This window comes from Flavobacterium sp. 22659 (assembly GCF_052044235.1).
In the GTDB taxonomy this organism is placed as follows: domain Bacteria; phylum Bacteroidota; class Bacteroidia; order Flavobacteriales; family Flavobacteriaceae; genus Flavobacterium; species Flavobacterium johnsoniae.
Window position 1 is genome coordinate 1 of the sequence record NZ_JBQEMU010000008.1, and the last position, 115,343, is coordinate 115,343.

Annotated in this window: 112 protein-coding genes and 2 tRNA genes (1 of these 114 running past the window's edge); 56 read left to right on the forward strand and 58 right to left on the reverse strand. The window is 33.4% G+C overall.

What is annotated here, in order from left to right; translation table 11 throughout:
- Positions 1-178: 178 nt before the first annotated feature.
- The 3 genes from ACTJIW_RS10020 to ACTJIW_RS10030 all read right to left on the reverse strand — a co-directional run bounded on the left by ACTJIW_RS10020 (position 179) and on the right by ACTJIW_RS10030 (position 3,248).
- Complete coding sequence (locus tag ACTJIW_RS10020; RefSeq protein WP_440716167.1) at positions 179-1,093, reverse strand: alpha/beta fold hydrolase; 915 nt, start codon at positions 1,091-1,093, stop codon at positions 179-181.
- Complete coding sequence (locus ACTJIW_RS10025; protein ID WP_073410374.1) at positions 1,086-2,378, reverse strand: aminopeptidase P family protein; 1,293 nt, start codon at positions 2,376-2,378, stop codon at positions 1,086-1,088. The genes ACTJIW_RS10020 and ACTJIW_RS10025 overlap by 8 nt, the downstream gene beginning before the upstream one ends.
- 465 nt (positions 2,379-2,843) lie before the next feature.
- Positions 2,844-3,248 carry a helix-turn-helix domain-containing protein gene (locus ACTJIW_RS10030; protein ID WP_121359924.1) on the reverse strand — a complete coding sequence of 135 codons (405 nt, stop codon included), beginning with the start codon at positions 3,246-3,248 and terminating at the stop codon, positions 2,844-2,846.
- A gap of 127 nt (positions 3,249-3,375) precedes the next feature.
- Here ACTJIW_RS10030 and ACTJIW_RS10035 point away from each other — a divergent pair, with 127 nt between their 5' ends.
- From ACTJIW_RS10035 to ACTJIW_RS10050, 4 genes are all read left to right on the forward strand, one after another.
- On the forward strand, positions 3,376-4,767 hold the full coding sequence (locus ACTJIW_RS10035) for a polymer-forming cytoskeletal protein (RefSeq protein WP_440716166.1): 1,392 nt from the start codon (positions 3,376-3,378) through the stop codon (positions 4,765-4,767).
- Positions 4,764-5,363 (forward strand): hypothetical protein, encoded by a 600-nt coding sequence (locus ACTJIW_RS10040; RefSeq protein ID WP_012022773.1) that lies wholly within the window; start codon positions 4,764-4,766, stop codon positions 5,361-5,363. Before ACTJIW_RS10035 ends, ACTJIW_RS10040 begins: the two co-directional genes overlap by 4 nt.
- A 423-nt stretch (positions 5,364-5,786) precedes the next feature.
- The gene (locus ACTJIW_RS10045; RefSeq protein ID WP_440716165.1) at positions 5,787-6,527 is read left to right on the forward strand and encodes a LytTR family transcriptional regulator DNA-binding domain-containing protein; all 741 of its coding nucleotides are present in this window, start codon (positions 5,787-5,789) and stop codon (positions 6,525-6,527) included.
- Between the two features lie 101 nt (positions 6,528-6,628).
- Positions 6,629-7,186 (forward strand): hypothetical protein, encoded by a 558-nt coding sequence (locus ACTJIW_RS10050; protein ID WP_440716164.1) that lies wholly within the window; start codon positions 6,629-6,631, stop codon positions 7,184-7,186.
- Positions 7,187-7,356: 170 nt separating this feature from the next.
- Here the strand turns inward: ACTJIW_RS10050 and ACTJIW_RS10055 are convergent, their stop codons facing one another.
- Positions 7,357-7,728: a hypothetical protein gene (locus tag ACTJIW_RS10055; protein ID WP_073410381.1), complete on the reverse strand. Its 372-nt coding sequence runs from the start codon at positions 7,726-7,728 to the stop codon at positions 7,357-7,359.
- Between the two features lie 103 nt (positions 7,729-7,831).
- On the opposite strand from ACTJIW_RS10055, the gene ACTJIW_RS10060 reads away from it, so the two are divergent.
- Both ACTJIW_RS10060 and ACTJIW_RS10065 read left to right on the forward strand, forming a co-directional pair.
- Positions 7,832-8,041 carry a hypothetical protein gene (locus tag ACTJIW_RS10060; RefSeq protein ID WP_044047456.1) on the forward strand — a complete coding sequence of 70 codons (210 nt, stop codon included), beginning with the start codon at positions 7,832-7,834 and terminating at the stop codon, positions 8,039-8,041.
- 41 nt (positions 8,042-8,082) lie between these two features.
- Positions 8,083-9,243 (forward strand): hypothetical protein, encoded by a 1,161-nt coding sequence (locus ACTJIW_RS10065; protein WP_440716163.1) that lies wholly within the window; start codon positions 8,083-8,085, stop codon positions 9,241-9,243.
- Positions 9,244-9,438: 195 nt separating this feature from the next.
- Here the strand turns inward: ACTJIW_RS10065 and ACTJIW_RS10070 are convergent, their stop codons facing one another.
- Positions 9,439-10,800: a hydroxymethylglutaryl-CoA synthase family protein gene (locus ACTJIW_RS10070; protein ID WP_440716162.1), complete on the reverse strand. Its 1,362-nt coding sequence runs from the start codon at positions 10,798-10,800 to the stop codon at positions 9,439-9,441.
- A 356-nt stretch (positions 10,801-11,156) separates the two neighbouring features.
- Here ACTJIW_RS10070 and ACTJIW_RS10075 point away from each other — a divergent pair, with 356 nt between their 5' ends.
- The 3 genes from ACTJIW_RS10075 (at position 11,157) to ACTJIW_RS10085 (ending at position 14,680) form a co-directional block, all read left to right on the forward strand.
- Entirely contained in the window at positions 11,157-11,822 is a 666-nt protein-coding gene (locus ACTJIW_RS10075) for a succinate dehydrogenase cytochrome b subunit (protein ID WP_073410388.1), read from the forward strand.
- A gap of 15 nt (positions 11,823-11,837) precedes the next feature.
- Positions 11,838-13,838, forward strand: a complete 2,001-nt coding sequence (locus ACTJIW_RS10080; protein WP_012022765.1) for a fumarate reductase/succinate dehydrogenase flavoprotein subunit — start codon at positions 11,838-11,840, stop codon at positions 13,836-13,838.
- Positions 13,839-13,933: 95 nt separating this feature from the next.
- On the forward strand, positions 13,934-14,680 hold the full coding sequence (locus ACTJIW_RS10085; RefSeq protein ID WP_012022764.1) for a succinate dehydrogenase/fumarate reductase iron-sulfur subunit: 747 nt from the start codon (positions 13,934-13,936) through the stop codon (positions 14,678-14,680).
- Between the two features lie 330 nt (positions 14,681-15,010).
- Here the strand turns inward: ACTJIW_RS10085 and ACTJIW_RS10090 are convergent, their stop codons facing one another.
- Positions 15,011-17,311 (reverse strand): family 20 glycosylhydrolase, encoded by a 2,301-nt coding sequence (locus ACTJIW_RS10090; protein ID WP_440716161.1) that lies wholly within the window; start codon positions 17,309-17,311, stop codon positions 15,011-15,013.
- A gap of 187 nt (positions 17,312-17,498) precedes the next feature.
- Here ACTJIW_RS10090 and ACTJIW_RS10095 point away from each other — a divergent pair, with 187 nt between their 5' ends.
- Positions 17,499-18,275 (forward strand): DeoR/GlpR family DNA-binding transcription regulator, encoded by a 777-nt coding sequence (locus ACTJIW_RS10095; protein WP_433814064.1) that lies wholly within the window; start codon positions 17,499-17,501, stop codon positions 18,273-18,275.
- Here ACTJIW_RS10095 and ACTJIW_RS10100 read toward each other — a convergent pair.
- The 8 genes from ACTJIW_RS10100 to ACTJIW_RS10135 all read right to left on the reverse strand — a co-directional run bounded on the left by ACTJIW_RS10100 (position 18,272) and on the right by ACTJIW_RS10135 (position 29,287).
- Entirely contained in the window at positions 18,272-19,342 is a 1,071-nt protein-coding gene (locus ACTJIW_RS10100) for a dipeptidase (protein ID WP_440716160.1), read from the reverse strand. The two genes, ACTJIW_RS10095 and ACTJIW_RS10100, sit on opposite strands and share 4 nt — an antisense overlap.
- 18 nt (positions 19,343-19,360) lie before the next feature.
- The gene (locus tag ACTJIW_RS10105; RefSeq protein WP_440716159.1) at positions 19,361-20,476 is read right to left on the reverse strand and encodes a D-TA family PLP-dependent enzyme; all 1,116 of its coding nucleotides are present in this window, start codon (positions 20,474-20,476) and stop codon (positions 19,361-19,363) included.
- 3 nt (positions 20,477-20,479) lie between these two features.
- Positions 20,480-21,127 (reverse strand): bifunctional 4-hydroxy-2-oxoglutarate aldolase/2-dehydro-3-deoxy-phosphogluconate aldolase, encoded by a 648-nt coding sequence (locus ACTJIW_RS10110; RefSeq protein WP_440716158.1) that lies wholly within the window; start codon positions 21,125-21,127, stop codon positions 20,480-20,482.
- A gap of 9 nt (positions 21,128-21,136) precedes the next feature.
- Positions 21,137-22,168, reverse strand: a complete 1,032-nt coding sequence (locus tag ACTJIW_RS10115) for a PfkB family carbohydrate kinase (protein ID WP_440716157.1) — start codon at positions 22,166-22,168, stop codon at positions 21,137-21,139.
- Positions 22,169-22,569: 401 nt separating this feature from the next.
- Entirely contained in the window at positions 22,570-23,037 is a 468-nt protein-coding gene (locus ACTJIW_RS10120; protein WP_053473321.1) for a RidA family protein, read from the reverse strand.
- A 4-nt stretch (positions 23,038-23,041) separates the two neighbouring features.
- The gene (locus tag ACTJIW_RS10125; protein ID WP_073410395.1) at positions 23,042-24,361 is read right to left on the reverse strand and encodes a GntP family permease; all 1,320 of its coding nucleotides are present in this window, start codon (positions 24,359-24,361) and stop codon (positions 23,042-23,044) included.
- Between the two features lie 206 nt (positions 24,362-24,567).
- Positions 24,568-26,097, reverse strand: a complete 1,530-nt coding sequence (locus tag ACTJIW_RS10130; protein WP_440716156.1) for a SusD/RagB family nutrient-binding outer membrane lipoprotein — start codon at positions 26,095-26,097, stop codon at positions 24,568-24,570.
- A gap of 34 nt (positions 26,098-26,131) precedes the next feature.
- Complete coding sequence (locus ACTJIW_RS10135) at positions 26,132-29,287, reverse strand: SusC/RagA family TonB-linked outer membrane protein (RefSeq protein WP_440716155.1); 3,156 nt, start codon at positions 29,285-29,287, stop codon at positions 26,132-26,134.
- Between the two features lie 234 nt (positions 29,288-29,521).
- Between ACTJIW_RS10135 and ACTJIW_RS10140 the strand changes: the two genes are divergently transcribed.
- Positions 29,522-30,289 carry a nitrilase family protein gene (locus tag ACTJIW_RS10140; RefSeq protein ID WP_440716154.1) on the forward strand — a complete coding sequence of 256 codons (768 nt, stop codon included), beginning with the start codon at positions 29,522-29,524 and terminating at the stop codon, positions 30,287-30,289.
- On the opposite strand, the gene ACTJIW_RS10145 is transcribed toward ACTJIW_RS10140, so the two are convergent.
- A complete protein-coding gene (locus ACTJIW_RS10145; RefSeq protein ID WP_149206058.1) occupies positions 30,286-31,974 on the reverse strand; it encodes an Ig-like domain-containing protein in 1,689 nt (562 codons plus the stop codon). The genes ACTJIW_RS10140 and ACTJIW_RS10145 overlap by 4 nt on opposite strands.
- A gap of 194 nt (positions 31,975-32,168) precedes the next feature.
- Between ACTJIW_RS10145 and ACTJIW_RS10150 the strand changes: the two genes are divergently transcribed.
- The 8 genes from ACTJIW_RS10150 (at position 32,169) to ACTJIW_RS10185 (ending at position 39,262) form a co-directional block, all read left to right on the forward strand.
- Positions 32,169-33,149, forward strand: coding sequence for a hypothetical protein (locus tag ACTJIW_RS10150; protein WP_440716153.1), 981 nt, complete (start codon positions 32,169-32,171; stop codon positions 33,147-33,149).
- Positions 33,109-35,469 carry a hypothetical protein gene (locus tag ACTJIW_RS10155; protein ID WP_440716152.1) on the forward strand — a complete coding sequence of 787 codons (2,361 nt, stop codon included), beginning with the start codon at positions 33,109-33,111 and terminating at the stop codon, positions 35,467-35,469. Before ACTJIW_RS10150 ends, ACTJIW_RS10155 begins: the two co-directional genes overlap by 41 nt.
- 9 nt (positions 35,470-35,478) lie before the next feature.
- Positions 35,479-35,883 carry a methylmalonyl-CoA epimerase gene (gene mce / locus ACTJIW_RS10160; protein ID WP_121359939.1) on the forward strand — a complete coding sequence of 135 codons (405 nt, stop codon included), beginning with the start codon at positions 35,479-35,481 and terminating at the stop codon, positions 35,881-35,883.
- A 146-nt stretch (positions 35,884-36,029) separates the two neighbouring features.
- Positions 36,030-36,103, forward strand: a tRNA-Ile gene (locus ACTJIW_RS10165).
- Positions 36,104-36,317: 214 nt separating this feature from the next.
- Positions 36,318-36,722 carry a helix-turn-helix domain-containing protein gene (locus tag ACTJIW_RS10170; RefSeq protein WP_073410658.1) on the forward strand — a complete coding sequence of 135 codons (405 nt, stop codon included), beginning with the start codon at positions 36,318-36,320 and terminating at the stop codon, positions 36,720-36,722.
- Positions 36,723-36,845: 123 nt separating this feature from the next.
- Positions 36,846-37,577 carry a hypothetical protein gene (locus ACTJIW_RS10175; protein ID WP_440716151.1) on the forward strand — a complete coding sequence of 244 codons (732 nt, stop codon included), beginning with the start codon at positions 36,846-36,848 and terminating at the stop codon, positions 37,575-37,577.
- Positions 37,578-37,618: 41 nt separating this feature from the next.
- Entirely contained in the window at positions 37,619-38,035 is a 417-nt protein-coding gene (locus ACTJIW_RS10180; protein ID WP_044047453.1) for a very short patch repair endonuclease, read from the forward strand.
- A gap of 3 nt (positions 38,036-38,038) precedes the next feature.
- A complete protein-coding gene (locus tag ACTJIW_RS10185; protein ID WP_440716150.1) occupies positions 38,039-39,262 on the forward strand; it encodes a restriction endonuclease in 1,224 nt (407 codons plus the stop codon).
- Here the strand turns inward: ACTJIW_RS10185 and dcm are convergent.
- Positions 39,246-40,235, reverse strand: a complete 990-nt coding sequence (dcm, locus tag ACTJIW_RS10190; protein WP_440716149.1) for a DNA (cytosine-5-)-methyltransferase — start codon at positions 40,233-40,235, stop codon at positions 39,246-39,248. The genes ACTJIW_RS10185 and dcm overlap by 17 nt on opposite strands.
- A 584-nt stretch (positions 40,236-40,819) precedes the next feature.
- Here dcm and ACTJIW_RS10195 point away from each other — a divergent pair.
- On the forward strand, positions 40,820-40,972 hold the full coding sequence (locus tag ACTJIW_RS10195) for a hypothetical protein (protein ID WP_440716148.1): 153 nt from the start codon (positions 40,820-40,822) through the stop codon (positions 40,970-40,972).
- A 34-nt stretch (positions 40,973-41,006) separates the two neighbouring features.
- Here the strand turns inward: ACTJIW_RS10195 and ACTJIW_RS10200 are convergent, their stop codons facing one another.
- Positions 41,007-41,597, reverse strand: a complete 591-nt coding sequence (locus ACTJIW_RS10200; protein WP_012022739.1) for a riboflavin synthase — start codon at positions 41,595-41,597, stop codon at positions 41,007-41,009.
- Between the two features lie 57 nt (positions 41,598-41,654).
- Here ACTJIW_RS10200 and pdxA point away from each other — a divergent pair, with 57 nt between their 5' ends.
- The 12 genes from pdxA to ACTJIW_RS10260 all read left to right on the forward strand — a co-directional run bounded on the left by pdxA (position 41,655) and on the right by ACTJIW_RS10260 (position 50,144).
- On the forward strand, positions 41,655-42,704 hold the full coding sequence (gene pdxA / locus ACTJIW_RS10205) for a 4-hydroxythreonine-4-phosphate dehydrogenase PdxA (protein ID WP_073410652.1): 1,050 nt from the start codon (positions 41,655-41,657) through the stop codon (positions 42,702-42,704).
- Between the two features lie 105 nt (positions 42,705-42,809).
- Positions 42,810-43,352, forward strand: coding sequence for a YceD family protein (locus ACTJIW_RS10210; RefSeq protein WP_012022737.1), 543 nt, complete (start codon positions 42,810-42,812; stop codon positions 43,350-43,352).
- Between the two features lie 9 nt (positions 43,353-43,361).
- Positions 43,362-43,556: a 50S ribosomal protein L32 gene (gene rpmF / locus ACTJIW_RS10215; protein ID WP_008465217.1), complete on the forward strand. Its 195-nt coding sequence runs from the start codon at positions 43,362-43,364 to the stop codon at positions 43,554-43,556.
- A gap of 172 nt (positions 43,557-43,728) precedes the next feature.
- On the forward strand, positions 43,729-44,727 hold the full coding sequence (locus ACTJIW_RS10220) for a beta-ketoacyl-ACP synthase III (protein ID WP_440716147.1): 999 nt from the start codon (positions 43,729-43,731) through the stop codon (positions 44,725-44,727).
- A gap of 23 nt (positions 44,728-44,750) precedes the next feature.
- Complete coding sequence (accB, locus tag ACTJIW_RS10225) at positions 44,751-45,239, forward strand: acetyl-CoA carboxylase biotin carboxyl carrier protein (RefSeq protein ID WP_440716146.1); 489 nt, start codon at positions 44,751-44,753, stop codon at positions 45,237-45,239.
- Positions 45,240-45,349: 110 nt separating this feature from the next.
- Complete coding sequence (gene accC / locus ACTJIW_RS10230) at positions 45,350-46,696, forward strand: acetyl-CoA carboxylase biotin carboxylase subunit (RefSeq protein ID WP_012022734.1); 1,347 nt, start codon at positions 45,350-45,352, stop codon at positions 46,694-46,696.
- 306 nt (positions 46,697-47,002) lie between these two features.
- Complete coding sequence (locus tag ACTJIW_RS10235) at positions 47,003-47,299, forward strand: hypothetical protein (protein WP_012022733.1); 297 nt, start codon at positions 47,003-47,005, stop codon at positions 47,297-47,299.
- Between the two features lie 111 nt (positions 47,300-47,410).
- The gene (locus ACTJIW_RS10240; RefSeq protein WP_073410651.1) at positions 47,411-47,707 is read left to right on the forward strand and encodes a hypothetical protein; all 297 of its coding nucleotides are present in this window, start codon (positions 47,411-47,413) and stop codon (positions 47,705-47,707) included.
- Positions 47,708-47,733: 26 nt separating this feature from the next.
- Positions 47,734-48,024, forward strand: coding sequence for a hypothetical protein (locus ACTJIW_RS10245; protein WP_012022731.1), 291 nt, complete (start codon positions 47,734-47,736; stop codon positions 48,022-48,024).
- Between the two features lie 18 nt (positions 48,025-48,042).
- Positions 48,043-48,339: a PepSY-like domain-containing protein gene (locus ACTJIW_RS10250; RefSeq protein ID WP_012022730.1), complete on the forward strand. Its 297-nt coding sequence runs from the start codon at positions 48,043-48,045 to the stop codon at positions 48,337-48,339.
- A gap of 16 nt (positions 48,340-48,355) precedes the next feature.
- Positions 48,356-48,652, forward strand: a complete 297-nt coding sequence (locus tag ACTJIW_RS10255; protein WP_440716145.1) for a hypothetical protein — start codon at positions 48,356-48,358, stop codon at positions 48,650-48,652.
- Between the two features lie 130 nt (positions 48,653-48,782).
- Positions 48,783-50,144, forward strand: a complete 1,362-nt coding sequence (locus tag ACTJIW_RS10260; RefSeq protein WP_121359948.1) for a sigma-54-dependent transcriptional regulator — start codon at positions 48,783-48,785, stop codon at positions 50,142-50,144.
- On the opposite strand, the gene ACTJIW_RS10265 is transcribed toward ACTJIW_RS10260, so the two are convergent.
- On the reverse strand, positions 50,141-52,582 hold the full coding sequence (locus tag ACTJIW_RS10265) for an ATP-binding response regulator (RefSeq protein ID WP_440716144.1): 2,442 nt from the start codon (positions 52,580-52,582) through the stop codon (positions 50,141-50,143). The genes ACTJIW_RS10260 and ACTJIW_RS10265 overlap by 4 nt on opposite strands.
- 179 nt (positions 52,583-52,761) lie before the next feature.
- Positions 52,762-54,663: an alpha/beta fold hydrolase gene (locus ACTJIW_RS10270; RefSeq protein WP_440716143.1), complete on the reverse strand. Its 1,902-nt coding sequence runs from the start codon at positions 54,661-54,663 to the stop codon at positions 52,762-52,764.
- Between the two features lie 241 nt (positions 54,664-54,904).
- On the opposite strand from ACTJIW_RS10270, the gene ACTJIW_RS10275 reads away from it, so the two are divergent.
- The 3 genes from ACTJIW_RS10275 to ACTJIW_RS10285 are packed head-to-tail and all read left to right on the forward strand — an operon-like array spanning position 54,905 to position 57,748.
- Complete coding sequence (locus ACTJIW_RS10275; RefSeq protein ID WP_440716142.1) at positions 54,905-56,017, forward strand: NAD(P)/FAD-dependent oxidoreductase; 1,113 nt, start codon at positions 54,905-54,907, stop codon at positions 56,015-56,017.
- Positions 56,017-56,802 (forward strand): monofunctional biosynthetic peptidoglycan transglycosylase, encoded by a 786-nt coding sequence (mtgA, locus tag ACTJIW_RS10280; protein ID WP_073410646.1) that lies wholly within the window; start codon positions 56,017-56,019, stop codon positions 56,800-56,802. The genes ACTJIW_RS10275 and mtgA overlap by 1 nt, the downstream gene beginning before the upstream one ends.
- On the forward strand, positions 56,789-57,748 hold the full coding sequence (locus ACTJIW_RS10285) for a lipid A deacylase LpxR family protein (RefSeq protein WP_121362810.1): 960 nt from the start codon (positions 56,789-56,791) through the stop codon (positions 57,746-57,748). The genes mtgA and ACTJIW_RS10285 overlap by 14 nt, the downstream gene beginning before the upstream one ends.
- Positions 57,749-58,438: 690 nt before the next feature.
- Here ACTJIW_RS10285 and ACTJIW_RS10290 read toward each other — a convergent pair.
- From ACTJIW_RS10290 to ACTJIW_RS10350, 13 genes are all read right to left on the reverse strand, one after another.
- Positions 58,439-58,834 (reverse strand): helix-turn-helix domain-containing protein, encoded by a 396-nt coding sequence (locus tag ACTJIW_RS10290; RefSeq protein ID WP_073410645.1) that lies wholly within the window; start codon positions 58,832-58,834, stop codon positions 58,439-58,441.
- 127 nt (positions 58,835-58,961) lie between these two features.
- On the reverse strand, positions 58,962-60,122 hold the full coding sequence (locus tag ACTJIW_RS10295) for a leucine-rich repeat domain-containing protein (RefSeq protein ID WP_440716141.1): 1,161 nt from the start codon (positions 60,120-60,122) through the stop codon (positions 58,962-58,964).
- A 173-nt stretch (positions 60,123-60,295) separates the two neighbouring features.
- Positions 60,296-60,997: a hypothetical protein gene (locus ACTJIW_RS10300; protein ID WP_440718452.1), complete on the reverse strand. Its 702-nt coding sequence runs from the start codon at positions 60,995-60,997 to the stop codon at positions 60,296-60,298.
- 47 nt (positions 60,998-61,044) lie between these two features.
- Positions 61,045-61,593 carry an STM3941 family protein gene (locus tag ACTJIW_RS10305; RefSeq protein ID WP_121359955.1) on the reverse strand — a complete coding sequence of 183 codons (549 nt, stop codon included), beginning with the start codon at positions 61,591-61,593 and terminating at the stop codon, positions 61,045-61,047.
- A 175-nt stretch (positions 61,594-61,768) separates the two neighbouring features.
- Positions 61,769-62,503: a hypothetical protein gene (locus ACTJIW_RS10310; protein WP_440716139.1), complete on the reverse strand. Its 735-nt coding sequence runs from the start codon at positions 62,501-62,503 to the stop codon at positions 61,769-61,771.
- An 18-nt stretch (positions 62,504-62,521) separates the two neighbouring features.
- On the reverse strand, positions 62,522-63,091 hold the full coding sequence (locus tag ACTJIW_RS10315) for a hypothetical protein (RefSeq protein ID WP_440716138.1): 570 nt from the start codon (positions 63,089-63,091) through the stop codon (positions 62,522-62,524).
- A gap of 49 nt (positions 63,092-63,140) precedes the next feature.
- Complete coding sequence (locus ACTJIW_RS10320; RefSeq protein WP_274251596.1) at positions 63,141-63,725, reverse strand: SMI1/KNR4 family protein; 585 nt, start codon at positions 63,723-63,725, stop codon at positions 63,141-63,143.
- 51 nt (positions 63,726-63,776) lie between these two features.
- Complete coding sequence (locus ACTJIW_RS10325) at positions 63,777-64,808, reverse strand: oxidoreductase (protein WP_440716137.1); 1,032 nt, start codon at positions 64,806-64,808, stop codon at positions 63,777-63,779.
- A gap of 62 nt (positions 64,809-64,870) precedes the next feature.
- On the reverse strand, positions 64,871-65,452 hold the full coding sequence (locus ACTJIW_RS10330) for a hypothetical protein (RefSeq protein WP_440716136.1): 582 nt from the start codon (positions 65,450-65,452) through the stop codon (positions 64,871-64,873).
- A 51-nt stretch (positions 65,453-65,503) separates the two neighbouring features.
- The gene (locus ACTJIW_RS10335; RefSeq protein WP_440716135.1) at positions 65,504-65,800 is read right to left on the reverse strand and encodes a hypothetical protein; all 297 of its coding nucleotides are present in this window, start codon (positions 65,798-65,800) and stop codon (positions 65,504-65,506) included.
- Positions 65,797-66,240 (reverse strand): hypothetical protein, encoded by a 444-nt coding sequence (locus ACTJIW_RS10340; protein WP_440716134.1) that lies wholly within the window; start codon positions 66,238-66,240, stop codon positions 65,797-65,799. The genes ACTJIW_RS10335 and ACTJIW_RS10340 overlap by 4 nt, the downstream gene beginning before the upstream one ends.
- 237 nt (positions 66,241-66,477) lie before the next feature.
- On the reverse strand, positions 66,478-66,945 hold the full coding sequence (locus tag ACTJIW_RS10345; protein ID WP_440716133.1) for a hypothetical protein: 468 nt from the start codon (positions 66,943-66,945) through the stop codon (positions 66,478-66,480).
- Positions 66,946-67,010: 65 nt separating this feature from the next.
- Positions 67,011-67,475 carry a hypothetical protein gene (locus ACTJIW_RS10350; RefSeq protein ID WP_440716132.1) on the reverse strand — a complete coding sequence of 155 codons (465 nt, stop codon included), beginning with the start codon at positions 67,473-67,475 and terminating at the stop codon, positions 67,011-67,013.
- A 258-nt stretch (positions 67,476-67,733) separates the two neighbouring features.
- On the opposite strand from ACTJIW_RS10350, the gene ACTJIW_RS10355 reads away from it, so the two are divergent.
- Complete coding sequence (locus ACTJIW_RS10355) at positions 67,734-67,910, forward strand: hypothetical protein (protein WP_165768459.1); 177 nt, start codon at positions 67,734-67,736, stop codon at positions 67,908-67,910.
- Positions 67,911-67,969: 59 nt separating this feature from the next.
- On the opposite strand, the gene ACTJIW_RS10360 is transcribed toward ACTJIW_RS10355, so the two are convergent.
- Positions 67,970-68,043: transfer RNA gene (locus ACTJIW_RS10360), tRNA-Ala, on the reverse strand.
- 103 nt (positions 68,044-68,146) lie between these two features.
- On the opposite strand from ACTJIW_RS10360, the gene ACTJIW_RS10365 reads away from it, so the two are divergent.
- The 4 genes from ACTJIW_RS10365 (at position 68,147) to ACTJIW_RS10380 (ending at position 70,479) form a co-directional block, all read left to right on the forward strand.
- On the forward strand, positions 68,147-68,911 hold the full coding sequence (locus ACTJIW_RS10365) for an enoyl-CoA hydratase/isomerase family protein (RefSeq protein WP_440716131.1): 765 nt from the start codon (positions 68,147-68,149) through the stop codon (positions 68,909-68,911).
- A gap of 90 nt (positions 68,912-69,001) precedes the next feature.
- Positions 69,002-69,178: a hypothetical protein gene (locus ACTJIW_RS10370; protein WP_012022687.1), complete on the forward strand. Its 177-nt coding sequence runs from the start codon at positions 69,002-69,004 to the stop codon at positions 69,176-69,178.
- Positions 69,179-69,210: 32 nt separating this feature from the next.
- Positions 69,211-69,663 carry a 6-pyruvoyl trahydropterin synthase family protein gene (locus ACTJIW_RS10375; protein WP_012022686.1) on the forward strand — a complete coding sequence of 151 codons (453 nt, stop codon included), beginning with the start codon at positions 69,211-69,213 and terminating at the stop codon, positions 69,661-69,663.
- A 72-nt stretch (positions 69,664-69,735) separates the two neighbouring features.
- Positions 69,736-70,479: a UDP-2,3-diacylglucosamine diphosphatase gene (locus ACTJIW_RS10380; RefSeq protein ID WP_440716130.1), complete on the forward strand. Its 744-nt coding sequence runs from the start codon at positions 69,736-69,738 to the stop codon at positions 70,477-70,479.
- Here the strand turns inward: ACTJIW_RS10380 and ACTJIW_RS10385 are convergent, their stop codons facing one another.
- The 8 genes from ACTJIW_RS10385 to ACTJIW_RS10420 form a co-directional block, all read right to left on the reverse strand.
- Positions 70,480-71,691, reverse strand: coding sequence for a cytochrome c3 family protein (locus tag ACTJIW_RS10385; RefSeq protein WP_440716129.1), 1,212 nt, complete (start codon positions 71,689-71,691; stop codon positions 70,480-70,482).
- 83 nt (positions 71,692-71,774) lie between these two features.
- On the reverse strand, positions 71,775-72,131 hold the full coding sequence (locus tag ACTJIW_RS10390) for a hypothetical protein (RefSeq protein ID WP_012022683.1): 357 nt from the start codon (positions 72,129-72,131) through the stop codon (positions 71,775-71,777).
- 79 nt (positions 72,132-72,210) lie between these two features.
- Positions 72,211-73,125: an alpha/beta fold hydrolase gene (locus ACTJIW_RS10395; protein WP_440716128.1), complete on the reverse strand. Its 915-nt coding sequence runs from the start codon at positions 73,123-73,125 to the stop codon at positions 72,211-72,213.
- Positions 73,126-74,409, reverse strand: coding sequence for an MFS transporter (locus ACTJIW_RS10400; protein WP_440716127.1), 1,284 nt, complete (start codon positions 74,407-74,409; stop codon positions 73,126-73,128).
- Positions 74,396-76,102, reverse strand: coding sequence for a single-stranded-DNA-specific exonuclease RecJ (gene recJ / locus ACTJIW_RS10405; RefSeq protein ID WP_440716126.1), 1,707 nt, complete (start codon positions 76,100-76,102; stop codon positions 74,396-74,398). The genes ACTJIW_RS10400 and recJ overlap by 14 nt, the downstream gene beginning before the upstream one ends.
- A gap of 322 nt (positions 76,103-76,424) precedes the next feature.
- A complete protein-coding gene (locus ACTJIW_RS10410) occupies positions 76,425-76,769 on the reverse strand; it encodes a HopJ type III effector protein (protein ID WP_440716125.1) in 345 nt (114 codons plus the stop codon).
- Positions 76,770-76,844: 75 nt separating this feature from the next.
- Positions 76,845-77,561, reverse strand: a complete 717-nt coding sequence (gene rsmI / locus ACTJIW_RS10415) for a 16S rRNA (cytidine(1402)-2'-O)-methyltransferase (protein ID WP_012022679.1) — start codon at positions 77,559-77,561, stop codon at positions 76,845-76,847.
- Positions 77,562-77,597: 36 nt separating this feature from the next.
- Complete coding sequence (locus tag ACTJIW_RS10420; protein WP_440716124.1) at positions 77,598-78,617, reverse strand: hypothetical protein; 1,020 nt, start codon at positions 78,615-78,617, stop codon at positions 77,598-77,600.
- A gap of 245 nt (positions 78,618-78,862) precedes the next feature.
- Here ACTJIW_RS10420 and ACTJIW_RS10425 point away from each other — a divergent pair, with 245 nt between their 5' ends.
- Together ACTJIW_RS10425 and ACTJIW_RS10430 are read left to right on the forward strand one after the other, a co-directional pair.
- Entirely contained in the window at positions 78,863-79,447 is a 585-nt protein-coding gene (locus ACTJIW_RS10425; RefSeq protein WP_012022677.1) for a thymidine kinase, read from the forward strand.
- A 37-nt stretch (positions 79,448-79,484) separates the two neighbouring features.
- Entirely contained in the window at positions 79,485-79,922 is a 438-nt protein-coding gene (locus ACTJIW_RS10430; RefSeq protein ID WP_012022676.1) for a hypothetical protein, read from the forward strand.
- Between the two features lie 368 nt (positions 79,923-80,290).
- On the opposite strand, the gene rpoN is transcribed toward ACTJIW_RS10430, so the two are convergent.
- The 4 genes from rpoN to ACTJIW_RS10450 all read right to left on the reverse strand — a co-directional run bounded on the left by rpoN (position 80,291) and on the right by ACTJIW_RS10450 (position 86,756).
- Complete coding sequence (gene rpoN, locus ACTJIW_RS10435; RefSeq protein WP_012022675.1) at positions 80,291-81,751, reverse strand: RNA polymerase factor sigma-54; 1,461 nt, start codon at positions 81,749-81,751, stop codon at positions 80,291-80,293.
- A gap of 93 nt (positions 81,752-81,844) precedes the next feature.
- Positions 81,845-83,290 carry an asparagine--tRNA ligase gene (gene asnS / locus ACTJIW_RS10440; RefSeq protein WP_012022674.1) on the reverse strand — a complete coding sequence of 482 codons (1,446 nt, stop codon included), beginning with the start codon at positions 83,288-83,290 and terminating at the stop codon, positions 81,845-81,847.
- 190 nt (positions 83,291-83,480) lie between these two features.
- Positions 83,481-84,287 carry a tetratricopeptide repeat protein gene (locus ACTJIW_RS10445; protein WP_440716123.1) on the reverse strand — a complete coding sequence of 269 codons (807 nt, stop codon included), beginning with the start codon at positions 84,285-84,287 and terminating at the stop codon, positions 83,481-83,483.
- 102 nt (positions 84,288-84,389) lie between these two features.
- Positions 84,390-86,756, reverse strand: coding sequence for an efflux RND transporter permease subunit (locus tag ACTJIW_RS10450; RefSeq protein WP_440716122.1), 2,367 nt, complete (start codon positions 86,754-86,756; stop codon positions 84,390-84,392).
- A 220-nt stretch (positions 86,757-86,976) separates the two neighbouring features.
- Between ACTJIW_RS10450 and ACTJIW_RS10455 the strand changes: the two genes are divergently transcribed.
- The 3 genes from ACTJIW_RS10455 (at position 86,977) to ACTJIW_RS10465 (ending at position 90,804) form a co-directional block, all read left to right on the forward strand.
- Positions 86,977-87,738, forward strand: coding sequence for a sensor histidine kinase (locus ACTJIW_RS10455; protein ID WP_012022671.1), 762 nt, complete (start codon positions 86,977-86,979; stop codon positions 87,736-87,738).
- Positions 87,701-88,420 (forward strand): LytR/AlgR family response regulator transcription factor, encoded by a 720-nt coding sequence (locus tag ACTJIW_RS10460; RefSeq protein ID WP_012022670.1) that lies wholly within the window; start codon positions 87,701-87,703, stop codon positions 88,418-88,420. Before ACTJIW_RS10455 ends, ACTJIW_RS10460 begins: the two co-directional genes overlap by 38 nt.
- 113 nt (positions 88,421-88,533) lie before the next feature.
- Entirely contained in the window at positions 88,534-90,804 is a 2,271-nt protein-coding gene (locus ACTJIW_RS10465) for a cation:proton antiporter (RefSeq protein WP_073410626.1), read from the forward strand.
- 189 nt (positions 90,805-90,993) lie between these two features.
- On the opposite strand, the gene ACTJIW_RS10470 is transcribed toward ACTJIW_RS10465, so the two are convergent.
- From ACTJIW_RS10470 to pyrH, 3 genes are all read right to left on the reverse strand, one after another.
- The gene (locus ACTJIW_RS10470; RefSeq protein ID WP_440716121.1) at positions 90,994-93,489 is read right to left on the reverse strand and encodes a DUF5686 family protein; all 2,496 of its coding nucleotides are present in this window, start codon (positions 93,487-93,489) and stop codon (positions 90,994-90,996) included.
- Positions 93,490-93,607: 118 nt separating this feature from the next.
- Complete coding sequence (frr, locus tag ACTJIW_RS10475; protein ID WP_274251575.1) at positions 93,608-94,171, reverse strand: ribosome recycling factor; 564 nt, start codon at positions 94,169-94,171, stop codon at positions 93,608-93,610.
- A 142-nt stretch (positions 94,172-94,313) separates the two neighbouring features.
- The gene (gene pyrH / locus ACTJIW_RS10480) at positions 94,314-95,021 is read right to left on the reverse strand and encodes a UMP kinase (protein WP_012022665.1); all 708 of its coding nucleotides are present in this window, start codon (positions 95,019-95,021) and stop codon (positions 94,314-94,316) included.
- Between the two features lie 187 nt (positions 95,022-95,208).
- Here pyrH and ACTJIW_RS10485 point away from each other — a divergent pair, with 187 nt between their 5' ends.
- Positions 95,209-95,826 carry a thioredoxin family protein gene (locus tag ACTJIW_RS10485; protein ID WP_440716120.1) on the forward strand — a complete coding sequence of 206 codons (618 nt, stop codon included), beginning with the start codon at positions 95,209-95,211 and terminating at the stop codon, positions 95,824-95,826.
- 417 nt (positions 95,827-96,243) lie between these two features.
- On the opposite strand, the gene truB is transcribed toward ACTJIW_RS10485, so the two are convergent.
- The 5 genes from truB to ACTJIW_RS10510 all read right to left on the reverse strand — a co-directional run bounded on the left by truB (position 96,244) and on the right by ACTJIW_RS10510 (position 99,886).
- A complete protein-coding gene (gene truB / locus ACTJIW_RS10490; protein WP_440716119.1) occupies positions 96,244-96,933 on the reverse strand; it encodes a tRNA pseudouridine(55) synthase TruB in 690 nt (229 codons plus the stop codon).
- A complete protein-coding gene (locus ACTJIW_RS10495; protein ID WP_440716118.1) occupies positions 96,933-97,730 on the reverse strand; it encodes an undecaprenyl-diphosphate phosphatase in 798 nt (265 codons plus the stop codon). The genes truB and ACTJIW_RS10495 overlap by 1 nt, the downstream gene beginning before the upstream one ends.
- 100 nt (positions 97,731-97,830) lie before the next feature.
- Positions 97,831-98,088, reverse strand: coding sequence for a DUF3098 domain-containing protein (locus ACTJIW_RS10500; RefSeq protein WP_073410674.1), 258 nt, complete (start codon positions 98,086-98,088; stop codon positions 97,831-97,833).
- 83 nt (positions 98,089-98,171) lie between these two features.
- A complete protein-coding gene (locus tag ACTJIW_RS10505; protein WP_012022658.1) occupies positions 98,172-99,047 on the reverse strand; it encodes a cell division protein FtsX in 876 nt (291 codons plus the stop codon).
- A 242-nt stretch (positions 99,048-99,289) separates the two neighbouring features.
- On the reverse strand, positions 99,290-99,886 hold the full coding sequence (locus ACTJIW_RS10510; protein ID WP_440716117.1) for a molybdopterin-dependent oxidoreductase: 597 nt from the start codon (positions 99,884-99,886) through the stop codon (positions 99,290-99,292).
- A gap of 189 nt (positions 99,887-100,075) precedes the next feature.
- On the opposite strand from ACTJIW_RS10510, the gene ACTJIW_RS10515 reads away from it, so the two are divergent.
- The 4 genes from ACTJIW_RS10515 to ACTJIW_RS10530 all read left to right on the forward strand — a co-directional run bounded on the left by ACTJIW_RS10515 (position 100,076) and on the right by ACTJIW_RS10530 (position 105,428).
- Positions 100,076-103,189, forward strand: coding sequence for a leucine--tRNA ligase (locus ACTJIW_RS10515; RefSeq protein ID WP_440716116.1), 3,114 nt, complete (start codon positions 100,076-100,078; stop codon positions 103,187-103,189).
- 331 nt (positions 103,190-103,520) lie between these two features.
- Positions 103,521-104,366 (forward strand): alpha/beta fold hydrolase, encoded by an 846-nt coding sequence (locus tag ACTJIW_RS10520; RefSeq protein WP_073410619.1) that lies wholly within the window; start codon positions 103,521-103,523, stop codon positions 104,364-104,366.
- 5 nt (positions 104,367-104,371) lie between these two features.
- On the forward strand, positions 104,372-104,845 hold the full coding sequence (locus ACTJIW_RS10525) for an RNA polymerase sigma factor (protein ID WP_012022654.1): 474 nt from the start codon (positions 104,372-104,374) through the stop codon (positions 104,843-104,845).
- Complete coding sequence (locus tag ACTJIW_RS10530; protein ID WP_073410617.1) at positions 104,832-105,428, forward strand: hypothetical protein; 597 nt, start codon at positions 104,832-104,834, stop codon at positions 105,426-105,428. The genes ACTJIW_RS10525 and ACTJIW_RS10530 overlap by 14 nt, the downstream gene beginning before the upstream one ends.
- Positions 105,429-105,503: 75 nt before the next feature.
- On the opposite strand, the gene ACTJIW_RS10535 is transcribed toward ACTJIW_RS10530, so the two are convergent.
- On the reverse strand, positions 105,504-105,911 hold the full coding sequence (locus ACTJIW_RS10535; protein ID WP_012022652.1) for a hypothetical protein: 408 nt from the start codon (positions 105,909-105,911) through the stop codon (positions 105,504-105,506).
- A 166-nt stretch (positions 105,912-106,077) separates the two neighbouring features.
- Here ACTJIW_RS10535 and ACTJIW_RS10540 point away from each other — a divergent pair, with 166 nt between their 5' ends.
- From ACTJIW_RS10540 to ACTJIW_RS10550, 3 genes are all read left to right on the forward strand, one after another.
- Positions 106,078-108,090, forward strand: coding sequence for a tetratricopeptide repeat-containing sensor histidine kinase (locus tag ACTJIW_RS10540; protein WP_440716115.1), 2,013 nt, complete (start codon positions 106,078-106,080; stop codon positions 108,088-108,090).
- Positions 108,083-108,718: a response regulator transcription factor gene (locus ACTJIW_RS10545; RefSeq protein ID WP_121359980.1), complete on the forward strand. Its 636-nt coding sequence runs from the start codon at positions 108,083-108,085 to the stop codon at positions 108,716-108,718. The genes ACTJIW_RS10540 and ACTJIW_RS10545 overlap by 8 nt, the downstream gene beginning before the upstream one ends.
- Positions 108,719-108,816: 98 nt before the next feature.
- Positions 108,817-109,500 (forward strand): zinc metallopeptidase, encoded by a 684-nt coding sequence (locus tag ACTJIW_RS10550; protein WP_012022649.1) that lies wholly within the window; start codon positions 108,817-108,819, stop codon positions 109,498-109,500.
- A 177-nt stretch (positions 109,501-109,677) separates the two neighbouring features.
- Here ACTJIW_RS10550 and ACTJIW_RS10555 read toward each other — a convergent pair whose 3' ends face one another.
- The 3 genes from ACTJIW_RS10555 to ACTJIW_RS10565 all read right to left on the reverse strand — a co-directional run bounded on the left by ACTJIW_RS10555 (position 109,678) and on the right by ACTJIW_RS10565 (position 111,723).
- Positions 109,678-110,148 (reverse strand): Lrp/AsnC family transcriptional regulator, encoded by a 471-nt coding sequence (locus ACTJIW_RS10555; protein WP_012022648.1) that lies wholly within the window; start codon positions 110,146-110,148, stop codon positions 109,678-109,680.
- 142 nt (positions 110,149-110,290) lie between these two features.
- Positions 110,291-111,040 carry a uroporphyrinogen-III synthase gene (locus tag ACTJIW_RS10560; protein WP_012022647.1) on the reverse strand — a complete coding sequence of 250 codons (750 nt, stop codon included), beginning with the start codon at positions 111,038-111,040 and terminating at the stop codon, positions 110,291-110,293.
- 14 nt (positions 111,041-111,054) lie between these two features.
- The gene (locus tag ACTJIW_RS10565) at positions 111,055-111,723 is read right to left on the reverse strand and encodes a DUF4271 domain-containing protein (protein WP_073410614.1); all 669 of its coding nucleotides are present in this window, start codon (positions 111,721-111,723) and stop codon (positions 111,055-111,057) included.
- Positions 111,724-111,830: 107 nt separating this feature from the next.
- Between ACTJIW_RS10565 and ACTJIW_RS10570 the strand changes: the two genes are divergently transcribed.
- From ACTJIW_RS10570 to ACTJIW_RS10580, 3 genes are read left to right on the forward strand one after another with little or no spacing between them, the layout of a single operon-like run.
- The gene (locus tag ACTJIW_RS10570; protein WP_440716114.1) at positions 111,831-112,556 is read left to right on the forward strand and encodes a polyprenol monophosphomannose synthase; all 726 of its coding nucleotides are present in this window, start codon (positions 111,831-111,833) and stop codon (positions 112,554-112,556) included.
- Positions 112,557-112,565: 9 nt separating this feature from the next.
- Positions 112,566-113,906 (forward strand): dihydroorotase, encoded by a 1,341-nt coding sequence (locus ACTJIW_RS10575; protein ID WP_440716113.1) that lies wholly within the window; start codon positions 112,566-112,568, stop codon positions 113,904-113,906.
- A 9-nt stretch (positions 113,907-113,915) separates the two neighbouring features.
- Positions 113,916-114,395, forward strand: coding sequence for a DUF4296 domain-containing protein (locus ACTJIW_RS10580; protein WP_440716112.1), 480 nt, complete (start codon positions 113,916-113,918; stop codon positions 114,393-114,395).
- On the opposite strand, the gene ACTJIW_RS10585 is transcribed toward ACTJIW_RS10580, so the two are convergent.
- On the reverse strand, positions 114,396-115,343 hold the 3' portion of the coding sequence (locus ACTJIW_RS10585; RefSeq protein ID WP_012022642.1) for an NAD-dependent epimerase/dehydratase family protein. Its footprint extends 54 nt past the window's final position; only the last 948 of its 1,002 coding nucleotides appear in the window; its start codon lies beyond the right edge, outside the window; its stop codon occupies positions 114,396-114,398. It lies immediately after the preceding gene.

A 115,343-nucleotide genomic window follows, 5' to 3' on the forward strand; every position in this document is an offset into this window, starting at 1 on the left:
CCGGAGGAGCGACATATTTTTATACATTCTTAATATATGTTGCTCCTCTGGAGCTTTTTTTATTTGTCTTATTTAAAATCTATAAATATTTTACCCCGCTGAGGTTTTACACATAGAATAAATTTTGCAAATATTTGAGAAGCAAAAAAGCTGTCCTTTTGAAACAGCTTTTTAATTTTTATGATTTTAAAAAGGAATTAATATCATCGAAATACTTTTCTCTGGCATCAAGCCATCCGTAATGTTTAGAATGTTCTAATAAAATCAATTTCGAATTTGGAAAAGTCTTGTGTGCCAATTCTCCAATTTCATTGCTGATAATATCTTCTTTTCCCTGAATAATTAAAACAGGATTTTTGAAATTCTTCAGTTTAGATTTACAGTCAAAATTCATTTTCTGCATGTCCGACCATAACAAACCATTGATTGTCGAATTTCCCTGAGTTAATCTTTCGGCAATAATCGGAATAAATTTTTGATCGTAAACATAGGCCGGAGCCATGGCGCGACCACGTCCGAGTCTTGCTTTGTGAGATGTATCGCCTTTTTCGATTTTGTCATTCCAGTAATTCATAGAATCTATTTCAACTTTCGAAAGATTCGATTCGATTAAATTCGGGCCTTTCAATAAAGATAAATCTACACCTCCAGAAGAAGATAAAATCAATTTATTGATACTGTTAGGATAAATAGTTGCGTAATATGAACCCAACATTCCTCCAAAAGAATGCCCGAGAATATTCCATTTTTTGATTTTAAGATGTTTTCTCAATGATTCAATATCATCAGCCATTAAACGAATAGAGATTGTCTTAGCGTCTAATTTTGAAAGTTTTGATTTTCCGGTTCCTCTTTGGTCGTAAATAATCGTTTGCTGATTTTCGCCCAAAGTTTTTGCCATATCTTCAAAACCATTACTGTTCATTCCCGGGCCGCCGTTTATAATTAAAAGCGGTTCACCTTTTCCGAATGTTTTGTAATATGTTTTGCTTCCGTCGTTATTTACGGCATAACCTTCGGTTTGCGCGTAAATATTTGCCAGAAACAATAAGAAGCCAAAGAGAAAAATCTTTTTCATCAGGGAATTATTCATTCATCAATGTTTCAATCTCATCAGCCTCAACAGGAATGTTGCGCATCAAGTTGAAAGGTTCTCCTTTTTCCTGAACCACAACGTTATCTTCTAAACGAATTCCGAATTTTTCTGCTGGAATATAAATTCCCGGTTCAACTGTAAAAACCATATTTGGTTTCATTGGTTCGTGAAGCAATCCGTAATCGTGCGTGTCAAGTCCCATGTGGTGAGAAGTTCCGTGCATGAAATATTTTTTGTAAGCAGGCCATTCTGGATTTTCGTTCTGAACATCGGCTTTGTCTAATAAACCTAAACCAAGTAATTCAGAAGTCATGATTTTACCTACTTCAATGTGATATTGTTTCCAAAGTGTTCCTGGCGTAAGCATTTTTGTCGCTTCGTTTTTTACTCTCAAAACTGCATTGTAAACCGCTTTCTGACGATCTGTAAAACGTCCAGAAACTGGAATTGTTCTCGTCATATCGCTTGAATAGTTTGCATATTCTGCAGCAACGTCTAATAATAACAAATCACCTTCTTTACATTGCTGGTTGTTTTCGATATAATGTAAAACATTTGCATTGTTTCCAGAAGCGATAATTGGCGTATATGCAAAACCTTTAGAACGGTTGCGAATGAATTCGTGAGCTAATTCGGCTTCAACTTCATATTCCGTAACATTTGGTTTTACGAATCCTAATAATCTGCGGAAACCTTTTTCTGTGATATCACAAGCGTGCTGAATCAAATCGATTTCTTCGCTTTCTTTTACAGAACGAAGTCTTTGTAAAATTGGGTTGCTTTTTGCAACATTGTGTGCTGGATAACGTTCTTTCCACCATTTTACAAAACGAGCTTCGCGGGTTTCTGTTTCAACAGTTGCGCGGTAATGTTCGTTTGTGTTAATGTACATCGTATCGGCATACGTCATCATTTCGTTCAAAATTTTATGAAAATCCTGTAACCAATAAACGGTTCTAATTCCAGAAACCTGAAAAGCACGTTCTTTAGTCAGTTTTTCACCTTCCCAAACAGCAATATGATCGTTGGTTTCTCTCAAAAAAAGAATTTCTCTCTGGTGCTCATAAGGCGCATCTGGAAACAAAAGCAAAACGCTTTCTTCCTGATCTACACCGCTCAGGTAAAAAATATCACGGTGTTGTGCAAATGGTAAAGTACTGTCGGCACTAATTGGGTAAATGTCATTTGAGTTGAATACTGCAACAGAATTAGGTTTCATTTCAGCCATGAACTTTCTGCGGTTTTTTACAAAAAGAGCGCTGTTTATTTGATGATATTTCATAATTATTTCGTTTTTGAACTTTGAATTTCAAAATTAATGATTTTTGAATTAGTGGCGTATAGCAGATTTATTAAAGTTTTCTTATTTGTTTTGGTTCTAATTTTTTGGAGTTTATTTAACCGCAAAAGGCGCTAAGGTTTACGCAAAGAGCGCAGGAGATTTTGCTCGCAAAGACGCGAAGCCACAAAGTTTTTTGTTGCAAAGAACACAAAGTATAAGTTTTGTTTTGTCTTCCTGAGCGAAGTCGAAGGATCGCAAGTAACTCCACAAAGATTGTCTGTTTTGTCTCACGCAGATTTAGCAGATTTTTTCTTTTAGAAGTTGCAGATATACACAATCTTGTCATTTCGACGAAGGAGAAATCTTCACAAGTAACTCCGCAAAGAATGACAAAACAATAAGCATAAAAAAACCGAAGCTTTTGAAATTTCAAAACTTCGGTTTTTCTTTTTATAAAATAAATTTCTATTTCTTATCAAGTAACTTCTCCAAATAAGCAACTTTATCTTTTTCAGCCTGAATTAACTGTTGATAAAGTTTTTTATTCTCTTCGTATGATTCAATAAGTTTATCCAGCGGATTAAATGTGCAATTGTTATGATTTATAGAAGAAGAACCATTATCATATGAATTTCCAATAATATTAAAAACAGCATCCTCAGAAAAATTTTTAATAGCTTCTGCTGAAACTCCCAAAGCTTCCGCAATTTTCTTTAGTTTTTCTTCATCAACACTTTCGCTTCCTTCAATAATCGAGATCGATTGTTGGTTTGTACCAATTGCAATAGCAAGCGCTTCCTGCTTCATATCTCTCAGTTCTCTAATTCGGCTAATGTTTCTGCCGATATGTTTTGGTTTTACTGTGCTCATGATTCAAAGATATTTAAAATTCTGTTACCTTATTTGGTTTGTGTAGAAAACAAGGTTTTTCTTGTGAGATACAAATTGTAAATCTTTTCGCAGGTAAAAATACAACTTTTCTGACTATCGTTTGATTTTGAATTTAGAATTACGTAATCTTGATATTCAAAAAAACACTTCGAACAATACCAATAAAATGCAGAATTCCAATTTTAAATTAACGACAATAGCCGAAATCAAAACCAAATATCCTTTTTTAACTGAGGATGAAAAGTTTGATTATTTTGATGAATGGGAAGACGAAGATTTTTTTCTAACGGCAGAAGAAAATGCCAATTTTGAAGGAAATTTTTATTTAGACCTTTATGAAGATAAAGAGAAAAAATGGCTGGCTAAATTGCTAAATCTTCCGGCTAAAAAAATTGAAGAAATAAGAATTGAAGGCATTTTTATAAACGGAAATCTTTCTGTAAGCGGTTCAATGATTAATGCCGAAGGCGATTATGGACCATATATTTTTATCAACGGAAATATAAACTGCCAAAGTCTTTTACTTGGCGGTGCCAATGTTGAAGTAAAAGGAAATGTTACAGCAAAAGAAGTTGTGATGACGTATTACAATCATGGAAGTTTTAATTGTTCGGGTTCTATAAATTCACCAGTTTTTATCGTAACAGATCACAATACAGCATTTGCAGAAAGAAAAAATGATTTGTTTTATTATAATGATAGAGATGAAATTGATCCGAAAAATGAATGTGAATATGATGATGAAACCGATGAAGAAATTATCTCAAACGAACTTCGCAAATTACTTGATAATCCGTTAATTGAAACTTTTGAAGAATTAGAACGAGATTTAGCAAGAGGCGAATTGGTTTTAAAACAAAATAATCCGCCCGCTAAAACCTATGAATATTGGCGCGATCGTGTTTTGACAAATTACAGAGATCTTAAACTAGTTCCGAAGCAATTTAAAACCGAAGAACTCTGCAATTTGGCATTGAATATTACATTTCACGCTTTGCCGTTTGTTGATCAGGATTTTATAACTTTTGAACTCTGCGAAAAATTAGTCAATAAAGATGGTTTTGCAATTCAGGTAATTCCTGATGAATTTATAACGAAAGAACTATGTTTTAAAGCGGCAGAAAACGGTACAATGCTGAGATTAATTCCAGAAGATTATTATTCGGAAGAATTGATTTTGTTAGTTTTTAAAAACGGAAGACATGAACCCGATATCAACGATGTTCCTTCTCAATTTATAACAGAAAATCTTCTTGTAGAATATGTGAAAATTGGAAAAGGACTGTGGCTGGATAAAGCCTGTAAAGCAACTGGAATTGATAAACTACAGGTTTTAAAACAAGTAATCGATTCAGGAATAGAATATTTGGAGAATATTTTTGGAAATCATTTTAGTAAAGAAACCGTTGAATATGCTTTTTCTGTTTATAAAAATGATGAGGAGTGGAATAAATATGTTCAAAAATACAAACAGAAATTTGAACGACTTGAGAAATGAAAGAGCTATTAATAGAAAGCAAAGGAATAAGAACCAAAGAATATTTTATACCGCCTTTCGAACTTAAAAAAGGAGAACTGCTTCTCATTCACATATACGGAACAGCTTACTTTTATGAAATGAAAGCTGAGTTAGTAGATATTTTTACAGGAAAAATACAACATGAAAATATAAAGATAGTACAGCCCTTAACTTTTGCAGAGAATTTTAAAGAATCAAGATTTGTACGCATTTTTAATTCTATAACAGTAAGTAGATACTTAAAAAGAAATACAAATTTGCATGAAGACTCAGAGCCAAAAATCTTTGAAGAAAACGGTATCTCTAAAAAAGACAAAGTAAAAAGCCTTGATTATAGTCAAAAAAAGTTACTTTCTTTATATTCTCTTTTTACGAAAACAAGAAATATAGTTTTTGATTTAAGTGGAGAAGGTCCTGTTGGAGCTATAAAAACATTTGATTTTGTTAAAGATCAAATTAAAAATGATGGTGCCGCAATTTTAATTGATTGGGCGGGAAGTGATGTGAAAGATAAATGTTCAAAAGTTGTTACTATTGAATGGCTTATTGAACCTAGAAAAGGAACTTTATTATAAAACCTGCAAATTAAAATGGTTGGGAGAATTTGTTTAAGCTAATTGATTTTTAAGATGAAAGATGAAAAAACTAAAATCAGAAAAATACAAAATCAAGATCTAGATTTCGTTTACAAAGCAATCTGCGAACTCGAAAAGGAAATTCTAGATTTTGAATTTTGCTGAGAAAAATAACCTAAAAAGTATCGAAGTAACGACAAATAAAAAACGTGTAGAGAATGTCGCAATTTATGAGAATTTGGGTTTTAGGTTAAGTCATAATAAGTTTACGATTTATAAATAAAGAATTATCAGTCTAGTTTGTCATTTCGACGAAGGAGAAATCTTCACGAGAAGCTCGGCAATGATTGGCTTGTTGAAACGGAGTTACTTGCGAAGATTTCTCCTTCGTCGAAATGACAAGATTGTGAAAAAATAATTAGGATGAACAAACTAAATCCATCAATAAAGCATCATTTAGTAATTGCCATTCTCATTAGTTTATGGCTTTTCGTTTTTGCTTTTGTTATAAAACCTTTTGATGACGGAACCATAAATTTCAGAGTTTGGTTTTTAATCAGTTTTGGTTTTAGTGTAATGGCATTTTTGTGTTATGGTCTTTTAGCTTTTATTCAAAAAAGCTTTTACAAAAGAATAGGGAAGTGGAATATCAGTTTAGAAATAACAGCCATTTTTCTATTTTATGTACTGTATTTAATTGGAGTTTTTGCTTTTTATAAAAGTCCAATTTTAAATGGTGGATATGATTTTTCAGAATTCTTTTTGATAATCTTTATAAAAGTCGCTTTGATTTTGACACCTGTAATTATTCTCGCAAGAAGATATTTAATTAAACTTATTCCAAAGGAGAAAGATGTTTTGCTTTTTAGAGGAGAAAACAGATTGGATATTCTAAAAATCAATAAAGCTGATTTGGTCAGTATTTCGAATGCACAAAATTATATAGAGATTTTTTATATCGAAAATAATAAACTCCATTCGAAACTTATTCGATCTTCTCTCAAAAAAGTGCTTGACGATTTTGGATTTTTGGTTCAAATACATCGTTCACATTTAATAAATCCATCACATTTTAAATCTTGGAGAAATGCAAATACAATTATTTTAACTCAAATTGAACTTCCGGTTTCGAAAAATTATAAAGATGTTTTATTGGCATTGTAATTTCATACCTAAAATAATACATTTCGTACCTAAGTCAATAAAATAAAGCTTTCAGATAAATTTTCATTCTAGTTTTGCTTCATCAATTTTTAAAACAAATTATGAAAACAAAACATTGTTGCCTAATCGGATTACTGTTTTTTCTAACCAGTTATTTATTCTTTTCTAAACTTTTACCAAGTTTAAGCGAATCTATAGATTTTGCGCATTGGTTTAATTTAATTGGAGCTTGTTTTTTGCTTTCGTTTAATGACGCATTTCCAAAAACAAAGACAAATAAAGTAGCTTCTGTTTTGACAGCTTTAGGCATTATAGCTCATATCGGACTTTGCACAATCGATTTTATAATGTCAAGTTACGGAAATAATGAAACTGCAAAAGAAGCATTAGGTCAGCATATCAGCAATTCACCATTAATTTTTTATCCGTTTGTGGCTGTTGGTCCATCTTTACTTTTTCTTGGTTTGGCTTTGCATGCATTTACTTTTATAAAAACAGAAACTGTAAAGTCTTTAATGGTAATTGTTGGTTCGGCTGCTGTGGGATTTTCCTTTTTTGCTTTAAAAAATGAAATTTTGATGGTTTTGAGTTGTGCGGTTTTTGTTTTAGGATTGGGGTTGTTGCTTTATGTGCCAAGAACTTTGTCAAAGTTTTTTTAACACAATCTTGCCATCCTGAGCGAAGTCGAAGGACGCGTTAGTTGCTCGACAAAGATTGGATTATTGTTGCAGAGCTGCTTGTGTGTCCTTCGACTTCGCTCAGGATGGCAAACTGTATGGTATAGAAACAAAAAACCGAAGCATTTGCTTCGGTTTTTTGTTTTAATTTCTTACTCTGGATTTTCTAATTTTTTTAATTTTTCGGTCAGGTATTCAATCTTTTCATTTTTCAACTCTATAATTTCAAGTCTTGCCTGGGCAAGTTCTTTGTAATCTATATTTGAATTTAATTCGGCATTTTGAGTGCTGATTTTTAACATAGATCCTTCGCCTGTTATCATCCAATTGGCATCAATATCAGAATATCTTTTTAATAAATTTTGAATAGGTGTAATTCCTGCATTTGTTCTTTGTTTACAGATTTCTGTAAATAAAGATGTGCTTATGTTCAGTTCCTCTGCAAATTTTTTAGGATTTGATACCATGTTTCGATCCTTTAAGTAATTGTAAACCTCTAAAAATCTTTTAGTTATATCGTTCATTAAGAAAATCTTTACAGAATTTTGTATTTGTATGCATTTACTTACAGAATTATGTATATATTTGCTACAGTGATAAACAAAGGTATAAATAAACTTTTTTGTTATGACAATCGAACAAATTAAAAAGAGCACAATTTATGGGGATTATACTTTGCTTGCCCTTGTGTTGGGTATTAAGGTGCCGGCTGCTAAAATGAGGTTTCTTCGAGGTGATGAAACAGCAACAAAAGTCTTGATTAAAATTATAGCTAATCGCGAGAAATTAATTAAAGAATTTGTGGCAGAAGATAAAAAACGAATGCACAAACAATAGACATTTTATGTCAAAAATTAAGAATAATAAAGATAAGTGAAATGAAGAAAATTACGTTTTTAGTATTGATGATTCAAAGTGTGTTTGTCTTTGCACAAACCAAGACAGTAGTTACCATGTATGGAGAAAAAGTTACCATAAACCCTTATGTAAATAACGGGCTTACAGCTAATAATGGTTATATTCAGCTGGGCGGTGCTTTAACACAGCCTTCGGTTTTAACTACAACGAGTGCTTTTACTCTGGCTTTAAAAGGACTGCAAACGGGTGCTGCAGCAGATAATCTTGTAGTTGCAGATGCTAATGGTGTTTTAAAAACAATTACAAAAGAGACTTTATCAAACGGCTTTGCAAAAGGTTCTCTGTTAAGTACAAATGCTACTATAGCAATTACAGGCGGAACAAACAAATTATTTGACGGTGATGCCATTATTGATATTGCGCCGGGAGTATCAAATACAACGCTTACTACAAATAGCGCCGGAAAAGTGGTTTGGTCTGCAGGTTTACCATGGATACTTGACGGGAATAATAATGGAGCTGTTAAGTCTATTGGAACTAATGATAATTTTGATTTGCCAATAGAGACAAATAATGTTGAAAGAATGCGTGTTACTTCTACTGGGCAGGTTTTAGTTAATACAGCTACAGCTTTAACAGGAGGAGCAAATACAAAATTGCAGATCAATAATGGTACTACAGCTGGAGCTTTGCAGATAAAAGATGGAACACAAGTGGCTGGCAGAGTGTTAACAAGTGATGCAAATGGTGTAGGGACTTGGCAACCTAATATTGGAACCCAAACTTCTAATTATAAAAGCTATTACTGTAATATTGGCAGTGATTTGATGCTAAACTATGGTGTCTCCAATTCGCTTCCTGGAATTGATTCATACACCGCACCTAATACCGGAAAATATGAATTGATTTTTCATTCGTTTTTTGTTAATGATGGGTCAGTTGCTGAAAATAAATCTTTTTATGTGCAGATATTTATAAATGGAGTATTGTTTTCAAGTGATGAAACATATTATTATACTGCAGCAGGTGGTTATTTAAATATTCATTATCCAGCTATTTTTCAAGCAAATGCAGGAGATGTTGTAACGTTGAAAATTGCAGCAGTTGTGGGGGCGCCATTAAGGGTATCATCAGCTTTTGCGTCTAGAAATCGTTTAGATGTTATTTTTCTAGGAGTTTAATTTTGGTTGTAATATTTAATGTCTTTCTGTTTAAATAGAGGTTAAAGTAATTTATAATATTGTCATTGTGAGGAACGAAGCAATCTCAACGCGTTTATTATTGTTAGTGTGGTTGCTTCGTTCCTCGCAATGACAAACTTTGTGTTATAAAAAAAAANCGAAGCAATTGCTTCGGTTTTTTTTTATTGGAATTTTTTAATCAATCCATTTATAATAACGAGCTCCAATTAAAACAGGAATCTCTTTTTCGATTCTGTCTAAAACCCATTCGTTTTTTGGAGTTCTTACGCTTTGTTTTTGTTCTTTTTTATGAAGGCTTTCGTAAGTGTTGAAATCAATTTCTGTGCTTTCAGCTAAATTTTCAAAAAGCTTTACGTTTTCTAAAGCTGATTTCCATTCTGGCTGAATCGTTCCTTCAAAAACTTTCGATTTTGATCCGCTTCCATAAGCCAGGAAACCAAATTTAGTTCCTGCAACATCTTTGTTGGTATCATAAAAATGAGCCAAAGTCGATAGCAATCCCATGAAAATAGAACCAGTGTAAAGGTTTCCTATTAAAGAAGAAGCCAATTCTGCAGGTTGTAATTTTTCGGTTACAAAACTTCTGTAATCATCAGATTTTGCTACTTCTTTAATTTTTGTCTGATAATCGGCTGTCGCAATATCATCAGCGATAATTTTTTCGGCACTGTCTAAAGCGTAGATTTCAGATAACATTCTTCTTCCCTGAAAAGAATATGGCAGGTGCATTACGATACTGTGCCAAGTGTTATAAAGAGTTTCGGTAGTGTTTTTTAATTTTTTGAATGAAAAGTAAGCATTGCGCGTACGATCCATATAACATTGGTTGGAATATTGTCCGTCAAAAACCGGCTGGTCTTTATGGATTTCGATTTCGGCTTCTAAATTATCAAACCAAGAATCGTTGCTGGTGTTTTTAGTGATTTCTTCTTTAGAGATGGTTCTGTATGGTTTAAAGAAATCGAAAACGCCTTTTGTGCTTGTTGCCCAATTGTCATCAAAAGCAATAATTTTTGGGTCTGAGGTAATCAGCATTGCAACTGCTCCGGCACCTTGCGTATATTCTCCGCCAGAGTTTAAGTCGTATTTTGCAAAATCAGAAGTAACTACGATTGCTTTTTTTGCTGGATTTAATTTTACGAAATCAAGACAGTTTTGCATCGCGTCAACTCCGCCAATGCAGGCAAAAGTAAAATCTACAACATCACATTCTGCTAATGAATCTTCGCCAAATTTTTGCTCCATTAAGCTGATTAAATAAGAAGCAATTGGTTTAGAGCTGTCGATGCTGCTTTCGGTACCAACATAAATTCGGCTTATTTCTTTTAAGTCAATTTTATTATCAATGACAAGCTTGGTTAAAGCATTTGCTCCAAAAACAACAGCGTCCTGATGAACGTCCGGGAAAGTCATTTTTAGTAATCCAAGACCTTTTTCTAATTTTTCTGGTTCAATATTTCTGGCAATGGCCAAAGTTTTTATGGGTAAATGTATGTTTGCTACATCAAAAGATATAGCATCAATTCCTGTTTTCATTCTTAATTTTTTGAGCCGCTAAAGGTAAAACTATGTTGCGGAATGACAATTTTTTACTTTGATAAAATTCCGGACATAGAACACTTTTGAAGAAAACAAATCAAAACTTTGAATAAAATAACAATATGATAAATTTTTAGTAATCTACTTAGAATAGATTTTTTCTTTTAAGGCTTGAAAAGCATTGCTTTGGGGCTTCTATAGTAAATTATTTTTAAGCAGCTCAATTATTGTACGTAAAAGTACGTATGTTTAATCTATTTTAAAATCATTATAAATAACAGCGAAATGGTTGTAGTTCTTTTGTAATTGAGTTATTTTTGTCTAATTTTTTAAAACAAACTACTTAAACACTTATGGCACAATCTGCACTATTGAATGCTTCCATCTTAAAGAAAGTAGCTATGGCTCTTTCGGGAATATTCTTAATCACGTTTTTAGCGCTGCATGTTTCCTTAAACTTTATTTCTATTTTGAGTGAAGACGTTTTTAACGAGGCTTCTCACTTTATGGGATACAATCCGCTGATACAATATGTAATGCAGCCAGTTTTGGCATTTGGAGTAATTTTTCATTTCGTAATGGGATTTGTACTTACTGCTCAAAACAGCGCGGCAAGACCAATTGCATATGCTAAATACAACGGAGCTGCAAATGCTTCTTGGAGTTCTAGAAATATGATTATTTCTGGATTGGTTATTTTGGCTTTCTTAGGATTGCATTTCTATGATTTCTGGTTTCCTGAAGTTAGCTATAAATATATAGCTGGTACGGCACCAGATGCTACAAGGTATTATGGAGAGTTAGTTCATAAATTTCAAAGCCCGGTTCGTACAGCATTATACTGTGTGTCTTTCATCCTTTTAGGATTTCACTTATGGCACGGGTTTGCATCTTCTCTTCAATCTGTAGGGATGCACAACAAATACTCTAGATTTTTAGCGAAAGTAGGTTACTGGTTTGCAGTGGTAGTTCCTGCAGCTTTCGTAATTATCGCTTTATTTCATCATTTCAAACAATAATTAATATCAATTATAATGGCATTAGATTCAAAAATTCCAAATGGTCCTATAGCGGACAAATGGACAAATTATAAAGATCATATTAATTTAGTAAACCCTGCTAACAAACGTAATTTAGATATTATTGTAGTTGGTACAGGTTTAGCTGGAGGTTCAGCTGCGGCTACTTTGGCTGAGTTAGGATACAACGTAAAAGCATTCTGCTTCCAAGATTCTCCACGTCGTGCGCACTCTATTGCTGCACAAGGAGGTATCAACGCTGCAAAAAATTATAAAGGTGACGGTGACTCAGTTTACAGATTGTTCTACGATACTGTAAAAGGTGGTGACTACCGTGCACGTGAGGCAAACGTTCACCGTTTGGCTGAGGTTTCTGCAAATATTATCGACCAGTGTGTGGCTCAAGGTGTGCCATTGGCTCGTGAATATGGCGGACTTTTAGATAACCGTTCTTTTGGAGGAACTTTGGTTTCTCGTACATTTTATGCACAAGGACAAACTGGACAGCAATTATTGTTAGGAGCTTATTCTGCAATGAACCGTCAGATTGGTCGTGGAAAAATTAAAATGTACAACCGTCACGAAATGCTTGACATTGTAATCGTGAACGGAAAAGCGAGAGGTATTATCGCTCGTGATTTAATTACAGGAAAAATAGAAAGACATTCTGCTCACGCGGTAGTAATTGGTTCTGGAGGATACGGAAACGTATTTTTCCTTTCAACAAATGCTATGGGAAGTAACGCAACAGCAGCTTGGAAAATTCATAAAAAAGGAGCGTTTTTCGCAAATCCTTGTTACACACAAATTCACCCAACATGTATTCCGGTTTCAGGAGATCACCAGTCAAAACTGACTTTGATGTCTGAATCTTTACGTAATGACGGTCGTATTTGGGTTCCAAAAAACTTGGAAGATGCAAAAGCTATTCGTGAAGGAAAGAAAAAAGCAATTGATTTATCTGAAGAAGAAAGAGATTATTTCTTAGAAAGAAGATATCCTGCTTTTGGTAACTTAGTTCCTCGTGACGTTGCGTCTCGTGCGGCTAAAGAAAGATGTGATGCTGGTTTTGGTGTTAACAAAACGGGTGAAGCAGTTTATTTAGATTTTGCGGCGGCTATCGAACGTTACGGAAAAGAAGCTGCCCACGTAAAAGGTTTGAATGAAAATGACAAAGCTTTAATTACTAAATTAGGAACTGATATCGTAAAAAGTAAATACGGAAACTTATTCCAAATGTACTTGAAAATTGTTGACGAAGATCCTTATGTAACACCAATGATGATTTACCCGGCGGTTCACTACACAATGGGAGGAACTTGGGTTGATTATAACTTGATGACTACAATTCCTGGATGTTTCTCAATTGGAGAATCTAACTTCTCTGATCACGGAGCAAACAGACTTGGAGCTTCTGCTTTAATGCAAGGTTTAGCTGATGGATATTTCGTATTGCCATATACTATTGGAGATTATTTAGCTCCGGATATTAAAATGGGACCAATTTCTACAGATTTACCAGAATTTGTTGAAGCTGAAAAAGCGGTTGTAGATCAAATCAATAAATTTATCAATAACAACGGTAAACATTCTGTAGATTATTTCCACAAAAAACTTGGAAAAATCATGTGGGATAAAGTAGGTATGGCTCGTAACGCTAAAGGATTAACTGAAGCTATCGAAGAAATTGCTGCTTTACGTGAAGAGTTTTATAAAGATGTAAAAGTTCCTGGAAGCCCTTACGAATTTAATCAGGAATTAGAAAAAGCAACTCGTGTTGCCGATTTCTTAGAATTAGGAGAATTGTTCGCTAAAGATGCTTTACACCGTAACGAATCTTGTGGAGGTCACTTCCGTGAGGAATACCAGACAGAAGAAGGAGAAGCACTTCGTGACGATGATAACTTTGCATACGTTGCAGCTTGGGAATACAAAGGAAAACCAAGTGATGCCGTATTACACAAAGAACCACTTAATTACGAAAACATTAAATTAGTACAGCGTAGCTATAAATAAGAATTTGGTCGAAAGCCCAAAGTCTTAAAGTCAAAAGGCAGAATGTGCCAAGCGACTTTCGACTTTCGACTTGATGACTTTCAAACTCAAACAGTATGAAACTTACATTAAAAATATGGCGTCAAAAAAACGCTCAAGATAAAGGAGGGATTGTAGAATATCCTATTGATGGAATCGAGCCGGATATGTCTTTCCTTGAAATGTTAGACGTTCTTAACGAAGGTTTAATTAACAAAGGAGAAGAGCCTGTAGCATTTGACCACGATTGTCGTGAAGGAATCTGCGGAATGTGTTCTTTATTCATCAACGGTGAAGCGCACGGACCAGACAGAGGTGTTACAACTTGTCAGTTACACATGCGTATGTTTAAAGATGGCGATACAATTTTTATCGAACCATTTAGAGCAAAAGCTTTCCCGGTAATTAAAGATTTAGTTGTTGACAGAAGTTCTTTTGACAGAATTCAGCACGCAGGAGGATTTATCTCTGTAAATACTTCAGGAAATACAATCGACGCGAATACTATTCCAATTCCAAAAGACGACGCAGATAAATCATTTGATGCTGCAGCTTGTATTGGATGTGGAGCTTGTGTTGCAACTTGTAAAAACTCTTCAGCAATGTTATTCGTTTCTGCAAAAGTTTCTCAATATGCATTATTACCACAAGGTAAAGTTGAAGCAACAGACCGTGTATTAAACATGGTTCACCAAATGGATTTAGAAGGTTTTGGTAACTGTACAAATACAGGAGCCTGCGAAATCGAATGTCCAAAAGGAATTTCGCTTGAAAATATCGCACGTATGAACCGTGAGTATTTAGCAGCAAGCTTGAAAGGATAATACGTACAATTTAGTATATTTAAAAAACGCTTTCGTTACGACGGAAGCGTTTTTTGTTTGTTTATGACATTCTGTAAAATTTTTATCCCGGAGCTTTTTTAAGCTTCGGAGAAGCAAAACATTTATAGCAAAGAATAAATGTTTGTAATATAAAGCTCCAGAGGAGCGGCACATATTTAGATTATAAAAAACATGCCGCTCCTCCGGAGCTTTTTTGGTTGTCTTATTTAAAATCTATACATATTTTACCCCGCTGGGGTTTTGGGGATACAATATTTATTGGTTATTACGTCGAATCGAAAGAGTTATTCTTTTCATGCAATCTTTTTCTTATTCATAATACAACTGCGATTCACTGATTTCCTGTTTTTCTTTTCCTTCCTGCTGTATAAAACAAGTTAAAGTAGTACCTCCAACCTGATCAAAATAGCTGATGTTGATTTTATGAAATCCTTTTTCGAGTTTAACAACTCCGTAAGCTTCATTAAGCCAATGTATGCCGTCGTTGTTTACAACTAATTCATTGTCTATAAAAAGCTTCGATCCGTCATCAGAAAGCGTTGAAATTGTATAATTTGCTGTTTCTGGGATAAAGATATAGCCGTCAAATTTTAAGCCGATATAACGCTCTGATTTCGTTTTCCATTTTTCAGCACTTATTTTGCCTCCAAAAATGCCCGAATTAACTGGTTTTACCAATTCTAAATCCTGAACCTGCTGAAAAGTTCCGGTATAATAATCGAATTTCAAACCTCTTTTTGTTGGTTTTACTGCTAAGGCCGGTTTCAAATCCGGATTTCGAACTAATATTTTACTGATCGAACTTTTTTTGCCGCTCGGACTGATTTGGACTGTTTTTATAATTCGGAATTCTCCTTTTGGAATATGTATCGTTACAGGTTTTGTATAAAGTTCTGCCGTTTCATCGGGATTGTAACCATCAATTGTGTAGAAAATCTGCCCGTTTTTAATTGTGGGTTTTAAGTCTAAAATATAGTTTGATGCAATTAAAGCGGTTTCTTCAGACCCAAAAGGAATTGGGACTTTATAAATTCTTTTTTGTGCTTCCAGTTTCTCTAAATGATGCGGAATTTGATTTAGAATAAAACGGTTGTAATTTTTGTTTTTGGGTTCAGTCCACGCAATTTCTGCTAAAGCAAAAACTCTCGGATAAATCATATAATTTAATTTCGCAGGAGTTGTCAAATATTCAGACCACAGATTAGACTGTACGCCCATAATGTATTTTTGCTCCTCAACCGTTAAGCTGTCTACAGGAGTTGGATTGTAATTGTATATTTTTTCAACCGTTGTTAATCTCCCAATTGTTAAAGGTTCCTGAGGAGAATAACCTTGGTTATAATCCAGATACAGCACTTGTTCCGGATTCATAATTACAAAATGCTTTTGTTTCGCAGCGCTGATGCCGCCAGATTCGCCTCGCCATGACATCACAGCTGCATTTGGCGCAAGTCCGCCTTCCAGCATTTCGTCCCAGCCCAGGATTTGCCTTCCATTTGCGTTTAGGAATTTTTCAATTCGTGTTGTTAAATAGCTTTGCAGTTCATGTTCGTCTTTTAAACCTAAAGCTGCGATTCTCTTTTGACAGTTCGGACATTCTTTCCATCTTGCTTTTGGGCATTCGTCTCCGCCAATATGAATGTATTTACTCGGAAATAAAGCCATAACTTCAGTTAAAACATCTTCTAAAAAAGTAAAAGTTTCTTCTTTTCCGGCACAAAAAATATCTTCAAAAACGCCCCATGATTCTACAACTTTATAATTTCGATCCGGAAAACATGATAGATTTGGATAAGCCGTTACAGCCGCAGTGGCATGACCCGGCATTTCGATTTCGGGAATAATATTTACATAATGGTCTTCGGCAAATTTTACAACGTCTTTAATTTCTTCCTGAGTATAAAATCCGCCGTACGGATTTCCATCAAAAAAATAAGGGAATCGTTCAAATTTATTGCCTACTAAAGTCTGTGCTCTTTTAGATCCGACTTCGGTAAGTTTTGGATATTTTTTTATTTCAATTCTCCAGCCCTGATCATCGGTTAAATGCCAATGGAAATTATTTAATTTATAATATGACATTTGTGCGATAAAATCTTTTATAACATTGACCGGGAAAAAATGACGGCACACATCGAGGTGAAGCCCGCGGTAGTCGTATCTGGGCTCGTCTTCGATAGTTACAAAGGGTAATTTTATTTCTTGATTTTTGGGCTGGTTCGGTAAAAGCTGCAATAAACTCTGAACCGCATAAAATAATCCCTCTTCATTTCCGGTAACGGTTATTTTTTTAGAAGAAATATTTATTTTATAGCCTTCTTTTTTTGAAGTCGGCGATGGTTTTTCGGCAATAAATAAAACTTCAATATTGCTTTTTTTATTTGGTGTATTAGCATTTACAGCCGACTCAAAAATTTGTGCAGTTTTTAATTCTTTTGCGCTGTATTTATTTTTGTCGAATGTAATTTTGATTTTTCCGTTTATGCGAATACTGTCTCCGTTTGTTTTATAAAAATTGGGAGCGGGAATTATCAAAGTGTTATCAGAAGTACTTTGCGCATTTCCGAAAGAGAAACAGAAAATCAAAAGAAGAAATATACTTTTTTGCATGGTTACTTTTTTGTTTTGTTAAACAAATTTAAGGTTTGTTAGTTAGTTTGCATTTTTTTTGCAAAAGGTATTTGTGTGTAAATGTCTTTAAAATAGTGTAATTAACTTTTTAATTACTTTGTGTTATAATTTGTTTCGCAAGAATATTGCATTTATTGTTTACATTTGTTCAAAAAAAAGAATTCGCATGAATAATGATAATGAAGTGGTTAATTACACTAAAGAAGAACGTAAAAATCTTATTTTAAAAGAGATTAACTTGCATACTCGTGTAAGTTTTGAAACCCTTTCGGCTAAATTATTTGTTTCTGAAGATACTGTAAGACGTGATATAAATGAACTTGAGTCAGAATCTTTATTGATTAAAGTAAAAGGCGGCGCGATGACAAAAGCGTATCACCATTCTTCATCAAATCAGACTTATGCGGGCGAATCTAAACAAATTATTGCACAAAAAACATTAGGTCTTCTTCGTGACGGAATGGTTTTACTAATTGGCGGCGGAACGACAATTAGAGAGTTTATCCGTTTAATTCCTAATGATTTAAATCTGACTATTTTTACGGTTACCGTTTTGTCTGCGGTTGAACTTTTAGACAAACCCAACGTTAAAATTATCATGATTGGCGGCAGCATTTCTTCGTACAGCCAAATGTGTGTGAGCGGCGACGTTTACAATCAACTTGCTAATATTAAAGTCGATTTATTAATATTAGGAACCAATGCTTTAGATATCGAAGGCGGTTTCTCAGATTCTGACTGGGAAACGGTTCAGGTAAAAAAAGCAATGATTCAGGCTTCAGAAAAAACAGCGATTCTTACGATTTCTGAAAAACTGGATACGGTTCTAAAAATGAAAATTGCCAACTTATCTGAAGTAGATTACGTGGTTACGGAAGTTGATCCCGGCGACGAAAAATTACAAGCGTATAAGAAGGCAGTTCCAAGTTTAGTTTTTATTTAATCCCAATTCTTCATTAAAAAGTTGATCCAGTTTTGGTGAAAGATTTTATCTAAATCTTCATCTGAATAACCGTGGTTTTTAAAAATCAGAACCAATTTTTGTAAATCGGCAATGGTGTTTAAATCATACGGAGATTGTTCTGTACCAAAAGCACCATCTAAATCTGAACCTACGCCAATGTGATTCGCATTTCCAGCCAATTGACAAATGTGATCCATGTGTTTGAAAACGGTTTCAAGATTGCAATTCATTTCTAACGGCATCGAAACACCTCTTTCCCAATTTGGAACCAGCATCCACGCATCTAAAGCACCGCCAATAACGGCTCCTCTAGAAATTAAAGCTTTGATCATTTCATCGCTGTATTGGCGATTATGATCAACCAGACTCCTGCAATTGTTATGACTTGCCCAAACGGGGCCGTTATAATTATCTAAAGCCTGCCAAAAAGCATCATCGCATAAATGCGTTGCGTCCAGAATGATATTTAAACGTTCCATTTCTTTTAATAAATCAATTCCGTTTTGATTCATTTTTCCAGTTGCGTCCGTTCCGTTTGCATAACGCCCAGGGCCGTAATGCGCAGGGCCAATCGCACGTAATCCGTAATTGTAGGCTTTTTCTAAATACGAAATATCAATAATGGAATCAGCACCTTCTAAACTCAAAATATAGCCAATTGGTTTTTTATCGTTTGACGTTCCGTCGTTCCATAAATCAATTTGTTTCTGGAGCGATTTTTTATCTGTAATTTGGGTTATTTCTCCCGCTTCTTCCATGGCTTTGTACCACGCCAGCTGTCCTTGTGTTTGTGCCCAGGCCTGTTCAGGAGAATTCCAGCCCGGAATTAAACTGTCTGGTTTTACAAATCTTGCAATTTGCGTAGCTACCACAATTCCTATATTGCCTTTGCGTAAATCAGGAAATGAAACCGTTGCACGTTCACGGTCTGGTTTGTCGGTCATTCCTTTTTCTAAACTGCGCAGCGTGGGAACATCATTTCTTAAATCACGATTCCATTCCATTGCATTCATGCTCAGGTCTAAATGGGCGTCTATTATAAACATATATTTTTGACTTAAATTTTATATACTAATTTCTCTGCTTCGGGCCGCAACTTTCCATTGATCGCAAATTTGATGTCCTTTATTTACAACCTGAACAGCATCATAAAGTGCGCAGGTAGGGCAGACATGATAAGGAAGCGCATAAATGGTGTCACCAATTTTATACTCGTTTTTTCCTTGGTTTTCCAAAATCAAATGCTCTTCAGAATGTGCTGTCGGAATCAGATTTTCATCATTTAAAATCACCAATCGTTTATCAATTGGATTTTCTGAAGAAACAGCTTTGTAGCCAATGTCAATACAAAGCGTAGAATTTGTTGGTTTTGAAATGATGGTTCCAACGATTACCAAAGCAGGTTTAAAATTTTGTTCTGGCAAATTAGATTGGTAATTAAAATCCCAAAAAACAAAAGTTCCAGGACAGCATTCTACGTTTTCCTGAGCTGCATAAAAAGGAAATGTATTAGAACCTCCGGCAACAATTTTTAATTCGTAGCCCAGTTTTTCCCCAATCGCTTCTGCTTTTTCTTTTATTTCAGAAAATGAGTTTGAAGCTGTATGGGTTCGTTCTTCAACGGTTCCTTTTAAATGACCGTCGTAAATATGAATGCCTTCAAAATGAAGATTTTTTAACTTAACAATTTTATCAATTAAAGCCGTCCAATCTTGCGAAATGGAGAATCCGGTTCTGTTCATTCCGGTATTTAAATCCAGATAAACATTCAGTTTCAGGTTGTTTTCTTTAGCCGTTTCATTTAGGGCTTTCGCCGATTCCAGATTGTCGACAATAGCCGAAAAATAAGTATCCGGATATTTTTGAAGCAGCGAAATCCATCTTTCCTTTTTAATTCCAACAGGCTGGTAGGCGAGAAGAACATCTGGAATTTCGTGAATCGCAGCAAGTTCAGCTTCGGCAATTGTGGCACACTTTATCTTTTTGATATTATAGATTTTAAACAATTCCAGAATTTCGCCAATCTTATGTGTTTTAATATGAGGTCTTAGTTTTTGTGTGTCACCGCTTACTGAGCCAATAAGACGCTCCAGATTAAACCGGATACGATCTTCGTAAACAGCTAAAAACGGCGTATCAATTAAGATATCAGATTTAATTTTCCACCAATTTTCTTCCATAACTTAGTTTCTTGTTTTTTCTACTACTTTAATTAAATTTTGAAAAGCCTGCAGCGCTTCTTCATAATTTAAATTCAAAAGCATTTCTTTTGAAAATAAATTTGAACCAATTCCAACGCATACCACTCCAGATTTAAACCATGATTTTAAATTGCTTTCTTCAAGAGTTACGCCTCCTGTGGGCATTATTTTTAAATTTGGGAAAGGCGCTCTTATTGCTTTTACATATCCCGGTCCGCCAATTTTATCAGCCGGAAAAAGTTTTACAACTTCGGCACCCAGTTTGTTGGCATGAAGAATTTCATTTAAGGTTGCAGCGCCCGGAATCCAGTAAATATTGTTTTTAAAACAGTAATTGCCAATTTCCAGATCAGTGTGCGGACAGATAATACAATCTGCTCCCAATTGATGATAAGTTTCGGCATCGGCCACACTTAAAATCGATCCCACCGCTATTTTTACATCCAGATTGTTTTCTTTTTTAAAAGCTGTCATTTGAGCAAAAACTTCTTTTGCATCATCTGCACGAGCTGCAAACTCGATAATTTTTATGCCAGCATCAGCCGCTGATTGCAATACTATTTGGGCTGTTTGGATATTGATTTGGGTTACTAACGGAAGTACACCTTGCGTTTTTAAAATGCTGTACATATTCTTTTTTTATCTGTTAATTCTATTGCTTGAACCATTTTTAATAAAATGACGTATTTCGTCCAGAGTGCTTATGGCAAAATCTCCGTGTATACTTTGTTTGATTACACCGCAGACTGTGGCCCATTCGATACATTCCTGAGTGGATAATTTATTGGATAATCCGTATAGTAATCCGGCATTAAAAGCATCTCCGGAACCAATTTGGTCAGTTACAACGTGTATTTTATGTTCCGGCGTTTGGTAAAAATTACCTTCATGCATCAATAAACCTTTGTATAAATGTGCCGGTCCGTCTGATTTTCTAAAACTCATGGCAAGTGTTTTTAGAAAAGGCATTTTTGCTTTTAATAATTCGAAGGTTTTTTGGAAACGTGCTGCATCAGATTCATTTTTATCGGTTTTGATTCCGAAGTAAATTTCAATTGCGTCTAAATCTGCAACGGTTATGGTACTGTATTGTAATAAATCGGGCATAATTTCCGACGGATGTTTTCCGTACTGCCACAATTTTGATCTGTAATTAAAATCAGAAGAAATAGGTAAACCTTTTTTATGCGCTGTCAAAATTGCTTCTTTACAAGCTAAACCAGCTTCATTAGAAACTCCCGGACTTATTCCTGACCAATGAAAATGGGTAACATCTTCTAAAACTTCATTCCAGTCAATCTGATCTTTTTGAATCGTTGCAAAAGACGAATTGCTTCGGTCGTAAATAACCTGCGATTGTCTGATTTGATTTCCGGATTCGACAAAATATAAGCCCAGACGTTCCCCGCCATAAACACATTTTGAAGTATTGACTTTGTATTTCTGAAGTTCGTTTAAAGCCAGTTGTGCCAAGTCATTTTGGGGCAATCGGCTGATATAATCGGTTTGTATTCCGAGCTGCGAAAGTAAAACACAAACATTGGCTTCGGCACCGCCTACATGAACTTTTATTTCATCTGCCTGTGTAAATCGGTCTCCATTGGTAACATTCATCCGAAGTAATAATTCTCCAAATGCTGCTATTCTTGTTTGTGAGGTAATTTTATTCATTTTTGTCTTTTTTTTGCACAGATTTTTATTGATGAACGCGACGCTTAATTTTTAACACATAGAAACATAGTTTTTGAAAGTGTTGAAAAAGGCGTTTCACTTGCATTAATTCACATAATCACTATGTTTTAAAAGCTGGCTTTTTTTGTTATTCTTTATCAAGTAAAAAATCTATGTTTCTATGTGTTTAAATTTTTTGCCACTCCCGATAGCTATCGGGATTCACAGATTAAAATGTTTTTTTTGCCGCGAAAAAAATTAAGCAGCATCTAAAAAATAATCCTTTTTAATCTGTATAATCTGCGGTCTATATTTTTAACGTAACCACAGACTTAGAATCAAAGTATTTCCTTAACCAATACAGATTACTCTTTAATCGTTATCGTCTGTGGTCTAATTTTTTAGAATAATTCGAAAACAGCTTCAACTTCAACAGGAATATTGTCTGGGAGAGAACCCATTCCTACGGCGCTTCTTACTCCAATTCCGTTTTCTTGTCCCCAGACTTCGGCAAATAATTCACTGCAGCCGTTTATTACATACGGATGTCTTAAAAAATCGCCATTACAATTAACCATACCTAAAACTTTTATGACTCTTTTTACTTTATTCAGGCTTCCAAAATTGGTTACGATGGTAGAAAGCATGGTTAGTCCTACTTGTCTTGCGGCTAATTTTCCTTCTTCGATATCCATATCATCGCCAATTCGGCCAATGATTAAGGATTTGTCATCTCTAACCGGTCCGTGACCAGAAAGGTATAAATATTTACCATCAACTAAATAAGGTTTGTATATGCCCAGAGGCTGAGGCGCCGGGGGTAAAGACAAACCAAGAGTTTCAAATTTTTCTTGAGGTAATAAATTCATGATATTAATGTATTATAGAGTTTAAAATAAAAACGAAAATGATTCCTAAAACAGATACTAAGGATTCCATGACGGTCCAGGATTTAAAAGTGTCTTTTAGGCTGATATTAAAATATTCTTTGAACATCCAAAAGCTTGGGTCGTTTACGTGTGAGCACATTAAACTTCCGGCGCCAACGGATAAAACCAATAAGTTAGGATCGAGTCCTGTGGTTTGCAGTAAAGGAAGCAGAACGCTGGCGGTCATTAATCCGGCAGCTGTAGCAGAGCCCACACAAACGCGAATAATCGCTGCCATTATCCATGCCAATAAATAAGGATGAATGTTTATTTGTGTTAAGGCTCCAACTATAGTTTCGTTTACACCGCTTACAATCATAACTTCTTTTAAACCTCCAGCTCCGCCCACAATTAATACAATTAAAGCAACATCTTTTATAGCGGCTGCATAATCATCCATAACAGAGGTAATGCTTCGGTTCATTCTGAGTCCTAAAGTATAGGTGCAGATGAGTAAAGAAATCAGCATAATCATGCTTGGTTCTCCTACCGTTTTGCAAATATTTTCTACTGTTTCATTTTTTATGAAAATGGGTAATATTGAAGTCAGCGTTAATCCAAAAACGGGAAATAAAGCAGAGAATAAACTAAGTGAAAAACTCGGAAGTTTACCGTGGTTTACTACTTCTTCAACATTTAAAATTTCATGATCTGATTCGGTTTTGATGTTTTTAAGCAGATTTGAAAACAACAAACCGGCAATAAAAATCGTTGGGACTGCAATTATAATTCCGTAAACCAGGACAAGTCCAATATCAGCATTTAAAATACTGCTCAAAGCCATTGGTGACGGATGTGGGGGCAAAAAACCGTGTGCTACTGAAAGCGACGCCAGCATTGGAATTCCCAGATATACTTTTGAAAGTTTGAACTGATGGGCTACTGAGAAGATTAGTGGTACTAACAAAACAAATCCAACACTATAAAATAGAGGTATCCCAACAATAAATCCGGTAATCATTAAGCCGAGTCGAACGTATTTTCTGCCCGTCCATCCCATAACTGTTTTGGCAATGACATTGGCGGCGCCTGATGAAACGGTAAGTTTACCAATACAGGTTCCGAAAACAATAATCAGCGTAATAGATCCTAACATTTCGCCCAAACCTTTTTGAACAGTTTGCGACAAAGTATTTATTGGCAGGCCTAAAAACAGACCTGCTAATAAAGCTGTTATGATAAAGGCAATAAACGGATTGATTTTAAGCCAAGCTATTTGAATGATTAAAAACGCAATGCATGCCGTAAGAATTAAAATGCTCATTTATCTTTTATTATTAACCCGTTGAGAGTAATTCGTGAAAATTTTATTAAACACATAGTAACATAGATTTCTTTAATTGAAGCAGGAGTTTAAAAAAGCCAGCTTTTAACACATAGATGCTATGTATGTTAATGCAAGTGAAACGCCTTTCAACATTTTCAAAAACTATGTCTCTATGTGTTTAATTACGCCAACGGTTATTATTTTTATTTATCCCACCAGATTCTTGTTGTAAAAGCATCTTCACCCTGACGCTTAACTGCTTCTGCTAAGTTAGCTGAATTCACTGAATATTCGCTGGTTGGATATTTTAAACGCCTTGGTATTGTGCCATTTGTAACGTTTCCAGGGAAATTTACAGGAGTTAAAACTGGGTATCCGGTTCTCCTCCAATTGGCATAAATTTCTTGTTCATCTACAAATAATGCTATGTAAATCTGCGTATGAATCTGGTTCATTTTGGCATCAAAGCTTCCTGCCGCATTATACGGATTTGCGGTTAAATATACTGCTGCGTCTGGGATAGCATAAGCAGCACCATAAATTCCCATGTTTAAGAAAGAAGCTTTTACACCTTTTTCATATAAATCTTTATCTGTTTCATTGGTGTACCAGCCTCTTGCTGCAGCTTCGGCTAAATATAAATTGGTTTCGGCATTGCTGATAAGTACAAGCGGTGCATCATATTTAAAAACGGTACTTTGGTTAGGTTCAGAATACGTTCCTTGTTCTGCCGCACTTGGAGCTGTTTTGGTTCCGTTAGGGAAACCTTTTTGAACGGCAAGACTTGTGTTTTGTGAACTTCCCTGCCAAACTCCTGCATAAACGCTGATTCGAGGATCGGCAGTTGATTGCAGCAAATCGATAAATGTTTTAGCCAGTTTACCGCCTTCAACATTTTTTTGTCCAAAAGACCCCGCTGTAAAATCTTGTCTTCGGGCATCAAAACCAACCGGATTTCGATTAAAATCATTTGGTCCGTCAGTATATTTCATGATTGCATTATCTGTTCCGTTCAAAATTACGCCGCCGGCAATCGCTTTAGTAACCCATGATTGAGATAGGGCAGGATCGACTTTAGATAATCTTAAACCCAGACGAAGCATTAAAGAGTACGAGAATTTTTTCCACTTCGATACATCTCCGTCATAAATAAAATCAGATTTTCCGAAACTTGGTTTTGCAGGATCTAATCCTGCAGCAGCTTCATCTAATTCTTTTAATAAGTCTTTATAGATAAATTCCTGAGAATCATATTTTGGAAGAAAAACTTGTGTGCTGTTAGCTTTCGCTGCTTCAGAATACGGGATGTCTCCATATAAATCAGTTAGTTTATGATACAAATATGCTTTCCAGATTCTGGCAATATTAAGTCGGTTACTGTCGTTTGGACTGTTTTTTAAAGCATCGATTACGATTTGTGTTTCATTTATACCAGTTGGGTACGCCTGATTGAAATAAGCCGAGAAATATACTTCGTTGCTTAAATATTTATCTCCAACCCCAGAAGCTTCTTTATAAGTAGCATAATGCTGCAATAAGCCGCCGCATTCCAGAATATTGGTAAAGAAATAATTATTGTTTAATCCGTCAAGTTGTGCTTTACTGAAAACAAAATTCGGATTTGGTTTATCTACTGAATTTGGGTTCGTATTAATTTCCTCAAAATCTTTGGTACAGGATGCCATACTTCCTAAAAGTATTCCTGCGATATATAATATGGTTAACTTTTTCATGTCTTTTAATTTAAAAATTAGAGATAAAACGAGTTTAAAATTTGACATTTAAACTTAAACCGAAACTTCTGGTTTTTGGCACTCCAAATTGTTCTACACCCTGAGCATTTCCTGCGCTGAATACAGATTCTGGATCTACGTTTGGTGTTTTCTTATAAAGAATGAATAAGTTTCTGGCCACAAATGAAATTGAAGCTCCCTGAAGTTTTGACAATCCTTTTATTTTTTCAATCGGTAATTGATAACCCAGAATGATTTGTCTTAATTTGATGAAGCTGGCATCATAAACAAAAGTTGAAGATATGTTTCTTAAACCGTCATAATACGTTCTTAAGTTTTCTGGAGCGATAACCATATCAACCGGATTTCCGTTTGTATCTACACCTTTAATTGGCAAACCGCTTTCACGACCTTCAAGAGTTAGTTTCGTTAAACCCATACGAGTTCCGTATAAATCAGTTCCAGAGTATAAACTTCCTCCAAATTTACCGTCGATTAAAAAGCTGAATGAAATGTTTTTGTATTTAAACTCATTACTGATTCCTGCTCCCCAAGGATGAACTCCCTGTCCTAATTCTTCAAGAGGACCCTGAGCAATTGTTGCCGATCCGCCGCTTACATTGTAAACCGTGTTTCCATTAGCATCTTTACGTGGTCTGTATCCTTTGATGATACTGTACGGACGACCTACATCACTTGTAATTGTAACATATCCGTTTACAGAAGTTGCCATTGTAATAGAACTCAACTGATCTGTAAGTGCTTCGACTGTATTTTCATTATACGAACCATTTAAACTGGCATCCCAAGAGAAATTTTCTGTATTGATGATTTTGCCGCTAAGTAAAAACTCAACTCCTTTGTTTCTCATTTTTCCAAGATTTAATAATGCGGTATTAGCTCCCGAAGCATTAGAGATTGTAGTTTCTACAATGTCATTTGTTGTTGCACGATTGTACCAGGCAAAATCAAGATTTAAGCGATTGTTGAAAAATCCTAAATCGGTTCCAACTTCAAAAGTGGTTGAAGTCAACGGACTTAAAGTTGAATTAGGAACTCTCGAACTTGTTGGTCCTTGTAACTGTTGTCCGTTATGTCCGCCCTGAATCATTGAATACGACTGGTTCAATGCATACGGATCCGGAGTTGCACCTCCAACTTGTGCCCAAGAAGTTCTTAGTTTGGCAAATGAAACAAATTCAGGCATTTTTACAATATCCGATACGATAATACTTGTTCCAACAGATGGGTAAAATACCGTATTGTTGTCTTTAGAAAGTGTCGAGAACCAATCCTGACGACCTGTAAAGTTTAGGAAAACAACATTTTTATAATCTAAATCTACCGCACCGTAAACAGAATTTGTTTTTGTTTTTCCATACGGATATGTATAAGTAAGCGTAGATAAATTACTCAAAGCATAAAAATTATCCAATACAAAATTAGAACCTTCAAATCTGGTTTCATCTCGCAATGTGGTACGTGAGTTTACACCAGCCAATGCATTTAAAGAGAAATTACCGTAAATGTTTTTCTTAGTATAATTAAGAATAGCTTCTGTATTTAAATTTGATAATTTCGCTTTTTGACCTTGTGCATATCCAACCGGATTGTTAAGGGTCGTTTTTGGAATGTATCCAAAGAAATCATAATCAGTATAATCCTGTCCGATTCTTCCCTGTAAAAATAATTCAGGAGTAAAGTTTAACTTTACATTCAACATTCCGATGAAACGGTTTTTAGTGTCTTTGTTTTTAATTTTATTGATAACAAAATAAGGGTTTGTCGCTACAGCAACCGGATTCCATGCTTCTTCAACACCATTTTCATCATATCCGGGAGCAAGATTTCTAATGTCAACTGTATTAGCAATCATGTACGTTCCCCAGTTTGGATTTGCTTCAGCATCTGAAACAGTAACCCTGTTATTTGATTTTTCGTTGTTATACTGTGCAACAACATCAAACTTTAACCAGTCTGTCATATTTACATTTCCTGAAATATTTACACTTTTTCTGTTAAAATCTGAGTTAGGAACAACAGATTGGTTGTCTGTGTTTGAAAAAGATAAACGTCCCGCTGCTTTTTCATTTCCGCCAGATAAAGCAATAGAATTAATAAAAGTCGTTCCGGTTTCGTAGAAATTTTTAATATTATTTTTTTGTGGAGAATACGGTCTTGCTACGCCATCAAACTGCACAACATCGCTTCCGTCCATTTTGGCGCCCCACGACCAGCGCCCGGCTGCTATAGCTTCAGACTGATTAATTGGTTTTTTACCGTTTGATCCTGATCCGTATTCGTACTGCCAGTCTGGAAAAATAGACGGTGTTTCAAAAGTAAATGACGTATTGTAATCAACTCCAATTCCTTTTTGAGCAGCACCTCTTTTGGTCTGAATCAAAATAACTCCATTTGCTGCATTTGCACCGTATAATGCTGCAGCGGTTCCGCCTTTTAAAACAGTTATGGTTTTAATATCGTCCGGGTTTATTACAGAAGTTCCGTCTCCGCGGTCCACATTAATTCTTGTAGATCCGGGACCATTTCCAATTCCAGGTAAATTAAGTTGTGTGTTGTCAATTGGTAAATCGTTCACTACATACATCGGCTGGTTATTTCCGTTTAGTGAACCATTTCCTCTTATTACAACACGGCTTGATCCGTTTGGTCCTGTTGCTGTGCTGCTCACGTTAACACCTGCAATTTTTCCAACTAACGCATTGGCAATATTAGTTTCTTTAGCTTTTGTAAATTCAGTTCCTTTAAGTTCTGTTACTGCATACGCAACTGCTTTTGTGCTTTTTTTAACCCCCAGAGCAGTTACCAAAACCTGATCTAGTACATTTTCTGCAGGTTTTAAACTAATGACTAAATTGGTTTTCTGGTTAAGGTTAAATTCTAAAGTTCCGTAACCCATATACGAAATCACGATTTGTTTTTCATTTTCAGGAACATTGAGTCTAAATTTTCCTGTTTCATCTGTTATCGTCGCTATTTTAGTACTGCTTTTGGCATAAATTGTTGCGCCGGCAATAGGCATTCCATCATCCAGACCTATTACCTGGCCGGTTATCTCAATCTGATTGCTGTTTTGTTGAAAGACATGCATTTTAATTGCAGCTTCTTTTGCATTTGCTGAGAAGATCATCCCCCCAATTAATGCCAATGAAATAAGCTTTGTTTTCATAATAGTTTGGTTTTCATGTTTTTTTTGGTTTTTATTGGCGAATCAAATATATAGATTTATTTTTCACAGTTGCATTTTTTTTGCACAAAATGCATTTTTTTTGCAATAAATTTTATTCAAGTATTTTTATAATCCAAAAAAGCTAAGGTTTTAAAGGGTGTTTTGAGAAAATTTTGCAGAATATACTTTTTTGACAAAAAATAATTTTTAGCTGAAAATTCGTATTTTTGGAAAATGAAAATTGCACTTATTCAATCAGATCTTTATTGGGAAGACATTCCGGCAAACAGAAAAAACTTCGAATCGAAAATAAATCAAATCGATTCGCAGGTAAATTTGATCGTACTTCCCGAAATGTTTTCGACAGGTTTTACAATGAATCCTTCTGCTGTTGCCGAAACAATGCAGGGTGAAACTGTTTTGTGGATGAAAGAAATGGCGGAGAAAAAAAATAGTGCCCTGACAGGAAGTCTTGTAATTACTGAAAACGGGAACTATTATAACCGAATGTTTTTTGTGCTTCCATCTGGAGAAATCCAGCATTACGATAAACGCCATTTGTTTTCACTGGCGGGAGAAGATAAATTCTACACTGCAGGAACTGAAAAAGTAATTGTAAATTATCTTGACTGGAAAATTTGTCTGCAGGTTTGTTACGATTTAAGATTTCCTGTTTTTGTTCGAAATGTAGAAAATTACGATTTACTTTTATACGTTGCCAATTGGCCAAAAGTGCGTACTAATGCCTGGGATGCTCTGCTAAAAGCACGCGCAATCGAAAATTTGACTTATGTTGTTGGAGTAAACCGTGTTGGTTTAGATCATCATAATTATGAGCATACTGGTCATTCGCAGGTTGTTGACTTTTTAGGCAATTACATTCTTGAACCACAAGAAACCGAAGATGTTTTTGTGGTTGATTTAGATAAAAATGAAATGTTGGAAACAAGAAAAAAACTTGATTTTCTAAGCGACAAAGATGTTTTTGAAATTAAGATTTAGAAAGCTTTTCGTTTCTTTTCGTCGTCTTTTCTCTTTTTCAGATCTTCTTTTTTCTCTACGTCAGGGTTGTATGGAACACTTAAATCAATGGTTTCATTAACGTCCCAATTGGTTCGTACATCAATTTCACGTTGAAAATAAAAGACTTCTTCGGCATACCTTTTTTCAAGGAAATTACCAGTATCATACATTTTGTTTTTATTGTCATCGTAAATAACTCTTATCGTAAACTGCGACGGTAACATCAAATTGAATTCAATTTGAGTTTTGCCTTCAGAATATTCGCTTGCCAGAACTTCATCTCCTTTTTTGTTTGTTATTTCAACAATTATTGGGAAACGTTTTACGTTTTTCAAATTCAAAATTAAGTTTCCATAATCAGCATATTCTTTTGTGCTTAACTTGTATGATAAAGTGTCATTTGTTTTGTCATAAAAATCAGTCAGCGCTCCCGGGAAAAATGTAAAGCTATATTTTTCAAGAGGTTCTTTCTTGAAATCGACATATAACTTCTGTTCAAATTCGTTGTATTCTGTAGTAAAATCAACAGCCGTAGAGTCTTTATTGATTAATTTAATTTTTGATTTATCAAATTTAACCAATGGAGTTTCAGTGTCTAAAGTAAATCGGTCTCTAAAATTAATAACTCCGTTTTGAACCGCTTTAATATTTAAAGTGTCTTTTTTCTGGTCTTTAATCTTAAAAGTAAATTTTTTATTATAAGTATCATTTGAAACTTCTAATGATAATGAATCTGCTTTTAGTGGCTTGTACCATATTTGAAGCGAATCTTTTTTAGGAAACTGCGTTACAATTGTTTCTAACGTTTCACCATTGTTTTTAAGTACAATAGTGGGTTTGTTAAGTTTAAAATTTTGTTTTCCTTCGTACGGAAGAAGCAGTCTGTTGCCTGAAGCCTGAATAGGTTTTAATGTTTTTAAAGGAAGTGTTTCCTTAAATAAACTTAATTCAAACAAAGTGTCATTTGGAACCGTAATAAAGTGTTTGATAAAACCTATTTTATCATCTTTTGGGTTGTATTTGTTATTGCTTGATTTGTCTTTTAAAGCTACCAAAAGATATTTTCCTTCTTTTAAATTTTCGAATTTAAAAGTTCTCATACTATCTAAAGTATTAGTAATGTAACGCGGAAATTCTTTGTAAATAACAGAATCTTTGTATTTGTCATTGGCTTCATAAAGCATTACCGAAACAAAATTATCTACATTTTTCGCATAAGCATCTTTAATTTTTCCTCCTAGAGTAAGAGAATCGATGTAAGGCCCTGTTGAGAAAATATATTTAAACTGGTTTAATGCATTCCCTTCGTTATTATCGGCAATACTTTCACCAAAATTAAAACTGTAAGTTGTATTAGGCAGTAAAGTATCTTTTATTTTTATGTTTATAAATTTACTTACGCCGGTTGGTGTAATCAGCGGTTCATATTTCATTGGAGGAGAAATAATCAGCTGCTTGTTAAGATTTTTTAATTTGATATATTCATCAAATACCAAATTAATTTCATTTCCTTTAAAATCAGTAGTAAAGTTTTTTGGTGCACTCGAAACCAAAACCGGTGCCAGTGTATCTTTTAATCCGCCGGTAATGCTGCCTCTTTTGGCGCAGCTCATCATTAATAATACCAATAAAAATGAAATATATTTGAATTTGCTTTTAAACATAGCGGTTTTTGAATTTGATTGCACAAAATAACAATTATATTTGCTTTAATTGAAATTTTTTATCCATTTATTAGGATTTGCCGTCTCATATATTTTTACATTTTTTAGAATTCAAAATCTCTTATATGATATAATTTCTTACTTTTGAATTAAATTAATATCACTTCGTTTTGGTTAAAAGTTTTTTTTGGGTTTTGTTATTTCTTTTTCTGACAGCATGCAGTAAAAATGAACAGCCGATAATTTCTTTTTACTATTGGAAAACCAACTTAAAATTTTCAGAAACAGAAAAGACTGCTTTAAAAGATAATGATGTACATAAACTGTATATCCGTTATTTTGATATTGGACTTCATCCTCAAACACAAAAGCCATTCCCGGTAAGCCCGATTCATTTTTATGAAGACATGAAGGAGTTTGAAATTGTTCCCGTTGTTTTTATTCAAAATAAAGTGATGCTGGATAAGAATCTTGATATTGAAGATCTGGCCGAAAAAACACTTCATTTAGTTACTGAAATCAATAACAAGAATAAAATTAATTGTGCCGAAATTCAAATTGACTGCGACTGGTCTTTGAATAGTAAAGACAATTATCTTAAATTTATTGAACAGATTAAAAAGCTTTCGAAGAAAAAACTTTCGGCCACCATTAGACTTCATCAGGTGAAATATTTTAAGAAAACTAAAATTCCAAATGTAGATAATGGTGTTTTGATGTTTTATAACATGGGAAGTATAGCGCCAGATTCGCTGAATTCTATTTACAGCCGAAAAATTTCTGAACGTTATCTTAAAAGTTTAAAGAAATATCCGCTTCATCTCGATTATGCACTGCCTATTTATTCGTGGGCAATTCATATTAGAAATCAGAAAGTTTTAGGGCTTCGTTCAAAGTTGAATTTCAGCGAACTCAAAAAAGATAAAAACTTCGAGCAGATAAGTCCGATATTTTTTAAAGTCAGACAATCTAATTACAAAAACGGTGTTTATTACGAAGAAAATGATCTCTTGAAAACAGAGACTATTTCTCCGGAAGATTTAAAAGAAATGGCTGAGGACTTAGACGATAATAAAGCTCAGTCTCCAAAAGAAATTATATTTTACGATTTAGACGAATTCAATTTAAATAATTATGAAAAGAATATTTTTAAGCAGGTTGTTTCTTGGTTTTAGTGCAGCTTTCCTTTTTGTGTACGGAATAATTTATGCCTGTGCCGATGGCGACTGGGATTATTTTGGTGCGTACAGTTCTAATTTTACTCCTGAAACTTTTGCAGACAAATCCTATTCGCCTTTGTTTTTGTCGGGCGGCATTTTCTACGGAATTGGGTTTGATACCCAGCATAATTCCCGTTTTAATAAAAACATAAAATCAGATTGGGCAGATTATCTTAAAGGAAAAGTAGATACGACGACAGTTAATTATTTTTTAATTGGAGACGAAAAACCAAGCTATTATTCTGATGATAAAAATACGATCAAAAACAAAGAAGAAGTAACCGATCTACACGTTTTTTATAAAACAGCAAAGGAAAATAAAAGTTCTCAAAAATGGGGAAAAAAGATTCCCTTGAAAGATGAAAAAGTAAAAAGCTTTGTTGAGTTTTTGTATTTGGCGCAAAAAATTGAAACCGTTTCAATTGGTAAAGATTATTGGAGTTATGAGCCAGTTGTGGCAGAAACTTTCAATGATGCCAAAATGATTCAGTCAATCGAGAATGTTTACAATACTATTTCAGACCCTTTTTTAAGAAACAGATATTGGTTTCTTACCATGAAAGCCCGTTTTTACAGTAACGATAAACAAAAAGCAATCGACTTTTTTAATAAAACAGAGGCTTCAGTACCTAAAAATGTTTTGTATTACCGCGCACTTGGATATGTTGCCGGAATCAATTATAAACAAAAGAAATATGCCGCATCAAATTATTTGTATGCGCAGGTTTTTGATAATTGCCCTGAACTAAGAGTGGTAACTGCTTATAGTTTTAGTCCAAAAAACGAAGCCGATTGGAATAAAGCGCTGACAATGGCAAAGAATAATAAAGAAAAAGCAGCGCTGTGGGCAATTCATGGATATTACAAAGATGAAAAACAGGCAATTGAAAAGATCTATGAATTAGATCCAAAAAGCGAGCACTTAAATTATTTAGGAACGAGATTGGTAAACAGGCTGGAAGAAACTATCAATAATTCGTTTCAGCAGGATGGCGGAGAAAATCAGCCAAAAAAACAACTTTCAATTGCTGAAAATAAAACACAAAATCAGGTTAAAGTTGATAAAAAAGCATTGGATTTAATCGCAAAAATTTCAGCCGCAGGAAATACAGACCGACCATATTTATGGGATTTGTCTCTGGGATATTTACAGACGCTAAAAGGAGATTATGCTAATGCCGACAAGAATTTTGATAAAGGGGTAAAAACACTTCCTAAAACTGAATTGGCAGGAATGCAGCTTCGTTTATTACGTTTTGTAAACAACTTAAGTAAAATTGATAAACTGACAGATAAAAACGAAAAAACAATTCTGGCCGATTTGAATTGGTTATACAATGAACTTCCTAAAACATATAAAGGTCAGGAGTTTCGTTATGTAAATGCTTCTGCATGGAGCAAAAGTTATTTATCGACACTTTATCGCGAAAAAGGAAATTTAGTTATGGCCGAGATTTTTGGCGAATCACGTTACAGTTATTGGAACGATGGAAATGCTTTTTATGATGATGAAAAAAATCTGCAAAGCATAAAAACATTTTTAGCGAAGTCAAATAAAACCGAAATTGAAAATATTGGAGCAGGAATTTATAGTTTGAAGTTAAAAGACATTAATAACTTTCAGGCAGTTCAGGCGGCTTTTAAAAATAAAATCCCTGAAGCGATTGAATTTATGAAACAGACAGATTCAGTTCAGTATTATAAATTTTTAGGAAATCCATTTAACGGAAGTATCAAAGATTGCCACGACTGCGATCATGCAGCGTATCAAAAAAGAAAATATACTCAGATGGATTTCTTAACGACAATTAAAGATATGCAGGACAAACTGGCTAAAAACGAAGATGTTTATACAAATAGTTTATTGTTAGGAAACGCATTTTATAATATTTCTCATTTTGGAAACGGAAGAACTTTTTATGAAATTACTATTGTGGGAGATGGCTCAAGTCCATACTCGTTTAGAGATTCTATGAAAAAGATGATTACAGACTGCAGTGTTTCAAAAATGTATTATCAAAAAGCTTTGCAGGCAGCGACAACAAAAGAGCAGAAAGCAAAATGTGTGTACTTAATTTCAAAATGCGAACGAAACGAATATTATAATAATAAATACAACAGCGTAAGATATTGGTGGGATGCAAATGATGATAAAGTTAACTTTATAGCCTGGAACGGATTTAAAACGCTTCAAAAAGACTATTCAGATACTAAATATTATCAGGATGTAATTGCAGAATGCGGTTATTTTAATACTTATGTTAACCAATTATAATAAAATCAAATGGTAAACAAAATAGAACATATTGGAATTGCTGTAAAAAATATGGATGATGCAAATGTATTGTTCGAGAAATTATTGGGCGTTCCGTCATACAAAGAAGAAACGGTAGAAAGTGAAGGTGTTTTGACTTCTTTCTTTCAAACCGGAACAAACAAAATTGAACTTTTGATGGCAACAAACCCAGAAAGTCCAATTGCAAAATTTTTAGAAAAGAAAGGCGAAGGAATTCATCATATCGCTTTTGATGTTGAAGATATTCATGCTGAAATTTCGCGCTTAAAAAACGAAGGTTTTGTGCTGATAAACGAAGTTCCGAAGAAAGGAGCCGACAATAAACTGGTCGTTTTTCTGCATCCGAAGAACACAAATGGCGTTTTGGTCGAGCTTTGCCAGGAAATTAAATAAAAAAAGATGATTTTTTATTTTAAATAATCTATTGAAAATCAATCTTGTTTTTAAAACAAATAGATTTAATTTAAATTAAATGAAAATCATGTCTTAAAATATTTGGAGTGAAGCAAAAATAGTAGTAATATTGCATCCTCTAAACCGGTCCTATAGCTCAGCTGGTTAGAGCACCTGACTCATAATCAGGTGGTCCCTGGTTCGAGCCCAGGTGGGACCACTTCTTTAGAATTGAAAGCCTTTACAGAAATGTAGAGGCTTTTTTTATGTTTGATTATAAAAAAGGATTGTATAAATTTAATTTCTTAAGAAGAAGAGTCTGTTTGAGATATGAATAATATCTTACAAAAGAATGTTTTGCAGGATATTTTTTTATCTTTGAAAAACAGATCCGCATGGCTTTATCTTTGAGCTTTTAGGGAATTAATACTATTATGGAACAGAAAATACATCAGGGAAGAAACGTAAAACGTTTTAGAGAAATGCTTAACATAAAGCAAGAGGCATTAGCTTATGATTTAGGGGAAGATTGGAATCAAAAGAAAATTTCTATGCTGGAGCAGAAAGATGTAATTGAAGATAATCTGCTTAAACAAATCTCTGCAGTTTTAAAGATTCCTGTTGAAGCTTTTCAGAATTTTGATGAAGAGCAGGCGGTGAATTTAATTTCATGTAATTTCTCGGATAATGCTATGTTCAATAACAGAATAGAAGTTTTTAATAACAATCCAATTGAGGAAATAAAAAAACTTCACGAAGAAAAAATCGTTTTGTTCGAGCGAATGCTGAAAGAGAAAGATGAAATGATACAAAGACTTGAAAAACTAATAAATAAATAATTCAAATTAAGGCTCAGCTAATAAGCTGGGCTTTTTTTTGATCTATTTTTTTTCGTGTAGTATTATTCTTTAAAATATTTACTTTTATATTTTTCTTTTAAAGATTGAGTAATAAATCAAATCATGAAATTAGATCAAAGAGATAACGGCTATTTCATTACTTCAAAAAAAACATTTGAAGGAAAACCTGTTGATGCCGCTTTTGTAAAGCAAGCTTTTGATTTTGCGTATGAAATGGTTTATGGAGAAGGATTTCATAGAATTAAAAGATCGGGCGGGCAGTTAAATCGCACGCCTTTGGAGATTTTTCAAAATACTTTTCAGGGAAAATTGGCAGAAATTATATTGTATGAAATTTTAAAACTCCAGAATATTGAAGTTGAAGAGCCAGATTTTAGTATTCACGGAAAAGGAGTCTGGGATGAAACCGATTTAAAAGCAAACGGAAAATTTATTTGTGTAAAGTCGGCCGCTTTTTTCTCTAATCTTTTGCTTTTGGAAACCAAAGATTGGAATTCAGAAGGTATGTATATTCCGAATCATGATCTTTCGAAAACGGCTGTTTATGATTATTTTGTTTTGGCTAGAATTAAACCTGATATAAAATTTATTTTAAAAGATATTCCTGAAAGCAAAGAAAATTTATGGCAGGAAATTGAAAAAGCAGTTTGGTTTTATGATATTCCGGGTTGTTGTTCTGTAAAAACAATTCGGCACATAATTAAAAATCAATATGTTATTCCTAAAAATGCTTTGCTGAACGGAAAAACCAAAATGGATGCTGAAAATTATTATATTCAATCTGGTAATTTGTATAATGTGGCTCGTTTATATTCGGGTTTAATAGAAAAATAGATTAAATTTATCATTCAAAGACAATTTAATCTTAACAAACGATGGATAATTTAACTCCTGAACAACGGAGAAAAAATATGCAGGCGATAAAAAGCACGGCTACAAAAGATGAGGTTCGTTTGGCTAAAGCTTTGTGGAAATTAGGTTATCGTTATCGCAAAAACAATAAAAAAATATTCGGTAAACCAGATTTAACTTTTGCCAATTATAAAATTGCTATTTTTATTGACAGCGAATTTTTTCACGGAAAAGATTGGGAAACACAGCAGCTTCGAATTAAATCGAATCGCGACTATTGGATTCCGAAAATCGAACGAAATATGAAACGTGATATTGAAGTCAATGAACATTTGCTTTCAAAAAATTGGAAAGTTTTACGGTTTTGGAGCAAAGAAATTCAAAAAGAATTAGAATCTTGCATCGAAAAAATTAGAGAAGAAATTGAACTTTCAAAATAAATAATGTTTCTACAAACTCAAACAAGTCAAAATATCGAAAATTACACAAGTGCTTTAAAGGCAATTGGTGCATTTTCGAATTTGTTTAGTTCATCAGACAAACCTTTTATTCAATACCGAGTTGCTGAAAATGCTTTTTGTAAAGCTTTTGGCGCCGATAATCTGGCGCGTGCAGATGTTGCATACGATGCCATAATAAACGGCTGCGGGGTTGGTATTAAAACATTTGTATTATCCGGAAGTTCAAAAATTGAGAAGGTTGCAGAATTTAATTCAAGAAGTTCTGAGCTTAGAATGTTGAAAGGTTTGGATCTGGCAAATAAACTAGCCGATTTTAGAAATGAAAGAATCGAATTTGCAGACCGACTTTATAATACTCAAAACAGAGTCTATCACATTATTGGCCGTGATAAATTATTGATTAAGGTTTTTGAAACTTCTTATGATTTAATCGATAAAAATTCAATTGAAATTCTGGAAGAAACAAAGAGTTCGCTTAAGTTTAAAGACGCTTTAAACGAATATAATTTTAATTTTTCTAAAAGCGTTTTAATGAAACGCTTCGTAATTCCTCAGGAATGTATTGAAATTAATGTTGAGATTTTAGAAGAGCCGATAAATGTACTTTTAAATCTGGCACAGCCAAGTTTAAACAAACAAACTGATGCTGCAAAAATAAAGCTTCAAAATGCTATTGGTTTGTTGACAGAAGAAGAGCTGATTCCGTTTGTAGATTATGTTATTCTGCCTTTGTATTCTCCCGAAGCCAAAAAGAAATTAAAAGAGCCGATTGTGCCCATAAAAAGTCAGTTGAATCAATGGAACGCAGGCGGAAGAAAAAGAGATCCGGGAGAAGTCTATATTTCGATACCTTCAAAAATAAGAAATAACGCTCCGGATTTTTTTCCAGAAAAAGATGTTATTTTTAATCTTAAAATTCCCAATGGCAAAGTTCTTTCGGCAAAAGTCTGCCAGGACGGAAGCAAAGCTTTAATGACAAATCCAAACAAAGCCATGGCCGACTGGATGCTTCGCGACGTTTTAATGCTCAACGAAAACGAAGTTCTGACTTATGACAAACTCAGAAAAATTGGTTACGACAGCGTGAAAATTACAAAATCAACAGAGCACGACTATTTTATAGATTTTACCAAATTAGACGAATACGAATCTTTTATAGAAAAAATATCAGAAACTCAGGACGGACAGTTTAAGCTTTTTCTTTAGATTTTTTCGTTTTCTTCGATTCTACTTTTTCAAGTACTTTGTAAATTTCAGATGCCAGTCTTTCGATCACAGGCATGCTTACAGAGTTTCCAGCCTGTTTATACAAATGTGAATTTGAAATAGCAGGAAGTTTAAAATCATCAGGAAAACCCTGAAATCTAAAACATTCTCTTGGGGTTAGTTTTCTAAAACCAAAATCGGTTGTAATAAGCGGTACATTGTGGCCGCCGGTTCCCATATTGGCAGTAAGGGTAGGGCAAACGCTCGATTTGTTTTCACGAACATATTGTCGTCTAAACTGATAAATTCTATCCTTGTTTGTAATAGATTCTCTCAGCATATCATACATGTATTTGTCTTCGTGATAGTAAAATTTCTCGTCGACTTTTTCTTTGGTAATTAAATCCTTGATCGATTTGGTTAAATCTTCTTTTTCAGGAAAATGAAACTCAAATTTATCGTCTTTAATATAATCTTTATCAAAAGCAACAATGAAAATCCTCTCTCTGTTATGAGGAATGTTCCCAAAGTCTTTGGTATTCAAAACTGCACTGTCAAAAGTATAACCGCGTTTTCTGATTTCGTTTTCAATAACTTTGATAGTGTTTCCTTTATCGTGCCCTTTTAGGTTTTTTACGTTTTCAAGAAAAATAACATTTGGACGCATTTCATCTACAAAATCCAAAATTTTAAAGAAATGATTTCCTCTGCTGTCTTCAAAACCTTTTCGATAGCCGGCAACCGAAAATGGCTGACAAGGAAATCCTGCAGTTAAAATGTCTATTTTTTTAAGCGAAGTAACGTCCAGAGCCATTACATCACCTTCAATAAGATTATGTTCGAAATTATTTTTGTAGGTTGTGCAGGCATTTTTGTCAAATTCATTTGCCCATTCTAGTTCAAACCCAGCTTTTTTAAAACCCAAACATATACCGCCTACACCAGCATACAAACTTCCAACTGTTTTCTTCATTTACTATTTGTCCTGATTTAATGAAAAGACCTTTTTAGGTTCTCTTATAATTATGCAAATATATTAATTCGCGGACACTTGATCAATGTGAGAATTTAAAAAGAAAAATAAGTCTGTTTTAAATGGAATTATTTACAGTTCTTTCTGACTTATTTGAGATTTTGAAATTTTTTTTCAAATTTTTTTTTTTCTGATATTTTTTAAATTATAAAACAAAGTGTATTTTTATACAGGTATGAATTTTAGATAATAAACACTAGTAAAGCCCCGTTTAATAGAGTATTACAAAGGAAAAAAAGATTTTTATTTGTTGTTATATTGAATAAGATGAATAATAAAAAATCCAAATTGCATTATAATACGTATGTTAAGGTTGTAAGGTCTTTTTAGTTATAAAGTTGTTTTTTTCTAAAAATCATATATTTTTGCCAAAGAATTTCCATGAAAGCGTTTTTTTATGAGGAATTTGAATGAAAAATATTTGCCATTATTGTTATAGTATTGATTTTCAGCGCCCTAAGTTTATGAAGATAATAAGAATTATTTTTTTAGTATTTTTTCTAGTATTAAATGTGTCGAATATTATGGCCCAAGGTGGTCCACCTTCGCCTGGAGGTGATCCAGAGGGACCTTTAGAAGGTCCAATAAATGAAGATCTGCCTTATTTAATTGCTGCCGGATTATTATTGGGTACAGCAGTTATATATCGAAATAAAATAAAAAAAGCTTCAATTTAAATTGAAGCTTTTTTTATGCAGTAAATTTTCTTTCTTATTTGTTTATCGAGTAAAGTCTCGAAATGTATTTTCCAACAACATCAAATTCTAAATTTATTTTTGTTCCAACTTTAAAATCTTTAAAGTTAGTATTCTCAAAAGTATAAGGTATTATCGAAACACTGAATTCGTTTGTTTGAGAATTTACAACTGTTAAGCTTACCCCGTTAACAGTAATAGATCCTTTTTCGATAGTTATGTTGTTGAGGTTTTTATCGTATTCAAAAGTATAATTCCAGCTGCCGTTAGCTTCTTCTATCTTTGTACATACGCCGGTTTGGTCTACATGTCCCTGTACAATATGTCCGTCGAGGCGGTCGCCGAGTTTCATTCCTCTTTCCAGATTTACAATATCGTTTACTTTCCAGTCGCCAATATTGGTCTTTAAGATTGTTTCTTCGATTGCGGTAACAGTATAAAAAGAATCTTTTATAGCAACAACTGTAAGGCATATTCCGTTATGCGATACACTTTGGTCAATTTTTAATTCGTTTGTAATTGATGAGTCAACTGTAACGTGTAAGTTGTTTTTATCTTTTTGTATTTCGTGAATCCTTCCAAGGGTTTCAATAATTCCTGTAAACATTGTGGTTTTATTTTACTAAATTTGCACATCAAAATTAGTAATAAATAAGCTGAGCTCATGAATAAAAAAGCAGAAAATATAATTGTTGGAATTTCAGTAGGAGATTTAAACGGTATTGGAAGCGAAGTTATACTAAAAACATTCGAAGATTCAAGAATGTTAGAATTGTGTACACCGGTTATTTTCGCAAATGCTAAAATACTTTCTTTTGTTAAAAAAAGTTTTACATCTACGGTTCAATTTCATGGTGTAGATAAATTAGATCAAATTATTCCGGGAAAAGTAAATGTTTATAACCTTTGGAAAGAAGGAGTAGATATTAATTTTGGAACTAATGATGAGAAAATTGGAGGATATGCAATAAAATCGTTTGTTGCGGCTACCAAGGCTCTAAAAGAAGATCTGATTGATGTTTTGGTCACGGCACCAATTAATAAATATAACATCCAGTCAGAAGATTTTAAATTTCCCGGACATACAGATTATTTAGATCAGGAGTTAGAAGGAAATGCGCTGATGATGATGGTTCAGGATAACCTAAGAGTTGGATTGTTAACGGATCATGTACCGTTAAATCAGGTTTCTTCTCATTTAACAGAAGAATTAATAGTTAGAAAAATCGAAACTATTAAAAAATCTTTGATTCAGGATTTTAGTATCGTAAAGCCAAAAATTGCAGTTTTAGGATTAAATCCGCATTGTGGAGACGGCGGTGTAATTGGAAAAGAAGACGATTTAGTTTTAAAACCTGTTTTGAAAAAAATATTTGACAGCGGTACTTTGGTTTTTGGACCTTTTTCTGCAGATGGATTTTTTGGAAGTGGACAATATGAGAAATATGATGCAGTTGTGGCAACTTATCACGATCAGGGATTAATACCTTTTAAAACATTGTCGTTTGGTAAAGGAGTTAACTATACAGCGGGATTAAATAGAGTAAGAACTTCGCCGGATCATGGTACAGGTTATGATATTGCCGGAAAAGACATGGCAGATTTCAACTCGTTTAAAGAAGCCGTTTATCTGGCATTGGATATTTTTCGCTCGCGTAATCAGTATGAGGAGATTAGCGAAAAACCTCTAAAAATAAAAGAAAAACAGTTATAAACAAAAAAAGGTCAATAAGATTATTAGATTTATAATAATTTTATATCTTTGCACCCCAATTCAGATATGTAGTTTTGTATTTGGATTGTACAAATTGATGTTGAAATGAGCAAATCAAAAGAATTTTTAATTCCTTTCGTAGGATTAAAGCTGGGAAAACACCATTTTGAATATCAAATAGATAACACGTTCTTTAAGGACTTTGAATACGATGAGTTTCAAAGTGCAGATATTAAAGTCGATTTGATTTTCGATAAGAAAAGCAACATGTTAGAGTTAGAATTCAAACACAAAGGAACTGTAAATGTACCTTGTGATCTAACAAGCGAAGATTTTGATCTTCCTTTAAAAGGGAAAATGAAATTAATTGTGCGCTTTGGAGATGAATTTAACGATGATAATGAAGAATTGTTGATTTTGCCGCATGGAGAACATGAATTAGATGTGTCACAATACATTTATGAAATGATTGCACTTTCAGTGCCCCAAAAAAGAATTCATCCGGGAGTTAAAGACGGTACATTACAAACCGAAGCTTTAAACAAACTAAATGAATTAAGCGTAAAAGAACAAAAGGAAGAGAGTAAACAAGAAGAAGATATTGACCCGCGTTGGGAAAAATTAAAGAAACTATTAACGGATAAATAATATAGTAAAATGGCACATCCTAAGAGAAAAACCTCGAAAACAAGAAGAGATAAGAGAAGAACACACTATAAAGCTACTGTAGCTCAAATCGCTACATGTCCTATTACAGGTGAAGCACATTTATACCACAGAGCTTACTGGCATGAAGGTAAAATGTACTACAGAGGGCAAGTTGTTATCGATAAATCTGAAGCGGTTGCTTAATACGTTTTTGTAAATTATACTAGAACTCTCACATAGTGAGAGTTTTTTTTGTTGGTTATAATTTTTGTTTTTTAAGAAAATACAGGCAAATTCGTTTTAATTTTTTTTGTAATTTTCGAGTCTTTTAAAAATTTTTCAAATACTAATATTTGAAAGGAAATAATAGAATATAATGAATACAATCACAGCCGCAATTACCGCTGTTGGAGGCTACGTTCCAGACTTTGTGCTTTCAAACAAAGTGTTGGAAACAATGGTAGATACCAATGACGAATGGATTACCACTCGTACAGGAATTAAAGAAAGAAGAATTCTTAAAGATCCTGATAAAGGTACATCTTACCTTGCCATACAAGCAGCACAGGATTTAATAGCAAAAGCTAATATCGATCCTCTTGAAATTGATATGGTTATTATGGCAACTGCAACACCAGATATGATGGTAGCTTCAACAGGAGTTTATGTTGCAACAGAAATTGGAGCTGTTAATGCATTTGCATACGATTTGCAGGCAGCTTGTTCAAGTTTCTTATACGGAATGTCTACTGCTGCGGCTTATGTACAATCTGGAAGATATAAAAAAGTTCTTTTAATTGGTGCCGATAAAATGTCATCAATTGTAGATTACACAGACAGAGCAACTTGTATTATTTTTGGTGATGGAGCAGGAGCAGTTTTGTTTGAGCCAAATTACGAAGGTCTTGGTCTGCAAGACGAATATTTAAGAAGTGATGGTGTAGGACGCGATTTTCTTAAAATACCAGCCGGAGGATCTTTAATTCCAGCTTCAGAGGATACTGTGAAAAACAGACAACACAATATTATGCAGGATGGTAAAACAGTTTTTAAATATGCTGTAACCAATATGGCTGATGCCAGCGAACTAATCTTGCAAAGAAACAATTTAACGAATCAGGATGTTGATTGGTTAGTGCCTCACCAGGCAAACAAACGCATCATCGATGCAACTGCAGGAAGACTAGAGTTAGAAGAGTCTAAAGTACTAGTTAATATCGAGAGATATGGTAATACAACTTCAGGAACATTACCTTTGGTATTAAGCGATTTTGAAAATCAATTCAAAAAAGGAGATAATATTATTTTAGCAGCATTTGGAGGTGGATTCACTTGGGGATCTATTTACCTAAAATGGGCTTACGATAAGAAATAAATTAAAACTAAAATCGAATCATTATGGATTTAAAAGAAATTCAAAACCTAATCAAATTTGTAGCAAATTCGGGCGTTGCAGAAGTGAAGTTAGAAATGGATGATGTAAAAATCACTATTAGAACAACTTTAGAAACAAATGTAACTGAAGCTACTTATGTTCAGCAATTACCTGCTCAGGCTGCATTGCCTCAAGCAACACCACAAGTTACTTCTCCAGTAGTTGTAAACGTACCGGCTGAAACTCAAGCTCCTGCTGCTGATAATTCTAAATATGTTACTATAAAATCTCCAATCATTGGAACATTCTATAGAAAACCATCTCCAGACAAACCAGTTTTCACTGAAGTTGGAAGCACTGTTGCTAAAGGAGAGGTTCTTTGCGTAATTGAAGCAATGAAATTATTCAACGAAATTGAATCAGAAGTTTCAGGTAAAATTGTGAAAATTCTTGTTGACGATATGTCTCCAGTTGAATTTGATCAACCTTTATTCTTAGTAGATCCATCATAAATAAATTTAGATTTTAGATTTTAGATTTTAGATCGATCTGACAGAATTAATACATCAGGCATCTAAAATTATCTAATTATCAAATTGTCTAATTATCTAATTAAAATAAGATGTTTAAAAAAATATTAATTGCGAATAGAGGAGAAATTGCACTTCGTGTAATTCGTACGTGCAAGGAAATGGGAATCAAAACTGTTGCAGTTTATTCTACAGCAGATGCAGAAAGTCTGCACGTTAAATTTGCAGATGAAGCGGTTTGTATTGGTCCTCCTCCAAGTAACTTATCGTATTTAAAAATGTCAAACATTATTGCTGCTGCAGAAATTACAAATGCAGATGCAATACACCCAGGATACGGTTTCCTTTCTGAGAATGCTAAATTCTCAAAAATTTGTCAAGAGCACGGAATCAAATTTATTGGTGCGGCTCCTGAAATGATCGACAGAATGGGAGATAAAGCTTCTGCAAAAGCTACAATGAAAGCAGCAGGAGTTCCATGTGTGCCAGGTTCAGACGGATTATTAGAATCTTACGAACATGCACAAAAAACAGCAGCGGAGATTGGTTACCCAGTAATGATGAAAGCTACTGCCGGTGGTGGTGGAAAAGGAATGCGTGCTATCTGGAAAGAAGATGAGCTTTTAAAAGCTTGGGAAAGCGCACGTCAGGAAGCTGCTGCAGCATTTGGAAATGACGGAATGTACATGGAGAAACTTATTGAAGAACCGCGTCATATCGAAATTCAGGTCGTTGGAGATTCTTATGGAAAAGCATGTCACCTTTCTGAAAGAGACTGCTCAGTACAACGTCGTCACCAAAAACTTACTGAAGAAACACCTTCACCTTTCATGACAGATGACTTACGTACAAGAATGGGAGAAGCTGCTGTAAAAGCTGCTGAATTCATTAAATACGAAGGAGCTGGAACTGTAGAGTTTCTTGTTGACAAACATAGAAACTTCTATTTCATGGAAATGAATACACGTATTCAGGTTGAGCACCCTATTACTGAACAAGTAATTGATTACGATTTAATTCGTGAGCAGATTATGGTTGCTGCCGGAATTCCAATTTCTGGAAAAAACTACCTTCCAGAATTACACGCTATTGAATGTCGTATTAATGCCGAAGATCCTTATAATGATTTCCGTCCTTCACCAGGAAAAATTACTACGCTTCATATGCCGGGAGGTCATGGAGTTCGTTTAGATACTCACGTTTACTCAGGTTATAGTATTCCGCCAAATTACGATTCTATGATTGCTAAGTTAATTACAACTGCGCAGTCTCGTGAAGAAGCTATCAGCAAAATGCGAAGAGCTCTTGATGAGTTTGTAATTGAAGGTGTGAAAACTACAATACCTTTCCACAGACAATTAATGGATGATCCAAAATATATTGCAGGAGATTATACAACTGCATTTATGGATACTTTTAAAATGAATAGTCCAGAATAATTTAAAGGCCGTCAATATTGACGGCCTTTTTTGTTCTAAAATAAATTTTTTTGTCAATAAGCTTGTTTTAATTTTGATAAGTTTTATTGTTTTTTAATTGAAGTAAACACTAATTGTGTATACTTTTTACACACTGTTTTACCAGTTTACACACTTTTCTATATTTTTCATTTTTTGGCATAAAGCTCCAAATCCCTTTAATAACAAGGCTTTATGTAGGTTTTAGTAGTAATGTTTGGTTTTCGGCACAATAGTTTCTTTATCTAAAGTGTAAAACAAACTATTAACTATTAAAATATACACATTATGAAAAATTTATTTTTATCAGCCGCGATCGTTTTAGGAGGTTTGACATCTTTTGCTTCTACAACTCCAATTACAAACTCTATTATAAAAGTTATTTCAGTTGCAGATGATTATACTGAAATTAAATTAGAAGAATTACCAGCACCAATTGTTGAGGCTTTGAAAAAAGCATATCCAGATGCTGTAATTACTAAAGCATACAAAAACGAGAAATCAGAGTATAAATTAGACGTAACAGTAGGAGACAAAGTAGGTAATCTATTCGCTAATGCTGACGGAACCTGGATTAAAAAATAATCCAAAAAACTCTAAGAGTAAAAAACTATTCAAACAATCTAACTTAGGTTCTTATGGAAATCCAGATTAAGAATACTAAAATTAAATTAACAATATTAAAATATCACTATCATGAAAAATTTATTTTTATCAGCCGCAATCGTTTTGGGAGGTTTAACATCATTTGCTTCAACTTCTCCAATTTCAAATACAATCGTAAAAGAAGTATCATTTCAAGATGATTATACAGAAGTAGCAGTAACAGAAGTACCGGCAGCGGTAACAGATGCACTTAAAAAAGCATATCCAGATGCAGTTCTTAATAAAGCATACAAAAACAGTGCTTCTCAATATAAATTAGAAGTAACAGTTGGAGACAAAGTAGGTTCTCTTTATGCTAATGCAGATGGAACTTGGGTAAAAAAATAAAAAACTAACCCTAAAAAACTATTATTATGAAAAAGCTAATATTATCGGCAGCAATCCTTTTAGGAGGGCTGTCAATGCAGGCAGAAAATACTGTTTTAACCACCACGACAGTAAATTCAGTAAACTATCAGGATGATTATAAAGAAGTCGACGCCGTTCCGGCAGCGATTAAAAAATCTCTGGATGATGCTTATCCGGGTGTAAAACTTGAAAAAGCATTTGTGAATTCAAATAAAGAATACAAGATTGAAATCACAGTAAGAGGAGAAAAATCGATTGTTTACACTGATGCAACAGGGAACATCCTTAAAAAATAATTATAAAAATTAAGCATTATGAAAAAATTAATCTTATCAGCAGCAATTATTTTGGGAGGTTTGTCTGTACAGGCAGCTGTTCCATCACAAGTGAATTCAATAATTGCATCAGTCAATATCCAGGACGGATATACTGAAGTTACTGCAGATGCTGTACCAGCAGCTGTAAAGTCAACAATTGAAAAATCATTTCCAGGTACAAAACTTGAAAAAGCGTACAAAAACGACAAGAATGAGTACAAACTTGAAATTTCAAGCGGTGACAAAAAGTATACTGTATTTACAGATGCTTCAGGAAATATCATTAAAAAATAATTAAACACAGAGCAATATGAAAAAGTTAGCCATCTCAGCAGCTATTATTTTAGGAAGTTTGTCAATTCCTGCATTAGCAGAAATAACTCCAAATGAAGTAAATACATCGATTTCTGTTCAAACAGAATATACTGAAGTTACTACAGATGCTGTACCGGCGGCTGTAAAAACTGCTCTGCAAACTGCTTATCCAAATGCAAAATTGGTAAAAGCGTATGTTAATGATAAAAAAGAATACAAATTAGAAATATCAGTTGGTGACCAAAAGGCTACTGTGTATTCAGATGTCAATGGCAACTGGTTGAAGATATAAATTAGGTGAAATTAGATTTATGTTTTTGGTGAAAAAGAGATTGCATCGTGCAATCTCTTTTTTTTTCGCATAATTTTAAGAAATTATAACTTTAATAGTATTATTTTAGCAAAAAAGTCCCTAAAAGCAAATGCCAAAGATATTAGTAATAGAAGATGATATTTCATTTTGTAAACTATTAGAGAAATTTCTAACAAAAAACAAATATGAGGTATCTGTCGCTTTTTCCGCTTCAGAAGCCAGAGCAATAATCAAAAATGAATCATTTGATTTGATTTTGACAGACTTGCGTCTGCCTGATTCTGACGGTATTGGACTTATGTCTGAATTCAAAAATGAATACCCTGAAGTTCCGGTTATATTGATGACTGGATATTCAGATGTAAATACAGCTGTAAAAGCAATAAAAAACGGTGCAGCTGATTATATTTCAAAACCATTTAATCCCGATGAAGTTTTACTGGTAATTACAAATGCTCTCCAGACTTCAAAGGAAGAGGAAGAAGAAATTGAAACTCCTGTAAAACAAAAAAAAGCTGTAAAAAAGACCGCTTCAACTGAAAATGAATTTGTAAAAGGAATCTCAGTTGCTTCAAAAAAACTTTTGGATCATATTCAGCTGGTAAGCCCAACTGATATGTCAGTTTTAATTATCGGTGAAAGCGGTACCGGAAAAGAAATTATAGCTAAAAGCATTCATCAGCAAAGCCAGAGAAAAAACAATAATTTTATTGCGGTAGACTGCGGTGCGATTCCAAAAGAATTGGCGGCGAGTGAATTTTTTGGACATTTAAAAGGTTCTTTCACGGGCGCTATCAGCGATAAAATGGGATATTTTGAAGCTGCAAACGGAGGAACTCTTTTTCTTGATGAAATAGGAAACCTTTCTTATGAAAACCAAATTCAGTTATTGCGTGCGCTTCAGGAAAGAAAAATAAAACCTGTTGGAAGCAATAAAGAAATAAACGTCGATATACGCATTATTACTGCGACAAACGAAGATTTGCGCGAAGCAGTAAAAAACGGCGATTTTAGAGAAGATTTATACCATAGAATCAACGAATTCTCTATTCAGTCTCCATCATTAAAAGATCGTGACGAAGATTTAATGGTTTTTGCAGATTATTTCCTTGAAAAAGCCAATCAGCAGTTAAATAAAGATGTTATAGGTTTTTCACCGGAAGTAGTTTCTATTTTTCAAAACTACAGCTGGCCGGGAAATTTACGTGAACTTCAAAACTGTGTTAAACGATCTACGCTTTTAACTCAGGGCGATTTTATTGAAAGTGATGTTCTGCCAATCGAATTTTTTCAGGCAGAGAAACAAAAGCCAGGTTTTAGCAGTACTAGTTTTTCATTGTCAGACAATGAAAAAGAAGCCATTATTCAGGCGCTTAATAGAACTCAAAACAATAAATCTGAAGCTGCAAAACTTTTAAAAATTACCAGAAAAACACTTTACAATAAATTAAAGCAATACAATATCGATTAAACTATTTCCTGTTCTAAAGCAGTAAATAGTTTAGTTGTTTTTGCTTTTAAAGCAGCATAAATATCCCTCAAATCTGAAATTTCCAGATTATTCTGCTCTAATGTTTTTAATATTGTCCCAATATCGCGGGCTTCTATCTGCTTGAACATTGGTGCAATTCGGTGTGCTATAGAATTTATTTCGGGAATATTTTCTTCATTAACCGCTTTTTCAAGTAAATCTAAATTTTCATTACTGCTTATTATAAAAGCTTTTAAAACGTCATTCAAAGCATCATTATCATTCCCCAAAAAATCTTTTAGAGTTTCTAACGAATACAATTGAGGTGAAGTAACCTCTGCGGGATCATTTATTTCAACTTCAGGAAGCGTTTCATTATCTAAAATATTCTGAATGGTTTCTAATAATATTCTTGGAGAATAAGGTTTTTTAATTACCGTTGTAAAACCAGCTCTGGTGTAAATAGCAGAATCAAGATCAGTTCTTCCGGTTAAAGCAATTACCGGCTGATTTTTATATATACCGTTTGACGAATTGCGAAGTTTTTCCAAAAACATAAAACCATCAATTTCCGGCATTTGAATATCGGTAATCACAAAATCGAATTTAGTATTCTGAATTGCTTCCAGAGCTTTTCCTGCGCTGGTAAAAGAGAATACTTCGTGGTTTTCCTGTCTTAAAACACCGCTTGTTAAATTGAGAAGATTAATATCATCATCAATAACAATGAAAGTTTGTTTTTTCGTATTTCGATTAATGTTTCGCTTGATTTCTTCAACTGTAATTTCGCTGTGATCGAATACCAAAGGAACTTTAATTTCAAATGTGCTTCCTTTTCCAAAAGTACTTTCCAGACTAATTCTTCCGCCCATAAATGAAATTATCTTTTGGCAGATAGAAAGGCCTAGACCAGTTCCGCCATATTTCTTTTCGATATTTTCATTCGCCTGGGCAAACTCTTCAAAAACTAGTTTTAGATTGCCTTTCTCAATTCCAATTCCAGTATCTTCAATTGTAATAACAAAAAAGTTTTCGTTTTCACTAACATACGAACTGATTTTGATATGACCTTCTTCGGTAAATTTATAAGCATTCCCAATAATATTGCTCAAAATCTGTTTCAGTCGAAACGGATCGCCTACAACTCTCGTGCTCAGTTTTTCATCTACATTAATAATCAAATCAATGTTTTTTTGTTTGTAAACTGTCTGGATATTTCGGGCTGTATCTTCAATAATTTCAGGGAGAAAAAACGGAACTTTCTCAATAGTGATTTTTCCGGCTTCAATTCTCGAAAAGTCTAATAAATCCTGAACCAGCTGCGTAATATATTCAGATGAATTTTTGATGTTTTTAATAAAATACGACTGTTTCGTATTAATATCAGAATTACCCAAAAGTTCAGAATAGCCCACAATAGTACTCAAAGGCGTTTTCAAATCATGACTTACCGTCGAGATTAATTGTTCACGGCTTTTTAATAAATTCTTGGTTTTGAAATTCGCAATCTCAAGCTGTTTTTTATACACCTGCGATTTTGAATAATCACTTACAATTAAAACAGAAAAGAACAGAGTCAAAATTAAACCAGCAATTGCCGAAGCCGTCACAATTTCGTTGACTTTTTTAAGTGATTTTTCTTTTAAGGAATTGTTTTTTATTGAGTTGATAATAATTTCTCGTTCTATAATACGAAGTACTTTTCGAAGCTGGTCTGAAATTGCAATTTCATTTTTCAACAATTTATTTTCTTCAAAATTCAGCGTTTCCTTTTTCTTTTCTGCTTTCATTTTTACGTTGCTAAGCAGTTTTTTAGAATTGGCCAAAATAGAATCCGATGCTTTTTTACTCAATGTGTTAGTGCTGTCGTCGGGAATATTTTGATTTAAATAATCCACATATTTCTGCAGTACATTTCGCTGATAACTTCCTAACTCATTTGGATTTTTGGTAAAATCCTGAAGCTCCAGTTTTCGAAGATTAAATTCCATTTTTGTAATCTCATCAATAGCATTATTGACAGAGACTTCATCTTCGGCTTTGTTTTTTATGGTTTTTAACTGCCTGATGTTTTCTGTTTTTTCAGACAATAAAAACGTTACACTATCCAAAAGTGTTTTTTGATATTGTGTGGTAACGATTTGTTTTAGAGTGTCAATTCTGGCCTTTAAAGAATCGGTTTCGATGAGGTAGCTTTTAAAATCTTTTTCAGAATTAGTCTGAATGGTTTGTCTGGCTAAACTTTCTGTTTTGTAAACATTCGAAAATAATTTACTTACACGCAGAATTTTGGTTTTTTCCTGAGCAATTTTATCTTCCAGTTTATTGTAAACTACATTTTCAGAGTATAAAAACCATCCCACAGTTACTACCAAAGCAAGTAATGCAACATAGCTGAATAAAACTTTGAGTGCTGTGTAACTTTTTTTGCTCTCCATAATATTTATTGGGGTTGGGGAAGTTTTTTAATATTTGAATTCCATGCAATTTATCTAAAATTTCAATTTAACAAAAGGAAATATAAATCAAATGTTTATATAATTCCAATGTTCTAAAAATAAAATAACCGCAGATTATATAAATAATGCTGCGGTTAAGTTTATTTTAATTCTTGATTTTACAATGTCTCGTTCAGCCATTTAAAGAATTCTCCCTGCCAAACCTGAGCATTTTGCGGATGCAGAACCCAGTGGTTTTCATCTGGAAAATATACAAAACGGCTTTTGATGCCTCTTAACTGCGCAGCCTGAAAAGCTTCTTGTCCCTGCCCGATTGGTACACGGAAATCTTTCCCTCCCTGGAAAATCAAAATTGGTCTGTTCCAGTTTTGAACCAAAGTTGCCGGGTTAAAAGTTGTGTAAGCTTTTTGAGCCACAGCATTGTCTTTTTCCCAATAAGGTCCGCCAAAATCCCAGTTGTTAAAGAAAACTTCTTCAGTTGTTCCTAACATTGAAACCGTATTGAAAACACCATCATGAGCGATAAAAGTTTTAAAACGATTGTTGTGAATTCCTGCTAAATAAAATACAGAATATCCTCCGTAGCTGGCACCAACACATCCTAAACGGCTTTTGTCAACATAACTTTCTTTGGCAACGTCGTCGATTGCAGAAAGATAATCGTCCATAACCTGTCCGCCCCAGTCTTTACTAATCTGTTCGTTCCATTCAACACCATGACCCGGCATTCCGCGGCGGTTTGGAGCAACAACAACATATCCTTTTGCTGCCATTAAAGAGAAATTCCAACGGAAAGAATACGATTGTGTCAACGCGCTTTGAGGTCCGCCTTGGCAGAACAATAAAGTTGGATATTTTTTAGAAGCATCAAAATTTGGTGGAAGGATTACCCAAACCAGCATTTTTTTACCGTCAGTTGTTGTAACGTAACGTTTTTCGGTTTTGCTTAATGCTAAAGTTTTATAAGTATCAGTATTTACGTTTGATAATTGTTTCCAGGTATTTTTCTTCAAATTATAAGAAAAAATCTCTCCGGCATGATTCATGTCTGTTCTGGTAACGATAATATCGTCTCCAGAAAAACCTACTAAATCATTTACGTCAAAATCACCGTTTGTTAACTGACGAACTTGAATCGCGATTTTAGTCAACCCCGGAAAGTTAACAGAGAAAAGTTGTTTTGTTCCGTCAATTGGTGCAACAAAAAATACCGTTTTTCCATCTTTACTCCAGATAAAATTATCTACAGTTCCGTCCCAGTTTGCCGTTAAATTTGTTTTGATTCCTTTAAACTCAACAATAATATCGTTTTTGTCAGACTCATAACCATCGCGTTTCATTTGTAACCAAGATAAATTTCCTGTTGGAGAAAACTGAGGTGCTGTATCGTAACCTAAATTATCATCGGTTTTATTGGTTGTTTTTTGAGTTTCTAAATTATACTCATAAATATCTGTGTTTGTAGAAATCGCATAAGCAGTTCCTGCTTTTTTCTTGCACACATAAAAAATGCTTTTGCTGTCTGGTGACCAGATATAATCTTCGTCGCCGCCAAAAGGTTTTTGCGGAGAATCAAAATTTTCACCTTTCAAGATGTCAATTCCTTTTGCGCCGTCTTTGTTTTCTTTATAAAAAACGTGATTAAATTTTCCTTCGTTCCAGGTATCCCAATGACGGTAATCTAATCCATCATAAATTTGAGCATCAGATTTGTCTAATTTTGGATAAAAATCTTTACCTAAAACTTTATCAATTTTTACTTCTTCGTTGTACACAACATATTTTCCGTCTGGAGAAATGTTTTTATCAGCAAGAATGTCTTTTGTATCTTTAATTTCGGTTGCATTTCCGCCGTTTACAGGAACAGTGTAAAATTTAGAATGCGATTTGTTTTCTTCTACAGAAGGTGTAGAAACCTTAAAAACTACATTTTTTGCATCTTTAGAAATTCCAAGAGGTGTAACTCTTCCTAATTTCCATAACAATTCCGGAGACATAACATTCTGCCCGATAGCGTTTAAACTCATCATTATTAAGGTTGTTAATAATACTTTTTTCATAATCAAATTATTCTATTTTTTTGTGTGCTAAAAATACAACATTTAAATCCCAATTAGTTAAATCCCAAATCCCAATTATTGTTAAAGTTTTTGAATGATATTGTACAATTGTCAGCCTGAGCGAAGTCTAAGGGTGCAAAGTATGAGGCTTCAACTTCGCTCAGCCAGACAAAGTATTTAAATGAACTTACATTTTTTATATGGTTTAAAAAAATCATTATTTTTATAAAAACTCTAAAAAATGGAACTAAGCTACTGGGAACTAAAAAACTGGTTCACGAATGTTGATTATACAATTGCAGGGAGCGGAATCGTGGGTCTGCATACAGCATTACGCTTGCGCGAAAGATTTCCTGCTGCCAAAATTCTGATTCTCGAAAGAGGAATGCTGCCACAAGGCGCGAGTACCAAGAATGCTGGTTTTGCCTGTTTTGGGAGTTTGTCTGAAATTATGGAAGACCTAAAAACACATTCAGAAGATGATGTTGTGGCACTTATCGAAAAACGCTGGAAAGGTTTACAATTACTTCGAAAAAAATTAGGAGATCAGGCAATCGATTTTAAACCTCACGGCGGATATGAATTGTTTCTAAAAGAAGATGAATTTGGGTTTAACGAATGCATTTCTAAAATTCCGTTTATCAATGAAGTTTTGAAACCGCTTTTTAAAGCCGATGTTTTTTCAAAAGAAGTAGATCGATTTGGATTTGAAAATATTCACGAGTATTTAATTTTTAATCCGTTTGAAGGACAAATTGATACTGGAAATATGATGCAGGAATTGTTGAAACAGGCAGTTTATGCAGATATTTTAATTTTAAATCAGCAAACAGTAAAATCGTATGCTGATGCCGGAAATCATGTTGAAGTTGTGGTGAACGATTTTAGCTTTAAAACTCATAAACTGCTTTTTGCAACCAATGGTTTTGCAGGCGAAATAACAAAAGGAGCTGTAAAACCTGCAAGAGCGCAAGTGCTTATTACAGAGCCTATTCGTGATTTAGATATTAAAGGTACGTTTCATTTAGACCGCGGTTATTATTATTTTAGAAATATTAACGATCGTATTTTGTTAGGAGGCGGTCGAAACCTTGATTTTGAAGGTGAAACAACAACTGAATTTGGAGAGACGAAAATTATTCAAAATAGATTGGAAGATTTACTGAAAAATGTAATTTTACCAAATCAGGATTTTCAGATTGCGCACCGATGGAGCGGTATCATGGGAATAGGAAATAGTAAGAATCCTGTCGTAACCCAGCTTTCTGAAAATGTGTTCTGCGGAGTGCGTTTAGGTGGAATGGGAGTGGCGATAGGAAGTTTAATAGGAACAGAATTAGCAGATTTAATATAATGGCAGCAACCAAGAAACCAGTACCAAAAACGACTACAAATAAACCAAAACCTAAAACAGCATCTTCAAAAAAATCAAATCGCTCTTTTGGAGAAAAAGTAAAATGGTTTTTTATTAAAGCTGCTTTGTGGTTCTTTGGAGTTTCAATCGCATCGGTTGTGTTTTTTAAATATGTACCAGTACCTTTTACACCTTTGATGATTATTCGTGCTATCGAAAATAAAATGGATGGAAAAGAGGTTTATTTTGACCATGACTGGGAACCAATTGAAAAAATTTCAATGAATTTGCAAAAAGCAGTTATTGCCAGTGAAGATGCCACTTTTTTAACTCACAATGGTTTCGATTTTAAAGCGCTTCAAAAAGCGTATAAAAGCAACGAACGCGGACGCCGAATTCGAGGCGGAAGCACCATTTCGCAGCAAACAGCCAAAAACGTTTTTTTATGGCAGGGAAAAAGTTACCTACGTAAAGGTCTTGAAGCTTATTTTACCGTTTTAATTGAAATTATCTGGGGTAAAGAACGAATCATGGAAGTGTATTTAAACAGTATCGAAATGGGCGACGGTGTTTATGGTGCTTATGCAGCAACTGAACATTGGTACCGCAGAGATGCTTCGAGTTTAACGCCAATGCAGGCTGCTGGAATTGCAGCAATTTTGCCAAATCCAAGAAAATTTAAAGCCACAGGATCATCAAGTTATATTAACAGAAGAAAAGAAAGAATTGTTCGCGAGATGCGTTATGTTGGAAAAATCAATTATAAAGGAGATGGGAAAAAGTAAAAAAGCATTTTTTGCTTTTCTGATTTTGACCACAGCGTTAACTTTTGGACAAGGAAAAACTACAGAAATAGGTTTTATAACCGACAATGATTTATATACATCGTCTAAATACGATATGTATTATACCAATGGTTTGGAACTTTTTTATCGATTTTTATCTAAAAATGATAATCAGAAAATCAATAAAAAAATCACCGAATTTAGAATTGGGCAATATCTTTATAATCCAAGATTTATAAACAAAGAAGCAGTTACTATAAACGACCGCCCTTTTGCAGGATATCTTTTTGCCGAAGCCGGAAGAAGTTTTTTTTATGAAAGCGAATCAGTTTTAAAAACAGATTTTCAAATTGGATTTATAGGGCCAAATTCTCTTGGAGAAAATTTACAGAAAGGTTTTCATAACATGATTGGTTACAAAAAAGTATATGGCTGGGAAAACCAAATTCATAATGCTTTAGGACTTCAGGCGCATGTTATGTATTCTAAAAAAATGTTTCCTTCTGCACACAATGATTTTGTTGATCTTCATTTTCAATCAGAAGCTAATTTGGGAACTATTTTTACAGGAGTTTCAACAGGATTTATGGCGAGATTTGGGTTTAAAAAATTAATTCCAATTTACGATTCTAACCTTCATGATGCTTCGGTAAGTGCAAATGCTCAGCCAAATATTAGAGAATTTTATTTTTATGCAATGCCAAGTGTTAATTATCAGTTTTATGATGCCACGATCGAAGGCAGTATGTTTAACGATTCAAGCCCAATTACTTTCGATTTGGTACCGCTTCGTTTTAATGGAGAAGCTGGTTTAAAATACCGTCGTAACAATTTCAATATTTCATATTCTTTTATTTACCGCGGAAGAGAACTTAAAGGCGATGTTAACGATACAAATACTGGATATTTTTATGGTTCGATTCGATTAGGATTTTTGTTGAAGTAATATCTGTATCGTAAGAAATGAGCCGATTTATATATAAAGTATTGTCTTTAATTTTTGCTCTTTTTTTTATCTATTGCATGGTACAGTTTATTAGTACCAATGCCTTCGAAATTAGGCATTTTAGAGGTTATACAGATGTAAAACTTGCTGCGATTAGAATACTTATTCTTTTATTCAGTTTGTTTTGGGCAATAGTTTTTTTTCTTATTGACAGGCACAAAAACAAGTAATTATTTAATAAGCTGAATTATTTCAGGATATACTTTATGGAAACAGATTTACAATCTGTGTTATCGAGTTTTAAAATCAAAATCTATAAAGTCCCTACGAGACAAATGTTTGGGGCTGTAATTTTATTCTACCAATATGTAACTCCTAACGGAGTAATTTTTAAGTTTAAATATTGAAACAGGTATCTAATTTTATTTTACCAATATGTAACTCTAGCGGAGTTTTTTTAAGTTTAAATATTTGAAACAGATATCTAATCTAAAATTCTATCAATATTTGTTTACTCCTAATTAATTTCCCGGAAATACTCCGTTAGGAGTTACATATTGGTAGATTGAAAAACCCACCAAAAAAATATCCCGTAGGGATTACCCGAACACAAAGTAATTCCTTAGTTAGAAAACAAAAAGCCAATTCTGTTTTTAGAAATGGCTTTTTTATATGATAAATAGAAAGGACTTATTTCCCCTTCATTAATTTTTCTAAATACTCAACTTTATCTTTTTCAACCTGAACCAAACGCTCATAAAGTTCAACTACTTTGTCAAGAGGATTGAAATTGCAAATTGCTCCACTGGCAAAATTTCCAAAATTTCCGTGGCTATCTGTGAATGTGTTAAAATAATTAAACACATTTTCTTCCGAAAAACTTTTTATAGCTTCTGGAGTTACACCAAGTGCTTTTGCTATTTCAATAAGTTTTGCCTCGTCTATAGTTTCACTATTTTCTATTGCAGAAATAGCTTGCTGGTTTGTTCCTAAAGCTTGTGCCAAAGCTTCTTGCTTCATGTCGCGAAGTTCACGAATACGGCTTATTTTTCGCCCTATATGATTTGGTTTTGTTGCTGTGCTCATAATTCAAAGGTATTTAAAAAAACTTTTACAAATCGATTTTCAGTAAAAAACAGACTTGTTTTGGTAAAATACGATTTAGCGTTTAAAAGAAGTAAAAATACAACTTTTCATACGATTTTATTTTGTTTTAATACGTTTCATAAATTATCTCATCATTCATTTTCAGGTTTTTATCAAATGAGATATACAAAAACAATTGTCCTGCGGGTGATTCGCCAGCATCGAAACCTATTCGAAAAGTATTTTCGTCTTCAAAAATAATATCAGATGGTTTTAGGCTTTCAACATCTTCATTAGGATGTTGTTGTTTAATAAAGTTAATAGCGTCGTGATTGAGTTTAGAAAAGTTTTTCCCAAAAGTTTTTATTATCGTTTTTAGTTTTTCTATTTCTTTATAAGTCCTGGCTCCTGTAGAAACATAGAGTTCTTTATCCTCAAAAATAAGATTCGCGTTGTAAGTCGAAGTTGATACATTATATTTAAAAATGCCTATTTCATCTATTAGAAAGTCTTTTTCCCAGATGAGATTATTGGAATAATCCAGTGTTTGCAATTTTGTATTGTGACTGGTATCTAATACAGAAATTTTGTTGTTTGAACAATATAGAGTTTCAAGTAATTTATTCTGGCTGATATCAAGTGTCGTGATATGGTTATAAAAACAACGTAAATCTTCCAGAATTACATTTTTTGCCAGCTCTATTGATAAAAGAGAATTATTGGCACAATGTAAAACTTTTAATTCTGGACAATCACTTACATCGAGACTTATTAATCCATTTTGACTGCATTTTAAATTTTTCAATTTAGGTTTTACTCCCAATTCAATTCCAAAAATATGGTTGTAAGCAAAGTCAAGTTCTTCTAAAAGAGAATTGTTCTCAAGATCCAGATTAGTTAATAGGTTCCAATGACAAATAAGTTTTACTAATAGTAAATTATGGCTTGTGTTTAATTTTTTTAATCTATTGAAAGCGCAATTAAGATGTTCTAAATGTGTATTTGCAGATAGATCAAGTGATAGAATTTCATTTTCATTACAAATTAATTCTTTTAGTAATAAGTTTTGGCTAATGTCAATAGAACGGATCTGGTTATAAGAGCAGTCTAAGCTGTTTAATGAGGTAAAATATTCAATACCATTTAAATTTTCTAACTTTTGACTTTTTAAATTAAGTGATGTGATATTTTTTACATCGCTTATTTGAATACTTGTTTTGTCCTTCGAAAAATTTTTCAGGACATAATCTCTAAATCCAGAATCAGTAAAAGAATTGGTAATATCCATAATGTCATGTAATTAAATATAATGGGTAACAAACTTGCAGTTCTCGACTAAAGAGAATTAATAGTAATGTATATATTATATTTCAAAATCTATTAATAATTTGTGTAAAATCGAGAATGCTTGGTGTATTTTATATTTATCTATTTCAATTTCATTAAAAAGATTGATTCAAATTATTTTCGTTCTACTACATCAAACTCATAATTAGAATCGCCGCTACCCATTACTCTGCCTAAAAAATGTGTTGTATAGGTACTGAATTCTTCAAATTCCAGATCTTTTAAAAATCGTGATAATTTTATTTTATGCTCTTTAGATGAAAAAGATGCTCTATCGGTTGGTATTTTTTCCCAATTTTCTTTACTGAATACTGCTGCTCCTTCTATTATGTGTAAGGAACGCACAATAGTAATGGTGTCGCCTTTTATGCGTAAAACTTTTACCAAAGTTCCCTTCGAGAATCTCATGCCATTCTCATACCAGTCACTTTTGTAGATATCTCCAGATTGTGGTTTGTCTAGAATTTCTTGTATTTTAGAATTTCTATATTCTTTTATGCGTGTCATAGCAAGTCCTGTAATGATAAGTCCTGCAAATAACAAAATACCAGTCCATGGATACAATAACTGCCAAATTGAAGATTTATAAGTGGTGTCTATATTATTTATTTCATTATTAATCTTTTTTGTGTAGCTTTTTTTTGCATAAACTGGTCCTGTTTCTGATTTTACAATATGCTGGCACTCTGTACAATGTACGCTCGTAGTACGGCCCATTCCAAAAACAGGAACAATGATCGATACATATTTCGTGTTTAAGGTAAGTTGTAAAGTGTCTTTTTTATTACAAACCGGACAGGTTTTGCCTAATAACATTTTTTGTGTTAAAGGCTTATTTTTAATTTGATAATAATAAATCATTATTAATTTTTTTTGTTTGCTTCTATCATTTGAAAAAATATCTTCTTGATTTCTATAACATCAAGATCCAAACGTTTTGTTTCTACCCATAAAAGAGCATTTTGATTGTTTTTGCTGGCACGAAAATATTGAGAGAGTTGTTTTTTGTCTTTTATTCTTGAACTGTAATACTCAGGATTTTTTACATATACCATTAAGTAATGTTCGTGGAAAAAGTTATTTATTGAGAAGTCATCACAGTGTTCTATATCTTTCCATTTTACTAAACCAATTTGATCAAAATGGTCTTCATAAAAAACAACGCCTTCGTTTAAGACTGTAATAAATGGTGAGGTATTAGATAAAAATCGTATTTCCTTTAGCAGTTTGCTAAAAATGATAACAAGACATGGAAGTAGTATAAGAACCAATGCGGGTTCGTAATCATCTTGGGTAAAAAAGGAGCCAGATACATACCAAAGGCCGCCTAAAAAAGAAAGGAATAAAAAAGAACATAGAATTATGTTTTTTTGAACCTTTTTTTGAGATATATAAACGTCTTGCTGTAACATAAAAAATAAGACAGATTATTAATTGTATATAAAAACTTACAAAACTAATATATTTAAAATCTATGTTACTGCTGTAAAAAGCTATATTTATATTAAAATAAGCCATTTTTGAAGTAAAAAAAGGATAGAAAATAATTAAATTTTCTATCCTTTATGAGAAAACAGGCTGCGTTTATTATTTTATTAAATAATCATAATCTGCTTTTGAAAGTTTAGTAGGAACACGAAAAAAGAAATCGACATAGTTTTCATATTCTTCCAGATTAAGATGTTCTTTGTTGAAGTGATTTGTAAGTTCTTCAAGACTATAGCGGCTCCAATCTGTTTTCTTTTGGGCGTGTTTACTTCTGTCTTCGGCAGCATAAACCTGCGGGAAAGAAAATTCTTTTTTAACCGTTAAGGATTTTGCCTTAATAGCAGCCTGTTCAAGATTAATCCAGGAATGGATATTTACATCGCCATTTACCTGAAAGTTAAATGTTTTACCGCCTAAACCTTTTCCGGTTGTAAACAAAACTTCGTCTACTGTTACATTGCCCATTATCTGCGAAAAAGTATTGGGTCTTGAAGTGTAATTAACATCGAGATTTTTAGTGTGAAGATTTCCAGTTATTAAAACTTCACGCAGAGAAGCTGTTTTGCAAGTAACATTTCCCAAAATAACAGGAACAGAGAAAAGCGGAATATTTTCTTTTTCTTCTATAAATTTATAATAAACGCCCCACTGTACTTCGTCATGCGGATTAAAAGCTTCAGTTTCGACATTCCCTTCGTAAACGCATATAAACTGCTGGTCAAATTTTTCTTTGTCTTTTGCTTTTTCGTATAATTTCTCAAATGGAGTGCCCACAGGGAGTACAACTTTAAGTTCTTTATAGGTGTATAATTTTAAATTGTCCTGATTGATCATTAATAACGACTTTTAAGATTAATCTAAATTGTCTAAATCCATTTCTTTAGAAAGCTGATCCCATTTTTTGTTGAGGAAATTTTTTGTCTTTTCTAAAAACTCTGGATTTATATCTTTTAGAGTTTGCGCTTTTGGGCTCAATACCGCTTTTCCATCTTTAAACTCAATGTAAGCATGAACAGCATTGTCTCCCCAAAAGAAAGGAAAAACAATTGCTTTGTTTTCAGTACTTTCAGTTACATATTTTTCCATGCTTATGATAAAAGCAAACATTGGAATCATTTCTACAAAGTTTTCACTAAAAAACATCATTCCCCAATTCCACTCTTCGGTTGTTTCATCATAATCTGAAAACGCCATCGCTTCGGGATAATCAATCCAGCCGTCGATAACTTCCTTATTAATATCGTCGTTGTATGTGCGAAGCAGTTCCTGAGTTAAAACCGATTTTGAATACATTTTTCGACTTTCCCAATAGTCAAGCCAGTTTTTATTTAATTCTGGTTCTTCGAGCGGGCTGTTTAAAAACTTCTCCAGCTGTGGTTTTGTAATTTTTACTTTGCAATATAAAGAGCTTAATTCAGACATAGTATGAGGTTTAGATTTATAGTAGTTTTAAATTTTTAAGAGGGATGTTTTAGTCCCATCGGCTTAAATTTCCTTCGGCACGTTCAAATAATTCTTCCAAAACATTTTCAAGAGATCTTTCCGGAAGACCGGTTTCCAGATGTTTCAGTAATTCATTTGTGGCAGCTTTTATATTATCCTGATGACAATAAATATTTGCAAAGTTTCCGTTTTTGTCGAAAATAACATATTCGCCGCTTTCATTAATATCTTCTTCAGACATCATCCAGCCAATACATGGAAAGGCTTCGTTTATTTTTTGGGTTTGTTCTTCGGTAAGAAGTTTATATTCTTGAAGTTCAGGTCTGTCATTTGCCCAAAAAGCAATAATCATATCAATAATGCCCGCAGAATTATGAGAAAAAGATGTTCTTTGTTTCATGTATCTGATTAGGTTTTCTGCCGAAGAAATACGGAAAGTTTCATCAGATTCTATACCGCCGACAGTCTTGTAAAAAGTAATTAATTCTTGTGGCAGAGGCAGAGAAAAATAAGAAGTCAATTCTTGTATTTCTTCATCTGAAGCCAAAGAAGATTCCTGGATTTCATCATATTCAAGTTCGCATGCAGCAATACGGTTTTTAATTTCTTCCATTGTATAAATTTAATTTTTGTAGTTGAAATTTAGAATTTGAATTTTTAGTTCTTAATGACGATTATCGCATTGGATATTAATTTCTTCATTTGATTTGTCGATTACAGAAATACTCGGACAGCCAAAAGAAAGATATTCGAAACCAAAAACAACGGCAGGTTTATTTTTAAAAAGTTTCCCCGTCCATTGATCAATAGAATCTTCTCCATTTTCGTAATTTAATGGAGTAGGAGATGTGCCTTCGCTTTGGCTGAAAAGTTTTTCGATTATAACATCTTTGGTTTTAGAATCAACAACTAAAAGGCGTCTGCCATAAATTATTTTATTGCTGTCCAGATAGTCTTGTAAAAAATACTCATGACTGTCAGTTTTATAAAAATATGTATTGCCTGTTACTGTGTTCTTTAGCAAATTACGATCGTTATTTTTTAAAGCTTTAGACGGATAATCCTTTTTTGCAATTTTTTTCCATGTAATAGGTTTTAAACGTTCTTTCGAAAACGGATTTTCTTTACCTACATATACCAATGCGTCTCTGTAATATTCGCTGAATCCGTTTAAATATTTTTTATTGATTTCAAAACCAATCATAAAATCATAATTGTGATACGGCCAGTCTTCTTCTGAAGAATATCCATTTAACATTGCGGCAGTTTTCAGGTTTTTTACTGCAAAAGAAACCAGTTTGTTTTTGGCATAATCATAAACAAACAATGAATCGGTTTCAGAAATATTGGTTTTAGAGAAAAATCTTTTTCTGTAGTTTTTATCAAACGTAAAATAGGCCGCATTTTCTTTTCCTATTTTTTCTATGTTGGGTAAAGCAAGCGTGTCTTTTTCGTCGCCAGCCGGATAAATATCCGAAAGAGAAACAAAAGCAACATCGCTGCTGTCTTTTGGTGTAAGGGTAAATAGATAAATGCTTTCTTTTCGCGGGGTTTCTTCAGTTTCTTGTAAAGTGTCGGTTTCTGTTTCTGTATGTTCAGTTACTTCTGGAAGTGTACCTGTTGTATTTTCTTTTTTGTTGCAGGAAAAAAGGAACAGCGTAAGAACTGTTGAAAGGGCGTATAGTTTTATTTTCATAAATTAAATTGGGGTTTAATAAAGGTTGTACAAGATAGAAAATTTACAATTTGTAAGAAGAATTAATCTGTTATGCGTTTATATTTTGTTATAGAAATTGGTTTTTTTGTGTTTAGGAAATTATCAGAAAAATTAAATCCCTCATTGCATTTGTAAACCAGTAAATTGTATTGAATATCTATTTCACAATAAGGTGCGTGGTGATCGCTGTTTTCTGCGGGCAGGATTAATTTGCTGTCTTTTATAAAAGCTTTATAAGCGTCAATATTCTCTTTTTTATCTATGCTGCCAGTCCAGGTGTTTACGGTTGCATAATCATATCCTTCTTCAAAATAAAAAGTGAGATACAGTTTTTGGGTTTCATCGTACCATGTTCCGCCATATTTTTGAGTCAGTCCCTTTATATTGAGCATTTGTGATACAATATTTCCTGTTTTTTTATCGAAAGTAATAGTTTTGTTTGGTCCGCCGTAAAACAAAGTCAGCGTAATGGTACTGTCGGTTTCACTTTTAAAAATAATATCTTTTGCTGTTCTGATTTTGATATCCAGATTGTCATCCATAAGCTCAGAATCGGTGCATTTGATAATTCTTTTTTCAAATAAACCTTTTTTCTCAATTATTTCAAGCCACGGATTAACCATAACACCGTAGCCTACAATTTGTGCTCTGTAATTTTTGTTAAGATCTTTATTTTAGTATAAGCCTAAAGATGTGCTCGAAAGTAATAAAGTATAAAAAGGGAGCATCATAGCAATAATGCTCATTGCAAATGTTATGAGTAATGCTGTCAAAAAGAGTTTTGCTAAGAGCTTTTTCCAAAAAACGATAATAATTACAAAACTGCTTATCAGCCAGAGCCATGATAAAACCACATCGCTGTAGTAACCGCAAAGACTGATTTCTTTAAAATAATATAACAGACAGTCCAGCACAAAAAGTACACAGATAATGAAATAGGTTCGCAATATTATATTTTTACTCTGACTCATAATTTTTTTAAGATATAATGTAAAGTAAATAAAGTAACTATGGATAAAACCCAAATAGGCAGAAATGATAATGAAAGTGTATAAAGCAATTCTTCTTTAAAAAGATAAGTGCTCCACGACGATTCACGATCGACAAAAATGCTGTAATTCCAGAAAAACCAAACTGAAATTAAGGATATTAATTCAATTGTAATTTTTAAATATTTGTTTTTTATGAAAGTAAAAAGCAGAAACACAATTGTTAGAAAAACGGTCGTAAAAACGGATACTAAATAAGCATCGTCAAAAAAATGACTGTCTGGATTTCCGCTGGAAATTCTTTCAGAGAGACTTCCCATTGCCCAATATATTTCTATGAAAGTAAAAATGAAAAGCAGAAACGCAATTATAATGAGTTTTTTGAAGAATGATACTATTTTGGGTTTTACAGTTTGATTCATTTTTTAATTCTGATTACTGAACAAAAATATGAAACCTGTTTAAAGAAATATCTTTCAAAAGTGATATTTGTTTTTAAAATAATTTCAGTTTAAAATGTAATGCCTCAATATTTGATTTTTGTCAATTATTACAATAAAAAACAAAAAACCATACCTAATAATTTAGATATGGTTTTTTGTTTTAAAATCAGGAGATTTACATTATAAACAGATAATCTATTTCTGAAATGCCAAAAGCTATTTAGTCTTTTTTATTTTAATACTATTAATATAAATTTGTTCAGCAGAGATTAATAAATCGTAAAATTGGCTCCCAGTTTTCTCTCCTTCAATCTCATTTAAAGAATCTGAATAGGATAGTAATGAAGCATTTTGAAGCAGATATTCCCTTTCTTTTTTCCCCAATCTGAAAGTAGTTATTTTAACTGTTTTCAGCATTTTTGGGTTTGCTATCCATTCGAGCTGTTTACTATCTGGTATTCCAGTAAGAGAGATTGATATAGTATAGTCAAGTGCAGGTTCCTCCTCATTAGTCCTGTCATATTTATAATAGACATTGTAACATTCATAAGTTTTAGAGTTTTTCGGGTTGGATTCTACAAACTCCATAACAATTTTTAGACCAGGGCCTGCTTTTTGCTGAGCATAAATTTTTAGTGATATGACTAAAGACACTGTTAAAATAAGCAAGTTTATTTTTTTCATTTTTATTGCTTTAGTGTGGTTTTAAGAATAGAAATTTGTTCTATGATTAGAAATGACTAAAAATATTATTTTTTCTTTACTGATATTCCGTTGATTTTAATTTGCTCTGCTTGAATCATCAGGCTGGAGGAGGCATTATTATCTACTGAGTCTTTGTAATAGTATATAGATTCTAAATATGACTTTACAGAAGCATTTTGAAGCAGATATTCTCTGTCTTTTTTTCCTGATTTGAAAGAAGTTATTTTAATTGTTTTAAACATTTGTGGATCTGCAATCCATTTTATCAGGTTATCATCTGCTATATCAAAAAGAGATATTATCATATCGTAATCATTTGATAGTGTTACATCATTAGATCTGTCGTATTTAAACGAAAAATTCTGGCATTCGTATGTTTTAGCGTTAGTTTGGCCTTGCTCTTCCAGCTGCATAAGAATTTTTGCATCAGATATTGTTTCCGTTTGTGCCTGGGAATGTAATGCGAATAACAGCGTTATTCCTAAAATAATCCATTTTGTCTTTTTCATTTTTATTGATATTATTTGTTTTACTACTACGATCTATACAAATTGAACATCAAAATTAATCATGACGATAATTTTTCTACAGCCATAAAAGGTAAAAATGTATTAGAATAAGGCAATAATCAATGACTTGAAAAGAAACTAAAATATTTGCGTTGAGAATTTTTAAAATTTGGTTATTGTTAAAGCAAAACTAAATGCTTAACCTTTTGATAATATGGTGAATAGTTTTAATTTTTATTTTTATTCAAAATTAAAACTATGGAAATTAACTGGATTGTAATAGGAGCTGTCGTACTATTGGTTGTTCTTTTGGTTGTACTAACGATCAGAAAAAATCAAAAAGAAAAAAAGAAACTAACAGACTTACTGAATAATGATTTCAAAAAAGCTGAAAAAGCCGATGTAGATGCTGAGGATTCTGCTAATGAGAAATAACTAAAATCTAAAAAAACAAAACCCTTGTAAAACTAAATTTACAAGGGTTTTTAATTTTGTGGAGAATACCGGATTCGAACCGGTCACCCCTTGCCTGCCAGGCAAGTACTCTAGCCAAATGAGCTAATCCCCCAAAGTCATAGCAAATAAAGTCATTTAATTTTCAAAAAACAAATTTAGAAACCTATCAGGTAAAATATTTTTCAAAAGCGTAACTTTACATTAAAACTGTTTTTATGAGTTCAGAAATTATAAAGGGTTCTTTAGAAACCTCTTTTCAAAATACAATTGCGACGGTGCAGTTTGGGCATCCGGCAAGTAATTCTTTCCCGCGTGAATTATTGGACCGACTTACATCTGAAATTAATGAATTAAGCCGAAATGAAAAAGTTTCGGTAATTATATTAAAAAGTGAAGGTGCAAAAACATTTTGTTCAGGCGCTTCGTTTGATGAACTTTTGCAAGTAGAAAATGAAGAACAGGGAACTGAATTTTTCTCTGGTTTTGCACATTTAATAAATGCAATGCGTAATTGTAATAAGCTGATTATTGGCCGTGTTCAGGGAAAAGCTGTTGGGGGCGGCGTAGGAATTATTTCTGCCTGCGATTATGTTTTTGCAACTCCAGAAAGTGATGTAAAATTATCAGAACTTGCCATTGGCATTGGACCTTTTGTGATCGAACCGGCAGTTTCACGAAAAATAGGTAAAACCGCAATGTCTGAAATGACTTTGGCAGCGCACGCATGGAAATCGGCAGATTGGGCTTTTCAAAAAGGATTATATTCTGTTTTAAGCAATGCTGAAAACCTTGATGCCGAAGTTGAGAGTTTTGCGCAAAAATTAAGTTCATACAATCCCGAAGCTTTAAAAGAAATGAAAAAGATTATCTGGGAAGGTACAGAACAATGGGAATCTCTTTTGTTCGAACGTGCTGCTATTACAGGTAAACTCGTTTTATCTGATTTCAGCAGAAATGCTTTGTTACAGTTTAAAAAATAGGTATGATATAAGTCATTGATTTTAGAGAAATAGTAACATAGTTTTGAAAAACATTTTAAAAACAATTTTTCACTATATAAATTATTGAACATGACTATCATTTCACTATTTCAAAATGTCGATGTTGCAGAAAAAATAAAACACGCGCCAGACAGCAGTTACCAAATAGGAGTTGTTATTGGATCTTTCATTCCGTTTCTGGTTTTAGGAGGAATTGCCTTGTGGATGTATAACCGTGCTAAAAAAAGAGATAAAAACGGTTATTAATTTGTAAATTTGCAACCTTAAATTAAAAATCGATGAGTAATATCAGAATTACAAAACAATTTAGCTTCGAAACCGGGCATGCATTGTACGGTTACGACGGAAAATGCAAAAACGTTCACGGGCACAGTTATAAATTATCGGTAACGGTTATTGGTTCGCCAATTACAGACCGATCGAATGTAAAGTTCGGAATGGTAATTGACTTTTCTGATCTAAAGAAAATTGTAAAAGAAGAAATCGTCGATCAGTTTGATCATGCGACTGTTTTTAACCAAACGACACCGCATATAGAATTGGCAAATGAATTAAAAAATCGCGGCCATCATGTTATTTTAGTTGATTATCAGCCAACGAGTGAAAACATGGTTGTAGATTTTGCAGAAAGAATTAAAAACCGTCTGCCTGTTGGAATTTCTCTTTTCTCATTAAAACTTCAGGAAACAGAATCTTCGTTTGCAGAATGGTACGCATCTGATAATTTGTAAAAAAGTCCAAAGTTAAAAGATTTTATCTTAGTTGTTTAAAAATCTAAGAAGTCTAACAATCTAACAATTTAAATGAAAAAAATATATTTTGCTTCAGATCAGCATTTTGGTGCGCCGACTCCAGAATTGAGTTTACCGCGCGAAAAGAAATTCGTAGCCTGGCTTGATGAGGTTAAAGAAGATGCAGAAGCAATTTTTTTATTAGGAGATTTATTTGATTTTTGGTTCGAATATAAAACCGTCGTACCAAAAGGATTTGTTCGAATTTTAGGTAAACTGGCTGAAATTCGCGACAGCGGTATTCCTATTTATTTTTTTGTTGGAAATCATGATCTTTGGATGAATGATTATTTTGAAACCGAATTGAATATTCCAGTTTATCACGATAACAAAGAATTTACTTTTAACGGGAAGACCTTTCTAATTGGTCACGGAGACGGAAAAGGTCCAGGCGATAAAGGGTATAAAAGAATGAAAAAGGTATTTACAAATCCGTTTTCAAAATGGCTTTTCCGCTGGCTTCATCCAGATGTTGGCGTTAGTCTAGCGCAATATCTATCAGTTAAAAATAAATTGATTTCTGGAGATGAAGACATTAAGTTTTTAGGTGAAGAAAAAGAATGGCTTATCTTGTACGCTAAGCGAAAACTAGAAACCAAACATTATAATTATTTTATTTTTGGGCATCGTCATTTACCAATGATTCGTCCAGTTGGCGAAAATTCCGAGTATGTTAACCTGGGCGACTGGATTGGCTACTTTACTTATGGCGTTTTCGACGGAGAGACTTTCGAACTTAAGGAATACAAGAAATAATTACTTCTTATTAGCCGGGTAAATTCCAATTTTGTGTGTTCGTAAAGAATAACTAGATATTGCAGCAGTATTTGACTGCTGAAAACGAATAGCATTTGAATCCTGTTTTGGCATATGGCATTCTATGCAATTTTCTGCCATTGCTGTTCTTGATGCAGTTTTTAGGGTTTCTGGAGTGTGTTTTGAATCCTGATGACAGCTCATGCAGATTTTAGAATACGAAACCATGCTTTTAGAAGTATTCTCATGCGGATTGTGACAGTTCATACAAGTCATAGTTTCGTTTTTCTTGAAACATTTACTTTGTGATAATAATCCAAGCTGATTACCGTGAACATCGTAAACTTTATTATCATTTGATCCCGGAACGCCTCTAAAATAATCCAGAAGATTATCGCCGGGTCTAAACTCAAAACGAGATTTTATTTTTAGTTTATCATTTCCTGAATGACAAATTGCACAGGCATCTATTTTTTGTTGTCGGGTTAATTTTTTAAAAGAAACAATATCCTGTGCCAGTTTTAAATCAGGAAACTTTAAATGAGTCTGCACATGTTTTTTTGCCGGGCCGTGGCATCGCTCGCAGTCTATGCCATAGATTAACGTTTTTGAGTTCATAAAGTCTTCTACTTCCATGTTCGTGAACGTAATGCTGTCTGAACTCGTTGTAATATATCTGCTTGCTATGTTTGAACTATGACAGCCGTAACATTCTTTTTCAATCTTTCTCTCAAAATTTGGTACAGTTGCCGAATATCCCGGACTTGTAGCCCAGCTGTTCAAAGATTTATAATAAGAAACAGGCAATTCGTATGTGTAATGATTCTTCCAATATGCACTGGTTTGAGCATGTTTAACACCAAATAAAACCTCAAAAGGATAAGCTTCTACTTCTTTATTGTTTTTATACAAAACCTGATATAAAGTATCGTTTCGCTCTTCCATCACCAGTTTGGTGTTTTTGTCATATACAAAAGTGTTTTTTCCTTTCGAAAAATGACCCAAAACGTTTTCTTTAAGAGCGGGAGAAGTTGCTTTAAAATGTGAACTGTGAAAAGCAGATTCTGATTCTGCTTTATGACATTGAATACAGCTTTCTGAACCGGCATAGTTAGTACCACGCGGATCAATGTATTCATCTGATTTGTTTGTGCAGTTTGTTAAGAAAACCGACAAAACCATAAAAGCAATAAGAATGCAGATATTTTTCATTGTCGTAAATATACTTTATTTTGAATACAAACAAAATATATTTCAATAATGAAAAAATAGTGTTAATTTATTTAGAATAATTCTTAGTTTAGTCCAACTCCGTAGACATATTCATCAAGTTCAATTTTAAACAAAGAACCTTCGACTAAATCTTTAATCGATTTTAATTCGGTCATAGAAACGGCAAGATCTATCGAATTGCATGGCGTTTTCAATAAAAATTTATGGCAGGAATATTTCATTTCGCAAGCTTCACAGCAGGTGTTTTCAAGAAGGCTGTCTTCAATTAAATCACAAAACTGATTCAATTCGGAAATTGTAAAATAAAAGCCTGTTTCTTTAAAAACCAATTGAACTTTGTCAAGAATAGTTTGGCTGTTTTGTTTCCAGTAAAAGGCAATTCCAAAATTGTTATGATATATCTGTTCTATTTCTCTCATCGTTAATCCTTTTATTCCAACAAATATAAATATTATTTATATTAATTCTAAATAAAAAATTCATAAAAAATGAAAAAGATTATTTAAGCCATTTTTTTATGTTATCAAGAAATTCTTTTTGCTGGTCTACAAATAAATAATGAGAACAATTATCTAGAAAAGCGAAGTGTTTTTCGCCAGTCAGATCTTTAATGGATTTAATTTGTGCCGATGAAAAAATGCCGTCTTGTTTCCCATAAATTCCATAAATAGGAACTCCAGCAGCTTTTATTTTCTTTAAAAATGGTCTGCTGTCAATATTGTTTTGCTTTTCGTTTTGATAAAAAAGTAAAGGTGCATTTTTGTTTCGAATATTGGTTTTATAGAATTCCCCGGTTTCATAATCGGTATATAGCTTTTTAGATTCTACAGTTGGATTTGGCATTTTAAAAAAGCCGTTTTCTCCTGCGAGTTCAAAACATTTTTTTCGATATTCAGCCGAATTTTTATCAAGATTTTCTACAACGTGTATTCTTTTTAATTGTTCAGAATCATTGTTGTATTTTTTCTTCAGTGTATTTAAAATATGATCGTACGTTTCCTGCTGTGAAAACAAAGCACCTGCTAAAACCAAAGCACTCACATTTTGCGGATATTTATTAGCATAAAGTGTCGCAACCAAACCGCCAAAACTATGGCTGAGTAAAACAGCTTTCTTTAAATTGTATATTTTGTAAATAAAATTTAAATCCTGAAAAGCTTCTTCATAAGTAAATTTTGCGTCAGGATCTGCCGATCTTCCTTCGCCGCGACGATCGTATGCAATAACATAAAATCCCTGATCGGCCAGTTTTTGAGCTGTCGTTCCTTCAAACAAAGTTGCATTACCGCTTGGGCCTCCATGAATAAAAATTACGGGTTTGTTCTTTTCATTTCCGTACGTTTTGATATACAGGTTTTGTGCATTTGCGAAAAAGCAAAACATGAGAAAAAAAGAAACAAAAAATGACTTCATCTATTCCAATTTATGATGTTCATCCATATCTCTTTTCAAATCTAAATTTCTAAAAGTCGGCGATTTTAATGCAGTGAAAACAACAGTTAAAAGTGTAACACTTCCACCAAAAACAACCGATGTTACAGCGCCCATTAATTTAGCTGTTGCACCGCTTTCAAAAGCACCTAATTCATTAGAAGATCCAACAAAAATTGAATTTACAGCACCAACACGTCCGCGCATATGATCCGGAGTTTTAAGCTGTAAAATCGTTTGGCGGATAACTACTGAAATTCCGTCAGCTAATCCACTTAAGAATAAAGCAAAAACAGAAAGCCAGAAATAAGTTGAAAGACCAAATAGAATGATTGATAATCCAAAAACAAATATGGCAATTAAAAGTTTCTTTCCTGCATTTTTATATAGAGGTACATAAGCCGAAATAATCATTGTAATAAAAGCGCCCACAGCAGGAGCAGCTCTTAAAATTCCAAAGCCTTCAGAACCTACTTTTAAAATATCCTGAGCAAAAACGGGCAGTAATGCAACGGCTCCTCCAAAAAGTACTGCAATCATATCAAGTGATAATGCACCCAAAACAATTTTGTTTTTAAAGACGAAAGTTAAACCTTCTGTAAGGCTGTCTTTAATTGATTCTCCAATCTTCGGATTGATGATTGGTTTTGCACTGATTTGCGATAAAGCAATTAAAGAAAGAATTGAGAATCCGAAAACCAAACACATTGACCAGTGAACACCAATCCAGTTAATTGAGAATCCTGCCAATGCTGGACCCATTACAGCTCCAATCTGCCAAACCGAACTGCTCCAGGTTGCGGCATTTGGGTATACTTTTTTAGGAATAATTAAAGATAAAAGAGAGAAGATAGTTGGTCCCATAAAAGCACGAACCAAGCCTCCAAAAAATACTAAAGCGTAAATTGAATATAGAATTATATTTGAAGACCAGCCGCCAACAACTTTTGGCCAAGTCAGTAAAAATAGACCAAAACTGATTATCGAGAATCCTAAAATACATTTTACCAATAATCCTTTCTTTTCTTTCTGGTCTACAATATGTCCAGCAAACAATGCCATTCCAACAGCCGGAATAACTTCCATTAAACCAATAATTCCAAGCGAAAGCGGATTTTTAGTTAAGCTGTAAACTTCCCATTCGATTACAATAAACTGCATCGACCAGGCAAAAACCATCGCAAAACGCAATAATAAAAATACGTTGAATTCTCTATAACGCAATGCCTGATACGGATCAGGTTTGTTCGATTTAATCTCTTCCATCTGTTCTAATGTCTTTCAGCATAAGCTGAGTTGAAATGTTACCGTTCCATTCATTTTCGGCAATTGTATAAGCCAGCTGAAACGGGTTTTGATTTTGTGCTATATTTAATTTTTTTCCGAGTCCAAAGCCAATTGCAGCGATTCCGTCGGTTCCGAGAGATTGTTTAACGAAAAGTCTCAAATGCTCTTCTTCTGCGCCCAGAGTTTTAGCATAACCAGTGTCTTTAATGTCTTTAGTCATAAAAACCGGAGTCATATTCTGCGGGCCAAAAGGCTCAAATTGTTTTAGAATCCGAATTAGTTTTGGGGTAATGTCCGAAAAGTCAATTTCGGCATCAATTTCGATTTCTGGAGTTCGCATTTCGGGTTGAATGGTTTCCTGCACGCATTTCTCAAAAGCATCTTTAAAAAGCTGATAATTTTCGGCTTTTAAAGTCATTCCCGCTGCGTACATGTGGCCTCCAAATTGTTCCAAATGTTCTGAACACGCATCAAGTGCGTTGTAAACATCAAATCCTTTTACAGACCTTGCAGAAGCAGCATATTTGTCGCCGCTTTTAGTAAAAACCAAAGTCGGTCGATAATAGGTTTCTATTAATCTTGAAGCTACAATTCCAATAACGCCTTTGTGCCAGTCTTCCTGAAAAACGACAGTAGAAAAACGTTCTTCTTCGTTATTTTGTAAAATCTGCTGAAAAGCTTCTTTGGTGATTTTTTTGTCTAAATCTTTTCTATCAGCATTGTATTGTTCAATTTCTGAGGCGAATTGCTGTGCTTGTTCTAAATCAAATTCGGTTAGTAATTCGACAGCGTGATTGCCGTGTTTGATTCTTCCCGCAGCATTAATTCGTGGCGAAATAATAAAAACGACATCAGTAATATCTAAAACTTTCTTTTTTACCTGATGTACCAAAGCTTTAATGCCTGGTCTCGGTTCGCTGTTAATTACCTTCAGCCCAAAATAAGCCAGAACGCGGTTTTCTCCTGTAATCGGAACGATATCGGCCGCAATTGCAGTAGCAACCAGATCGAGATACGGAACTAAATCTTCAATTGTTTCATTTCGGTTTTGACCTAAAGCCTGAATCAGTTTAAAACCAACGCCGCAACCACACAACTCATCGTAAGGGTAGGAGCAGTCTTCTCTTTTTGGATCTAAAACGGCAACAGCATCCGGTAGAATTTCTCCGGGCCTGTGGTGATCGCAGACAATGAAATCGATATTTTTGGCTTTTGCATAAGCGATATGATCGATCGATTTGATACCGCAGTCGAGAGCGATAATTAACGAAATTCCGTTATCGTCTGCATAGTCAATTCCTTTATAGGAGATTCCGTAACCTTCGTCGTAACGATCTGGAATGTAAGTTGCAATGTGAGGATAATGCGATTTTAAATATGATGAAACCAAAGAAACTGCTGTTGTTCCGTCGACATCATAATCGCCAAAAACCATAATATTTTCCTGATTTTCAATGGCGCGTTCAATTCTTGCAACGGCTTTATCCATATCTTTCATCAAATACGGATCGTGAAGATGTTCTAAAGACGGACGGAAGAAATTTTTAGCATCTTCAAATGTTTCAATGCCGCGCTGAATCAAAAGCGTTGCTACAAAATCTTCTACATTTAAGGCCTGCGCCAAATGTTTGATTTTCTCTTCAGAAGGCTTTGGTTTTAAAGTCCAACGCATGGGTTGATTTTAGATTTTAGATTATTGATTTTAGATTGTAGATTTCTGAAATCGTTTAATCTGATTGGTAATTTTTTTTAAACACATAGAATCATAGCTTGTTGGAAACTTAAAAAAGGCGTTTCACTTGCATAAATTCACATAGCTTTATGTGTTAGAAACTAGTTTCTTTCTAATTTCTTTTATTCACAAACAAAAATCTATGTTTCTATGTGTTTAATTTTTTCACGCAGATTTTTAATTCTCAATTTCTAATCCTTTAAATCTGTGGCAGAAATATTTTGTATAAAAAGGGCTTCGACTTCGCTCAGCCGGACAAATGTTATTTTTCTTCTAATGCGTTTCCTTCAAACTTAATTCCGTCCCAGCCTAAGTTGATGAAATTTCTAATGTTTTGGTGATTCGTTCCGTTTGGGTCGCCTAAAACTTCATCAAAATAAAATGCTCCAAAACAAGCCAAAGTTTCTCCTTTACTTAAGTTTTGCAGTTTTGCGAAAGAAAATAATTTACAAGAACCTGAATTTTCTCCTGCCGCATTATGTTGTGTTCCGTTTTGAAAAGCAGTTGGAGTAAAGTTGTAGTTTTCCTCTATTACTGCGATAGTTTCCGGAAATGTAATTAGTGTTGGTGTTTGTTTTACTTTTTCTAAAAAGGCTTGAATGCTCATGTTATTATGTGTTAGTTTTTTGTCGCAAATTTCACAAATTTAATTCGTGCTAATTTGTGAAATTCGTGGCGAAAATTATTCTTCGTCCTTCGAAAATTTACTTTTCTTAGCTTCTTTTGTTATGGTTTTTCCGGCAACAACAACGACGATTTCGCCGCGTGGTGCTGTTTTTTCAAAATGCGCCAGAACTTCTTTTGCTGTTCCGCGTACATTTTCTTCGTGTAATTTTGATAATTCTCTCGAAACGCAGACTTGTCTGTCCTCTCCAAAATATTGCACAAATTCGGCTAAAGTCTTAACGAGTTTATGCGGAGAAACGTATAAAATCATCGTTCTGGTTTCTTCGGCTAAAGCCAAAAAACGAGTCTGACGTCCTTTTTTATCAGGCAGAAAACCTTCAAAAACAAATTTGTCATTAGGAAGTCCGCTGTTTACAAGAGCGGGAACAAAAGCCGTTGCGCCCGGAAGACATTCTACTTCAATTTTGTTTTCGACACAAGCACGTGTCAGCAAAAAACCAGGATCTGAAATTGCCGGAGTTCCTGCATCTGAAATTAAAGCGATAGTCTCGCCGGCTTTCAAACGGGCAATTAAATTTTCGGTAGTTTTATGCTCGTTGTGCATGTGATGGCTGTGCATGTGCGTGCCAATTTCGAAATGCTTTAAGAGTTTACCGCTTGTTCGGGTGTCTTCAGCCAAAATCAAATCGACTTCTTTTAAAACCCGAATGGCTCTAAAAGTCATGTCTTCAAGATTGCCAATTGGCGTTGGAACGATATATAATTTTGACATATTTTTTTATGTGAAATGTAAAATGTGAGTGAAAAGTTATGCGAATTTTTTCTCGATAATTCCAAGAAAACGTTCTGCGTAATCGTCTTTTCCTTCCCAATTGTTATAATCTGGTTTTACCATGTTTTCAATAAAATCTTTTGCTTCGGCATAAGAATCAAAAGTTAATAACTGGTTTAAAACACGGCTGTAATCTTCAGTACTGTTTCCGAAAAGGTTTTTAGTAAAAGCAATTCGATCGTTCAAATCAATATGAAAACCTTTTGCCAGTTTGTCGTTTAAGGAAACTGATTTTGGTTCTCTTGAAGTTTCTAAAACCGGAGCGCTTTTTTGTTCTTTTAAATCATTGTTTGAAGAAACAGGCTCAAAGCTGTCTACTTTTACAAATTGTGCATCAGCATAATTAATTCCAAAATCTTCAAACGCAATTGGAATTGGAGTTGATTTTGGTTCAATTTTAGGCTCTTCTTTAACTTCCTCTTTAATTTCTTCAAGATCTAATTCAAAAGCAGGTTTAAAATCCGGAATTGGTTTTAAATCACTGACTGTTGTAAACGAAAGTTCTCCAATATTGCTTTTAGGTTCTTCTGTTTTTTCAACTTCTTCATTAACTTCCGGTTCTTCAATTTCGGGTGCTTTTGGTTCTTCTGTAATTTCTTCTGCAGGCTCAGGAGTTATTTCTTCAGGAACAGCAGCAACAGGTTCTTCAAGAACAGGTTCTTCCGCAACAGGTGTTTCTTCAATTACAACAGGTTCCGGAGTTTTTTCAATTTCAACTTCTTCAGCCTGAATTGGATTCTCGATCGCAGTTTCAGTCGGAAGAATTTCTTCAGAAATGGTTTTGTTTTCAAAGATGGTTTCAATTTCAGCGCTGATTTCGCTGTGGCTGATTGTTGGTTTTACCTCGTCGAAATTCTCATCTACAAATTTTAAAATCGCTAATTTCTCATATAATTTCTGAGTTTCAAGATATAATTGATTGATATCGGATTTGTTCTTAAGCTTTAAAATTCGATGTGCAATGCTGATTAAATCGGCTTCCAATTTTTTTTTCATGACTGTTGAAATTATAGTGAATAAGGTATTTTAGTGTATTTAATGCTTGAATGTCTTTATTCTTGAATAAATCTTAAAGATATTTTAAAGATATTTTTTATTTCTGTTAATAAGCGTTTGCCAATCTCCCGTTTGATAAAAATTTTCTACTTTTGAAAAAATGTAAAACAATACATTTTTACGTCGATTTATTACCAGTACAAAGTAATAAAAACTATTCATTTTTAAAGGCAGAAAAATACAAAATGTTTCTCGAAAATACAGTAAATCACAAAGAACAATTTGGTTGGATTGAAGTTATTTGTGGATCAATGTTTTCGGGTAAAACCGAAGAATTAATCCGCAGATTAAAGCGCGCACAGTTTGCCAAACAAAGAGTTGAAATCTTCAAACCCGCTATCGATACCCGTTATCATGACGAAATGGTAGTGTCGCATGATGCTAATGAAATTCGTTCAACCCCGGTTCCGGCTGCAGCCAATATTTCTATTTTGGCGCAGGGATGCGATGTTGTCGGCATTGATGAGGCTCAGTTTTTTGATGATGAAATTGTAACAGTTTGTAATGATCTCGCAAATCGCGGTGTTCGTGTAATCGTGGCTGGACTTGACATGGATTTTAAGGGAAATCCATTTGGACCAATGCCGGCACTTATGGCAACAGCAGAATATGTTACGAAAGTCCATGCTGTTTGTACCAGAACCGGAAATCTGGCTAATTATAGTTTTAGAAAAACAGATAATGATAAGCTTGTAATGCTTGGTGAAACCGAGGAATATGAGCCGCTTAGCCGTGCAGCGTATTTTAATGCAATGAAAAAAAATCAGTAAAAGCAGTTTTTATATTTATTTAAAATTTCAATAAACAATGGAGGAAAAACAGAATAAAAGAAAACAGAATGTTTTATTATTAGTTGTAATTGGAATTGCACTTGCACTGGCAGTTTTTTTTCAGTTCTTTCTTTCTGAAAAATCAGATGAAGTGAAAACCGAAGTAACAGAACTGGTTGAAAAATACAATAAAAGCTGTCCGCTTAAAATTCAGGAAGGTATTCGTTTAGAAAATGTTACTCTTACAAAAGAAAGAGTTGTTCAGTATAATTTGACATTGACAAATGTAGAAAAAGCGACAGCCGAAACTGATGTGATACAAGAAGAAATTGAAAAAAGTTTGCTGAGTACTGCTAAAGCAAATCCGGGATTACAGGTTTTTAGAGATAATGATTATACTTTGGTTTATAGTTACAGCGATAAAAAGAAAGCTTTTTTATTTGATATAACAATTTTACCAGATCAATATAAATGATTTTAGCGTTTTAAAAGACGTTGTTAAACCCGACAGGTTTCAAAAACCTGTCGGGTTTTTTGTTTAAAAACATATATTCATTCCGTAGAAATGTCTGGTTGGCAGAATTTTTATAATTAGGGTCACAGATATACGTTCCGTAGGAACGTTTGATTACGGTTCGAGATATTTATTTATAAATAGAAGTGTCCTTACAGGACACAACCTAAATACCGCTTATATTTTTTTTCTACCAACGAGATATTCCTACGGAATATTGAATATTATTTAATTTTAACTAATTGATAAAAACAAACCCCGATAGTTTTCGAAAACTATCGGGGTTGTTATTTAAATGAGCTTATATTTCTATATGGTTTAGAAAAACCTTAAATCTTCTTTCTCATTCTCGCAACCGGAATATCTAATTGTTCTCGGTATTTAGCGATTGTTCTTCTTGCAATTGGATACCCTTTTTCTTTTAATATTTCGGCTAATTGATCATCTGGAAGCGGTTTTCTCTTATCTTCTTCCTCAATTGTGTTTTGAAGAATCTTTTTGATTTCAAGAGTTGAAACATCTTCACCCTGATCGTTTTTCATAGCCTCAGAGAAAAACTCTTTAATAAGTTTGGTTCCGTATGGAGTTTCTACATATTTACTGTTGGCAACACGCGAGATAGTCGAAATATCCAAACCAACCATATCCGCAATGTCTTTTAAGATCATTGGTTTTAGTTTGGTTTCGTCGCCGTCTAAGAAATATTCTTCCTGATAATGCATAATTGCATTCATGGTTACAAAAAGAGTTTCCTGACGCTGTCTGATTGCGTCGATAAACCATTTTGCAGAATCTAGTTTTTGTTTGATAAACTGAACCGCATCTTTCTGTGCAGTCGATTTATCTTTCGATTCTTTATACGTCTGCATCATCTCCTGATAATCTTTAGAAACGTGCAGGGAAGGAGCATTTCTTCCATTTAAAGTCAATTCCAATTCACCGTCAACAATTCTGATGGCAAAATCCGGAACTACATTTTCTGTAACCTTATTATTTCCGGCAAAAGATCCTCCCGGTTTCGGGTTCAGTCTTTCAATTTCGTGAATGGCTTTTTTAAGCTGTTCATTAGAAACGCTGTATTTCTGTAAAAGTTTATCGTAGTGTTTCTTTGTAAAAGCATCAAACTGATTTTCGATAATATCAATTGCTAAATCAACATATTCTGTTGGTGTTTTATGTTTTAACTGAAGCAGTAAACATTCCTGTAAATCACGTGCGCCGACACCCGAAGGTTCTAGTTCGTGAATTACCGTCATCATTTTCTCGACCATTGCTTCATCAGTATAAATTCCCTGAGTAAAAGCCATGTCGTCTACGATATCCGGAATACTTCTGCGGATATAACCCATATCATCAATACTTCCCACAAGGAATTCAGCAATTTCGCGTTCTTCATCGTTTAAAATAAAAGTATTCAGCTGATTGATTAAATCCTGATGAAAACTGATAGGAGCCGCAAAAGGTGTTTCGCGCTCTTCGTCGTCGCTGTAATTGTTTACCTGAGTTTTGTAATCAGGAGTATCGTCGTCGCTTAGATATTCGTCAATGTTAATGTCATCTGCTTCGATTCTGTCTGATTCTGCATCATCATAATCGTCATAGTCTTCATTAGCGTATTCATCAGCTTCGTAATCGTCTTCTTTACCAGCTTCCAAAGCTGGATTTTCGTTCATTTCTTCTAATAAACGCTGTTCAAAAGCTTGCGTAGGCAATTGAATTAACTTCATCAGCTGAATTTGCTGTGGAGATAATTTTTGGGATAATTTTAAATTTAAAAATTGCTTTAGCATTATAATGTTTAATCGTTTATTTGTTTAATTGTCAAACCGTTGTTTCGTGAAAATCGGTTAACCGAATGAACGATTAACCGATTAAACTTTTTTTTAAAACTCAGCACTTCCAGGAGTTCTTGGGAAAGGAATTACGTCTCTAATGTTTGTCATTCCAGTTACAAACAATACCAAACGCTCAAATCCTAAACCGAAACCTGCGTGAGTTGCTGATCCAAATCTTCTGGTGTCTAAATACCAGTATAATTCTTCTTTGTCAATTCCAAGTTTTTCCATTTTTTCGACAAGAACATCGTAACGCTCTTCTCTTTCAGAACCACCAACGATTTCTCCAATTCCAGGGAAAAGGATATCCATTGCACGAACTGTTTCTCTTCCCGGTTCTGTATTGTCGTTCAAACGCATGTAAAACGCCTTGATGTTTGCTGGGTAATCGTATAAAATTACCGGACATTTAAAGTGTTTTTCAACTAGGAAACGCTCGTGTTCTGACTGTAAATCAGCTCCCCATTCGTTGATTAAATACTGGAATTTCTTCTTTTTATTTGGAGTTGAATCTCTTAAAATGTCAATTGCTTCTGTATAAGAAACACGTTTGAAGTTGTTTTCTAAAACAAAGTTCAATTTCTCTAACAAAGCCATTTCGCTTCTTTCTGCCTGCGGTTTAGATTTTTCTTCTTCAAGAAGTCTTCCTTCTAAGAATTTCAAATCGTCTTTACAGTTGTCTAAAGCATATTTAATTACATACTGAATAAAATCTTCAGCCAAATCCATGTTATCGTCAAGGTCGTTGAAAGCAACTTCAGGCTCGATCATCCAGAATTCTGCCAAGTGACGAGAAGTGTTTGAATTCTCCGCTCTAAACGTTGGTCCAAAAGTATAAATTTGACCCAAAGCCATAGCAAAAGTTTCACCTTCTAACTGTCCAGAAACCGTTAAGTTTGTGTGTTTTCCAAAGAAATCTTTTTTGAAGTCAATGTTTCCTTCTTCATTTTTTGGAAGATTATCCAAAGGCAAAGAAGTAACTTGGAACATTTCTCCAGCACCTTCAGCATCAGCTCCAGTAATAATTGGCGTGTTTACGTACACAAAACCTTTTTGCTGGAAATAACTGTGAACAGCATAAGACAATACCGAACGTACACGCATAATTGCACCAAAAGCATTTGTACGTACGCGCAAGTGAGCGTTTTCACGTAAAAATTCTAAAGAGTGTTTTTTAGGCTGCATAGGGAATTTCTCAGCATCAGAATCTCCAAGAATTTCAAGTTTGTTCACCTGAATTTCGTATTTCTGACCTGCACCTTTACTTTCAACCAAAGTTCCAATTACAGAAACTGCAGCTCCAGTAGTGATTCTTTTTAAAGTCTCTTCTGGAGTATTTTCAAAGTCAACAACACATTGTATATTATTAATTGTAGAACCGTCATTTAAAGCGATGAACTGATTATTTCTAAAAGTTCTCACCCATCCTTTTGCATTCACTTCCTGTAACGTCGTCGTACTGTTTAATAAGTCTCTAACTTTTGTGTGTTTCATTTTTATATATAATTGATATTAAATAATATTCGTTTGAACAACTGCAAATATAATCGATAATAATTAATTTTTGAAGCTGTTTCCTGCTCTTCGCTATATCTTTCTATTTTTAAAGAAAAAATAGAAAGGATACCGCTGCGATCAGGGCTAGGGCATTCGGTTTCAAAAGAAAGCACAAGATTGAGTTTCTTTAAAATACAAATTCTTGTTTTATGTCATCAGGAATTTGATTCTTGTCTTCTATTTTTTCATAAATTTTTTGAGCCTTTTCCTTGATTTTTTCATCTTTTCTTATTTCCGAAACTTTCAGTAAGCAAAGTGAATAATGAACCCTAAAATTAAAATCTTTCTTATAAGTTGATGAGATATTTTCTAAAAAAGGAAGAGCATCTTCATATCTTTTATTCAATGATAATAAAATCCCTTTTAAGAATAATACATCATTTTTCAATTTTGGATTTATGGCGATGTATTTCTGTATTGCAGTATTTATATTCTCTAATCCTTTTTCATAATCACCTAAAAAAGGTGAGGTAACCGCAAAACCATAATACCCCTCAGGATTTTCAGGAAATAGTTGAATTATTTCAGTATATTTTTTTCGTGCAATTGGTATGGTTTTTTCATTGGCGTATCGTAAGCATTCTGCAGCAAGATTAGTTTTGAATTCAATTGACTTATTATATAAACTGTCAGCCAACATATAACAAAGCAAAGCATTTTTATTATTTAATAATCGTAAAGTATATCCTGTGAAGAATAATGCGTCGCAAAATGTTGTGTCTTTTTTATATGCATCCAAAAAAACTTTTGATGTAATATTAAGATATTTTTTATCTAAAGACTTATTGAGATAAAGAGTTTCGATTCCAAGATTAAAAAGCTTCATAGATTCAGGATTCTCAGATTTGCAGTATAAATTTTTACCTTCAAAATAGCTTTGAGAGAATGCTAAATTTATACTTAAAATAAGAATTACCAATATTATTCTTTTCATACTTGATTGACTTTTGTATTCGTGTAAATTTATAAGCCACGAATTCACGAATAAAAACAAATAATTCGTGAATTCGTGGCGGATATTTTATTGGATGAAAAATTATTTCTCCAAATTCTCCAATTCTTCTTTTTTAGTTTTCTTCTTCTCAAAAGTTAAAACCAGCGAAGGCAATACCACCAAGTTAGCAAACATTGCAAAAACCAAAGTACAAGAAATTAATCCTCCTAACGCAATTGTTCCGCTGAAGCTTGATAATGTAAAAGTTGCAAAACCTAGGATCAACACGATTGAAGTGTAGAATGTACTTACTCCGGTTTCTCTTAAAGCGCTAAAAACAGATTTTTTTACTTTTCCTTTATTTTGAGTCAATTCATCTTTGTATTTCGCCATAAACTGAATGGCATTATCAACCGAGATTCCGAAAGCGATACTGAATACCAAAATCGTCGAAGGTTTTAACGGAATTCCGAAATAACCCATTAACCCCGAAGTGATACAAAGCGGTAAAATATTTGTAATCAAAGAAGCTGCTACCATTTTGAACGAACGGAATAAATACAGCATTAAAATTGCAATTGTCAAAATCGCAAACAATAATGATTCGATTAAGTTATGCGCGAGATAAGTTGTTCCTTTCTGGAAAACTAAAGCTTTTCCGGTAATTGTAACTTCATAACGGTCTTTCGGGAAAATTTCATCAATTTTTTTGCGAAGTTTTCCTTCTACTTTTGCCATTTCATCTGTTCCAATATCTTTCATGAAAGTTGTGATTCGCGCGTATTGTCCTGTTGAATCAACGTAAGCTTTCATTAAATTCTCTTTACTGTTTTTGGTTGCATTTTTAGCATAACCCAAAATAAAAGTCTGTTCCTGAGAAGTTGGCAATTGATAATATTCAGGGTTTCCGTTGTAGAAAGCCTGTTTTGCATATTTAACCAAATTGACAACAGAAACTGGTTTCGCCAATTCTGGAATTTCAGAAATAGTATTTTGTAATTCATCCATTTTACGAATTGTCGCCGGTTTCATGACACCTTTTTTCTTTTTGGTGTCAATCATGATTTCAAGAGGCATAACACCGTTGAATTCTTTTTCGTAAAATAAAATATCTTTAAAGAAAGAAGCGCTTTTTGGCATTTCACCAATCAAACTTCCTGAAACTTTCATTTGCCTGATTCCATTCAAACTCACAAGAAACAGAACAGCATAAATGCAGTAAACAATTGTCTTTTTTCCTTTGACTATAGTTGTTACTGTATTTAAAAGTGTCGAAATATAAGTTTTGTCTAAATGGTATAAATGTTTTGCTTTTGGCAAAGGCATAAAACTGTAAATAATAGGCACGATAAAAAGTGTCAAAGTATAAACAGAAAGCACGTTGATAGAAGTTACCAATCCAAACTCAAAAAGCAGTTCGTTTCCGGTAATCATCAAGGTTGCAAAACCAATTGCAGCAGTTAAATTGGTCATAAAAGTTGAATGCCCAATTTTTGAAATAACACGCTGTAATGCTTTTGCCTGATTGTTATGCAGTTTAATTTCCTGCTGGTATTTATTAATCAGGAAAATACAGTTTGTAATTCCGATTACAATAATCAGCGGTGGAATAATAGCCGTTAAAATCGTGATTTTGTAACCAAATAATCCAAGTGTTCCAAACGACCACGTTACGCCGACAATCAAAATACAGATCGAAATAAACGTAGCTCTGAACGAACGGAAGAAGAAAAAGAAAATTAAAGAAACAGTCAATAAAGACGCTCCAATAAAAAGTCCGATTTCGCCTTTCATGTTATCCGCATTAATCGTACGGATGTAAGGCATTCCAGAAACTTTAAGATCAATTCCGGTTGTTTTTTCGAATTTATCGATTTTCGGAACTAAATCATTTAAGATAAAAGTCTTTCTTTCAGCAGTATTTACCAGCGCTTTGTTCATGTAAATTGCAGAACGTACACTTCCGCTTTCTTTGTTAAACAATAATCCTTCATAAAAAGGAAGATTGTGAAACAAATCGTATTGAACACTTTTTAAATAATCAGCATCAAGTACTTTACTTTCGTCGATAAACGGCGCTAAAACAAACTTTTGATTTACAGTGTCTTTTTCAAGCTTTTTTAAATCATTTAGAGAAATTACTAAATCAACTTCTTTGGCTTTTTTTAAACCATTCATTAATTCAGTCCAGGCAGCATAATTCTTTGGTGTAAAGAATTTAGGGTCTTTAAAACCAATAACAATCAGGTTTCCTTCTTCACCAAATTTGTCTAGAAATTTTTGATAATCTTTATTTGCAATATGATCTTTTGGAAGCAGGTTGGCTTCTGTATAAGTCATAGAAAGATTCTTCCACTGATAACCAAAGAAAATAGTTAAAGCAGAAAGTATAACCAGAATCGTAATTCGGTTTTTAAGTATGATTCGGGCTAATTTTTCCCAAAATCCAACTTGGACAGCGTTTTTCATAAAATCTTTAAAAATGGATGCAAATGTAGTGAAAAGTGCTCGAAATCATCTATAATCAATTGTATTTTACTTAACGTTAACACTAAAATGAAAGTTTGTTATTAATGATAATTTTCTTGGTTTTTGTTATAGAACCGCTAGCTTTTCTCATATTTGTAGTGAATTTTGATTTTGAAAGGCAAAAAGAATTCAAATTAAATCTGTAGAAAAATAGAAAAACATGCAGGAAAACAACACTACGACTTTTATTTTTTTAGCAATTCTTTTACTGTTAATCGTCATCATTTGTTTTATGATGTATCAATTAATGCAGTCCAAAAAAGCAAAAGAAGATGCCGAAAAGAGTTTTTATGCGCTTGAAGTAAAAGTTAACGATCTTCAGCTGGAAAATTTAGAATCGAAACTCAATCCGCATTTGTTTAAGAATATTTTAAATTCGATTCAGTCACATGCGTACCAGACCTATTTTGCTTTAGACAAACTGGCGAATGTTTTGGATTATATTTTATACGAAAGCAAAAAGAAATTCGTGACTGCAAAAGAAGAAATTAATTTTGCACTCAATTTAATCGAAATCAATAAAATTAAAATTAGTCCGCTTTTTGAATTGAAGATTAAGACAAATATTAATGAAGATGATAAATTATACGATCAGCCTTTGTTAGCACCTCTCATTTCTATTGATTTAATTGAAAATGCTTTTAAACACGCAGATCTTCAAAGTGCCGATGCTTTTATTTCGGTGGTTTTTGAGTTTAAAGACAATGCTTTTTTTATGACGGTTTCTAATAAAATATCCGATAAAAAAGTACTCAAAAAAGAGAGAAGTGGTTTTGGCCATGCTACTTTAGAACATCGTCTGCGAATTATTTACAAGAATAATTTTAAACTCGATAAGTTTATTGAAAACGACGTTTATATTGCTCATCTTAAAATAGATTTACTTGAATACAAAACTGAAATGCTTGCTTCTGGACGATGAACTTCCGGGATTGACCTATTTAAAAATGCTTTGCGAACAAATTCCTGAACTGGAAATTGTAAAAACATTTAATAATCCTGAGAAACTTTTATCTGATATTCCAGATCTGGATTTTGATCTCTTAATTTCTGATATCGAAATGCCGGGAATGGACGGCCTGCATCTAGCCGAAATACTTGAGAATAAATTAGTGATTTTTTGTACAGCTTATAAAGATTATGCTGCCGATGCTTTTAATATTGATGCTGTAGATTATATCACAAAACCTGTAAAATTAGAACGTCTTCAAAAAGCGGTTTCCAAAGCTTTTGAACGTTTCGATAAAACTGATAATTCAAAAAAGTTTATTCAGCTCAATACAGACAAAGGAAAAACGCTGCTGTATTTTAATAAAATCCAATATATCACAACAGCATCAAGTGATAGTCGTGACAAAACGGTTTTGCTTGCAGATGGAAGTTTACTGAATTTGAAAAACGTAAAATTTGATACGCTTTTACAAGAATTACCCGATGCTGATTTCTGCAGAATCAATAAAAAAGAAATTGTTGCGGTAAAGGCGATAAAATTCTTTAACCATAACGAAATTGTGCTTCATCATTTAGAAGAAAATAATAAAAATACATCTCTAATTCTGAGCGAAACGTATCGTTCTGATTTTTTGAAAAAGGTAAAATTATAACTTATTACAAAGTTTTTCCGACTTGTTACATACATTCAAAATTAGCTTGTAATTTGCTTTTTCACTTAAAACTCAGTTCTGATATTTGCGGCAATAAATTAAAAGAACGAGTTATGAATAACATTAAAAACTCTTTATTCTACGTAACCATTATTGGAGGATTTACCGCCCTCATTTATTGGATAATTTCAAAAGGCGCAGCAATTGAAGCCGGGCGTCATATTGTAAAGAAACAAATCGAAAGCAACCATTGGAATGATTTCCTGGATTCTATGGTTCACAATTTACAGCACCCTTTAGCTATATTATTGGCACAGATAGTGACTATTATTTTAGTAGCGCGTTTATTTGGATGGTTTTTTAGAAAAATTGGCCAGCCTTCTGTAATTGGAGAAATGATTGCAGGTATTGTTCTTGGGCCGTCTTTGGTCGGGATGTATTTTCCTGAATTTTCAGCAGCTTTATTTCCAAAAGAATCATTAGGAAACTTACAGTTTTTAAGTCAGATTGGTTTAATTCTTTTCATGTTCGTAATTGGAATGGAACTGGACTTAAAAGTACTGAAAAATAAAGCACATGATGCTGTAGTTATCAGCCATGCCAGTATTGTAATTCCGTTTGCGTTAGGATTATCTCTTGCGTATTTTATATACCACACTTTTGCCCCAATTGGTGTTGAGTTTTCTTCTTTCGGATTATTTATGGGAATTGCCATGAGTATAACTGCTTTTCCGGTTTTGGCCAGAATTGTGCAGGAAAGAGGAATGCAGAAAACAAAACTGGGAACCATTGCCATTACTTGTGCCGCGGCCGATGATATTACTGCCTGGTGTATTCTTGCTGTTGTAATTGCTATTGTAAAAGCAGGTTCATTTACAAGTTCGCTATACGTAATTGGTTTAGCAATTTTGTATGTAATTATTATGTTAAAAATCGTTCGTCCGTTCCTGAAACGTGTCGGAGATTTAAATTCGACCCGCGAAAGTTTAAATAAACCGGTTGTTGCGATTTTCTTTATCACACTTTTGATTTCTGCTTATGCTGCGGAATTAATTGGAATTCATGCCTTATTCGGAGCATTTTTAGCGGGAGCAATTATGCCTGAAAACAACAAATTCAGAAACATATTTATCGAAAAAGTAGAAGATGTTGCGATTATCGTTTTACTGCCTTTGTTTTTCGTATTTACAGGTTTACGTACACAAATTGGATTGTTGAATGATCCTGAATTATGGAAAGTAACAGGATTAATTATTGCGGTTGCCGTTGCAGGTAAATTCTTTGGAAGTGCTTTGGCAGCAAAATTTGTGGGACAGAACTGGAAAGACAGTTTAGCTATTGGTGCTTTAATGAACACAAGAGGTTTAATGGAACTTGTGGTTTTAAATATTGGTTATGACCTTGGGGTTTTATCAACAGAAATTTTTACTATGATGGTAATTATGGCGTTAGTAACGACTTTCATGACAGGTCCAGCTTTAGATCTTATAGGGTTTATTTTTAAAGATAAAATAACGGCTATTCCTCAGGAAATTGGAAATAAAAGCAAATACAAAATTCTGCTTTCGTTTGCGACTCCTGAAAGAGGAAAAAAGCTTCTTAAAATTGCGAATAGTTTAGTTAAAAAACAAGGCGATAACTCGATCGTAACAGCAATGCATTTATCATTGAGTACAGAGGTGCATTCATTTGACATAAAAGACCATGAACGTAAAATGCTGGTTCCCGTAGTTGAAGAATCGCACCGCTTAAATCAAAATATGGTGAGCATGTTTAAAGTGTCTAATGATATTGATACTGATATTATTGATGCAGCAAATCAGGGAGAATATGATTTATTGCTGGTTGGTTTAGGACAATCTATTTTTGACGGGACTCTGCTTGGAAAAATTCTTGGATTCACAACCAGAATTGTAAACCCTGATCGTTTAATTGATAAGTTTACCGGAAAAGAAGGTTTGTTTGAAAATAATCCTTTTGACGAAAGAACACGTCATATTATTACCAAAACTAAAATGCCGGTTGGTATTCTTATCGATAAAGATTTAGAAGAAGTAAACCAGGTTTTTATGCCAATTTTTAATAAAGAAGATGCTTTTTTAATTGATTACGCTAAAAAATTAATCAATAATAACGGTTCACAGATTACGGTTCTTGATGCCAGCGGCGATGTGAAAAATACCCGCGAAATTCAGGAAACGATAAGATCAATTGAACAGATTGCCCCAAATCATATTATGATTATGCATGACAGAACAATTAAAAAAGAATTCTTAGACGGTCAGAATTTGATGATTATAAGTTTAGACAGCTGGAAAAAACTTATCGAATCTCAAAGCACATGGCTGAATAATACGCCTTCTGTTTTGATTTTGAAACCATAAGATTTTAAAAATCTCAATGCTTTAAATCCCAAATTCCAATTTTTATGATTGGGATTTGGGATTTTTTTATGTGAAATTCGTTCGCATTTTTGTCATTTCGACGTAAGGAGAAATCTTTGCAAGAAACTCGACAAAGATTAGGTAAGCTTTGCGATTGCGGTTAAACTTGCCTCTAGGAGGAATTTAATTTTAAAGCCCCAAATCAAGAACATAAGAAATTTTAACTGCAATATTGTCCTCAAACTTCATTAACTGGTTTGGTCCGTAACGATAGAATCCGCCAAGACCAAAACCTTTGTAGATTTTATTTAATTCAATACCCGATTCAAAAAAACCTTTGTCAAGTGTTTTATATTCAGGACCAACATGCTGTTCAGGTTTTTCCATATTTCCCCATGCCATTCTGCTGACCAAAACTATTGTCGGGCGAACTTTTTTAAGAATTTTGATTCGGTTAAAGCCATGTTTGACCTGGAAAAAGATGTACTGACTTGAGAAAAACTCATTAAAAAACATGGTTTCAAAGCTGTTTCTTCCGGCAAAAGTAATACGCTGGATAACAGTTTCTTTTGTAAGGTTGTTGGGCATTGTATTGTATAAGTGCGTAAGCGGCACATCGCCTAAGGCGTAACCGCCTTGTAAAAGCAAACTTGTTTTTTGTCCGTTTAGATATTTCTTTTCGTATTCAGTTTTGAAATCTATTTTTCCAAAATTAAAATCGTTGTCTAAAACATTTGGCAGGGATTGCGTGTACTGTAAAGTAAATCTCGGAAATCTCTTGTCAGATTCCGTTCTTCCTGTCGGCGTTTGCATAAAATCACTAAAAGGCGCCCAAACTATCGAAAGCATGGCAGTTGTCATAATATAACTAGAATACAATTGACCGTTGTAATTAAAAAGATAATCGAACTTTGGTTCAATCTCTGTTCTGGCTAATTCAAGAACAGCTTCTGTTTTTGGGATAATTTTGGTTTGTACATTGGCTTTCCAGCTTGTATAATGATAAAATGTACTAATGTTAATCGGGCGCGGATCGTAAATTTTAAAAACACGTTTGTCAACTGCAAAAAGGGTACTCGCAATTTCACGAACATCATCTGTATAAGATCCATTAAGCCAGGTGTTGGTGTTTTTATCTAATAAAACACCGGCGCCTAAATTGTATTTAACAACACCGTCTTTTGTGCCATAAGCTGTATAGCCTTCAATTCTAAAATTTTTAGAAAACTTGTCATTTGTAATACCGCCTAAACCTAAACGAAAACCTTCATAATTGTTGTAACTAATAATTTTCTTCAAATCTAAATCAACCGGACCAATAGGAATGTAACCATTGATGATTTTTCGCCCAAATCCCAAACGTTTTTCAATTCTTCGGCTTACAGATAAACTGTCTAATAATTGATAGGTTTTCTGGCTTTTTTGGTCTAAAGCTTCTTTTCTGTACTGATTCCAGAATTCTTCGGGTTTTTTACCTGCATCGTCTTTAATTTCGATATAAAGAGACGGATTTTTTATAGGAGTTTCGAGATTATAATGAATGTCGAAATTGTTACTCTCAGAAAGCAAATAGGTAAAATCAGAAGCGGCTTTTTTTCTTGGTTCAAAATCTTCGGCAACGTCTCCATCAAACTGAATCGTTCCGCCTAAAATTTTAATATCGTCGTCATTTTTTCCTTTTACGATTTTGAAAGTAGTATTGCTCTGGAACCATATTTTTTCATTTGGTACATAATTAAACTCATGAATACCGCTGATATCCAAAACACCTTTTATACGCATGACTGCTTTTGCAATGGCAAAATTTTGTGAGTCAATATATAATACTCCTTCTAAACCAGAAGTTCTTCTTTTGTGCTTGTTTTTAAAGTAAATCATAAAAGTTTCGCGTCCTTTTATGTTTACAGTATCTAATAATTTGTAATTATAAGATGCTGGTGCAGTATTCGAAATTGGGTTTTCATATTTTGTTTCAAACAACTCGTATTTATTGTCATAAATAGAAATTGACTGTAAATTGAAAGCAATAACCTCGTAAATAGGATTTTTAAAACCCGCTATTTTTGTCCCGAGAACAGTTTCTTTTAATTTATTATTCCCGAATTGGTATTGGGATACTTTTTCGGTTTGAAACAAATGCTGTTTGGTTATAATTTCTTTGAATTTATAATCAGAAGAATCTATGTTGATTTTCTTTTTATTTAAATCCTTATACACTGCCGAAGAATCTATTCTTCCATCAATTGAGTCCGGATTAGCCGTTACGATAAGTTTATTATAGGTTTTGTAATCAAAACTTTTCAGCCTTTTCTGGGGATTGTTATTGTTTTTATTTGCAATAACTTTTTTGATAATGGTTAACGCCGGATTTTCATTAGAAACAATAACTTCTTTTAAATCATCTGTTTTTTGGATTAATGAAATAGAGTAGAATTTTTTGTTTTCGGCCAAAGCCACAATCTTAGTTTGAAAACCAATATAGGAAACCGTAAAATTTCCGGATTTACTAAGCGTTTTAAAAATAAATTTTCCATCAACATCAGTTATCGTATTGCTGTTATCCGAAGTTGTAATTGTAGCAAATGGAAGAGGTTTGTTGTTTGAATCAGTTACAATTCCGTTTATTTGAAATTGCGCCTGAATACTAAGCGTAAAAAATAATGTCAGTAAACAAAATAGCCTCATAGAGAATTATATAGATTCAAAAACGAAAAGGATTTGATTTTGGTATGCAAAAATAAGAATAAAAAAATCCGTCTGATAATTTTACCAGACGGATTTCTAAAAATTCAGTATCAAATACTTAAACTTTCATGATTTCGGCTTCTTTTGCAGCCAATAACTCATCAATTTTTTTAATGTAAGTATTTGTTAAGTTTTGAACTTCTTCTTCTGCAGATTTACAGATGTCTTCTGAAGTTCCTTCTTTTTCTAATTTTTTGATATCAGTATTAGCGTCTTTACGAACGTTACGTATACCAATTTTTGCATCTTCAGCTTCAGATTTTGCTTGTTTTGCTAAATCACGACGACGCTCTTCTGTTAAAGGCGGTACGCTGATAATGATAACGTCTCCGTTGTTCATTGGGTTAAAACCAATATTGGCAATTAAAATTGCTTTTTCAATGGTTTGCAGCATATTTTTTTCGAAAGGCTGCAAAGTAATAGTTCTTGCATCCGGAACACTGATTTTTGACACTTGAGAAAGTGGTGTTGCTGATCCGTAATAATCAACAAAAACACCTCCCAGCATTGCTGGAGAAGCTTTTCCCGCACGAATGTTTAGAAATTCTTTTTCTAAGTGTGCAATAGAACCGTTCATAGATTCTTCAGTACTTTCTAATATAAAATCGATTTCTTCAGTCATTTTTTTTAATTTTTAATTTTTAGAAGATTAGATTTTTAGACTCAAAAATGGATTCTTCTAATTTGCTAACGATGTTGTTTTATTTATTGAAATTGCTTTTGAAAATTATAAAGATTATTAATCTTCTAATAATCTAAGCAGCCTAAATATTTACTACAGTTCCGATGTTTTCGCCTTCGCAGATTTTTAACAGGTTTCCAATTTTGTTCATGTCAAAAACAACAATTGGCAGTTTATTTTCCTGGCTTAAAGTAAAAGCGGTTGTATCCATTACGTTTAATCCTTTTTTAAGGACATCATCAAACGAGATGAAATCAAATTTTACAGCCGAAGCATTTTTTTCAGGATCAGAATCGTAAACACCGTCAACGCGGGTTCCTTTTAAGATTACATCAGCATTAATTTCGATTCCTCTTAAAACAGCTGCAGTATCAGTTGTAAAATATGGGTTTCCGGTTCCCGCACCAAAAATTACAATTCTTCCTTTCTCAAGGTGGCGGTCAGCTCTTCTTTTAATGTATGGTTCTGCGATAGATTCCATTTTTAAAGCAGTCTGCAAACGCGTTTTCATTCCTTTATCTTCAAGTGCGCCCTGCAAAGCCATTCCGTTAATAACAGTAGCAAGCATTCCCATATAGTCACCTTGCACTCTGTCCATTCCTGCGCTTGCACCGGCAACGCCTCTAAAAATATTTCCTCCTCCAATAACGATAGCAATTTCTACTCCTTTGTCGTGAATCTGCTTAATTTCGTCTGCATATTCCCCTAATCTTTTAGGGTCAATTCCGTATTGTAAATCACCCATTAAGGCCTCGCCGCTAAGTTTAAGAAGAATTCTTTTATATTTCATGTTGTGTTGCGTTAATTTGTGCAAATATAGACATATTCTGATTTTTAAAAATAATTTACAAAAAATTAATTCGGCTTGGGATTTTAATTTTATAAAGACTTTTTTGATTTTTTTATTTGAATGTGACAAAAGTCATTCCTCTATCTTTTTAAAATCATTAATTTTATAGTAAGCAAAATAAACCTCTATGAAAAGTACTGTAGCAAAAGCATTATTCAACAGCTATTCGTATGCTGAATATCGAAAATTAGTTACCGATTTATTATCTGAAGGAAAATCAACCGGAAGCCAGCAGTCTGAAAGTCTCACGAATTATTCGAAACTAAACGAAGCAAGAATGAATCGTTTAGAAAAAACAATTACAATTTCTGAAGATGTCATTTCAAAATTAAGGCATTTAGATAATCACTACATCTGGCTTGTAATTTCTGAAGGCTGGTGCGGCGATGCAGCGCAGATTCTTCCTATTTTGAATAAAATGGCTCACGAATCTGATAAAAAAATCGACCTTCGAATTGTTCTTCGTGATGAAAACGATGAATTAATGAATCAATACTTAACAAATAACGGCAGAGCAATCCCTAAAGTTATTATAATTTGCAAAGAAGCCGGAATTGTCCGTGCTGATTGGGGACCAAGACCAAAAGGCGCCACAGAATTAATGGAAACCCATAAAAGAGAAGTCGGTCCAATTGATGAAAAAATCAAAACAGATCTGCAGTTATGGTATTTGGCAGATAAAGGAATATCTGTTCAAAGTGAATTGGTCGAAATTATGGAAAATATTAAATATAATAGGCTGTAATAACTATTTAAAAGTGTGTTTTTGTTAGTAAAACATTGATAATAAAAGAAATAAGAAGTTAAAAAATGGGTTTAAATTTTTTTCTTATTAAGAAAATTTGTAATTTAGTAAAACCATCCCACTTCTATTATAACTTTCTGATTTACTCTTTTTATTGGTGTTTGTTTAATGTCTAACAATTAAAATACACTATTATGAAAAAGTTATTCGAAAGGTTTTATGATTTCTTCTCTACATTTTTATTTGGAGGAAAAAATGTGCCTCACTATTAAATTTAAAATAAGTATGAAATAGTATTACTTATTTTTTAAAGCCTGGCACATTACTTTCATTTAGTAATGTGCTTTTTTATTTATTTAAAGTTTAAAAAAAAACAGTAAGTTTATCCATGAAACGGATAAACAAAATCTATTGTTTCTATTGAAGACTTTCTTCGAATAAAGTAATGTCAATCGCATTTTTTACATCATAATCGCCAATTTTGGTTCGGCGTAAAACGGTTAAATGCGAACCTGAATTCATTGCTTTTCCAAAATCGTAAGCAAGCGAACGAATATAAGTTCCTTTACTGCAAACTACTCTAAAGTCAATTTCAGGCAATGCAATGCGAGTGATTTCAAATTCGTGAATTGTTGTTTTTCTGCTTTCAATTTCGATTGATTCTCCGGCACGTGCATGTTCATACAAACGGACTCCGTCTTTTTTAATAGCTGAAAAAATAGGCGGTTTTTGATCGATTTCGCCTAAAAACTGTTTTACCGTTTCGTGAATTAGAGCTTCGTCAATATGTTCTGTTGGGAAAGTCTGATCGATTTCGGTTTCTAAATCATACGATGGAGTAGTGGCTCCAATATAAAATGTTCCCGTGTATTCTTTTGCCTGTCCTTGAAGTTCAGAAATTCTTTTTGTGAATTTTCCGGTGCAGATTAATAATAATCCGGTTGCCAAAGGATCTAAAGTTCCGGCATGACCAATTTTGAACTTTTTTGGAAGTCCTACTTTATTAATTAAAAGGTATTTTAATTTGTTAACTGCCTGAAACGAACTCCATTTTAAAGGTTTGTCTATCAGTAAAACTTGTCCGTCTAAATATTCTTCAGGTGTCATTATATAATGGTAAGCGGGTGAATGAAAAAGTGAATCAGTAATAAAATGATTCCGGCAATTATTCTGTAATAGCCAAATACTTTAAAGCCGTTTTTAGTCAAAAAGCTAATAAAAGTTTTAATAGCAAGAAGTGCTACAATAAAAGCCACAACATTACCAATGATTAAAATATTTACCTGATCGTGAGATAATTCAAATCCTGCTTTATAATAATCGTAGCATTTTTTTACTGTTGCTCCTAACATGGTTGGAACGGCCAGAAAAAATGAAAATTCAGCAGCAGTTGTTCTGGATAATTTTTGAGACATTCCGCCAACAATACTGGCACCGCTTCGTGAAACTCCGGGAATCATCGCGATACATTGAAATAATCCAATTTTAAGAGCTTGCAAATAGGTGATTTCCTGTGAAGTTTCGGCCGCGTTTGGATTGTTAAACCATTCATCAACTTTTAATAAAATCAATCCGCCTATTAAAAGTGAAACCGCAACTGTAACCGGGTTTTCTAATAATCCGTCGATAAAGTCACTCAATAATAATCCTAAAACTACAGCCGGAATAAAAGCAACTAAAAGTTTAAAGTAAAAATCAAGAGTTTGAAAAAAACGTTTGAAGTATAAAACGACAACCGAAAGTATAGCGCCAAGCTGAATAACAATCGTAAAAAGTTTAGTGAAATCTTCGTGTGCGATTCCAAAAAAAGAAGAGGCAATAATCATGTGCCCGGTTGAAGAAACAGGTAAAAATTCTGTAATTCCTTCAATAATGGCAAGAACGATAGCTTGTAATGTGTTCATTTAATTTAGATTTTTAGATTTTAGACTTCTTAGAATGTCAGATTTTTTTAAAGAAATTAATTTCTCTAATAATCTAAAGATCCAAGTTGTCTAAGAAAGTCTATTTAGATTTTTTGAAAATAGAATAAATCGTGATTCCAAAACCAATTAAAACAGTGGTTGGAGCTAAACGAATACGTCTAAAACTAAAAACATCCTCATTAAAAACATTTGGATTATCACTTCCTCCGCCAGACATTAAAATAAATCCTAATGCAATTACAGCAATACCAATTAATAAAATTTTATAATTGATACCGTCAAAAAGGAATTCCTGTTTTTGAACTTGTTGTTCTTCTTTATTGTTGTTGTTTTTCATTTTTATGTGTTTGTCAGCCTGAGCGAAGTCGAAGGCATTTTTTTTAAATCTAAAATCTGCAATCTAAAATCTGCAATCTAAAATTAATAAAGATCGTCAGTTCTTAAATTCAGGAATCGCTGTGTTGCAAAATGCGTACTTACCCATGTAATTAAAACGCCTAATCCAAAAACGGCTAATAATACCAATCCAATTAAAGCTTTGTCTTCTAAAATTCCTAAACCAGGGAAATTCGTTTCTACATAAAATAAAAGTCCAATTAAGGCTATGATTGCCAATAAAGCACCAAGCATTCCCAGTTTTACGCTTCGCATTACAAAAGGCTTACGAATAAACGATTTTGTTGCGCCTACCATCTGCATGGTTTTAATAATAAAACGATTAGAATGTATAGACAAACGAAGTGAACTGTTAATTAATAAAACGGCTATTACAGTAAGAAAACCGCTTATGATTAAAATCCACATACTAACTTTTTTGATATTGTCATTTACCAGATTCACCAATTGTTTGTCATACACGATATCTTCGATCATAGTGTTTTTACGCAAAGCACTCTCTATTTTTAAAATGCTGTCGCGTTCAACGTAATCTGCTTTTAAATGAATGTCGTATGAGTTCAATAAAGGATTTTCTCCTAAAAAGGTCAGGAAATCTTCTCCAATAATATCAGTATGTTCTTTTGCTGCTTTTTCTTTTGTTACATAAACATACGAAAGAGCAAAAGGAGCTCTTTTTAATTCAGAGTTAAAAGCTTTGATAATACTGTCATTTGCCTCATTTTTAAAGAAAACTGTCATAGCGATTTTTTCTTTAAAATCGTCAGCCAGTTTTTTAGAATTAATGATAAATAATCCTAGTACTCCCAAAAGGAATAAAACTAAGAAGACACTTAATACTACCGAAAAATAAGAGGAAATTAACCTGCGTTTTTGAAATTTATCAAAGTTAGAACTCATAGTATGCTTAAATTATGGGGTAAAAATAATAAAGAATTTCTTTATTTAAAGTTAATAACAAACTTTTGTATTATAAATATACGATTTGATATTGAATAAAATGTTGATTTAACCGCAAAGTACGCAAGGTTTTTTAATTCTCTAACCTTATATAAGCGCAAAGTTCGCAAAGCTTTGTGTTGATAAAGCTTTGCGAACTCTGCGTAAACCTTGCGTACTTTGCGGTTAAACTCTCAAAAAAACTATTTCACTTTGTAAACTTCAATGCTCTTAAGCCAGTAGACATGTCTTGGTCCAGTTTTGATGTCGTTTTTACAAATCAAAATCATTTCGCCGTTTTTAACTGGTTTTCCATTTTCTTCAAACAGTACATAAGTATTTTCTCCTGTTGGGTTATTAAAAATTTCAGCCCATGAAAAAGTCGCTTTATAATCGTCTGAAGCTCTGGCTACAATATAAAAATTGCGATCTTTATGATTTTCTTGTTTGATTTTAGCTTTGTCTAAAATATCTTTCAAAAGAACACCTTTGCAGGCTTTGACTTCTCTTTTAATTGCGCCGCCTTTTCCTGTTATTTTTAGATTCTCAATGGTAACCACTTTCATTTTCTTTAAGGAGTCAATCGTTAGTTGAAGTGGAAATTCGATTTCGCCTTTTACTTCAATTTGATGATTGGCTAATTTTAAACTGTCTTCGGCAGTAAGAGTTTTATGTTCGTGTTTCTCTTTTTTTGAAACAGATTCAGTAGAAACAATTTCTTCTTGATCTTTTTTAGATGAGTTACACATCGTACATGAAAATGCAATTAGAATAATTAGAAAATAATTTATGGTTTTCATAGTTACTTAGCAGTTTATATTTATTTCAATATTAAGTATTTTTACTTAATTTTAATAAGTAATCCGATATTTTATTTGTTTGTCAATGAAATAGCTTTGTAACAAACAACAATAAATGTAAATTTGCGGCTAAATTAATTTAGTGAAAAGCTTAGAACCTTAGTAACTTAGAATCTTAGTCACTTAGAAATGAAGTACAATCCAAACGAAATTGAAGCCAAATGGCAAAAATATTGGGCAGAAAATCAAACTTTTGCAGCAAAAAATAACTCTGAAAAACCGAAACATTATGTTCTCGATATGTTTCCTTATCCATCTGGAGCAGGATTACACGTTGGGCACCCGCTGGGTTATATAGCTTCAGATGTCTATTCTCGTTTCAAGAGACATCAAGGTTTCAATGTTTTGCACCCAATGGGTTACGATAGTTTCGGATTACCTGCAGAACAATATGCGATTCAGACAGGACAGCGTCCAGAAGATACAACACGCGTAAATATTGACGGAGGAGTAGACAAAGAAGGAAAACAAATTGCCGGTTATAGAAAACAATTAGACAAAATCGGTTTTTCTTTTGACTGGGCGCGTGAAGTACGTACGTCAAATCCTGATTATTACAAACATACACAATGGATTTTTATCCAATTGTTCAACTCTTGGTATTGCAGAAAACAAGGAAAAGCATTTGATATTTCTGAGCTTCTAACTGTTTTTGAAGAAAGCGGAAATGCGTTGGTTGAAGCAGTTTGCGACGACAACGTTGCGATTTTTACAGCTGACGAATGGAAATCATATTCTGATGATCAAAAAGAAAAAATCTTGTTGCAATACAGAATGACGTATTTGGCAGAAACCGAAGTAAACTGGTGTCCAGGCTTAGGAACTGTTTTGGCAAATGATGAAATTGTAAACGGAGTTTCAGAACGAGGAGGCTTCCCTGTTATAAGAAAAAAAATGACACAATGGAGTATGCGAATTTCTGCTTATGCCGAACGTTTACTTCAAGGTTTAAATGATATTGACTGGAGTGAGTCTATCAAAGAATCTCAACGAAACTGGATCGGGAAATCGGTTGGTGCTTTGGTAACTTTTAATGTGAAAAATCACGATGAAGTAATCGAAGTATTTACTACTCGTCCTGATACAATTTTTGGAGTTACTTTTATGACTTTGGCGCCAGAACATGATTTGGTTGCTAAAATTACAACTCCAGAACAAAAAGAAGCTGTTGAAGCGTATATCGAAAAAACAGCAAAACGTTCGGAGCGTGAGCGTATGGCCGATGTAAAAACTATTTCTGGTGTATTTACAGGAGCTTATGCTGAACATCCTTTTACAAAAGAAGCTATTCCGGTTTGGATTGGTGATTATGTTTTGGCAGGTTACGGAACTGGTGCTGTAATGGCGGTTCCTTGCGGAGACGAAAGAGATTATGCATTTGCTAATTTCTTTAAAGGTCAAAACGGAATGCAGGAAATCAAAAATATCTTCGCAAATGTTGATATTTCCGAAGCTGCTTACGGATCTAAAGATAACGTTGAAATCACAGCTTCTGATTTCTTAAACGGATTAAATTACAAAGACGCGACAGCAAAAGCAATTTATAAGTTAGAAGAAATCGGACAAGGAAAAGGAAAAACAAATTACCGTTTGCGTGATGCGGTTTTCTCTCGTCAGCGTTATTGGGGAGAGCCGTTTCCAGTTTATTATGTAAACGGATTGCCTAAAATGATTGATACGCAGCATTTGCCAATTATTTTGCCTGAAGTAGAGAAATATTTGCCAACAGAAGACGGACTGCCTCCATTAGGAAACGCAGCTGTTTGGGCTTGGGACACAAAACAAAATAAAGTTGTAAATACAGATTTAGTTGATAATGTTTCGATCTTTCCTTTAGAATTGAACACTATGCCAGGATGGGCGGGAAGTTCATGGTACTGGATGCGTTATATGGATGCACACAACGAAAATGAATTTGCAAGCAAAGAAGCTCTAGCTTATTGGGAAAGTGTAGATTTATATATTGGTGGAAGCGAGCACGCTACAGGTCACTTATTGTATTCTCGTTTCTGGAACAAATTCTTAAAAGACAAAGGTTTTGCTCCAACCGAAGAACCATTCAAAAAACTGATCAATCAGGGAATGATTTTGGGGACAAGTGCTTTTGTTTATAGAATTGGTTACACAGCTACTCCAATCTATGGTGATTTAGAAATTACAAATGAAGACAAGGCTAATATTGAGCTTTTGAAAGATAAGTGTAAAATCTTTGATAATTTATTTATTTCGAAGGGAATTAGAGATGTGTATAAAAAAACATATTATCCAAATCCTAAAAATGTTGAACAAGAAAAGAGTAATGAGGAAATAAAATTAGTTGCAGAAAAAGTTTTTGATGCAACTGGAATTTTCGAAGAAATTCAAAAACTTAACTTAGTTGGAAAAGTTCAGATTGGGCATCTTCATGATTCTACATTTTATCAGACACGTGTCGATGTTAATTTTGTAAACTCTTCAGACGAATTAGATATTGAAAGATTTAAAAATTGGAGAGAAGATTTCAATACAGCAGAATTTATTTTTGACGAGAACGGAAAATACATTGTAGGTCGTGAAGTCGAAAAAATGTCGAAATCATACTATAATGTGGTAACGCCAGATGATATTTGTGCAGAATATGGAGCTGATACATTACGTTTATACGAAATGTTCTTAGGGCCATTAGAGCAGGCAAAACCTTGGAATACTGCCGGAATTTCTGGTGTATTTGGTTTCTTGAAAAAATTATGGAGATTGTATTTTGATGATAATGGCTTAATCGTAAACAACGACGAACCAACAAAAGACAACTTGAAATCGTTACATAAAACCATTAAAAAAGTGGCAGAAGATATTGAGAATTTCTCTTTCAACACTTCGGTTTCGCAGTTTATGATTTGTGTAAACGAATTGTCTTCTCAAAACTGTCATTCAAGAGCGATCTTAGAGCCATTAGCGATTTTAGTTTCTCCTTATGCGCCTCATATCGCAGAAGAATTATGGTCGCAGTTAGGACATACAACTTCAATTTCAGAAGTTGCTTTCCCAGCTTTTGACGCAAAACATTTAGTAGAGACTAACAAAGAATATCCAGTTTCTTTCAACGGAAAAATGCGTTTCACAATCGAATTGCCTTTGGATTTAACCGCAGCACAAATCGAAGAAATCGTAATGAAAGACGAAAGAACTCAAAAACAATTAGACGGTAGAATACCAAATAAAGTGATTATCGTTCCAGGAAAAATCATCAACCTTGTAGGTTAATTTTATAATTTCTCAATATAAAAATTCCAAATTCCAAATTCCAAATTCCAATTTTACGATTGGGGTTTGGGATTTTTTTATTTTATGTCATTGCGAGGAACGAAGCAATCTCATTTACTGCATCAATTTTTGGGTCTTATTTTAGTGAGGTTGCTTCGTTCCTCGCAATGACAAAAATTGAGGGAAAAATTTAGCGCCCTTTGCGGTTAAAAACCCGCAAACATTAGAATTAGTAATTTTTCATAAAAAAAATAATCTGAGTTGTAACATTTTAATAGTTCTCGTATCCAAAGAGCGGATCCGATTAATTAACAACTTAAAACTATTAAAAATGAAAAAGTATATCATCTTAATTATTGCATTCTTATTCTCAGCTTTATGTTTAAATGTTTTCGGACAAACAAGACAATTCCCATTTGAAATTTTAAAAACCGGAAACGGAGATCAATCCATAATATTTATTCCCGGCTTTGCGTCTTCTGGCGACGTTTGGAATGAAACCAAAGCCGCATTCGAAAATGATTTTACTTGTTATACACTTACAATGGCAGGTTTTGCCGGGATAAAACCACAATCTAATGCTTCGTTTGAAAATTGGAAAAACGGAATTGTCAATTATATCAAAGATAATAATATTGAAAAACCAATTCTAATTGGTCATAGTATGGGCGGAGGACTCGCTCTTGCAATAGCGTCTGATTATCCGGATTTGATCAGTAAGATTGTAGTTGTAGATGCGCTTCCTTGTTTAGCTGCTTTAAATGATCCTGCTTTTAAATCAAAAATAAATAACGACTGCTCTTCAACTGTAAATCAAATGACAGGGTTAACCAATGATCAGTTTTATGATATGCAGAAAAAAACTATGCCGCGGCTTTTAGCGAATACTTCTAAAATGGATATGGTTGTAGACTGGAGTGTAAAATCAGACAGAACAACTTTTGGGCAAATGTATTGTGACTTTTTTAATGTTGATTTAAGGGATAGAATTTCACAGATTAAATGTCCGGCTTTAATTTTATTAGAATCTTATTTTATAAATTTAAAACCGGCTATTGAAGATCAGTATAAGAATTTAAAAACTGCCAATTTTCAATACGCCACAAATGGACTGCATTTTATTATGTATGATGATACAGCTTGGTATTTAGAGCAGTTGAGCACTTTTTTAAAATAATAAAAATGGAATTCGAACAAATCTACAAGATATATTGGGATAGAATTTTCAGGCTTTGTATGGGTTTCGTGAACGATTATGATGCCGCTCAGGATTTAGCTCAGGAAACTTTTATAATTGTCTGGCAGAAATTAGAAACTTTTAGAAATGAGTCTTCTATTGGAACCTGGATTTTTAGAATAGCTTCTAATAATTGTCTGAGGCAGATAGAAAAACAAAAGCGTTTCCCAAAATCAGAACTGCCTATTCATCTCTCAGAAGAAAAACAAACTTCATTAGAACCTCAGATTCAATTCTTGTACAAATGCATTGCTGAGCTTCCAGAAACCGATCGTATTATTATTTCGCTAGAATTAGAAGATATCAAACAAAATGAAATTGCTAAAATCGTCGGACTTTCTGAAGCCAATGTCAGAGTGAAAATTCATAGAATAAAAGAAAAACTGACTCAAAAATTCAAAGAAAATGGACAACGATAACAATATAGATTTTAAAGATTTATGGAAAAAACAAGCCATAAGTCAGCCAGATATGACCGATTTGCTGGCAAGAGTAAATAAATTTAAAAAAACCGGACTGCGTTGTTTATGGATTACAAATATTTTGCTTCTTGCAACCAGCGTCTTTATTGCCTTTGTTTGGTTTTATTATCAGCCGCAGTTTATTTCGACTAAAATTGGAATTGTTCTGGTGATTTTGGCAATGTTGATTTATTTAATGACCTACAATAAATTATTAGGGAATTATAAAAACATTGAAGCAAATCAAACCAATCATGATTATTTGCAGAAATTAATTGAAATAAAAAAGAAACAGCAGTTTCTTCAAACTAAAATGATGAGTTTTTACTTTACAGCTCTTACAATTGGAATTTGTTTGTATATGTATGAATACGCCAGCAGAATGACAGCGTTAGGAGCAGGTTTAACGTATGGAATTACTTTGTTCTGGATGTTATTCAATTGGTTTTATCTTCGTCCGAAACAAATCAAAAAACAGCAGGAAAAAATAAATAGTCTGATTGATAAGTTTGAGGAAATAAACAATCAGTTAGGGATATAAAAAAAGAAGCTTCGCAAATTGCGAAGCTTTCTTTTTTCCAAAAACAAAAAAAATATTAAATTCTAATCTTAAATACTATCTAGGAAAGATGTAGGTTTTAGGATGCACAACAATGATTCCATCACTGTCTGCTTTTCCTGTTAACTCAGATACTACCTTTCCTCCTACATAAACTTTAGCTGTCAAAGTTTGTCCTGCAACTCCACCATAACCGCCTGTGTGCACTAGCGCTCCATCAGAATCTGCATCAGCAGTAAACTCTTTAGTCCAAGGCAGTGTAGTTACATCTTCAATAAGTGGAGCGCCACTTTTTTCCATATAAGTAACATCCATTTTCCCTGTGTAGTTTCCTGTTATTTCATATTTTACATCTCTTGATCCTGTTCCTGAGTTACCATTGTCGTTGTCATTATCACTGCTGCAAGAAACTGCTGTAAAAGCAAGAGTCAATACAAGCGCCGCTGTTTTCAAAATTGATTTCATGGTTGTTTTTTTTAATTAATTAAATTCTTTTAACAAAATTAGAATCTAATATCTGAGGGAGCAATACCTGATAAAATGCATTTTTCACTACCTGATATCAGGTAAAAGTGAGAGATTTCTTTTTGAAACGTTTTTTAATTTGATAAATTTGAATAAATCCTGCTTTATGAAGAAAATCTACTTACTTGCACTTTTTTTATTTTTATCTGCCGTTTCGAATTCACAGGTTATTCTTTCTCTAGATGATGATTCTGTGTATATTGACAGTATTGCCAACATCACTAAAAACACAAAATCCGACAGTATAAAATGTCTTTACAGTTTTAAATTATCAAAATTGTATTTGATGATTCAGGACGCCAAAAAATCAAAAGAATATTTAGCACAGGCAAACAGTCTTAAAGACAAATATCCGTTTTTGAGAGATGCCGGAATTTTTTATAATTCATCCACCTTTTTAGAGAAAGGAGATGTTGAGGGATTTGAAAAAACACTTCTTGACGGTAACGAAAAACTAAAGAAATATTTTAATACCGAAGCATTTCGAATCCGCGCTATTATTCTGCAGAATTATGGAATTATGCAGCAGCGTAAAAACAACGAAAAAGTTTATATGAAACTGCTTATTAATGAAGCCATTCCTGCAGCCAAAAAAAGTCGTGATTATGAACTTATAAGCGGATTGTATAAAGCGGTTGCTATTATTTTTATGAATAATAATGAACGAGGAAAAGCGAGTGAATATTTAAGCGAAGCTCAAAAATATATTGAAAGAGCTATTAAAAAATCGCCAACTGCCGCCGAGTCGAAAATGGAAACTTATATAATTAATGCCGAAAATTTAATCGAATTACAGCATTTTTATGATGCTAAAAAAATACTCGATAAAGCATTTTCAACATTAAAAGATTTTCCGGAATCTAACCTAAACGATTCTTATTATTATTCTGAAGGATTGTATTATGCAAAGCAGAATAAAAACTCTAATGCATTAGAAAGTTATGGAAAGGGAATAAAATCTGCCGAAAAACATCAAAATGCGATTGCTTTAAACCGATTGAAATTTGCAGAATATGAGGTGCTTTTTAAATTAAAAAATTATGATAAGGCAAAGAGCAACTTAGATTACCTTTTAGAAAATACTCCTTTTGTTGTAGATAAAAAGAATTATTATAATGAATTGGCAAAAGTTTACAATGCTACAAAAGATTATGATAAAGCCTATTTTTATTCTCATAAATACAATGCTTTGAATGATAGTTTAAATAATACCAAGTTTCAAAGCGAGATTGTAGAACTCGAAGCAAAGTATAAAAAAGCCGAAAGCGAGAAAAAAATAACTTTACTGCAGTCACAAAATGATAAGGCAGCTTTGCAGGTAAATAATAACCGTCTTAATTCTGTGCTTTTTGCGGGTCTGTCTTTTCTTTTGTTTCTTATTGTTTTGTTTTTGTGGATTTTTAATAAAAATCAAAAGAAATTAAGCATTCAAAAAGAAATCAACCTTAAGCAGGAATTATCATCTTTTGAAGACCGGCATAAACTTTCTGTTTCCAAAGCCTTGATTCAGGGTGAGGAAATGGAACGAAAAAGAATTGCGAGAGATTTACATGATGGACTTGGGAGTATGCTTTCGGGAGTAAAAATTCATTTAAACCTGGCTAAAAAAGATAATGGAGAAGCGGTTAATAATGTTGATACGCTGCTGGATAATTCAATAAAAGAACTCCGAAATATATCGCAGAATTTAATGCCCGAAAGTCTGCTTGAACTTAGTTTAGAACACGCTTTAAGAGATTTATGCGCAGCAAATTCAAATGCAGTTACTAAAATTGAGTTTCAATATTTGATTAAGAAATCAAAACTGCCGAAAAACTACGAAATCATGATTTACAGAATTATTCAGGAACTATTGAATAATGCTTTAAAATATGCAAAAGCATCTCAGGTTTTGGTTTCGTGTTCTCAAAATAAAGACGTGTTTTTTATTACGGTTGAAGACGACGGAGTTGGCTTTAATCTCTCAGAAGCAAAGAGTAAAAACGGAATGGGATTAAAGAATATTCACAACCGTGTAGAGTTTTTAAGCGGAAAATTAGAAATCGACAGTAAAATAAATCAGGGAACTTCCGTTTATATAGAACTGAATGTCATAAACGAAAATCAAAAAAATGAGTAAAAGATATAAAATGGTTGTGGTTGACGATCATCCAATTGTAATTTCTGGAATTTCAGGATTGCTGTCTGATTTAGATAATATTGAAATTGTAGAGAAAATGCAATCCGGAGCTTTGCTTCTCGATTATATCGAAAACAACGAAGTCGATCTGGTTTTAATAGATATTTTTCTGCCGGTTGTAACCGGAATAGATTTGTGTAAAGCTATTAAACAGAAATATTCTCAGGTTATTGTTATTGGTATGAGCAGTCAGTCTGAACGAAGTCTTGTGATGCAGTTTATTCAAAATGGCGGAAATGGTTATATTTTAAAAAGCGCTTCTTTTGAAGAGTTTAAAAACTGTATTAACAAAGCAATTGAAGGAGAAATTGTTTTTAGTGATGAGGTAAAAACGATTGTAAGCCAGCCATTATCTGAAGATTTAGATAATATTCCGAGTTTAAGCAGAAGAGAAAAAGATATTGCACTTTTGCTTTCAAAAGGAAAACAGACCCAGGAAATTGCTGATGAACTTTTTCTGAGTTTTTTAACTGTACAAACACACAGACGTAATATTCTTCAAAAATACAAAACCAAAAATGTCGCAGAATTAATTACCCTGCTTTTAAAAAACAATCTTTTAGACTAAAAAATGTCCGAAAAAATGCCAAAATGACATTTTGTTAAAATGGTTTACAATTTGCTGTTTGTTTTGTAAATTTAAAATCAATCAAAAAAAGTAAAAATATGGGAAGTGGATATTTAATTCTCGCCGGAGCTATAATGCTGTTTAGCTGGATGGTGAGTGCAAAACTTAAAAGTAAATTCGAATTATATTCTAAACTGCAATTACGAAACGGAATGAGCGGTGCAGAAATCGCCGAAAAAATGCTTGCTGATAATGGAATTACAGATGTTCGTGTTATTTCGACTCCGGGTCAGTTAACAGATCATTACAATCCTTCAGATAAAACGGTGAATTTGAGTGAGGCTGTTTACAGTCATCGTAATGCAGCGGCAGCAGCGGTTGCAGCACACGAATGCGGACATGCAGTACAGCACGCAATTGGTTACGAATGGTTAACAATGCGTTCTAAGCTGGTTCCTGTTGTCAGCGTGGCTTCAAACTTTATGCAGTGGATTTTGTTAGCAGGAATTTTAATGATTAGAACTTTTCCGCAGTTATTATTAGTGGGAATTATAATTTTTGCGGTAACAACATTGTTTTCTATTATAACATTACCGGTAGAATACGATGCAAGTAACAGAGCCTTAGCCTGGCTTGAAAATAAGCACATGTTGACACAAGAGGAGCAGGCTGGAGCAAAAGATGCCTTAAAATGGGCTGCAAGAACGTATGTAGTTGCTGCTTTAGGATCGATAGCAACGTTGTTGTACTATATCTCGATTTATTCGAACAGAAGGAATTAATTTGAGAATTAGATAATTAGATAATTAGTCAATTAGATAATTTATTATAAAACCCGACAGTCCTTAAAATCTGTCGGGTTTTGTTTTTTATCATTTTGATGTCTGGTTGAGCGGAGTCGAAACCTTTCAAGGAATGATTTAAGTATTTATCGAATTATCAAATTGACATTATTTAATTTACAATTGAATTTGTCTGTCAATCTGCTGATCCAGCGAAATAAAAGTCTCGGTTCTTGAAACACCTTCAATAGCCTGGATTTTAGTGTTTAATAACTGCATTAAATGTTCGTTGTCACGACAAATAATTTTTATCAAAACCGACCAGTTTCCGGTTGTATAATGGCATTCCAAAACTTCTGGAATTTTTCTTAATTCTTTTACGGCTTCAGAGTTTCGGGAAGCTTTATCAAGATAAACGCCAATAAAAGCCATTGTGTTGTAGCCTAAAACTTTTGGGTTAACTGTAAATTTAGATCCGGAAATTACGCCGGATTGTTCCAGTTTTTTTAATCGCTGATGAATTGCAGCTCCCGAAATACCAATTTTATTAGCAATTTGTAAAATAGGTTTTCGGGCATCGTCCATAAGATATCGAAGGATTTCTTTGTCGATACCGTCAATTTCAATTAAGAGGGAGTTGATTTTCATAACTTATAATTTGAAACTATTTATTGTGATTTGGGTTTAGAATAGAAATCAAATGTAGTTAAAAGGAGGTGAAAAATAAAATTCCAAATCCCAACATAAAATTGGAATTTGGAATTTTAAAAATTCTATATTTTAAAAAGGATTATTTTCCTTTGTTTGCCTCGGCAACGTATTTTTCTAAAGCCATTGTCATAGAAGGAGTTTCAGGAGTTGGAGCAAGAATATCAATTCTTAAACCATGATCTAAAGCTTCTTTTTGAGTTGTACTTCCAAACACGGCAATTCTGGTATCGTTTTGTTTGAAATCAGGGAAGTTTTTAAACAAAGATTTAATTCCAGTTGGGCTGAAAAACGCTAAAACATCATAATAAACATCAGCAAGATCAGATAGGTCGCTCATTACAGTTCTGTAAAAAATAGCTTGTGCCCAATCTACTTTAAGGCTGTTTAATGTAATAGGAGCATCTGCATTTAATTGGTCAGATGCAGGAAGCAGGAATTTCTCGTCTTTGTATTTTTTGATTAAAGGAGATAAATCTGCAAAATCTTTTGCTCCAACGTAAATTTTACGTTTTCTGTACACAACGTACTTTTGAAGATAAAATGCTACTGCTTCAGATTGACAAAAATATTTCAATCCTTCTGGAACTTTGTAACGCATTTCATCAGCCACTCTAAAAAAATGATCTACAGCATTTCGACTTGTTAAAATGATCGCAGTGTAATGATTAAGATCGATTTTTTGTAATCGAATCTCTTTTGCGCTAACCCCTTCCACATGAATAAATGGTCTGAAATCAATTTTTATTTTGTGTTTTTGTTGGAGCTCAAAGTAAGGAGAATTCTCCACTTTAGGTTCAGGCTGTGACACCAAAATTGTTTTCACTTTCATATTATAAACATTTTCTAAGCACTCCCTTTTGTTATCCAATAATAAAGAAAATAATAAGGCGCTATTTCAAGAGCGCAAAGATATAAAATAAAATAAAATAACTTGCCGATAATTACGTTTTGATACGTTTTAATTGAAATAAAATACGAATAAAGGCTGATACAGAGTGAAATACCTATGATTGCAAGCGGTACAATCGTTGGAATATTGTCATAATAAAACAAAATTGCATTGATTGGAAGGATTAAAACGCCTATATAAGTTCTGTAAGTAACTTTTTGCAAATTAAAAAGCTCTACAAAATCGTCGATGTTGAATGAAGCTGCGACAATTTTCTCAATTAAATACTTCGCTAAAATAAAATAAAGTAAGAAAGTGGCGATTTGAATAAACAAAATCCAGTCGGTTTTAGATGCCTGTCCAAAAATATTCATGGTAAGCTGAATAAAAAATGCAAACGAAATAACCTGAACGAAAAATAAACCAACTGTAAAGCTGCTTTTCATGTGGCTGTTATCTCGATAAATTTTAGCATATTTATCAGAAAAAATAAGTTTGCTGAATTCTGTAAAACGAGTTTCGTATGCAGATTTTGTCATTGCAACAACAGCAAAGGTCAGGACAAATAAAGCGGTTGCCCAGTCTTTGTTTTCAATTATTCGAGGATGAAGATGTTCAATCATAGCGTCACAAAATTAGTAATTTTTTGTATCAATACTTTTATTATGTATTTATTATGAACCAAATGCTATAAAAAGTTTACTTTTGCGGTGAAATTACCGAGAAAAAAATGAATGATAGTATTGTCATAATTCCCACTTATAACGAAATAGAGAACGTAGAAAGTATAATAAGAGCCGTTCTTTCGCAGCATAAATCTTTTCATCTTTTAATTATTGATGATAATTCTCCAGATCATACAGCCGATAAAGTTATTGCTTTGCAGGAAGAATATCCAGAAAGATTATTTCTTGAAAAAAGAGCTAAAAAAGCAGGACTAGGAACTGCTTATGTTCATGGTTTTAAATGGGCATTAGCACGTAATTATGATTTTATTTTTGAGATGGATGCCGATTTTTCGCATAACCCAAATGATCTTGAAAAATTGTATGATGCCTGCCATTTTGGAGGTGCTGATTTAGCAATAGGATCACGTTATGTAAAAGGCGTAAATGTTGTAAACTGGCCCCTAAGCCGTGTATTAATGTCGTATTTTGCATCGGTTTATGTAAAGTTTATTACCGGAATGAAAATTCACGATGCAACAGCAGGTTTTGTTTGTTATAAAAGAGAAGTTTTGGAGAAAATTAATCTGAACAAAATAAAATTTGTTGGATATGCGTTTCAAATCGAAATGAAGTACAGAACTTATTGTGCTAAATTTGAAATAAAAGAGGTCCCAATTATTTTTACAGACAGAACAAAAGGAGTTTCAAAAATGAGCAATGCCATTATTAAAGAAGCAATTCTTGGGGTGATTTCTCTTCGATTAAAAAAATTAGTCAATACATTATAAAGATAGGACATGAACAGGATTTTAATAAAAAATGCCAAAATTGTAAACGAAGGATCTATTTTTGACGGAGATGTTTTGATCGAAAATGATCTTATTGTTGAAGTTGCAGACAGCATCAGTCTAAAAACATCAGATTGTATTGTTATTGATGCCGAAGGAAGTTATTTAATGCCGGGAGCAATTGATGATCAGGTACATTTTAGAGAGCCGGGCTTAACGCATAAAGGCGATATCGAATCTGAATCTCGTGCAGCTGTTGCTGGCGGGATCACTTCTTTTATAGAGCAGCCCAACACAGTTCCGAATGCCGTTACTCAGGAAATATTAGAAGATAAATATCAAATTGCAGCTCAAAAATCATTTGCGAATTATTCGTTTATGATGGGAGCAACCAATGATAATTTGGAAGAAGTTTTAAAAACAAATCCAAAAAATGTAGCCGGAATCAAGATTTTCTTAGGTTCTTCAACAGGAAATATGTTAGTTGACAGAGAAGAAACTTTAGAAAAAATTTTCTCAAGCACACCAATGTTAATTGCAGTTCATTGTGAAGATGAAACTACGATTCAAAATAATCTGGCAGAGTTTAAAGAAAAATACGGAGATGATATTCCTGTAACGGCTCACAATTTAATTAGAAGTTCTGAGGCTTGTTATCTTTCTTCTTCAAAAGCAGTGGCTCTGGCAAAAAAGACAGGAGCGAGACTTCATATTTTTCATCTTTCGACAGCAAAAGAAATGGAATTGTTTACAAATAAAATTCCATTAGAAGATAAAAAAATCACAGCCGAAGTTTGTGTACACCATCTTTGGTTTACTGATGAAGATTACAAAACAAAAGGAAATTTCATTAAATGGAATCCGGCTGTAAAAACCGAAAGTGACAGGAAAGTACTTTGGGAAGCTTTAAATGACGGCAGAATTGATGTTATTGCAACAGATCACGCGCCTCATACTAAAGAAGAAAAAGCACAGTCATATTTAAAAGCTCCATCCGGAGGTCCGCTTGTACAGCATGCTGTTGTAGCAATGTTTGAAGCGCATCACCAAGGAAAAATCAGTGTAGAGAAAATTGTAGAAAAAATGTGCCACAATCCGGCTAAAATTTTCAAAATTGAAAAAAGAGGATTTATCAAAGAAGGTTATTTCGCCGATTTGGTAATTGTAAACCCAAGTAAGCCTTGGAGTGTAAATTCTGATAATATTTTGTACAAATGCGGCTGGTCTCCTTTTGAAGGAACAACTTTTAAATCGAGAATTACGCATACTTTTGTAAACGGTGAAATGGTTTACAATAATTTTAAAGTAAAAGATATCCGCGCCGGAAAACGTTTATTGTTTGATAGATAAAAAGCTGAAATGAAGAATTGTTTAATAATACTATTAGTTTTGTTTCTTTCTGTAAGTTGTAAAAAAGAGGTTGTAAAACAGCCTGCAAAACTTATCGAGAAAGAAAAAATGATTGATATTATGTATGATTTGTCTCTTTTAGAAGCAATGAAATATCAGCATCAGGAACTAATAGATTCTACTGAAACAAACCCAACAAAATTTATATTGAAAAAATATAAAGTTGATAGTTTACAATTTGCACAAAACAATATGTATTATGCTGCAGATTATGAGAACTATAAAGACATGTTTGATGAGGTAGGAAAGCGATTGGCCAAAGTTCAAAGAGCAACTGATTCGATAGTCAAAATCGAAGATAAAAAAGCGGCTAAAGAAGCAAAAAAGAAAAAGAAAGAAGTTCTAAAAGATTCGATCAAAAAAGCAGAACCTGTAATAAAAAGCATCGATTCGCTGAAAAAAGCAAAAAGAAAACAATTAAGAAAGTAATTACAGCTTCGAAATATTTTTTACATATTCATGTACATCCAGAAAAACCGTTCCCAGAGCGGTTTTTATTTTTTCATTTGAATATAGATTTTTAGAATAAGAAGCTTTTGCTGTAGCTTTAGTCAGTCTTCTTTTTTGAAAAAATAAAGTCGAAAATATGCCGTCGGCAATCCAAAGGAAATTCATTAAAGCGGGTTTTGCATGACGATGTGGTCTTTTAACGTTTAATGCATCTGCAATGGTGTTTAGAATATCTTTAAAAACAATATTATCGGCAATTAAAGTAAATCGTTCGTTTTTAATATCGCTTTTCATTAGCTGAAGGGCAGTTTTTACAACATCATCCACAGAAATAAAACCAGTATTTCCAAGTGTGTAAAAGGAAAGTCCGTTTGCAACTTTTGCATACAATTCAGAACTTCCTTGCTGTTTGCTTTTCTCTTTCGGAATTGGACCTAAAATAACACCCGGATTAATAATAATAACATCTAAACCTTCCTGATGTCCACGCCATACTTCCATTTCGGCACCATATTTTGAAATGGCATAATCACTATGTGGTTTTTCAGGATTCCAATCTGTTTCTTCGGTAATATAAGTTTCATGAGCTGCTAAATCTCCCAGCGCAGCAATGGAACTCACAAAACAGAATTTTTTAATTTCTCTGGCAATAGAAAAGTTGACGATATTGGCTGTTCCTTCGATATTGGTTTTTCGAAGCGCTTCTTCATCTTTAGGATCAAAAGAAATTAAAGCAGCACAATGGTAAACATACTCAATGCCGTTAAAAGCAATTTCGAGAGAAGGTATGTCCAGAATATCAGCTTCAAGCCATTCTATTTTTTCAAACAATTCAGTTTTTTTGTATAATTCAAAAACCGATTTTGTTTTTTCAATATTATTTTGACTGCGATAAATTGCCCTTACATTTTCTCCATTTTCAATTAA

Coding starts and splice junctions, on each gene's coding strand:
- ACTJIW_RS10020 (WP_440716167.1), bottom strand. CDS start 1,093: ATGAATAATTCCCTGATGAAAAAGATTTTTCTCTTTGGCTTCTTATTG.
- ACTJIW_RS10025 (WP_073410374.1), bottom strand. CDS start 2,378: ATGAAATATCATCAAATAAACAGCGCTCTTTTTGTAAAAAACCGCAGA.
- ACTJIW_RS10030 (WP_121359924.1), bottom strand. CDS start 3,248: ATGAGCACAGTAAAACCAAAACATATCGGCAGAAACATTAGCCGAATT.
- ACTJIW_RS10040 (WP_012022773.1), top strand. CDS start 4,764: ATGAAAGAGCTATTAATAGAAAGCAAAGGAATAAGAACCAAAGAATAT.
- ACTJIW_RS10045 (WP_440716165.1), top strand. CDS start 5,787: ATGAACAAACTAAATCCATCAATAAAGCATCATTTAGTAATTGCCATT.
- ACTJIW_RS10050 (WP_440716164.1), top strand. CDS start 6,629: ATGAAAACAAAACATTGTTGCCTAATCGGATTACTGTTTTTTCTAACC.
- ACTJIW_RS10055 (WP_073410381.1), bottom strand. CDS start 7,728: ATGAACGATATAACTAAAAGATTTTTAGAGGTTTACAATTACTTAAAG.
- ACTJIW_RS10060 (WP_044047456.1), top strand. CDS start 7,832: ATGACAATCGAACAAATTAAAAAGAGCACAATTTATGGGGATTATACT.
- ACTJIW_RS10065 (WP_440716163.1), top strand. CDS start 8,083: ATGAAGAAAATTACGTTTTTAGTATTGATGATTCAAAGTGTGTTTGTC.
- ACTJIW_RS10070 (WP_440716162.1), bottom strand. CDS start 10,800: ATGAAAACAGGAATTGATGCTATATCTTTTGATGTAGCAAACATACAT.
- ACTJIW_RS10075 (WP_073410388.1), top strand. CDS start 11,157: ATGGCACAATCTGCACTATTGAATGCTTCCATCTTAAAGAAAGTAGCT.
- ACTJIW_RS10080 (WP_012022765.1), top strand. CDS start 11,838: ATGGCATTAGATTCAAAAATTCCAAATGGTCCTATAGCGGACAAATGG.
- ACTJIW_RS10085 (WP_012022764.1), top strand. CDS start 13,934: ATGAAACTTACATTAAAAATATGGCGTCAAAAAAACGCTCAAGATAAA.
- ACTJIW_RS10090 (WP_440716161.1), bottom strand. CDS start 17,311: ATGCAAAAAAGTATATTTCTTCTTTTGATTTTCTGTTTCTCTTTCGGA.
- ACTJIW_RS10095 (WP_433814064.1), top strand. CDS start 17,499: ATGAATAATGATAATGAAGTGGTTAATTACACTAAAGAAGAACGTAAA.
- ACTJIW_RS10100 (WP_440716160.1), bottom strand. CDS start 19,342: ATGTTTATAATAGACGCCCATTTAGACCTGAGCATGAATGCAATGGAA.
- ACTJIW_RS10105 (WP_440716159.1), bottom strand. CDS start 20,476: ATGGAAGAAAATTGGTGGAAAATTAAATCTGATATCTTAATTGATACG.
- ACTJIW_RS10110 (WP_440716158.1), bottom strand. CDS start 21,127: ATGTACAGCATTTTAAAAACGCAAGGTGTACTTCCGTTAGTAACCCAA.
- ACTJIW_RS10115 (WP_440716157.1), bottom strand. CDS start 22,168: ATGAATAAAATTACCTCACAAACAAGAATAGCAGCATTTGGAGAATTA.
- ACTJIW_RS10120 (WP_053473321.1), bottom strand. CDS start 23,037: ATGAATTTATTACCTCAAGAAAAATTTGAAACTCTTGGTTTGTCTTTA.
- ACTJIW_RS10125 (WP_073410395.1), bottom strand. CDS start 24,361: ATGAGCATTTTAATTCTTACGGCATGCATTGCGTTTTTAATCATTCAA.
- ACTJIW_RS10130 (WP_440716156.1), bottom strand. CDS start 26,097: ATGAAAAAGTTAACCATATTATATATCGCAGGAATACTTTTAGGAAGT.
- ACTJIW_RS10135 (WP_440716155.1), bottom strand. CDS start 29,287: ATGAAAACAAAGCTTATTTCATTGGCATTAATTGGGGGGATGATCTTC.
- ACTJIW_RS10140 (WP_440716154.1), top strand. CDS start 29,522: ATGAAAATTGCACTTATTCAATCAGATCTTTATTGGGAAGACATTCCG.
- ACTJIW_RS10145 (WP_149206058.1), bottom strand. CDS start 31,974: ATGTTTAAAAGCAAATTCAAATATATTTCATTTTTATTGGTATTATTA.
- ACTJIW_RS10155 (WP_440716152.1), top strand. CDS start 33,109: ATGAAAAGAATATTTTTAAGCAGGTTGTTTCTTGGTTTTAGTGCAGCT.
- mce (WP_121359939.1), top strand. CDS start 35,479: ATGGTAAACAAAATAGAACATATTGGAATTGCTGTAAAAAATATGGAT.
- ACTJIW_RS10170 (WP_073410658.1), top strand. CDS start 36,318: ATGGAACAGAAAATACATCAGGGAAGAAACGTAAAACGTTTTAGAGAA.
- ACTJIW_RS10175 (WP_440716151.1), top strand. CDS start 36,846: ATGAAATTAGATCAAAGAGATAACGGCTATTTCATTACTTCAAAAAAA.
- ACTJIW_RS10180 (WP_044047453.1), top strand. CDS start 37,619: ATGGATAATTTAACTCCTGAACAACGGAGAAAAAATATGCAGGCGATA.
- ACTJIW_RS10185 (WP_440716150.1), top strand. CDS start 38,039: ATGTTTCTACAAACTCAAACAAGTCAAAATATCGAAAATTACACAAGT.
- dcm (WP_440716149.1), bottom strand. CDS start 40,235: ATGAAGAAAACAGTTGGAAGTTTGTATGCTGGTGTAGGCGGTATATGT.
- ACTJIW_RS10195 (WP_440716148.1), top strand. CDS start 40,820: ATGGCCCAAGGTGGTCCACCTTCGCCTGGAGGTGATCCAGAGGGACCT.
- ACTJIW_RS10200 (WP_012022739.1), bottom strand. CDS start 41,597: ATGTTTACAGGAATTATTGAAACCCTTGGAAGGATTCACGAAATACAA.
- pdxA (WP_073410652.1), top strand. CDS start 41,655: ATGAATAAAAAAGCAGAAAATATAATTGTTGGAATTTCAGTAGGAGAT.
- ACTJIW_RS10210 (WP_012022737.1), top strand. CDS start 42,810: ATGAGCAAATCAAAAGAATTTTTAATTCCTTTCGTAGGATTAAAGCTG.
- rpmF (WP_008465217.1), top strand. CDS start 43,362: ATGGCACATCCTAAGAGAAAAACCTCGAAAACAAGAAGAGATAAGAGA.
- ACTJIW_RS10220 (WP_440716147.1), top strand. CDS start 43,729: ATGAATACAATCACAGCCGCAATTACCGCTGTTGGAGGCTACGTTCCA.
- accB (WP_440716146.1), top strand. CDS start 44,751: ATGGATTTAAAAGAAATTCAAAACCTAATCAAATTTGTAGCAAATTCG.
- accC (WP_012022734.1), top strand. CDS start 45,350: ATGTTTAAAAAAATATTAATTGCGAATAGAGGAGAAATTGCACTTCGT.
- ACTJIW_RS10235 (WP_012022733.1), top strand. CDS start 47,003: ATGAAAAATTTATTTTTATCAGCCGCGATCGTTTTAGGAGGTTTGACA.
- ACTJIW_RS10240 (WP_073410651.1), top strand. CDS start 47,411: ATGAAAAATTTATTTTTATCAGCCGCAATCGTTTTGGGAGGTTTAACA.
- ACTJIW_RS10245 (WP_012022731.1), top strand. CDS start 47,734: ATGAAAAAGCTAATATTATCGGCAGCAATCCTTTTAGGAGGGCTGTCA.
- ACTJIW_RS10250 (WP_012022730.1), top strand. CDS start 48,043: ATGAAAAAATTAATCTTATCAGCAGCAATTATTTTGGGAGGTTTGTCT.
- ACTJIW_RS10255 (WP_440716145.1), top strand. CDS start 48,356: ATGAAAAAGTTAGCCATCTCAGCAGCTATTATTTTAGGAAGTTTGTCA.
- ACTJIW_RS10260 (WP_121359948.1), top strand. CDS start 48,783: ATGCCAAAGATATTAGTAATAGAAGATGATATTTCATTTTGTAAACTA.
- ACTJIW_RS10265 (WP_440716144.1), bottom strand. CDS start 52,582: ATGGAGAGCAAAAAAAGTTACACAGCACTCAAAGTTTTATTCAGCTAT.
- ACTJIW_RS10270 (WP_440716143.1), bottom strand. CDS start 54,663: ATGAAAAAAGTATTATTAACAACCTTAATAATGATGAGTTTAAACGCT.
- ACTJIW_RS10275 (WP_440716142.1), top strand. CDS start 54,905: ATGGAACTAAGCTACTGGGAACTAAAAAACTGGTTCACGAATGTTGAT.
- mtgA (WP_073410646.1), top strand. CDS start 56,017: ATGGCAGCAACCAAGAAACCAGTACCAAAAACGACTACAAATAAACCA.
- ACTJIW_RS10285 (WP_121362810.1), top strand. CDS start 56,789: ATGGGAAAAAGTAAAAAAGCATTTTTTGCTTTTCTGATTTTGACCACA.
- ACTJIW_RS10290 (WP_073410645.1), bottom strand. CDS start 58,834: ATGAGCACAGCAACAAAACCAAATCATATAGGGCGAAAAATAAGCCGT.
- ACTJIW_RS10295 (WP_440716141.1), bottom strand. CDS start 60,122: ATGGATATTACCAATTCTTTTACTGATTCTGGATTTAGAGATTATGTC.
- ACTJIW_RS10300 (WP_440718452.1), bottom strand. CDS start 60,997: ATGTTATTAGGCAAAACCTGTCCGGTTTGTAATAAAAAAGACACTTTA.
- ACTJIW_RS10305 (WP_121359955.1), bottom strand. CDS start 61,593: ATGTTACAGCAAGACGTTTATATATCTCAAAAAAAGGTTCAAAAAAAC.
- ACTJIW_RS10310 (WP_440716139.1), bottom strand. CDS start 62,503: ATGATCAATCAGGACAATTTAAAATTATACACCTATAAAGAACTTAAA.
- ACTJIW_RS10315 (WP_440716138.1), bottom strand. CDS start 63,091: ATGTCTGAATTAAGCTCTTTATATTGCAAAGTAAAAATTACAAAACCA.
- ACTJIW_RS10320 (WP_274251596.1), bottom strand. CDS start 63,725: ATGGAAGAAATTAAAAACCGTATTGCTGCATGCGAACTTGAATATGAT.
- ACTJIW_RS10325 (WP_440716137.1), bottom strand. CDS start 64,808: ATGAAAATAAAACTATACGCCCTTTCAACAGTTCTTACGCTGTTCCTT.
- ACTJIW_RS10330 (WP_440716136.1), bottom strand. CDS start 65,452: ATGGTTAATCCGTGGCTTGAAATAATTGAGAAAAAAGGTTTATTTGAA.
- ACTJIW_RS10335 (WP_440716135.1), bottom strand. CDS start 65,800: ATGAGTCAGAGTAAAAATATAATATTGCGAACCTATTTCATTATCTGT.
- ACTJIW_RS10340 (WP_440716134.1), bottom strand. CDS start 66,240: ATGAATCAAACTGTAAAACCCAAAATAGTATCATTCTTCAAAAAACTC.
- ACTJIW_RS10345 (WP_440716133.1), bottom strand. CDS start 66,945: ATGAAAAAAATAAACTTGCTTATTTTAACAGTGTCTTTAGTCATATCA.
- ACTJIW_RS10350 (WP_440716132.1), bottom strand. CDS start 67,475: ATGAAAAAGACAAAATGGATTATTTTAGGAATAACGCTGTTATTCGCA.
- ACTJIW_RS10355 (WP_165768459.1), top strand. CDS start 67,734: ATGGAAATTAACTGGATTGTAATAGGAGCTGTCGTACTATTGGTTGTT.
- ACTJIW_RS10365 (WP_440716131.1), top strand. CDS start 68,147: ATGAGTTCAGAAATTATAAAGGGTTCTTTAGAAACCTCTTTTCAAAAT.
- ACTJIW_RS10370 (WP_012022687.1), top strand. CDS start 69,002: ATGACTATCATTTCACTATTTCAAAATGTCGATGTTGCAGAAAAAATA.
- ACTJIW_RS10375 (WP_012022686.1), top strand. CDS start 69,211: ATGAGTAATATCAGAATTACAAAACAATTTAGCTTCGAAACCGGGCAT.
- ACTJIW_RS10380 (WP_440716130.1), top strand. CDS start 69,736: ATGAAAAAAATATATTTTGCTTCAGATCAGCATTTTGGTGCGCCGACT.
- ACTJIW_RS10385 (WP_440716129.1), bottom strand. CDS start 71,691: ATGAAAAATATCTGCATTCTTATTGCTTTTATGGTTTTGTCGGTTTTC.
- ACTJIW_RS10390 (WP_012022683.1), bottom strand. CDS start 72,131: ATGAGAGAAATAGAACAGATATATCATAACAATTTTGGAATTGCCTTT.
- ACTJIW_RS10395 (WP_440716128.1), bottom strand. CDS start 73,125: ATGAAGTCATTTTTTGTTTCTTTTTTTCTCATGTTTTGCTTTTTCGCA.
- ACTJIW_RS10400 (WP_440716127.1), bottom strand. CDS start 74,409: ATGGAAGAGATTAAATCGAACAAACCTGATCCGTATCAGGCATTGCGT.
- recJ (WP_440716126.1), bottom strand. CDS start 76,102: ATGCGTTGGACTTTAAAACCAAAGCCTTCTGAAGAGAAAATCAAACAT.
- ACTJIW_RS10410 (WP_440716125.1), bottom strand. CDS start 76,769: ATGAGCATTCAAGCCTTTTTAGAAAAAGTAAAACAAACACCAACACTA.
- rsmI (WP_012022679.1), bottom strand. CDS start 77,561: ATGTCAAAATTATATATCGTTCCAACGCCAATTGGCAATCTTGAAGAC.
- ACTJIW_RS10420 (WP_440716124.1), bottom strand. CDS start 78,617: ATGAAAAAAAAATTGGAAGCCGATTTAATCAGCATTGCACATCGAATT.
- ACTJIW_RS10425 (WP_012022677.1), top strand. CDS start 78,863: ATGTTTCTCGAAAATACAGTAAATCACAAAGAACAATTTGGTTGGATT.
- ACTJIW_RS10430 (WP_012022676.1), top strand. CDS start 79,485: ATGGAGGAAAAACAGAATAAAAGAAAACAGAATGTTTTATTATTAGTT.
- rpoN (WP_012022675.1), bottom strand. CDS start 81,751: ATGCTAAAGCAATTTTTAAATTTAAAATTATCCCAAAAATTATCTCCA.
- asnS (WP_012022674.1), bottom strand. CDS start 83,290: ATGAAACACACAAAAGTTAGAGACTTATTAAACAGTACGACGACGTTA.
- ACTJIW_RS10445 (WP_440716123.1), bottom strand. CDS start 84,287: ATGAAAAGAATAATATTGGTAATTCTTATTTTAAGTATAAATTTAGCA.
- ACTJIW_RS10450 (WP_440716122.1), bottom strand. CDS start 86,756: ATGAAAAACGCTGTCCAAGTTGGATTTTGGGAAAAATTAGCCCGAATC.
- ACTJIW_RS10455 (WP_012022671.1), top strand. CDS start 86,977: ATGCAGGAAAACAACACTACGACTTTTATTTTTTTAGCAATTCTTTTA.
- ACTJIW_RS10465 (WP_073410626.1), top strand. CDS start 88,534: ATGAATAACATTAAAAACTCTTTATTCTACGTAACCATTATTGGAGGA.
- ACTJIW_RS10470 (WP_440716121.1), bottom strand. CDS start 93,489: ATGAGGCTATTTTGTTTACTGACATTATTTTTTACGCTTAGTATTCAG.
- frr (WP_274251575.1), bottom strand. CDS start 94,171: ATGACTGAAGAAATCGATTTTATATTAGAAAGTACTGAAGAATCTATG.
- pyrH (WP_012022665.1), bottom strand. CDS start 95,021: ATGAAATATAAAAGAATTCTTCTTAAACTTAGCGGCGAGGCCTTAATG.
- ACTJIW_RS10485 (WP_440716120.1), top strand. CDS start 95,209: ATGAAAAGTACTGTAGCAAAAGCATTATTCAACAGCTATTCGTATGCT.
- truB (WP_440716119.1), bottom strand. CDS start 96,933: ATGACACCTGAAGAATATTTAGACGGACAAGTTTTACTGATAGACAAA.
- ACTJIW_RS10495 (WP_440716118.1), bottom strand. CDS start 97,730: ATGAACACATTACAAGCTATCGTTCTTGCCATTATTGAAGGAATTACA.
- ACTJIW_RS10500 (WP_073410674.1), bottom strand. CDS start 98,088: ATGAAAAACAACAACAATAAAGAAGAACAACAAGTTCAAAAACAGGAA.
- ACTJIW_RS10505 (WP_012022658.1), bottom strand. CDS start 99,047: ATGAGTTCTAACTTTGATAAATTTCAAAAACGCAGGTTAATTTCCTCT.
- ACTJIW_RS10510 (WP_440716117.1), bottom strand. CDS start 99,886: ATGAAAACCATAAATTATTTTCTAATTATTCTAATTGCATTTTCATGT.
- ACTJIW_RS10515 (WP_440716116.1), top strand. CDS start 100,076: ATGAAGTACAATCCAAACGAAATTGAAGCCAAATGGCAAAAATATTGG.
- ACTJIW_RS10520 (WP_073410619.1), top strand. CDS start 103,521: ATGAAAAAGTATATCATCTTAATTATTGCATTCTTATTCTCAGCTTTA.
- ACTJIW_RS10525 (WP_012022654.1), top strand. CDS start 104,372: ATGGAATTCGAACAAATCTACAAGATATATTGGGATAGAATTTTCAGG.
- ACTJIW_RS10530 (WP_073410617.1), top strand. CDS start 104,832: ATGGACAACGATAACAATATAGATTTTAAAGATTTATGGAAAAAACAA.
- ACTJIW_RS10535 (WP_012022652.1), bottom strand. CDS start 105,911: ATGAAATCAATTTTGAAAACAGCGGCGCTTGTATTGACTCTTGCTTTT.
- ACTJIW_RS10540 (WP_440716115.1), top strand. CDS start 106,078: ATGAAGAAAATCTACTTACTTGCACTTTTTTTATTTTTATCTGCCGTT.
- ACTJIW_RS10545 (WP_121359980.1), top strand. CDS start 108,083: ATGAGTAAAAGATATAAAATGGTTGTGGTTGACGATCATCCAATTGTA.
- ACTJIW_RS10550 (WP_012022649.1), top strand. CDS start 108,817: ATGGGAAGTGGATATTTAATTCTCGCCGGAGCTATAATGCTGTTTAGC.
- ACTJIW_RS10555 (WP_012022648.1), bottom strand. CDS start 110,148: ATGAAAATCAACTCCCTCTTAATTGAAATTGACGGTATCGACAAAGAA.
- ACTJIW_RS10560 (WP_012022647.1), bottom strand. CDS start 111,040: ATGAAAGTGAAAACAATTTTGGTGTCACAGCCTGAACCTAAAGTGGAG.
- ACTJIW_RS10565 (WP_073410614.1), bottom strand. CDS start 111,723: ATGATTGAACATCTTCATCCTCGAATAATTGAAAACAAAGACTGGGCA.
- ACTJIW_RS10570 (WP_440716114.1), top strand. CDS start 111,831: ATGAATGATAGTATTGTCATAATTCCCACTTATAACGAAATAGAGAAC.
- ACTJIW_RS10575 (WP_440716113.1), top strand. CDS start 112,566: ATGAACAGGATTTTAATAAAAAATGCCAAAATTGTAAACGAAGGATCT.
- ACTJIW_RS10580 (WP_440716112.1), top strand. CDS start 113,916: ATGAAGAATTGTTTAATAATACTATTAGTTTTGTTTCTTTCTGTAAGT.